This window comes from Domibacillus sp. A3M-37, from assembly GCF_024213455.1.
GTDB lineage: Bacteria > Bacillota > Bacilli > Bacillales > Domibacillaceae > Domibacillus > Domibacillus tundrae.
This window is the reverse complement of sequence record NZ_JANAVL010000002.1, coordinates 400231-515573: the sequence shown is the minus strand read 5'-3', so window position 1 is coordinate 515573 and position 115343 is coordinate 400231. Positions and strand designations below refer to the sequence as shown.

Below are 115343 nucleotides of genomic sequence, written 5' to 3'. Positions count from 1 at the left end.
ATATGCAGCTGCATACAATTCTCTTATAAGTGTTTTTAAACCGGCGAGACCGATTAAGGTTTCTATTTCTTCTTCGATTGTGCGGAGAAGACCGTGCTCCGGATGATCCGGCCAGCCTGCCGCTGGTGCTGGCTTTTCTTTTGGATTCAGGACGACATGAATACGGCCTTCTTTGTTTGTCTGCTTCATGTGACGCCCTCCTTTATAGAAAAAGATATGCGCACGCACAAAAAAAAGACCCGCTGTGAGCGGATCTTCGTTGTTTCTTATTCTTGTTCGTCAAAGTTTAAGCTGACGCTGCGTTGAGGAGCAAATGTCGAAATGGCATGTTTGAACACAAGCTGCTGTTTCCCGTCTGTTTCCACGAGAACGGTAAAATTGTCAAACCCCTTAATGAGGCCGCGCAATTGAAATCCATTCAATAAAAATACAGTAACCATTGTGCTTTCTTTACGCAGCTGGTTCAAAAATTGGTCTTGAATATTAATCGGCTGTTTCATGCTTCGTTCCTCCTCTTTCTATCTGAATCCATTATTACTAATTCTACCTCAGATTCAGCTTTCCTGCCAACAGCGAGCAAATTTGTTGTTTTTTTTCATCTCGTGCAGATTCATCGGTTACATCAAACCAGTTGATATCCATTTTATTGCGGAACCAAGTCAGCTGACGTTTAGCGTAGCGGCGAGAATTTTGTTTTAATATGTCTACTCCTTCTTCAAGCGGCTGCTCGCCGCGCAAATATGGAAACAGCTCCTTGTAGCCAATCGCCTGAACAGCCGGTGCATTCACTAAATTCGTCTCATACAGCCATTTCGCTTCGTTTAAAAGCCCTGCCTTCATCATCAAATCGACACGGCGGTTAATGCGATCGTACAATACTGCCCGTTCCATCGAGAGACCGATCATCACATTGTCGTATTTTTCATCAGGTATTTCCGAGTTTTTTCGTTTAGACGCAGGCTCGCCGGTTGTCCGGTAAATTTCAAGCGCGCGAATCGTCCGGCGTACGTTGTTCGGATGAAACGAAGCAGCCATTGCCGGATCTACTTTTCTCAATTGTTCATGCAGCGCGTCAGCACCCATTTTCTTCGCTTCTGCTTCAAGTTCTTTTCGAATCGTATGATCTATGCCATCTTCAGCAAATTGGTAATCATACAAAACGGATTGAATGTAAAGACCCGTGCCGCCGCAAATAATCGGCAGCTTGCCGCGCGCATTGATATCAGCGATCTTTTCACGGGCAAGCTGCTGGAATTCAGCGGCAGAAAAAGATTCATCCGGATTTTTAATATTAATTAAATGATGCGGCACACCGTTCATTTCTTCTTTCGTCACTTTCGCGGTTCCAATAGAGAGGCCGCGGTAAATCTGCATGGAATCCCCGCTGATCACTTCGCCGTTAAATTCTTTTGCGAGATAAATGCTTAAATCCGTTTTTCCGGATGCTGTCGGGCCAATGACGACAGCCACTTTGTCTTTCTTCACTTTGTTTCACAGCCTTTTACGTATAAGTATCCTTATTATAGCGGATACCGGCCGTTACGAACAGGCGGCGATTTCTGCTTCCAGTTCTGCCGCATGTTTTGTTTTTTCTTCGTCCGTCCAGTTGAACAGCTGCGCCATTTTGTTCGTAACCGGCTGTTTATACGTTAAAACTGTATCAATGTCGAACAGCAAGGCACCTGTGCGGCGAATAAAAAAGTCCGCCGGCGTGTAAGCCATTTCTTCCCCAATCGCGTAAAGCAGCTGCGCGTTTAAAACTGCAGGAAGCCCACTTTCTTCTTTATAAGAAAATACCTTTTCGGCATTAGATCCGTACATATGCACGATCTTTTTTGCTTCTTCTTCTGTAAAGCCTTTTGAAACACCAACAGCCGTTTTTGCTTTTACAAACGTCAGGAAGTTCGCTGATCCTCCGACATCCCCACCTGAAATCGGCAAATGCTTCGTTTCAGACGGGCTGTATAAAACCCCTTTTTCTTCTTTGAAGCGCTTAGCGACTAAGTCCACAATGGTTTCAGCCATTTTCCGGTAGCCTGTTAATTTTCCGCCTGCAATCGTCAACAAGCCGGATTCTGCTTCCCAAATCTCATCTTTCCGGGAAATTTCAGAAGGATCTTTGCCATCTTCATAAATAAGCGGGCGGACGCCTGACCAGGACGATTCAATATCACTTTCTTTTACGTCAACCCCAGGGAACATAAATCGAATAGCACCCAGTAAGTACGAACGGTCTTCTTCTGTGACATCAGGACGAATCGGATCCGTATTATAAAACGTATCTGTCGTGCCGACGTACGCCTTGCCTTCACGCGGAATCGTAAAAACCATCCGCTTGTCCGGTGTGTCAAAATAAACAGCTTGGTGAAGCGGGAAAACGGATTGATCAATGACGATATGAACCCCTTTTGTCAGGCGCAAATGTTTTCCATTTTCACTGCCGTCTTTTTTGCGCACTTCATCCACCCACGGGCCAGACGCGTTAATGACCTTTGCGGCGTAGATCCTTAATGGTTCGTTTGTTAATTGATCAACTGCCTGAATACCGTTTAATTTGCCGTTATCGTACGTAAATCCATCCGCTTTAATATAATTTAAGCAAAGCGCTCCTTTTTCAGCCGCTTTTTTCATCACTTCAAGTGTTAGTCTTGCATCATCTGTCCGGTATTCCACATAGTAACCGCCGCCTTTTAAACCTTCTTTTTTAATGAGCGGCTCTTTTTGAAGTGTTTTTTCTGCAGAAAACATTTTCCGGCGCTCTGACCGCTTCACGCCCGCCAAAAAGTCGTATACACGAAGGCCAAATGACGTTGAAAGCGGACCGAAGTTGCCTCCTTCATGAAACGGCAGCAGCATCCATTCCGGCGTGGTCACATGCGGACCGTTTTCATATACAATAGCACGCTCTTTGCCGACTTCTGCCACCATTTTCACTTCAAACTGTTTTAAATAGCGAAGACCGCCGTGTACGAGCTTTGTCGAACGGCTGGATGTACCTGCCGCAAAATCCTGCATATCTATTAATGCCGTCTTCATGCCGCGCATTGATGCATCAAGCGCGATCCCGGCACCGGTAATCCCGCCGCCGATTACTAACACGTCAAATTGTTCGTTTTGAAGAGCATTTATTTTTTCCGTACGCTGATGATTAGTAAAATTCATTTCGTCATCCCCTTTATGATTCCTCTATTTTTATACCCCAGAATAAACAAAAAGAGACCTGAAAATGCAAACAGCTATCGCTGCTTTGCTTTCAGGTCTCTCCCGTTTCTCCGGACAATGTATTAACTTATAATCATTCTACCATTAGTGTTATTGAAACGCAATAGCCGCTTTCACAGCTTTTTTCCAGCCACTGTACAGCTTTTCACGCGTTTCATCGTTCATGTCTGGTTCAAATGTACGGGCAACCTGCCAGTTTTGCGCGATTTCCGAACGGTCATTCCAGAAGCCAACAGCAAGCCCCGCCAAGTAAGCTGAACCAAGCGCTGTCGTTTCGTTAATTTGTGTCCGTTCAACCGGCACATCAAGCATGTCGCTTTGGAACTGCATTAAAAAGGCGTTCATTACGGCGCCGCCATCAACACGCAGCGTTTTTAACGAAATGCCCGAATCAGCTTCCATCGCTTCAAGCACGTCTTTCGTCTGGTAGGCAAGTGATTCAAGAACTGCACGAATAAACTGTTCTTTCTCCGTTCCACGAGTTAAGCCAAACACTGCCCCGCGCACATTGCTTTCCCAGTATGGCGTTCCGAGACCTACAAAAGCCGGCACGACGTACACACCATCTGTTGACTCTACACGTTCTGCGTATTGCTCACTGTCTGCCGCATTTTTAATCATCCGCATCCCGTCACGAAGCCATTGAATCGCAGACCCTGCCACAAAAATACTGCCTTCAAGCGCATATTCCACTTTGCCGTCGATGCCCCACGCGATTGTTGTGAGCAAGCCGTGCTCTGACTTCACCGCTTTTTCGCCCGTATTCATGAGCATAAAGCAGCCGGTGCCATATGTGTTTTTCGCCATACCTTTGTCGAAACAAGCTTGTCCAAACAAGGCAGCCTGCTGATCGCCTGCCGCACCGGCAACCGGGATTTCCTGCCCGAAAAAGTGGAACGGAGCAGTTGTCCCATAAACTTCAGAAGAAGGACGCACCTCTGGCAATAGTTGCTTTGGTACTGTTAAAATATCGAGCAATTCCGCGTCCCACTCTAATGTATGAATGTTAAACATGAGTGTTCGTGCCGCATTCGAATAATCCGTCACGTGTGCTTTTCCGCCAGTTAATTTCCAAATCAGCCACGTATCGATCGTGCCAAATAACAATTCGCCTTTTTCCGCCCGCTCGCGAGCCCCTTCGACATTATCTAAAAGCCATTTTACTTTCGTTCCGGAAAAGTATGGATCAACTAAGAGTCCTGTTTTATCCCGAAACGCCTGCTCATGGCCTTTTTCTTTAATATCTGCACAAATGTCTGATGTTTGACGAGACTGCCAAACGACTGCGTGATAAATCGGACGCCCTGTTTCTTTATCCCAGATCACCGCTGTTTCACGCTGATTTGTAATCCCGATCGCTTCAATTTGGCCGGCTTGAATTTCCACTTCATTCAATACCGTCGCCATGCACGATAAAACAGAAGCCCAAATTTCGTTAGCATCATGCTCCACCCAGCCCGGATTCGGGAAATATTGCTTAAATTCTTTTTGTGCCGAGTGAACGATTTCTCCTTTTTTGTTAAATAAAATCGCCCGTGAGCTTGTTGTGCCTTGATCGATTGACATAATATACTTTTCCATGTGAAAGTCCCCCTTATTTATGTGTATATGCCTGCACAGCTGTGCCGGATGAAACAAATTTAATGAGCATAATCGATACAATTGACGCAGCTAACGTGATGTAAAACGCGCCTGTTCCTTCATTAAGGAAAAAGCCTTTATAAAAAAATGCGGCAAGGACAGCGCCAATCACAGGTCCTGCTACAGGAATCCACGCATACTTCCAATTGGAGCCCCCTTTACCGGCAATCGGAAGAAGGAAGTGCGCGATCCGAGGACCGAGATCCCGAGCCGGATTAATCGCGTAACCAGTTGTACCGCCGAGTGATAACCCGATAGCAATGATTAAAAAGCCGACAATCAACGGGTTTAATCCATCTGTAAATTCGTTGGCGCCAATCGTTAACAAACCGATAATTAAAATAAATGTTCCAATCACTTCACTAATGATATTGGCATATGGACGATCAATCGCTGGCGATGTGGCGAAAACGCCAAGCTTTGCGCCGGGATCTTCCGTTTCTTCCCAATGCGGCAAAAAGTGTAAGAAAACAACCGCTGAGCCAATAATAGCACCGATCATTTGAGCTGTTACATATGATACGACATCTGACCATGGAAATGAACCGGTAATCGCCAATGCAATCGTGACAGCCGGGTTTAAGTGGGCGCCGCTGACGCTGCCTACTGCATACACAGCCATTGTTACAGCAAGGCCCCAGCCGAATGCAATAACAATCCAGCCGCCCCCATTTGCAAATGATTTTTTCAAATTTGTGTTAGCACAAACTCCTGCCCCAAAAATAATAAGCATTGCCGTTCCAATCAACTCTCCCATAAATGGTGTCATTCCATCCTCATCCCTTCTTTTTTATCGCCTTTTTACGCCCGGGATCGTATCAAAAGGCAAAAAATAAAAAAACTCACACTGATCCCTGTAACGGGTGTCAATGTGAGTCTCCATGTTCTCGGTCACAAATTTATGAACTTGTTGTTTATCATAACGGCAATTGAAAGCGTTGTCAAACATTTTTTAAAATTGTTGAAATATGGTGAGTTACGGGTATGATAAAAAAAGGGAGGAATGACCATGAACATAAAGCTGGAAAAACTAAAGCAGGACAAGCAATTAACCGACAAAAAAGAATATAATCTAAAACTGGAAAAATATCAGCGCCGTCTTCTCGCTTTGCAGCAAATGCTGTTTCAAGAAAAAATCGGATTGATTATTGCGTTTGAAGGAATGGATGCGGCCGGCAAAGGGGGAGTCATTAAACGAATGAACGAGCAGCTTGATCCACGCGGTGTTCTCGTTCATCCGATTTCAGCACCGGCTGCTCACGAGCTTCGGTATCATTATTTGCAGCGGTTTTGGCGAAAGCTGCCCCAGCATGGGCAAATCGCCATTTTTGACCGGTCCTGGTATGGGCGCGTACTTGTTGAACGAATTGAAGGATATGCCGTCGACCACGAATGGAAACGAGCCTATGAGGAAATTAATTCATTTGAAAAATCATTAACCGATGAACGATACATAATGGTGAAATTTTGGGTGCACATTTCAAAAGACGAGCAGCTGCGCCGGTTTGAAGAACGAAAGCTGGATCCGGTGAAGCGCTGGAAAATCACCAATGAAGACTGGCGCAATCGAAAGAAATGGGATAGGTATGTAGAAGCAGCAGAAGAAATGCTTAGCAAAACGGATCACTCCTATGCTCCGTGGCATGTGATTGAAGGAAACGACAAAAAATATACACGAGTAGCGATTTTGAAAAAAGCGGTCGCGCATATTGAAAAGTCACTTATTCAAATGGGCCAGCCCCTGCCTGAATACGAACTATTTGGCGCAAAATAACAAAAAAGCGAAGCGGGCTGGCTTCGCTTTTTTATGCTTTAGAAAATTCCTTCCACAATTCAACATTTGACGTCGTTACTGCGGAAGCACCAGCTTCCATTGCCGCTTCGACTTCTTTTTTCGTTTCAATTAATCCACCGGCAAAAACTGGTTTTCCTGTTTCGCGGCGGATGACATCAATAATTTTTGGTGCCACACCAGGCAGCACCTCAATATAGTCTGGATTCGCTTTTTGCGCGAGCTTTACACTCCGGCTTAATGCATGCGAATCGAGGATAAACGCTCGCTGTGTGGCAACGAGTCCTTTTTGCTTCGCTTTGATCAGGGCGCTGCCTTTAGTCGAAATAATGCCGTATGGCTTTGCATATCGGGCAATAAATTCAACGCCATGTTCGTCGCCGGAAAGCCCGCTAATCAAATCAAGGTGAACAAACATGTTTTTCTCATTTTGCCGCGCAAGGTCCAACACACTTTTTACCATTCCGATGTGCAAATCCAGAAAAACACCATATTCATAATTCATTGCCAGCATTTTTTCAAAATCTTTCATCGACCGAATGGCGGGCAAAATCAGTTGTCCCTTAAATGACATAAGATCACCTCTTCACATAATTCGTTTAAACATTTTTTCAATATCATAATTAGAAAGATGAATCGCGATTGGCCTTCCGTGTGGACACGTGAACGGATCTTCACTGCGGCGAAGGTCCGCCAGCAGCTGCTCAATTTCATCCTTCCGTAGATGGCGGTTTGCTTTGATCGATCCTTTACAGCTCATTAAAATCGCTGCTTCCTCACGAATTTTTTTCACTTCCGGCTTTTTCATCGCAAGTACCTCTTCAATCATTTCTTCAATGACGTCACGTTCTTCATTTTTCGGAAACCAGACGGGATGCGACCGGACAACATACGATTTATCACCGAACGGTTCCAAAAATACACCTACTTGTTCCAACGCCGCTTTATTTTCCTCGATTTTCATCCATTCATCTGCGGAAAAATCAAATGTCATAGGAATAAGCAGTTCCTGAAGCTCCGGCTCCGTCTGTCCTACTTTTTCACGGAAATATTCATATTTCAGCCGCTCCTGCGCGGCGTGCTGGTCAATCATATACAAGCCGTTTTCATTTTGGGCAAAAATGTACGTCCCATGCATCTGCCCGATTGGGTAAAGCATCGGCATGCGCTCTTGCGACAGCTCGTTCATTTTTACCGGCTCCTGCTCTGGCGCGGATACGGGTACGTCGATTTTTCCCTCCAAAACGATTTCTTGCGGTGCTTCTTTTATCGGCTCATTATAATAGTCAGGCTTGTACAGCTTTTCAACTTCCTTTTGCGGCGGCATGACCGGTTGTTTCGGGCGTGGCGCCTCAAATTGAAACGCCCGCTGTTCGGTAAAATCTTTTCGCTTTTTCAATACAGGCAGTGCATCTGGAATTAACGTCTCTTTCCGCAATACGGCTTTCACCGTCTCCGCAATGAGCGCACACAGTTCCTGTTCCTTGCTGAAACGCACTTCAAGCTTTGCCGGGTGAACATTCACATCGACGAGCAATGGATCCATCTCAATATTTAATAGCACAATCGGATAGCGCCCGGTCGGCAAAAACGTGTGATAGCCTTCTAAAATGGCATTAGAAACTTTAAAATTTTTAATAAACCGGCCGTTCACCATCATTGACATATAGTTACGTGAAGCACGCGTTACTTCTGGCATTGACAGAAAGCCGGATAACCGAAAATCAAGGGACTGCGCGTGAACCGGAATCATTTGTTTCGCAATGGAAATCCCGTATATGGCCGCCAGCACTTGTCTTGCATCACCATTCCCATTCGTTTTTAACAGCTCGCGGCCATTATGGCGCAGCCTGAATGAAACGTCCGGCCGGCTGAGCGCCATCCGGTTAACGGCATCCGTAATGTTGCCGAGCTCTGTATGGACACTTTTCATGTATTTCAGCCGCGCTGGTGTATTAAAAAACAAGTTGGATACGGTCATTTCCGTTCCTTTCCGGGCAGGACCCGGCTTTTTCGATTGAATGGCGCCGCCGGATAAAACAATTTCAGTCCCAGCAGCGTTTCCTGTGGACGTTGCCATTGTGACATCGGAGACAGAGGCAATACTCGGCAGCGCTTCACCGCGGAAGCCGAGCGTCCGGATGCGAAACAAATCGTTCTCGTCTTTAATTTTGCTTGTCGCATGGCGATAAAATGCCCGCTCCACGTCATCGGACTCAATGCCGGAGCCGTTGTCTGTAATACGGATCAGCCCAAGCCCCGCATCTTCTACGTCAATTTCAACGACGGTACTCCCCGCGTCAAGCGCGTTTTCCGTTAACTCTTTTACGACAGACGCCGGCCGTTCTACGACTTCTCCGGCCGCAATTTTATTTGAAAGTGATTCATCGAGCTGGCGAATAATCCCCATTCTAGTTCACCTCATTTTTTCGCTTCTTTTTGCAGCGTATATAGCGTATTCATCGCTTCCATCGGTGTCATTTCCATAATGTCATAGCTTAACAGCTTTAATAGAATAGACGGATCTTCTTTCCGAGATGGCTTTTGCTTCGACACCGGCTTCTCCTCAAAAAAGGACAGCTGCCCTTCTTGAACGAGCGCGGCAGGCGCCGCTTTTTCTTCTTTATTCTCAAATGAATGCAGCAGCTCTTCCGCGCGAATTAGGACGGACTCAGGCAGACCAGCAAGCTGCGCCACATGGATCCCATAACTTTTATCGGCTGCACCGTCTTTTACTTTATGTAAAAATACAACCTTGTTATCTTGTTCCGCTGCGGTCACGTGGATATTTTGCATATGCTCAAGCGATTCATCGAGCACTGTCAATTCATGATAATGGGTCGAAAACAATGTTTTTGCGCCAATATTTGTATGAATATACTCAATCATCGCCTGCGCAAGCGCCATTCCATCGTACGTGGACGTCCCGCGGCCGATTTCGTCAAATAAAATAAGCGAGCGGCTCGTGGCACTCACGATCGCATGTTTTGCTTCAAGCATTTCGACCATAAATGTACTTTGTCCAGAGACTAAGTCATCTGCAGCGCCGATCCGTGTAAAAATTTGATCAAAAATCGGCAGGACCGCTTCCTCTGCCGGTACGCAGCACCCGATTTGCGCCAATATCGCAATTAAAGCAGTTTGGCGCATATATGTACTTTTACCAGACATGTTCGGTCCGGTAATAAGCAGCACATTTCGCCCCGCTTCCATCTGGCAATCGTTCGGGACAAATCCTTGCGCATCTATCACTTTTTCAACAACCGGATGGCGCCCTTCTTTTATCCACATGTTTCCGTCTGGTGAAAAGGACGGCCGGACAAACCGGCGCGATTCGCTCACCGCAGCAAAACATTGCAGCACATCAATTTCACTAACCATACGGGCAAGATTTTGAAGGCGGGGAATAAACTGCTTCACATGCTCACGCAGTTGTGAAAACAAATCGTATTCAAGTTCCATCATTTTGTCATTTGCTTCTAAAATAAGCGTCTCTTTTTCTTTTAATTCCGGTGTGACAAACCGTTCGCAATTGGCGAGCGTCTGCTTTCGTTCATAACGTCCTTCTTTAAGCAAGCCGAGATTCGCTTTCGTCACTTCAATGTAATAGCCGAAGATGCGATTGTAGCCAATTTTAAGCGATTTAATACCGGTTTTTATCCGTTCTTCTTTTTCGAGCTCTGCAATCCACTGCTTGCCGTTTCGTGCTGCATCACGGTATTCATCAAGCTGCGCGTGGAACCCGTCCCGAATCATGCCGCCTTCTTTCACAGAAATCGGCGGTTCTTCAATAAGAGCCAGGTCAAGCTCTTCAAACAGCTCTGTACATGGATCAAGAGAATCGGCCAGTCTGTTTAATTCGATCCCATTAATTCGTTTCAGCAAATTTGCCAACAAGGGAATTTGTCCAAGTGATTTTTTCAGCTGAACGAGGTCGCGTGCATTGACATTGCCAAAGGCAACTCGCCCGGCAAGCCGTTCTAAGTCATACACTTCTTTTAGCTGTTCACGCAGCTCTTCCCGTTCAAAGAAAGCCGCGATAAACGTTTCAACAATACCGAGACGGCGGTTAATATCTTTTTCATTTAAAAGAGGCCGGTCGATCCATTGTTTCAGCAAGCGGCCTCCCATTGCCGTTTTCGTTTCATCAAGGAGCCAAAGCAGCGACCCTTTTTTTCCTTTCGACCGGATCGTTTCGGTCAGCTCCAAGTTTCGCTTTGAGAAATAATCGATGTTCATATAATCGCGAATTTCATACGGTTCTGCCGCCTGTAAGTGATCAAGGCTGCGTTTTTGTGTCCGGTGCAAATAATGATAAAGACGGGCTGACGCTTTTCGGGCGGTTTCTTTTTTTACTTGCATCAGCAGTTCATCAAATGAAGCCGGGTCCGTTGCTTCTTCTACCGAAATCACCGCGTCAAGCCGGCCGTATATTTGTTTCGCTTCCAACTCGGTCAAAGAACCATCTGTAATTACTTCTTTCACACCGTACGACGACATTTCATGAAGGGCCGCGTCAAATGTCGTGAAAATAGCTGTTTTACACTCGCCGGTTGTTAAATCCGCAGCCGCTATCGCATATTCAGTGTCTGAATGTTCCAATGCCGCAAGATAATGGTTTTCTTTTTCCTGAATGCCAGCGCCTTCCATCATGGTGCCCGGTGTAATAACCTGTACGACTTCCCGTTTAATGACCCCTTTCGCCTGCTTGGGGTCTTCACGTTGCTCGCAGATCGCCACTTTATGGCCTGCCGCAATTAACCGTTCTATGTACCCTTTCGCGGAATGATACGGCACACCGCACATCGGAATCCGGTCTGCGCTGCCGCCTTCACGCGACGTTAACGTGATTTCTAAAATTTGACTCGCTTTTAACGCATCTTGAAAAAACATTTCGTAAAAATCTCCGAGGCGAAAAAATAAAAAGGCATCTTCATAGTCTGCCTTCACACGCAAATATTGCTGGATCATTGGAGTATATTGTGACATGTCGTTTTCCTCTCTGTCTTTCTTCTTTTGTTAGTATAGCACACAGAAAAAAAGCGGGAAAATAGTTCGTTTCCCGCCACCCATTTTACTTTTCGTGATGTTCTTCCGCTGTTTCCCGCTCGCAGTCCCACTCGTCTTCGTAGTCATGAAACGCTACAGTCACTTTCGTTTCTCCCGTCACTTCCACCGTCAATTCCCGTTCTGCCTGCACATTAATTTTCGTGCCGGATTCCGAAATGACCGCTTCCTGACAGTTTGGCTGCTGCAAGACTTTTACCCAGACGTCGTCATCGCCTTCGCAGTCGTCGTCACGATACGTTAAATTGAGGACGTCTTTATATTCTACTTTATCCGTGACAACAGCCGTTTTCGTATGGTTTTGGTACGAGTACCAGACGTTAATTTCATACGTGCCAAATACGTCTACTTTTTTGTCTGATTTTTTCGCTTTGTATTCGTGGTTGATAATCCAGCACCCTAGAATACCTGACGGTTTATTCGGCGGCAAAATGGTATGGTGCGTCTGTGTATATTTCCGGCCTTTGGCAACGACGGACTTCGTAATGATCTCTCGGAATTGGCTCAATCTGTTGTCCCTCCTCTGATGTGGTCTTTGTATTGTATGCAGGGAGAGTAAGACGGGTGCCCAATAATTTAAAAGCGCGGAGCGGCTGTTATGAGCGGCAAGCACTGACTAAAAGAAAAAATCCTGCCCGTTACAGGCAGGATGAAAAATGATCAGCAGCTGCCCGGTGTGCTGTTTTGCACGTGAGCGCCTGTTTCGCCGCGAAGAATATCGCCGCCTGTTTCGTTAATGATGTTATCCGTTACTTTATTAGAAATCGCTGTTGCAACCATTTGCAAAATTTCGTTTACATCGGTCTGTGACTGCTTAAACTGCTGAACAATCGGCATTTCATCAAGTTCCTGCTCAATTTTGGCGATTTTTTCCTCCACCATTTTTGAGGCTTCTACTTTTTTATAGTGCTGAAAATTAACGGCTTGTTTTTGCAGACTTTTTAACCCGGCCATTTTTTCACGCAGCTTTTGGTTTTCATGAATTTTCGCTTCTGCCTGTTTGAAAAATTCCACTTCTTCTGTCGCGGAAATCATATTGGCGATTTCCGTTGCTTTGGCAATAATCTCATCTTTTGTATAGATTGTTTTTTCCATATTAGTTCACCCCGGCCATATTTTCGATTTCTACTGCTTCTCCGTCCATTGACCACGACTTCGTTTCAATGATTTTCACCGGAATGATTTTTCCGATCGCGGATTTCGGTGCTTTCACGTTAACGAGCTTGCTTTTTGATGTATAACCTGCGAGAACGTCCGGGTTTTTCTTGCTTTCCCCGTCGATCAGCACGTCGACAATTTGTCCTTTATACCGCTTCATTGATTCACCTGATAATTCGTTCACAAGCGCATTTAAACGCTGCAGTCGTGCCTTTTTCACGTCCATCGGTACATTGTCCGTCATTTTAGCGGCTGGTGTTCCTTCACGCGGCGAATAAACGTACGTATACGCCATTTCAAATCCAACTTCACGGTACAGCGACATCGTTTCTTCAAACTGTTCATCCGTTTCGTTCGGATAGCCGACGATAATATCCGTTGTCAGCGCGACGTCCGGCATTGCCGTTTTAATTTTGCGAACAAGCTCTAAAAACTGCTCACGTGTATATTTGCGGGCCATAATTTTCAATACATCTGTTGAACCGCTTTGTACGGGCAGATGAATGTGATCCATTAAATTGCCGCCTTTTGCAAGGACTTCAATTAAATGATCGTCAAAATCACGCGGATGACTTGTTGTAAAGCGCACGCGCGAAATGCCGATCTGGCGGATTTCATCCATTAGATCGCCAAGTCGATATTCTATATCATCAAAATCTTTTCCATATGCGTTCACGTTTTGTCCAAGCAGCATCACTTCCTGATAGCCTTGCGCGGCAAGCTGGCGCACTTCCTGGATAATCTCATCCGGGCGTCGGCTCCGTTCTTTTCCGCGTGTATACGGCACGATGCAGTACGTACAGAATTTATCGCAGCCATACATGATGTTTACCCATGCTTTGACATTGCCCTGACGCTTTTTCGGAAGATTTTCAATAACATCGCCTTCTTTAGACCACACTTCAATGACCGTTTCTTTGGACATGTATGCTTCATTTAAAATTTCCGGCAGGCGGTGAATGTTATGCGTACCAAAAATCATATCCACATGGTGGTACGATTTCAAGATTTTGTTGACGACGGATTCTTCCTGTGACATGCAGCCGCATACGCCAAGCAGCAAGTTCGGATTGTCCCGCTTTAAATGCTTTAAAAAGCCGATTTCGCCAAATACTTTGTTTTCCGCATTTTCACGGATAGCACACGTATTTAACAAAATCACGTCCGCTTCCTCCGGTGTTTCAACCACATTGTAGCCTAGTGCCATGAAAATGCCCGCCATCACTTCAGTGTCATGCGCATTCATTTGGCATCCGTACGTCCGAATATAAAAGTTTTTGCCTTTGCCCATTCCTTGAAAGCGTTCATCAATTTTAAAGTCGTGATGATACGCCACTTCTTCTTTCCCGCGCTTTTTTGCATCTTTTAAAGAAGGCGGCGTATAGACGGTTTCGAAATACTGGCTGTAGTCCTTAGCGGATTTTTTGTCCGATGGATGAGCCTGTTCGCTGTCTTTTCGTTGTTCCTCGTTCATGGTAAATCCCCTTTCCGATCTTTCAAACTATCGTGCACATTTCCTAAGTATATACCGTCGAAAGACTCTACTCAAGCGCGCGCCAGAAAAAGACGCAGAGATTTCTCTCCTCTGCGCCATAAAAATTACATAAATTCTTTGATAAGCTGATCAAATGCTTCCGCGCCAAGATTCAGTTCCGCTTCAGAAAGCGGTGTTTCGGCATAGCCTTCTACAAGATCCTGGTACGATGGACGTTCAGTATCTTGATAAATGATGCCTGTGACAAGGTCATCATGCTGCATAAGTGTGTTCATCGCGCCTTGACGGTCGGCCGGGTCGTAGCCTTCAATTGTTGAAAGCTTTGTTAAATTTTCTTTAAACCAATCATACGTGTTCACTTTATTGTACGTGACACACGGGCTGAATACATTAATCAATGAAAAGCCTTTATGGTTAATCCCGGCTTCAATGATCGCTGTCAAATCTTTTAAATCAGTTGAAAAACTTTGTGCGACAAATGTCGCGCCGGTTGTAACGGCGAGCTGCATCGGTGATAACGTCTGTTCAATCGAGCCGAGCGGTGTCGATTTCGTTTTAAATCCAGCCGCTGAACGCGGAGACGTCTGTCCTTTCGTCAATCCATAAATTTGGTTATCCATGACGATATATGTTAAGTCAATGTTGCGGCGCATTGCGTGAATGGTGTGACCCATTCCGATCGCAAAACCGTCGCCGTCGCCACCGGATGCAATAACAGTCAACTCTTTATTGGCCATTTTCACGCCTTGAGCAATCGGAAGAGCGCGGCCGTGAATGCCGTGAAGTCCATATGAATTAATGTAGCCCGAAATACGTCCAGAACAGCCAATGCCAGAAATAACCGCCAGTTTTTCAGGCGTCAAGCCGACATTCGCCGCCGCACGCTGAATCGCAGCCTGTACGGAGAAGTCACCGCAGCCTGGGCACCAGTTTGGTTTGACGTTATTACGAAAATCTTTAAACGTTGCAGTTGCTGCTGTTGCCATAATTAAATCAGCTCCTTGCTGCTCTCAACAATATGATGCGGCAAGAACGGATTGCCGTCATACTTTAAGATGCTTTTAATTTTTTGCGGATAGCCGGCGTTCATTTTGATAATGCTTGCTAGTTGTCCAGTTGCATTGTTTTCGACGACCGCGACATTTTTTGCCGATTCAATAAGTGGCAAAATGTCTGCTGTCGGGAATGGATGTACGAGACGGACACGCGCGTGGTTTACTTTCACACCTTCTGCTTCAAGACGCTCCATCGCTTCTTCAATCGCACCGCCTGTTGAATTAAAGCCAATTAATAAAAGATCCGCTTCTTCGTGTTTTGTATTTTTGTAAATAGGGTTCGGAAAGACATTTGCCAACTGGTTAAGCTTTCTCATACGCTTGTCCATTTGCGCTTTCCGATTTGCCGGTGATTCTGATGGTTTGCCTGTCTCATCGTGCTCTACGCCAGTTACGTGGTGAATCCCGCCGCTTACACCTGGAATCACACGCGGCGATACACCATCTTCTGTCACTTCATATCGTTTAAAATACGATTTATCCTCGCGTGGTTCAATGCCTTCTTTCATAAGTTTGCCACGGCGAATGTTCACTTTGCTGTAGTCAAGCTGCTCAACGGTATGCTTGCCGAGTGACAGCTGCAAGTCGGATAACAAGATGACCGGTACTTGGTATTCTTCGGCAATGTTGAACGCTTCAACCGTATCATAAAAGCCTTCTTCCGCTGTGCCCGGCGCAATGACGACTTTCGGAATTTCGCCGTGCGTGCCGTAGATCATCGCCATTAGATCTGATTGTTCCTGTTTTGTCGGAAGACCCGTTGATGGACCGCCACGCTGTGTGTCAATGACAACAAGCGGCGTTTCTGTCATGCCTGAAAGACCGATCGCTTCCATCATAAGAGACAAGCCTGGTCCTGCAGACGCCGTGAATGATCGAATACCGCCGTAATTTGCCCCAATCGCCATCGTTGCTGCCGCAATTTCATCCTCGGTTTGAATGACTGTACCACCGACTTTGGGGAGTTTTTTAATTAAATACTCCATAATTTCGGAGGCCGGCGTAATCGGATACGCCGCCATTAAGCGAACACCCGCTGCCAATGCACCAAGCGCAATCGCGTCATTTCCGATCATAAACATGCGTTTCTTGCCGTCCGCAGGCGGAAGCTGAAGAGCGCTCGTGTCACCATTAAGCTGTTCTTTCATATGGTCATAACCTTGCTGGATCGCTTCCATGTTCTTTTGAACGACCATTTCGCCTTTACGGCTAAAAATTTCTTCAACCACACCAAGAAAAACAGAGACATCCAGGTTAATAATTGAACACGTTGCCCCTACAGCAACCATGTTTTTCATTAAAGAAGTGCCTAGCTCTGTCGCAATTTCCGTAAACGGAACTGCGTAAAAAGCCGCTTCCGTATCATCAGGCTTTACCGGATTGAACTTTGTATCGGCAATAATAATGCCATTTGCATGAAGTTCATGGTAATTCACATCAATTGTTTCCTGGTCGAATGCTACTAATATATCAAGATCATCCGCAACCGCACTCACTTTTTTAGTACTGACACGAATTTTATTGTTTGTATGTCCGCCTTTAATACGGGATGAGAAGTGGCGATACCCATATAAATAGTATCCAAGGCGGTTCAACGCCATGGAGAAAATTTCTCCCGTGCTTTCAATTCCTTCCCCTTGCTGTCCTCCCACTTTCCAAGAAAGCTGCTCTGCCATTGTTCCAAACACTCCTTTAAATATGACCGTATCATTTTTCTGCTTCTTATAGTGTATCATTTTTATATATAAATCACTATATGAATACTCTATAACTGGTAAACGTTCGATCTATGTAAAAAACTAACTAATTTAATCGGATTAAAACAATGTTCCTAGTGTACTTCTTTTGTTGGAAAAATGCAAAAACATTTATATAAAAAAACATTCCAGCCAAATGGCTGGAATGTTTAACGGCACTGGATAATTAATTTCATCGCCGTGCGTGCTTCTCCTGCGATCATAATGCTTGTAAAAGCCGGTATGCAAATTAAATCAATGCCGCCGGGTGCCACAAATCCTCTTGCAATCGCGACCGCTTTCACCGCTTGATTCAGCGCGCCTGCCCCGACGGCTTGTATTTCAGCACTGCCTTTTTCCCGCATCGTTCCGGCCAATGCACCGGCTACCGAGTTTGGATTTGATTTTGATGATACTTTTAAGACATCCATTCCCTAATCCCCCTTTTGAAGCCTCCATTCGTCTTTCATATATATTCAAATGAAGAGGGGCTATGAATTAATAATCGTTAAAAGGATAATCGTCGTTTATTAAAATGCGTTGAATCGATTTTGCAAGCCCCGTTTTTCGATCTGTTTGAACGAGACATCCGGACAACTGCGTGCGTCCTTCTTTCGGCACTTCAAATCTCGCCGGCAGCTGATTTTGAAACTTTTGGATAATCGATTCTTTTTCCATACCAAGAATTCCGTCATATGGACCCGTCATTCCTGCGTCAGTTAAATAAGCAGTTCTGCCTGGCAGCACGCGGTTGTCCGCTGTCTGCACGTGCGTATGCGTTCCGACAACCGCCGTAACCCGCCCATCTAAAAACCAGCCCATCGCCTGTTTTTCACTCGTTGTCTCAGCATGAAAGTCAACGAAGATAAACGGTGTCCGCTTTTTTGCTTCTTCCACAAGTTGATCTGCTTTATGAAACGGGCAGTCAAGATCGTTCATAAAAACACGGCCCTGCAAATTAATAACGGCTACTTCAAACTCTCCCGCTGGTACGTATGCAATGCCCTGACCTGGAACCGAGGCTGGAAAGTTTGCCGGACGGACGAGCCATTTCGCTGTATCAATAAATTCAAAAATATCTCTATTATCCCATGCGTGGTTGCCGAGTGTGACCACATTGGCACCATCCTGCATAAATTTTTTATAAATTTTCTCTGTAATGCCGCGCCCGCCCGCAGCATTTTCCCCATTAATGATCGTGATGCCCGGACGATATTTTTTCTTTAATCTCGGTACGTACTCACTAACCATGTCACGGCCTGGCGATCCGACGACGTCCCCTATAAATAATAGATCCATTTTTCTCCTTCTTTCTTTTCGCAATAAGAAAAGCGCAAGGCGCCCGTCTTTCAGCGACAAGCATAAGACAATCTGTCTTAGAGCAAAGGCTAAGAACGCGGCATCGTGCCGCAACGCCTTTGTCACTCACATCCTGTGAGCCCTCGAGCTGATGGCGCCTGGAGCTGGCCATCATTGAAAATATATTCTTTTTTAACCTAAAAGAAAAGCGGTGCGTTTTTCGCACACCGCTTTCACTTATTTTGCATATTCAACTGCTCTTGTTTCACGAATAACGGTTACTTTAATATGACCCGGATAATCAAGTTCTCCTTCAATGCGTTTGCGGATATCACGCGCAAGGCGGTGTGCCTGCAGGTCATCAATTTGCTCCGGTTTTACCATGATCCGTACTTCACGACCAGCCTGGATGGCAAATGATTTTTCGACACCATCATATGATTCCGAAATTTCTTCGAGTTTTTCTAAGCGGCGAATGTAGTTTTCGAGTGTTTCACTGCGTGCGCCTGGTCTTGCGGCAGACAATGCATCTGCTGCAGCGACTAAAACGGCAATAACCGATGTTGGTTCTGTGTCGCCATGGTGTGATGCAATACTGTTGATGACAACCGGATGCTCTTTGTACTTCTGACCGAGCTCAACACCGATTTCAACGTGGCTGCCTTCCACCTCATGGTCGACCGCTTTGCCGATGTCATGCAGAAGTCCTGCTCGGCGGGCAAGTGTTTCGTCTTCACCGAGTTCGGCTGCTAAAAGACCGGATAAATACGCGACTTCAACCGAGTGTTTCAGCACGTTTTGTCCATAGCTTGTCCGGTATTTTAGGCGGCCGAGAATTTTGATGAGGTCTGGATGCAAACCGTGAACACCAACGTCAAATGTTGTCTGCTCACCGATTTCACGAATATGCTCATCTACCTCACGCCGCGCTTTGTCAACCATTTCTTCAATACGCGCCGGATGAATACGTCCGTCCTGCACTAATTTCTCCAAGGCGATTCGGGCTGTTTCGCGGCGGATCGGATCAAAGCCGGACAAAATAACGGCTTCAGGCGTGTCATCGATAATTAAATCGATGCCTGTCAGCGTTTCAAGTGTACGGATGTTGCGGCCTTCACGTCCGATAATGCGCCCTTTCATCTCATCGTTCGGCAATGTGACGACAGATACAGTCGTTTCAGCCACATGATCGGCTGCAAACCGCTGAATCGCAAGTGACAACACTTCACGTGCTTTTTTGTCGGATTCTTCCTTCGCACGATGCTCGTTCTCTTTTACCATGATGGCAATATCGTGGGATAATTCTTGTTCAGTCCGTTCTAAAATGATGGAGCGCGCTTCGTCACGTGTCAGAGCAGAAATTCGCTCAAGCTCGGATTGCTGCTTTTTCACCATCTCATCCACTTTGCTGTCCATCTCTTCAATATGTTGTTGTTTTGTGTTTAACGCTGCCTCTTTATGTTCGAGCATATCTTCCCGCTTGTTTAGGGAATCATCCTTTCGATCAAGGTTTTCTTCTTTTTGAAGGAGGCGATTTTCTTGTTTTTGTAATTCATTTCGTCTTTCACGGAGATCATGTTCGGTTTCCGTGCGCAATTTATGAATTTCATCCTTTGCCTCTAAAAGAGCTTCTTTTTTCGACGCTTCTGCTTCCCGTTTTGCATCTTCTACAATTTGGTCTGCAGCGCTGCGTGCGCCCGCGATTTTTGATTCGGCAATTGATTTTCGTACAAAATAGCCAACAACGACACCAATGATAAGGCCAAGCAAAATGGAGATGATTGTAATGGGTTCCATCATTTCACCTCCTCTTGCTATAAATAATTGTCATGTGTTTCACATGTTGGCTGCTGTCGCATAAAATTATGAAACAAACAGCGCTACATTTCCATTTTCAAGATAAAAAATGTCAAATATACAACTTTAATTTTATCGGTGTAAAATTTTATTGTCAAGGTTTTCTCCATGAAACCCCTTATTTCTAAAGGGGTTAACAAAAAAAGCAGGAAAACGGGCGGCCCGTCTCCTGCTTTTTTCAGTTATTTTTCTTCGAAAAGTGTATCTGCTCCGTTGTTTTCTTCTGCAGACGGAACTTCCGGCACCTTATCTAAACCGTAACGCTCACGAATTTTCATCATGATCTCATGGCGTATTTCCGGATTTTCTTTTAAAAATTGTTTTGCATTTTCACGGCCTTGTCCGAGTCGTTCGCCTTTATATGAATACCAGGCGCCGCTTTTTTCGACGATATCTTCCTCTGAACCGAGATCGATAATTTCACCTTCACGTGAAATGCCTTCTCCATACATAATATCGACTTCTGCGACACGAAACGGTGGTGCCACTTTATTTTTCACTACTTTGATTTTTGTTTTATTCCCGACAATATCATTGCCTTGTTTTAACGCTTCAGCCCGTCTTACCTCAAGACGGACAGAGCTGTAAAACTTAAGGGCACGGCCCCCAGGCGTTATCTCGGGATTTCCGAACATAACTCCAACCTTTTCACGAATCTGGTTAATAAAAATAGCGATTGTGTTGGACTTGTTAATCGCACCTGACAGCTTGCGAAGAGCCTGAGACATAAGACGGGCCTGCAAGCCAACGTGTGAGGCACCCATTTCGCCTTCAATTTCTGCTTTCGGCACAAGCGCTGCAACCGAGTCAATGACAATAATATCAACCGCACCGCTTCGTACAAGCGCTTCGGCAATTTCCAATGCCTGCTCGCCTGTATCCGGCTGCGATAAAAGAAGTTCGTCAATGTTCACACCGAGCTTTTGAGCGTAGACAGGATCAAGGGCATGCTCAGCATCGATAAACGCCGCCTGTCCGCCTTGTGACTGTATTTCCGCGATGGCATGAAGTGCAACCGTTGTTTTTCCTGAGCTCTCAGGACCGTAAATCTCCACTACACGTCCACGCGGATAGCCGCCTATTCCCAGTGCTGAATCGAGTGCAAGCGACCCGCTTGGTGATGTAGAGACACGGCGTTCCGGTTGTTCACCTAGCTTCATTACCGATCCTTTTCCGAATTGCTTTTCAATTTGTTTAAGCGCCATATCTAAGGCAGCCTGACGATCGTTCACTATAAAATTCCTCCTTAAAAAATACGTATCTATATTAGGAACAGCTGTTTTGCAAGTTGTGTTGGAACCTGACTTAACTATACCGTAATCAGCAATAAATTACAAGCAAAAAACGAACATTTATTCGACTTTTTTCACCTGCTTTCAAAAAGAAAAATAACGATAAAATGGAAGGAATTCCGTAAAGTACTGTTAGTGAAGAACCAGAAGAGTAATAGAAGAATTTTCTGCAGCAATCGGCTGATCGCTTGTTTATTATATCATGGATCATAGAAAAAAAGCCCGCCGGAACAACCGGCAGACTCATATTTATGAAGAAATCCCGCTTCCCTTTTCAATCGCCTGCTCCAAATCAGCAACTAAGTCCTCTGGGGACTCCAAACCGACAGAAAGACGGATTAATTCTTCTGTAACCCCGGACTCTTTCAGCCCATCAGCGCTTAGCTGCTGATGTGTAGTAGATGCCGGATGGATAATAAGCGATTTACCATCGCCGACATTCGCCACATGTGACCAAAGTTCAACGGAATCGATAGCTTTTTTCCCTGCATCACGACCGCCTTTAATGCCAAAAACAACAATAGAGCCAAATGTGCCATTTAAATATTTTTTCGCAAGCTCATGAGAGGGATGATCCGGCAGCGACGGATGTTTGACCCATTCAACACCTGGATGTTCTTTCAAAAAGGCAATGATTTTCTGTGTGTTTTCGTGATGGCGCTGAATACGAAGATGCAGCGTTTCAAGTCCTTGGAGCAATAAAAACGCGCTGTTTGCACTAATCGACGGACCGAAGTCCCGCAAAAGCTGCACACGAAGCTTAATCGCAAAAGCCGGCCCTTCAATATCAGCGAATTTCAGGCCGTTGTATGACTCATCCGGCGTCGTAAAGCCTGGAAACTTATCCGTGTTCCAGTTAAAGGTCCCGCTGTCCACAACAACGCCGCCGATTACCGTTCCATGACCGCTGATCCACTTTGTCGCTGAATGAACAACGATGTCCGCCCCCCATTTAATTGGCTGAGAACCATATGGCGACGCAAACGTATTATCTATAATAAGTGGTATGCCACTTTCGTGAGCGATAGAGGATATTGCCTCAACGTCTAATACACTCAAAGAAGGATTGCCGATAATCTCTGCAAACACTGCTTTCGTTTTTGGCGTAATGGCTTTCCGGAAATTTTCCGGGTCAGCCGAATCAACAAATGTTACATTAATGCCGTATTTCGGAAGTGTGTTAGCAAATAAATTATATGTACCGCCGTAAAGGTTAGCAGCGGCGACAATTTCATCCCCGGCATGCGCCACATTCATAATCGCAAATGAAATGGCAGCCATCCCCGATGACATAGCCACTGCTGCTGCGCCGCCTTCTAAAAGCGCGATCCGTTTTTCAAACACGTCAACTGTCGGATTCGTAATACGTGTATAAATATTTCCCGCTTCTTCAAGCGCGAATAGCGCCCGCGCATGGTCCGTATCCTTAAATACGTACGATGTCGTTTCGTAAATCGGCACCGCCCTGGCACCGGTAACCGGATCCGGCTGCTGTCCGCCATGCAATAAATTCGTTTCTGCCTGCCACTGCTCTCTCGCCACGCAAATCCCCCCTGATCTAGTATGTTCGTCGTAAGTATATCGATTTTCCCAAAAAACGTCAATCTATTATCTGAACATTCAATCAATCATTTGAAGCAAATAATGGCATCCGTATTTAACCGTGCGTTTCCGGATTCCCGTACGGCTTCCGGCCATTTTCAAGGGGTGAATGATCGTTTCCTTTCCCTTTGATGCAATCGCCAAAAATACAGTACCCGGCTCATGTCCTTCGAGCGCATCTGGACCTGCGACTCCTGTAAAACTGATTCCAATTTGCGATCCGCATAACTTGCGCACATTTTCGGCCAATTCTTTTGCACATTCAGCGCTGACTGCACCGTGAGTGGCTAATGTTTCTTTTTTCACTTGCAAGATTTGTTCTTTTACTTCGTTTGTATAACAAACAATGCCGCCTTTTACAAAAGCGCTTGTACCGGGAATGCCTGTCAACTCTCCTAAAAACAAGCCGCCAGTCAGGCTTTCCGCCGCCGCAATCGTAACTTGCTTTTCTTTAAGCTTTGCGGCCAGTTCAGCGGCAATCGTAGTTTCTTCGTATCCATAGAAAAAAGTGCCGACCCGTTCCAAAATTTCATCCTCCGCCTGCTGAATCAAGCGATAGGCTTCTTCGGGAGATTCATGTTTTGCTGTAATGCGCAAAATCACTTCTCCATCTCCTGCAAGCGGGGCAATCGTGGGATTCGTCTGCTTCATTAAAATATCATCAATTTCTGTCTCAAGAGTAGACTCACCGATCCCAAAGAAACGCAATACTCTTGATTCAATCCGCTCCACTTTTTCCATCGTTTTTAAAATTTCCGGGCGCCCATAGTTTAAAAACATTGGCTGCATTTCACGCGGCGGACCAGGCAAAAGCATATAATACGTTCCATCCGCTTTGGCGAACATGCCAGGCGCCATTCCATTATCATTTGTCAAAACGATACTATCTTTTATAACAAGTGCCTGCTTTTTATTGTTTTCTGTCATGACGCGGCCTGTCTTCGTGAAGTATGCCTCAATGCTTTGAAGCGCATCTTCGTTGTATTCAAGGGTCGTCCCAATTAAATGGGCAATTGTTTCTTTCGTCAAGTCATCCTTAGTCGGTCCGAGTCCCCCAGAAAAAATAATAAGATCCGCACGCTGCTTTGCAAGTTTCACAGCATCTTCAAGCCGCTCTCCATTGTCACCGACAACGGTATGATAATAAATATTCACGCCAATTTCTGCTAGGTGCTGCGATAAAAAGCGGGCATTGGTATTCGTAATTTGGCCAAGCAATAATTCTGATCCTACAGCAATAATTTCAGCATTCATCGTATGTATACTCCCCTTTTGGTAGACGAAAGGCACCATTGGAAATCCAAGGTGCCTCAGGCTGTTGATAAACGCTCGCTTTCTGCGTTGCTTGCCGGCTCCGGTGCTCATGACCCCTCACGGTCACTCCGCTCCTCGCGCGGCTGCGCGTCTTGAAAGACAAGCGTTTTCAATCAGCCTGCCTTATTGTTATTTCGAGTTTTTAAAAACATCTTTATTTAATTTAAAGTAATCCCATCCAGACCAAAGTGTAAAGAACAATGCAATCCAAAGCATAAAATCCCCAAACGGAATGCCCATGCTTTCAAAAGGTGCATTATGCAGCAATAATACAGCTATTGCAATAATCTGCGTCCACGTTTTAATTTTCCCAAGCGTATTCGCAGCTACAACTTCACCGGTTTCCGCTAAAATAAGACGCAGCCCGGTCACCGCAAATTCACGGCAAATAATCGCAATGACAATCCACGCCGGCGCCAATTGAAGCTCCACTAAAATAATGAGCGCCGCCGATACAAGCAACTTGTCAGCAAGCGGATCAAGAAACTTGCCGAAATTTGTGACGAGGTTGTACTTTCTGGCAATGTAGCCGTCGATCCAATCCGTCGTAGATGCCACAATAAAAAGAAGCGCTCCGATTAAATGTTCAACCGGCATGTCTGTACCAAACACGCGAACCATTCCCCAGCCAAAATCAACTGACATAATTAAGATGAAGAATGGAATCATTAAAATGCGTGAAATGGTTATTTTATTAGGTAAATTCAAAACTATTCCCTCCAGAAACGACCGTTATTGTGCTTTCGGGCGAATAATAATATCCTGCAGCACTTGCCCATCCGCTGGCAGCTTATACGCAAGTGTTTCGCCATTCACCGTAATAACGGTAGCCGGTGCAAAGCCGACTTTAATCCTTGCTTCCTTTTGACCAGTCATGTTGTGTGTTTGGGTTTGACCGTTTGCGAGCATGCCGCTGAAATAACTTTTGCCGCTTCCGTCTGTAATTTCAATCCATGTTTCACCTTTTGACGCAACTGCCACTTCAAACGCTTTTGCGCCCGAAAGTTCATACACCGTCTGGCGTCCGCTTGTTGAAACCGCCGAAAGTGTCTGTACTGGTGCAGCTGGTACAGGTTCTTCCTCCACAACAGGCTCTTCTTCAGCAGCAGGTGTTTCTTCTACAGCCGGTTCTTCTGTTGTTGGTTCTTTTTCTACTTGCACTTCTTCTTCTACAGCTGGATCACTTTCAGATCCGCTTTTCGGAATAAGTACATACACTAAAACGAGTGCGCCGATAATAAAAGCTGTTACTAAAATCTTTGGCAAGTAATCAAGCAATTTAGAAGACTCGCGAACGGGTTTGGACGCATCAACACGTGTCTTCTGATCAGCAGCGGCAGCGGTCCCTGTTGGCCGAAGCGGCACTTCATCTTCTTTAGAGGATGGCACTTCGCTTTTAAACTCTTCAAATAATTCTTCTGCATTTAACCCGACTGCTTCTGCATATTGCTTAATAAACGCCCGGACATAAAACTTGCCCGGCATAATGTCATAAGCCCCTTCTTCAATGCCTTCAAGATACCGCTTTTGAATTTTCGTCGATTCCTGAACGTCAGACAGTGACATCCCTTTTGATTCGCGCGCTTCCTTTAATTTTCTCCCTAATTCTGTCACCCATAACACCTTCCAATATTAAAAGTTAAACCCACCGAACTCCGAGTCCTGAAACATGTTGTTTTTTTCGACCGCCTCATACGTAATCTCTTCATCCGGTTCGTTGCGGAGCTCAATGATATAGTCGAAATCATCAATTGAATAGTGGCTGTTTTCTGCAAATACGTCTGGGTGTTCCACGACTTTTACCGCCGGAAGCTGCATTACTTCACGAATAAGCTGCCAATGCTTTTCACCAGCACGATTAGCAGAAATAACACCATCCAAAATAAAAATATTTTTCGGACTGTATTCATCGCGCAATAATTGTTCACGAACTGTCTGTTTAATCATTGTCGACGACATGAACAGCCATTTTTTATTCGCACATACACTTGCAGCAACGATCGATTCGGTTTTGCCGACTCTTGGCATGCCGCGAATGCCGATTAATCGGTGTCCATCCATTTTGTACAATTCTGCCATAAAATCAACAAGAAGTCCAAGCTCACTTCGTACAAAGCGAAATGTTTTCCGGTCATCCGCGTCCCGCTCAATATAGCGGCCATGCCGCACAGCCATTTTATCGCGCAGTTTTGGTTCGCGCAGCTTTACGACTTCAATGGTGTCCATTGTGTGTAAAATCGATTCAAGACGCTTAATTTGATCTTCGCTTTCCGCTCGCATCAATAAGCCGCGGCTTTTATCGTCTACACCGTTAATTGTCACAATATTGATCGACAGCATACCAAGCAAGGATGAAATATCACCGAGCAGACCAGGGCGGTTTTTTTTAATTTTGTATTCAAGGTAGTATTCTCTTTTCACCATCATATTCCTCCATTACGGCATGCCCTCGTTCAGTCATTGATCCTTTTACTATAATAAAGGATATTATGTATTTTTAAAAGCAGAAGTGAAAAGAAAACCCTTCCCAGCATCAAACGGCCGGGAAGGGTCCATACTTACATTATTTTTGAACGAGCTTCATCATGCATGACGCCAGTGCTTTTTGTTCAGATTCGCTTGCAACAGACCACAAATCTGACAGCACTCGTTCTTGTTCGTTCTTCGGATCCACATTGGCATGCAGATAATCGCCGATTTCAAACGCCAGCTTATTGACCGCTTCTTCTGGCATCCCGCGATGTGCCGCGTTATCCATTTTGTTCCCTAAAAACCGTTTCCAATCTTGCCAGTTGTCGAGTACAGACATATGAGGCATCCTCCTTTTCAAGTAAGAATCCTCTTTAGTGTGTACTCAACACGTGAAATTATGCGTACCATCCACCATTTACCGACAGTGTATGCCCGGTAATATATCCTGCTTCATTTGATGTTAAAAACAAAGCAGCAGCCGCAATTTCATCCGGCAAAGCAAAGCGGCCCAGCGGGATATCTGCGGCAATCTCTTTCTGTTCTTCTTCAGAAAACCCCTTATTCATGGGTGTGTCGACCGCGCCTGGTGCAATTGTATTTACACGAATACCGGACGGACCCAGCTCTTTGGCAAGCGCTTTGGCAAAGGCAATTTGCGCGCCTTTAACAGCTGAATAAACGGACTCACAGGAAGCGCCGGTTTCTCCCCAAATGGAAGAAATAAACGTAATGGAGGTGCGCTGCTTCGTTAACAAAGCCGGTATCAGTTCCCTCGATAAAATCATCGGTGCTTTCACATGAACGAGCCAGAGCGCCTCCATTTCCTCGTCAGACACGTCTTGCAGCATGCCATATTGATTCATTCCAGCGGAAAAAATAAGCGCTGTTGCTGATTTGGATGCATCGATAATTCGCTGTACTTCTTCCCGATCCGTTAAATCAGCTTGAACGAGCGTTACTTCTTGGCCTGCACGTCGAATTGCTTCCGCTGTCTCACACGCTGCTTCTTCATTCCGGCTGTAGTGGAGAATAATATCCCAGCCTGATGACGCCATTTTTAGCGCAATGACGCGGCCGATGCCGCCTGATGCTCCAGTAATTAACGCCTTCTTTTTCATTTAAGCCGTTTCTTTCGGCAAAACAAAACAAGAGGAAAAACGATTTTCATCGATCATTTCTTTCGCAAAGGCCGCCACATCTTCAAGCGCCATCTTTTCAAGAACAGGAACTATTTCAAACAAATTTAAACCGTTAAATTGATAGCGGGTAAACTGATTGGCGATAAATTCAGGTGAGTTAAACGCCCGCAGCGTTGTACCGATTTTTTTCTTGCGTGCGCGTTCGAACGCTTCTTTTGTTAAATGACCGCCTTCTTTCGCATCGAGAAGCTGTGTTTGAATGCGTTGCGCTAATTGCTCGGGATTGTCAGTATCTCCACCCACAAGGGCAAAACCAAAGCCGCGCTCACCTGTGTAGTCAAAGCCAAATGTATCGTCGATCAATCCGGAGTTATACGCTTCCTCGTAAAATTTGGCTGTTTTTCCAAATAACATTTCAAGCAAGAGACCAGCCGCTAGTTCTTCACGCAGCTTATCCCTTCCTGAGCGGTCCGATGATGGCATTTTAAAGCCAACTTCACATTTTGGCGTGTTGACACTCATGCGGATCTCATGATGCTCCAGCGCTGCTTTTTCCGGCTCTTCCGGAAAGCGCCGTTCAACCGGAACAGGTTCCGGAAATGACTTTTTCGACTGGTTTTCCTTAACAAGCTGCATCATCCCATCCGGGTCGGTCGGACCGACGATAAACAGCGTCATATTCACGGGATGATAAAACGTGTTATAGCATGTGTACAGGTGATCTTTCGTAATTTCAGCAATCGATTCGACGGTACCGGCGATATCAATTTTTACAGGATGATGCTTATATAAATTTTCGATTAATCCAAAGTAAACACGCCAGTCCGGGTTATCATCATACATCCGAATTTCCTGTCCGATAATCCCTTTTTCTTTTTCAACTGTCTGCTCGGTAAAATAAGGAGCCTGCACGAAATCAAGCAGCGTTTCCGTATTTTCTTTTATATTGGATGTTGCTGAAAATAAATAAGCTGTCCGTGTAAAAGATGTAAACGCATTGGCAGATGCACCTTGGCTGCTGAATTTTTGAAACACATCACCATCTTCTTTTTCAAACATTTTATGTTCAAGAAAATGAGCGATACCATCCGGCACGTGAATAAAGTCTGATTCCCCATTCGGAATAAACTCATTATCAATGGATCCGTAGTTCGTTGTAAACGTGACGTACGTTTTGTTAAAGCCTTTTTTCGGCAAAATATAGACGTTTAGCCCGTTATCAAGCTGTTCATGATAAACCGTTTCATTCATTTGATCAAAAACAGTTTTTTCCATTAGATTTCCTCCTTACCCGACAAAAAGTACACCGTATCAACAGAAATAGTTTGTGCCGCCGCGGCTGCTTGTTCTTTCGTCACGGCGTCAATGTCTTTCAGCCACTGTTCGATTGGGCGATTCGTATCCGATGCAATGTTATGATAAAGCACTTCGACCATTCCCCGCGCTGTATCCGCCGATTCCTGCAGCTGATTTTTTAAGAGCGCTTTTGTTTGGTTCATCTCAAGGTCTGAAATATTGCCTTTTTTCATTTCATCAAGCTGCTCATTCATAATTTGAACCGTTTTATCATAATTTTTTTGATCAATGCCGGCAAGCATCATGACAAAGCCCTTATGACTGTCTAAGCGGCTGGCAGCATAATACGCTAGGCTTTCTTTTTCACGCACATTCATAAATAATTTCGAATGGGCGAAAGCCCCTAAAATTCCATTGCTTACCTGCATGGCGACAAATTGCGGATCATTATACGTAATCGTTGTACGGCAGCCAATGTTTAACTTGCCTTGATTAATATCCTGCGTTTCACGAATGACCTGCACTTCTTTTGAGCCTGCTCCCGTTTCTGTTTGCGTCGTGACGGCCGATCTGTCTGAAAACGGCAGGTGCTCGTTAATTTTCTTAACCGCTTCCTGTGCGTTTACATCGCCGATAACAAAAATATCAATCACATCTTCTGCAAGCGCTTTTTGGTAATACGCATATAAAGAAGACGAATCAATTGGCTCCACTTTTTCTAAAAGACCACCCGCAGGCAGGGCATACGGATCTTCTTTATACATTTCTTCAACAAGCTTAAGCGATGCATAACGTGTTTTATCGTCGTAAATAGACCGAATCCGCTGCTGAAGGCTTCTTTTTTCCTGCTGCACCGTTTTTTCTGGAAAAAGACCTTCTTTTAAATTTGGCCGGAACAAAACGTCCGCTAAAAGAGCAAGTGCCCGGTCAAATAAATCATTTTCCCCATGCAAATAATGTTCATTGGCTGTTTCCATCGTAAACGTGAGCACATGCTCATTGCCTTTTTTTGCCGAATCCGCAAAGAAAAGCGCTCCGTACAGTTCATCCAGCGCAGTGCGAAAAGCGGCAGCTGATGGTGCATGTTCTGTTCCCGACTGCAAAACGTGTGGCAAGAGCGCCCGCATCGTCACCGTTTCTTTTTGGAGCGGCGCCCTCATTTTGATCATAATCGTATTTGTTTTGTATTTTTCTGTTTCAATGACGTGGATGCTGTATCCTGATGCATTGAACGTCTGTTCATGTGTCGCTTCCATCGAATTCCTCCTCTAAATCCAGCTGTTGCACATCTCTTTCTAGTATATCTTCACTATACAGGACCATTCACAAAATGAAAAAGAAAAAGAATCCCGCTCTCAGCGGGATTCTTTATCTGTTGCCTTTAATGTATGGTGTGCCTGATGCTTTCGGTGCATCGGCACGGCCGATAAAGCCGGCAAGAGCTAAAATCGTCAGTACGTAAGGCGCAATAAGCAAGTAAACAGCTGGGATGCTGTCCAAAAACGGAATGCTTGAACCGACGATGCTGAGGCTTTGCGCAAATCCGAAGAAAATGGCCGCACCCATGGCGCCAAGCGGATGCCATTTACCGAAAATCATCGCAGCCAGCGCCATAAATCCCTGGCCGGTAATCGTGGCATGGCTGAAATCAAGAGAGATGGACTGCGCATAAACCGCGCCGCCAAGACCGCCAAGCAAGCCGGAAATAAAGACGGCAATGTAGCGGGTTTTTGCTACGTTGACACCCATCGTATCTGCTGCCATCGGGTGCTCTCCGACAGAACGAAGCCGCAGTCCAAATGGCGTTTTGTATAAAACGAACCATGAAACAAAGGCGATAATAAATGCCCAAATGGTCGGAGTCGCGATACCGCTGAAGAAAATATCACCGATAACCGGAATATCGCTCAAGATCGGAATATCTTTTTTAATAAAACGGCTGTCAATCATGTCGGTCTGACCTTTATCATAAATTAATTTGACGAGGAAAAGCGACAAACCGAGTGCTAAAAAGTTAATCGCCACCCCGCTGACAACTTGATCTGCACGAAACGCGATGGATGCAACACCATGCAGAAGAGATAATAAACCGCCGGCAAGCATCGCAGCAAGAAGGGCAACCCAAGGCGTTGCACTTCCAAATGTCGTATCGAATGTTAAGTTAAATACGATCGCTGTGAACGCGCCAATGATCATCAATCCTTCCAAACCGATATTGACAACACCGGACTTTTCAGAAAACACGCCGCCCAGCGCTGTGAAAATAAGCGGTGTGGCTGCAAATAAGGACGAAGAAACGATCAACGCAATAATCGTTAACGTATCCATTTATTTCGCCTCCTTCTTTTTGAAGCGGCTAAGAAGCCAAGTAATCATATAGCTTGATGCCACAAAGAAAATAATAAGCGCGATGACAATTTCAACAAGTTCATTCGGTACACCGGATTCAATTGGCATATTTAGCGAGCCGACTTTTAACGCACCGAACAGCAAAGCTGCAAGGACGACTCCAATAGCTGTATTCCCGCCAAGAAGCGCCACCGCGATTCCGTCAAAACCGATGCCGGAGAAGCCGGAATTGATAAACATGTTGCCGAATGTGCCAAGCCCCTGCATCGACCCGCCGATTCCTGCGAATGCGCCGGAAATGACCATCGATAAAATAATGTTCCGATTGACGTTCATTCCCGCATACTCTGACGCATGCTGATTATATCCAACCGCGCGAAGTTCGTAGCCGAGCGTCGTTTTTTCAAGCATAAACCACATAATAATGGCCGCAATGACTGCTAAATAAATGCCGTTATGAAGAGAAGAAAAGTCCGTTATATTTTCAAGAAATGGCGACCGGAGACTAGCTGTTTCATTGACAACGTCTGTCGCATCCGATCCGTCACTGATGACATTCCGGATAAAATGATTCGTCACATGAAGTGCTGTATAGTTCATCATGATGGTCACAATTACTTCATGAACACGAAGGCGCGCCTTTAAGAAGCCGGGAATGAATCCCCATAGTGCTCCTGCTAAGGCACCTGCCGAAATAGCCAATGGCAGATGAATGACTTTTGGGAGGTCAACAAACGCAACACCGACCCATACGGAAGCAAGCCAGCCGACAAGAAGCTGTCCTTCCACCCCAATATTAAACAGGCCCGTCCGGAATGCAAACGCGACAGCAAGACCTGCAAAAATGTACGGCGTCATTTGCCGCAGGGTTTCCCCAGTATAAAATGAATCACCGAACGCACCGTTCCAGAGCGCCATATAGCCTGCAGCCGGATTGTTTCCGCTCGCAATCATAATAATTGCTCCGGCTAATAAGCCGAGCAGAACGGAAATAACGGGAACGGCCAATACAGTCCATTTTTTAGACACGTTCACCCGCTCCTTTCTTTGATCCTGCCATAAGCAGGCCGAGTTCTTGTTCAGTCGTTTCTTTCGGATCGACAACGGCCACGATCTGCCCTTCATAAATAACGGCAATTCGGTCCGATACATTCATAATTTCATCCAATTCAAATGAGAGAAGCAACACTGCCTTGCCTTTATCACGCTGCTCAATAAGACGGCGATGAATAAACTCAATCGCTCCGACGTCCAGTCCACGAGTCGGCTGCGCAGCAATTAATAAATCAGGATCACGATCTACTTCACGTCCGATAATCGCTTTTTGCTGGTTCCCACCTGAAAGAGCCCGGGCCAGCGTCGTTTCAGATGGTGTTCGCACATCGAACTCTTCAATAAGTGTGTTCGCTTTTTTGTACACTTCTTTGTAATTCATAATGCCCGCTTTGGAGAACGGTTTTTGATAATACGTCTGAAGGACCATATTTACGCCAATAGGGTAGTCCAAAACCAATCCATGTTTATGACGATCCTGCGGAATATGAGCCACACCGGATTCTGCCACTTTCCGCGGCTTATAAGACGTAATGTTTTTCCCGTTCAGCGTAACGGCTCCACTCGAAACTTTTCTGAGTCCTGTAATCGCTTCAATAAGCTCCGTCTGTCCATTGCCGTCGACACCGCAAATACCGACAATTTCTCCTGCACGCACATTAAGGTCAAGATCGCGTACCGCTTGAACACCGCGGGAATCATTCACAGAAAGACCACGTATTTCTAGTACATTTTGTTCCGGAACAGCATCTGCTTTTTCCGTTGTAAATGTGACATCGCGGCCGACCATTAAGCTTGCTAAATGATTCGGGTTCGTTTCTGACACATTCACCGTGCCAATTCCTTTTCCTTTGCGAATAACGGTAACGCGATCGCACACTTCCATAATTTCTTTTAATTTATGCGTAATTAAAATAATCGATTTCCCTTCTTTAATAAGCGCGCGCATTATTTGAATTAATTCTTTTATTTCCTGCGGTGTTAAAACAGCAGTCGGTTCATCAAAAATAAGAATTTCGGCCCCGCGGTACAACGTTTTTAAAATTTCGACACGTTGCTGCATACCCACGGAAATATCAGCAATTTTCGCCGTAGGATCAACAGCAAGCCCGTATTGCTCCGAAAGCTCACGTACTTTTTGCTCAGCCTGCTTCATATTCACAGTGCCGAATTTTTTCGGTTCATTGCCAAGAACGATATTTTCCGTCACCGTAAACGTATCAACGAGCATAAAGTGCTGATGCACCATCCCAATGCCTAAATCGTTTGCTTTGTTCGGGTTCGTAATAAGCACGTTTTGTCCATTGACTCGGATTTCGCCTGCTTCCGGCTGGTAAAGACCAAAAAGGACGTTCATTAATGTTGATTTTCCGGCTCCATTTTCACCGAGAAGGGCATGAATTTCTCCTTTGGCGAGTTGCAGCGTAATGTCATCATTTGCAACAAATCCGTTAAATTCTTTCCGAATGCCCAGCATTTCAATTACATAGTCCACGTTTCTCACTCCTTTATAAAAGTGTTTATGCTCCTGTAGGATGTCTGACCTTATAAACAAAAAAATTTTAAAAATCAAGGCAGTACAGTTTCCCTGCACTCCCGTCATTTTTAAAAACAGATGCCGGCCTGCAAACCGGCATCCTATTATATTAATTAATTTTTGCCTGGTACAGTCGGCACTTCCACTTCACCATTTTTAATTTTTGTGGTCCATTCTTCAACTGCTGCAATTGATTCTTCTGACAAATTATCTTGTGTTGGTGCAATGCTGACACCTTCCGCTTCAAGACCATACTCAATTACTTCGCCGCCAGGGAATTCGCCGTTCATCGCTTTTGTCGCAACATCTTGTACAGCAAGGTCAACACGTTTAACCATTGATGTTAACGTTACGTTCATTTCTTCGCCGTTTACTGTTACTTTTCCTTCTTCTGACTGGTCACGGTCAACACCGATAACCCATACTTCTTTTTCCGGAGCTGTTTCTTTTAAGCTTTTCGCTTCTGCAAATACACCATTTCCTGTGCCGCCAGCTGCATGATAAATAATATCAATGCCAGAAGAGTACATAGCTGATGCCATTTGCTGGCCTTTGTCCGCTTTATCGAACGCACCTGCAAACTCAATTGTTACATCCGCATCTGGATTAACGGCTTTAACACCTGCTTCAAAACCGCCCGCGAATTTGTTGATCAAGTCACTTTCAATCCCGCCGATAAAGCCGATTTTGTTTGATTTTGTTTGAAGACCTGCTACCACACCAACAAGGAATGAGCCTTCATGTTCTTTAAACGTAATGCTTGTTACATTATCAAGCCCTTCAACGACGTCATCGACGATTGCAAACTGGCTTTCTGTCCGTTGTTTTGCCACTTCTTCAATGGCCGGTTTTAGCTTGTATCCAATTCCATATGTTAAATCAAATTCGTTTCGTACCGCTGTGTTTAAGTTTGTTTTATAATCGGCATCACTTTTTGATTGAATGTAGTCGTAGCCGTCTGTTCCTTTTTTGAGCCCATTTTCTTCACCGAACGCCTGCAGTCCTTCCCAGGCAGATTGGTTGAATGACTTATCGTCAACACCGCCGACATCTGTTACCATTGCAACGGTGAACTTGTCCGTTTCTTCGCCGCTGCCGCCGCCATTGTCAGTTGCTTCTTCCTCTGCACCGCCGCCACAAGCACCTAAAATTGTGCCTGCTGCCAGAACCATGGACATCGCAAAACCAAATTTACGTTTTTCCATTTATTTACGCCCCCTAAAAATAGTTTAATTAACGTGAATGCTTGTCCTACATACGTCTGCGCAATACGTGAAAGCTGAACTTGTCCGCACGGAAATAATTCATAGAGTATAGTACAGGAACATCTTCCATCGTGTAGTGAAGCTGTTTGAGCGCAAGGAGTGCTGTTTCGGGTTCACACTCAAGAATCGGTGACACTTTTTCATGCCAGCCGTACGGCTTAATATCAGCGACGGCATGAGAAATGAGGTGTACTGCCTGTTCATCGAATAAAGTGAACAACGACTCCTGTCCAGCATCAAACTGCCCTGGGAATAACGCTTTTGGTATTTTATCAATACAATACACAACAGGTGCTCCGTTAGCAGTACGAACCCGCTCAATGACCATCAGTTCCGCGTCCGGCGCACACGTTAGTCGGCGTGCATCCTCCTCAGTCGCCTGCATCACAGCGGACGAAAGAAAGATGGTGCCCGGTTCCATTCCTGCATTTACAATCATGTCCGTGACACTGATCAATTGTTCAATTCCAGACATAAATAATGGCTTGGAATGTACAAAAGTGCCGACACCGTGGCGCCTAATTATCACATTTTCTTCTTCGAGTATACGGAGCGCTTCTCGAAGTGTCGCGCGACTCACACCGAGCTGTTTTGCGAGTTCAAATTCAGAAGGAAGCTTTTCTTTTTCTTTGTAGACTCCTTCTTCGATGTCTTTTTTCAGCCGGTCAATTACTTGTAGGTATAAATGTCGGTTATCCTGCTTTATGGACATGGACTCATCACCACCTTTTCATTTCATTCGTATGAGACATCAGACCTCTGAGGTTTAACATTTACGCTAATTTCATTTAACATATCATTTTTTTAAATAATTGAAAAGATAATATTTGATCGAAAAAACAATCAATTAATTAAATATTCTCCTTTCCGTATCATTATACAACTAAAACAATAAAATGGTTGAAATCGCTTACCTATAGATGAACAAGCTGCAAAAAAATTCCCCAAAAAAAGAACAGCACGAAGCTGTTCTTTTTACATTGACTCATCAGATGGTTTTGGAATGAGGACGGTCCGTGGCTTGCTACCTTCATATGGACCAATTACACCTTTCATTTCCATCTCATCGATTAAACGTGCTGCCCGGCTATAGCCAATTCGGAAGCGCCGCTGCAGCATCGATACGGACGCTGTCTGCATTTCTGAAATAAGCTGAACGGCGTCGTCATATAGTTCATCTTCTGACTGGCCAGTCGTTTCTGGAATGTCATCTGGAATCATCTCTTCCTGATATTGCGCTTTTTGCTGCGAGATAACAAAATTAACGACGTCCTCTACTTCTTCATCAGACAAAAAGGCCCCCTGCACCCGAACCGGTTTTACAGCCCCCGAAGGATAAAACAACATATCTCCACGGCCAAGCAATTTCTCAGCTCCACCCATGTCAAGAATCGTTCGGGAATCTGTTGCAGATGAAACAGAAAACGCGATACGCGACGGAATATTCGCTTTAATGATCCCTGTAATGACATCAACGGATGGCCGCTGCGTCGCAATGATCAAATGGATACCGGCCGCACGGGCCATTTGGGCAAGCCGTGTAATTGAATCTTCCACGTCACTTGATGCAACCATCATTAAGTCCGCCAGCTCGTCCACAATAACAACAATGTACGGCAAATGCGGCTGCTTTTCACCTGTTTCATTATTATGTTTTGTCACGTGTCCATTGTAGCCTTCAATGTTGCGCGTCCCTGTATGAGAAAATAAATCATACCGCCGCTCCATTTCCCCCACAACTTTTTTCAATGCCTGTGATGCTTTCTTTGGATCGGTTACAACAGGGGCCAACAGGTGGGGAATACCGTTATAGACATTTAGCTCCACCATCTTCGGATCAATCATCATCATTTTGACTTCATGCGGTTTGGCCCGCATTAAAATACTTGTAATAATACCATTAATACACACACTTTTTCCGCTTCCGGTCGCACCGGCAACAAGTAAATGCGGCATTTTATTCAGCTCGGCTGAGATTGCTTCGCCGGTAATGTCACGCCCGAGCGCTGCCAGCAGCTTCGATTCCTTTTTCTCATTCTGTTTTGCTTCAATTACTTCACGGAAGCTGACCATCGCCACCTCGGCATTCGGCACTTCAATCCCGATGGCAGATTTTCCCGGTATCGGCGCTTCCATACGAATATCTTTTGCTGCCAATGCCAGCGCGAGGTCATCGGTCAATCCAACAATTTTGCTTACTTTTACACCTGTATCAGGAAGTACCTCATATTTCGTTACAGCCGGTCCAAGGTGAATTTGTGTCACTTTCGCTTTCACTCCAAAGCTCTGGAAAGTTTTTTCGAGCTTTTGAGCATTTTTTTGAATGTGTTTTTTTTCATTGCTTTGATCCGCTTGCTGCGGCTTTTGTAAAATGGAAGAAGGCGGCAGCTGATAGTCTGTATTCTCTTCTTCTGTAAAGGATAAAACAGCTGGCTCTGTTTCTTTCGCTGCTTCCGTTTCCTTTTTTTTCGGTGCTGCAGCCGGTTCATCTTTATATGCTTTTTCAGCAAAGCTTGAAATGACAGGTACGGGTTCAGGTGATATCACGTCTTCTTGAAAATCGGGCGCTGGTTCCATCATCGCTGCCGTTTTTTCTTTGTCAGGCTGCTCTCGTTTTTTTTCTTCTTTTCGCTCTGACCATCGTTCTTTTAATTGCTGCCATGATTCGTTCAGTTTTTCACCTGACAACATCATGGCATGAACAGCTTTTTCAATAAGTGGCTTTCCACCAATCAGGGCAATGCCTGCAGCAAACAGCATAAGCATGAAAATCCATGTACCCGGGCGGCCGAAAAGGAAAAAAAACAAGTGAAACAACGACCCGCCAATCATTCCGCCTCCAACGTCTGCATCCTGAATACCTGAAATGCTTCCTTTATAAAGCAGCCACGTTTCAGCAGTGTAATTCGTTCCTTCTGACGGATTAACAAATAACCGGATATGCAGAAACACAAGCAGACTCGCAATAATAAATAGTAGTCCGGCTATCTTGTGTTTCCAAATAGGCGGCTGCTCTCTTTTAACGATCATATAAAGCGCCATGCCAGCAAGTCCGAGCAGACCAATCACATAAAGGGTGCCAAAGAAAAAAGAAGCCGCTCCTTTTATGATTTCCCCCGCTGCTCCAGTACCGACAAGACCGATCGCACTAAGAGCGAGCAAAAGTGCCCCAGCTCCTTGAATTTTCAGCGAGTCGATTCGTTTTTTTTCTTTATTTGTCCGGCGCCGGACCGGTTGTTTTCGTTTTTTTTGTGCCACGTCGTTCACCCTAACCTTTATGATCTTTAAACAATTGAAAGCAGCCAGTACTGGCTGCTTTCACATTATATCATGTATCGACACATGGGAACATACGAGCGTTTATACTTCCATAATGATCGGCAGGATCATCGGACGGCGTTTTGTTTTTTCATGCAGAAACGAATTAAGCTGATCACGAATATCTTGTTTAATGCCTGACCATTCGAATGTTTCACCCGCCAGATTTTTTTCGACAATGCTTGCCACAAGCTTGACAGAATCGTCAATGAGTTTTTCCGACTCTCGCATGTAAACAAAGCCCCGTGAAATAATTTCTGGTCCTGCTACAATTTTCTTTTGTTTTTTGCTTAACGTGATAACCACGGTGAAAATCCCATCTTGCGACAACAGCTTCCGGTCACGCAGAACGATATTCCCAACATCTCCAACACCGATTCCATCAATGAGCACATTACCCGCTGTGACACGGCCAGCCGGACGCATTTGCCCGTTTTTAAATTCAATAACATCGCCTTTTTCCGGAATATAAATGTTTTCTTCTGGAACACCTGTCATTTGGGCAAGCTTTTTATGGGCTTTCAGCATGCGGTATTCGCCTTGAACCGGGATAAAATAAGTTGGTTTCATTAAGTTCAGCATAAATTTCAAGTCTTCCTGCGACCCATGTCCCGAAACGTGGACACGACGGCTGCCTGTTAACACATTCGCACCGGCACGGTAAAGCAAGTTGACAGTTTTCGCCATAAGAATTTCCAAACCGGCTGAAGGAGTCGCTGTAATCAGCACCGTATCACCTTCTTTAATCTTCACATGGCGATTTGTTCCTTTCGCCATTTTTTGAAGTGCTTCGATCGGCTCACCTTGCACGCCAGTTGCTAAAATAACTACTTCATGGTCCGCATGTTTGCTGATTTCATTTAAATTAATTAAAATATCTTCTTCTACATGCAAATAGCCAAGGCGGATCGCAATGTCATTGACACGCTGAATGCTTTTTCCGCTTACGGCTACTTTACGGCCATTTTCATAAGCTGCATCAAATACTTGCTGCATCCGAATCAAATTGGACGCAAACAGCGATACGATAATCCGCCCATTGGCAGAGTGAAACGCATCAGACAATTGTGAAGCGATGACCGCTTCTGACGTCGTATAACCCGGACGCTCTGCTTCTGTAGAATCAGAAAGCAATGCGAAGACGCCATTTTTGCCAAGGGCCGCCATTTTACTGATGTCGGGTGCATAATGACCTTTCGCACTTTGATCAAATTTAAATTCACCGGTATGCACAATCGCGCCTTCTGACGTATGAATCGCTACGCCGACTGAATCTGGAATGCTGTGCGTCGTCCGGAAAAATGTCACGTCCGCATGATCAAATCGCAGTTTTGACTCTGAGTGAACATTGTAAAATTTCACGTCTTCTTTCACGTTTTCTTCACGCAGGCGCATTTTCGCAAGTGCCAGCGTCAGTTTCGTTCCATACACAGGTGCCTGCACTTTTTTCAGTACATATCCGAGCGATCCAAGTGCGTCTTCATGACCGTGTGTAAGGAAAATACCTTTTACCCGTTCTTTGTTTTCCTCCAAGTACGTTATATCCGGAATGACAATGTCAATGCCAAGCATTTCGTTCTCAGGAAACATGAGACCGGAATCGATCACGAAAATATCTTGATCCACTTCCACTACTATCATGTTTTTCCCGATTTCTCCAACTCCACCGAGCGGAATGATTTTAATTAACTCGTTTGTTCTCTTGCTCACATTATTTCCTCCTAAACATTTAAGAAACCCGATCCACACATTACGTCTATTATAAGCGATGGAGAAAATGAAAGCCAATACTATCTTTCAGAAAAGCGCAATGCGCCCGTTTATCGGCGACAAGCATAAGCCAAGGAATAAAAAAGCTAAAGACTCGTCATTGTGCCGCCGCGCTTCAAATCTGCCACGTCCTATGGCATTCATCATCCGCATCGTTGCAACGCTTTTGTGACCCGCATCGTGCGGGCCTTGAAGGCGCTTGGAGCTGGATACTGTCTCAAAATAAGAAAGGCCGGTTTTTGCAGTAAGTCTGCAAAACCGGCTTTCTTTTAAAGCAGTGTAGACAATATGGTCCGTTCATCTTCTGTTAATGGAATGAGCGGCAAGCGGACGCCGCCGACATCCAATCCTTTCATCTGAAGCGCCGTTTTAACCGGCACCGGGTTTGGTGCAGCAAACAGCCCTCGGAAAAGCGGAAGAAGGCGTTGATGAATAGATGCAGCCGTCTGTACATCGCCAATTAAAAAGGCGTTCACCATTTCTTTCATTTCATTGCCTGCCACATGAGACGCCACTGAAACAATACCCGTTCCTCCGATGGAAAGAATAGGCAGTGTCAGGCCATCATCACCGCTGTATACGAGAAAGTCATCTTCGGTATTTGCAATGATTTCCGTAATGATGTCTATACTGCCGCTTGCTTCTTTCGTCGCCATAATATTCGGTACTTCATTCGCCAGGCGGATCGTCGTTTTTGGATCAATTAAAACGGAAGTCCTGCCTGGAATGTTATAAATCATCACTGGAAGTTTTGTTGATTCCGCAATGATTTTAAAGTGCTGAAATAACCCTTCCTGGCTCGGCTTATTGTAATACGGGGCAACAAGCATAATCGCGTCTACGCCTTCTGCCTCCGCTTTTTTGGACAGTTCAATTGACGCCCTTGTGTTATTGCTTCCTGTGCCGGCAATGACTGGAATGCGGCCATTTACCACTTTTACAGTATGACGGAAAAGCGCGATTTTTTCTTCAGCTGTAAGGGTCGGTGATTCGCCGGTCGTGCCTGCTACGACGAGCGAGTCCGTACCGCTTTGAATTAAATGTTCAATCAGTTGAGTTGTTTTGTCGAAATCAATATTTCCTTTTGAGTCAAACGGCGTCACCATTGCCGTCGATAACCGGCCGAAAGAAATCATATGCAATCGTCTCCTAATTCCGGCTTCCTAAATCTATTCAGCCTATTCGTTTATTTATTGAAGTAAAAATGTATCGTGCAGTGCATTAACAGCAGCCGGCATCTGTTCTTCTTTCACAAGAACCCAGATCGTCGTATGACTGTCAGCCGACTGCATAATATTAATTCCCTGGGCGGCCAGCGCCGAAACAATTTTTGATGTAACTCCTGGCACACCCGTCATGCCGGCTCCAACAACCGATACCTTTGCACACTCCGGGTCAATAATCGGTGTATAACCGCTTTCTTCTAAACATTGTTTCGCTTTTGGAACATCGGAATCAGCAATCGTGTATGTAACACGATCTTCAGAAATATTAATAAAGTCAACACTGATCCCTTCCGCCGCCATCAATTGAAAAATATGCGCTTGTTCCCCTGTCTGCACTCTCACACGTGTGATGCCGGTCACATGGGCAATGCCCGTTACGAGCCGATCCCGCGTATCAGATCCTCGATTTTCATCCGGTGAAGACGTTACAAGCGTGCCGGTTTCATCTGAATACGTAGACCGAATGCGCAGCGGCACTTTCGCCTGCATCGCAATTTCAACTGCACGCGGATGAATCACTTTCGCTCCTTGGTACGCCATATTGCATACTTCTGTATACGTGACAACGGATAATGGCCGCGCATTTTGAGCAATCCGCGGATCTGCCGTCATAATGCCGTTTACATCTGTGAAGATATCGATAAAATCTGCCTGCAGCGCCGCACCGAGCGCAGCCGCCGACGTATCGCTGCCGCCCCGCCCCAGCGTCGTCACCTCGCCTGCTTTAGATGCACCTTGAAATCCTGCAACGACAACGACGTCACAGGCTTCAAATTCCTTGAGCAATCTGGCAGGTTCTATTTCGACAATTTTGGCGTTCATATGATCATGATCTGTGACAAAACCGGCTTGACCGCCTGTCAATGCGACAGACGACAAACCGTTTTCTTTCAGCATAGCCGAAAAAACGAGGCTGGAAATAAGCTCGCCCGTTGACATGAGCAAATCGGTTTCTCGTTTCGTCAGCATGCCGCCTCCGCTTCCGGCAAGCGAAAGAAGCGTATCCGTCGCATACGGATCGCCTTTTCGCCCCATTGCAGAGACCACAACAACGACTTTATATCCTTCGCGGACTGCGCGCTGTACATGAACCAGCGCGCTCAGCCGTGACTGTTCATCACGTACAGAGGTGCCGCCGAATTTTTGAACGATAATGTTCACACTTTACACCTGGCTTTCTCGATTAGGAGGTGGCAGCCGGCTTATTTTTCTGTGACAATCCCCATCTCGATTAACGTTTCAGCGATCTGCACAGAATTCCAAGCTGCTCCCTTTAACAGATTATCAGAAACAACCCACATATGGAAACCATTATCTGTATCAAGATCTTTACGGATCCGTCCGACAAATGTATCATTTTTGCCGACGCAATCTGCCGGCATCGGATAAATTTGTTCAGATGGATTATCTTGAAGCACAACACCTGGTGCATCTTTTAGCAATCCTTGAATGTCGGCTGCTGTCAAGCCGCCTTTTTCTGTTTCAATGTAAAGAGATTCAGAATGACCTGTCGCAACTGGCAGACGAACACACGTTGCCGCTACCGAAAGGTCTTCCATATGCATAATTTTTTTCGTTTCATTAATCATTTTCATTTCTTCATATGTGAAGCCGTTGTCCTGAAATTTATCAATTTGCGGAATTGCATTAAATGCAATTTGATAATGCTTTTTATCGCTGCCAACCGGCAAAATTTGCGGTTCGAAAGGCTCATTATTTACAATTGCTTTTGTTTGTCTGTAAAGTTCTTCAACTGCTTTAGCTCCTGCACCCGATACTGCCTGGTAGGTAGAAACGATTACTTTTTTCAGGCCGTAAGCCTGACGGATCGGCTCAAGCGCCACAAGCATTTGAATCGTTGAACAATTTGGATTGGCGATGATGCCGTTATGATTGCGCAAATCTTCTTTATTCACTTCGGGCACTACAAGTGGCACATCTGGATGCATACGGAATGCGCTAGTATTATCAATGACGACAGCACCGCGTTTCGCCGCTTCTGGTGCGAGCGCTTCAGATACACTTCCACCCGCCGAAAACAATGCAATGTCAATGCCTTCAAAGCTTTCCGGCTTTGCTTCTTGAATTGTTACATCCTCGCCTCTAAAAGAAACGGTTTTTCCCGCTGAACGGGCGGATGAAAGAAGCGTCAACGTCTTAATCAGGAAATTGCGCTCTTCCAATGTTTTTAGCATTTGCTGTCCGACCGCTCCCGTCGCACCGACGACGGCTACGTGAAAACCTTTGTTACTCATGTAAATCTTCCCCTTCCAGAATAAAAAGTTCATCTTTTTGTATACAGATACAGTGTTGAATAAAAGTGAATGTTGAAAAAAGTATCTTGATACTGATAATAGCATTATTTTAACACAATAAAGTGCGTTGAAAAGAAGAAAATCAATTGCAGGCAAAAAAAGCAGTCATTTATTGATTGATATCGGGATATTCTTTTAAAAGCGGCTGAATTTGTTGATGCAAAAGCGCCTTTGAAACCGTTGCAGGAATCAAATCCATGATGGCGACAAGAGAATTTGGTTTTTTATATGGGTCATCCTGGCCAAATGGAACAAAATAAATATTTTTCATATTTAATAGCTTCACAACATTTTGGCTGTTTAATCCCAGTGCATCATTTGTTGAAATGGCCAAAACGACAGGGCTCCCGTTACGAAGCGTTGCTTTCGCAGCCATTAACACAGGTGAGTCTGTTGCCGCATTGGCCAATTTACTGATCGAGTTTCCGGTCATGGGCGCAATCACCATGCAATCAACGGGTATTTTGGGTCCAAGCGGTTCTGCATCTTGAATCGTAGAAATAGCTTTCCGGCCCGCCACTTCTTCTACTTTATTCAGCCATGCCCCAGCTGATCCAAACCGGCTCGCTTCTTTTTGGGCCGTATATGTCGCAACCGGAACGACATCAGCACCTAACTCTTTTAATTTCGCCACGATTGGCACGATTTCCTCAAATGTACAATGTGAGCCCGTCAAGCCAAATCCGATCCGCCGTCCTTTTAAAAGTTGATCCACGCTTTACAATCCCCTTTCATTTTTCCATTCTTTCACAGCATCTATCAGCACATGCCCCAGTATTTCTCCAGCTGTTTTTGGTGCTATTTTGCCTGGCAGACTAAGCGCATGAATCACTTGAATGCCCGCTTTTTCAGCTGCTTCAAAATCTGTTCCACCCGGCTCAGAGGCAAGATCGATAATAATAGACGCTGGATTCATTCGAGCCAGAATATCTTCTGTCAGGACCAAAGCTGGTACTGTATTGATGACCACGTCAGCATATTCGATTTGGTCTATCAGGCTTGCCATATAAAAAGGGTAAATGTTCATTTCTTTTGCTCTTGCAAATATGCCCGTCTCTCTTACTGCTGTAGTAACGCGGGCACCGACTTGATGAAATAAACGGGCGGTTGTCGTGCCGACGCGGCCAAAACCTATGACCATAACGTTAGCGCCATGGATGGTGTGATCTGTTTTTTGCATCGCAATCATCAGCGCCCCTTCAGCCGTCGGGATCGAATTTAAGATCGCTGCATCTTCTCTGTCAAAAATGTAAAGAACATCGCGCTGCACAATGTTTTTTAAGGCTGGAGTAGCAATTCCACTAATTATGATACAATCTTCTGATAATGATTCCGCTATTTCTTTCGTCATAAAAAGTGGACTTGTCGAGAATGGAGCATCCACATCTCCACCTTTTTTCACACCAGATACTGGTAAAATAAACAGATCCATCGATTCATAAGACAGGTCTTCATTTTTGATGACTTGTGCACCCATCAATTCGTTTTCTGCTTGATCAAATCCGGCCATATATACGTGGATGCCGCGCTCCATTAATATGCGGCCCACTTCAATCTGCCTAGCATCCCCGCCAAAAATCAATGCGTTCACATTCATCTCCTCCAATTGCGGCCTATTCTTTTTATTGTATGAATTACAATATCCGCTGTGCGTTCTGATTTCGGCAAAAAAAAGAATCCGCTAAAAAGCGGATTCAAATTGCAGCTGTTTTTGGCCACTTGCCGTCCGGGCTAATAAGCGATGCCGAGAACGGTTTATCAAACAATTTTTTTGCCAGTTCATCCACACGTTCTTTTGTTACATTGTCAATGAGTGACACCACTTCATCCAATGTACGGTGGCGCTTTAAGAGTAACTCATTTTTCCCGTTGCGGCTCATACGACTGTTTGTACTCTCTAAGCTGAGCATCAAGCTGCCTTTTAGCTGCTCTTTGCTGTTATGAAGTTCTTTTTGCGTGATACCTTCCGCCTTCACAAGATCGATCGATTCAATGATGGTCGCGTATAATTCATCCAATTGTTCAGCACCTGTACCGCCATAAAACGTAATGAGGCCAGTATCTTTGTAAGAAGAATGATAGGAATAGACCGAATACGCAAGACCCCGCTCCTCACGAACTTCCTGGAAAAGACGGCTCGACATGCTTCCGCCAATAATATTGTTCATCACAATTAAATTGTAAATGTCTTTATCCCCAATAGAAATGCCTTCATAACCGAGGCACAAATGCGCTTGTTCTGTTTCTTTTGAGCGTGATTTTTTGTCATAGTAAAAATCAGAAACGGATTCCATAATCGTTGCTTTGCCGCCTTTATATTCGCCAAACAAAGCTTCTGCTTTCTTGACAATATCTTCGGTAATATTTCCGGCGATGGAAATAACGACCCGATCCGGCGTGTACATGTTATACATGTAGTCTTTAAGCGTATCTCGCGTAAATGAAGACAATGTCTTTTCTGTTCCTAAAATTGGCAATCCGAGCGGATGGCTGCCATACGCGGCGCTGCTGAGCAAATCGTGGACGATATCATCCGGAGCATCTTCGTACATTTTGATTTCTTCTAAAATGACATTCCGCTCTTTTTCAAGCTCCTCACTGTCAAATTTCGAATGAAAAAACATATCCGCAAGCACATTTAACGCATGATCTGCATGATTATCAAGCACTTTTGCATAGTAACATGTATATTCTTTTGATGTAAAGGCATTTACTTGCCCGCCAATACTGTCAAAGCTTTCAGCAATTTCTTTCGCGCTTAATGTATCCGTGCCTTTAAAAAACATATGTTCAAGAAAATGTGACACACCATTTAATTCCGGCGACTCGTCGCGTGAGCCTGTCGCGATCCAGATCCCGATTGCGGCTGAGCGAACAGTCGACATTTCTTCCGTTACAATGGTCACACCATTTTTGCATGTAAATCGTTTTATCAACGTAATCATGTCCCCCTAATTTCTGTTTCTTCTTGACAGCGGTATAATATCAATGAATAACAATACCACATTTCGCTTTTGAATGCTAGAACAAAAGCGCAAGCGCCCTGTTTAGCGCCGCATGGACTGGAGCGCTCCGCTCGAGATAAAGAAGATCAAAGGCTAGGAACGCGGCATCATGCCGCCGCGCTTCAAAGCTGCCATGTCCTGTGGCATTCGCCCGACTAGATCATCCGGATCGTCGCAACGCCTTCGTGATCCACATCCTGTGGACCCGCGATTCGATGTTGATTTATCGCCAGGAGGAATGCGAAGTACACGAGGCGCTAGGATGCTGGAGCTAGACGTAGATATACTTTCTTATAATATAAAAAAAGCGGTGACTCTGAATGGAGTCTCCGCTTTTGAAAGATAAGAAAGTATATATTTTCAAGGGTGTCCAGCTCCAGGCACCATCAGCTCGAGATCATAAGCCAAGTCCTTCTGGAGGCAAAAAGCGCCCCCGCCAGTCCTTATCTTATGCTTGTCGCTGATAAACAGCACCTTTTGCTTTTCTTATTGCTGCTGTTTAGCCGCTTCTTCTTTTTCACGTTGTTCTTTTAAAACCGCTTTTCTAGATACGTTCACACGGCCTTGATTGTCAATGGCAATGACTTTCACAAGGAATTCGTCGCCTATTTTCAATACATCTTCCACTTTGCCGACACGTTCTTCCGAGAGTTCAGAAATGTGAACGAGACCGTCTTTTCCTTTGAACAATTCAACGAATGCGCCAAACTTTTCAATTCGTTTTACTTTGCCCATGTAAAGTTCGCCCACTTGCACTTCACGAACGATGTCTTCAATAATTTTCTTCGCACGTTCGTTATCTTCTTGATTAATCGATGAAATAAAGACCGTTCCATCTTGTTCAATGTCGATTTTAACGCCCGTTTCTTCGATGATTTTATTAATTTGTTTGCCGCTCGGTCCAATAACATCACGGATTTTATCCGGATTAATTGTCATTGTCATAATTTTCGGCGCGTAAGCCGACAATTCATTGCGCGGTGTATTAATGACAGACAGCATATGCTCTAAAATGTGCATTCTGCCTTCTTTCGCCTGCTGCAGGGCTTCTTCTAAAATTTGGCGGCTTAAGCCGTCAATTTTAATATCCATTTGCAAGGCGGTTACACCTTTAGCCGTACCAGCCACTTTAAAGTCCATATCGCCAAGGTGATCTTCCATTCCTTGAATATCAGATAGCACTGTATAATGCTCCCCGGATTTAACAAGACCCATTGCAATACCAGCAACTGGTGCTTTAATCGGTACACCGGCATCCATCATCGCCATTGTACTTGCACAAATACTTGCCTGTGACGATGATCCATTTGATTCAAGCACTTCAGATACAAGACGAATCGTGTAAGGGAAGTCTTTTTCATCTGGAATGATTGGATAAAGTGCACGTTCCCCTAGTGCCCCGTGCCCGATTTCACGGCGGCCTGGTGCGCGAAGAGGACGTGTTTCTCCCACACTGAATGAAGGGAAATTATAATGATGCATAAACCGTTTTGATTCTTCTGTTCCTAGACCGTCCAAAATTTGAACGTCCCTTAATGCACCCAGTGTTGCGATGCTGAGCACTTGTGTCTGCCCGCGTGTAAACATAGCTGATCCGTGCGTGCGCGGAAGCAGTGTTGTTTCAGACGCAAGTGGACGAATTTCATCAATTTTCCGGCCGTCCGGACGAATTTTTTCAACGGTAATTAACCGGCGGACCTCTTCTTTGACGATTTTTTCAAGAATAGCAGACGCTTCTCCGATTGATTCACTTTCGCCTTCTGACTCAAGTGCATCCTTCACCGCTTTTTTCACTTCTGTAATCGCTTCTTCACGTGCATGTTTTTCAGCGGTTTGAATCGCTTGTTTCATATCTGCCTCGCACATAGAGCGAATTTTCGCTTCAAGTACCTTGTCATTCTCATAAAGAGTCACTTCACGTTTTTCTTTTCCAAACGCTGCGACAATTTCTTCCTGGAACGCGATTAACCGCTTGATCTCTTCGTGTCCGAACATAATCGCTTCAAGCATGATGTCTTCCGGCACTTCATCTGCTCCGGCTTCAACCATATTGATTGCTTCTTTTGTACCGGCAACCGTTAGATCAATATCACTTTTTTCCAGTTGTTCTACATTCGGGTTAATAATAAATTCACCGTTAATGCGGCCGACGTTTACACCTGCAATTGGACCGTCAAATGGGATGTCTGATACAGACAAAGCCAATGAAGAACCAAACATCGCCGCCATTTCTGATGAACAGTTTTGATCTACACTCATGACCATGCTGATCACTTGAATTTCGTTGCGGAAACCATCTGGAAAAAGGGGACGGATTGGACGGTCAATTAACCGGCTTGCCAGCGTCGCTTTTTCACTTGGGCGTCCTTCCCGTTTAATAAATCCGCCTGGAATTTTACCGGCAGCGTAAAGACGCTCTTCATAGTTTACCGTTAATGGAAAGAAATCCACTGCTTTTGGTTCTTTTGAAGCTGTTGCAGCACTTAATACAACGGTCTCGCCATAGCGAATAAGCGCTGAACCATTGGCCTGCTTCGCGATTTGCCCAACTTCAACAGTCAGTTCGCGCCCTGCCCAGTCGATGGAAAATGTTTGTTTTCCCTGCTCCATTTGGTTGCACCTCTCTTTATTTCAAAAGTTATTTAAAAAACGTTTTTTCCCTAACAAAAAAGCGGGAAAAATCCCGCTTTATCGTGAATTATCGGCGCAAACCGAGTTTTTGGATCAACTCGCGGTAACGAGCTACATCCTTGTTACGAAGGTATGAAAGCAAGTTACGGCGGCGGCCGACCATTTTCAATAGACCGCGACGTGAATGGTGGTCTTTTTTATGCGTACGTAAGTGGTCATTCAACGTGTTGATTTGTTCAGTCAATACAGCGATTTGCACTTCTGGAGACCCAGTGTCGCTTTCGTGTGTTCTGTACTCCTGAATTAGTTCGTTCTTGCGTTCTTGTGATAATGCCATTTGTAATTCCTCCTTTATAATGGTTCATCCCCGTCAGCCGAGCACGCGTTGGAGAATCGCAATGCCAAGCAGCGGTTCAAAATGTCAAGCACTGTATATTATACGAAACTTATGCTTTTTCGTCAAGGCGTTTGCTGTCGAAGAATTGGATTGACGCTTCTTTATCCCGTTCAATTTGAGCAGCGAGTTCTTCAATTCCATTGAATTTTTGTTCACCACGCAGCCTGATAAACCAGTCCACTTCCACTTCTTCACCATAAATGTCTCCAGTGTAGTGAAAAATATGCACTTCAATTGATAAAACCGGCTTGTCCGGACTTTTAAACGTCGGCCGATACCCGACATTGCAAACCCCTTCGTGCCACTTATTCTGCACGCGAATTTTCACTGCGTATACACCGGTCAGCGGCAAAAAATAATCATCATCCGGTTCAATATTTGCAGTTGGGAAACCCATTTTCCGCCCACGCTTATCTCCATGAATAACCGTACCATGCATACGGTAAGGCCGGCCAAGCAAATCAGATGCATCGCGGACGAGACCTTCTGCCAATAGCTCTCTTACTTTTGTCGAACTGACTTTTTCTTTTTCAAATTCCAGCTTCTCAACCGATGTAAACGTAAACTCGCCACGCGAATGAAACATTAACGTTTCCATCGTTCCTTTGCCAAGCCTGCCATATGTATAATCAAAGCCAGCAGTCACATGTTTAACGTTCAGGCCGATCATGTATTCATCGACGAATTGCTGCGGTTCAAGCGCTGCAAAATCAGATGTAAATCGGACGATAAACAGATAATCGATACCGAGCTCTTCAATGAGCTGCTTTTTTTCTTCGAGCGGCGTAATATGGCGGATATGCCGGTGCTTTCTGCCGAGAACGACAGATGGATGTGGGTCGAATGTCATGACAGCACTTTTCCAGCCATGTTGATCTGCCATTTTTTTCGCTGCAGCGATCACTTGCTGATGGCCTTTATGTACGCCATCAAAAAATCCGAGCGCAAGCGCCATCGGTTTAAAATCCTCTTTTTCGCGCCTATGCGGATGGCGCAGCATGATAACATCCATCTCTTCACACCTATCTCTCTATCATTGTGGCATTACTTTAACCGGCTTGATTTTCCCTGTTTTTTCTGGATGAAGCCGGTAAATCGCCAAAAGCTCACCATGTAAATAAACAGCAGCTTCCGCTTCCCCAGACGGCCATTGGGCAGGTACCGGCAGTACTGCTCCGTTTTTTATCATTACTGCTACTGTATCATTTACATGCCACTTCGGCAAATGAGAAACAGCGATTTCAACCGGCTTCAATACCTCTTCAGGCGCGCATTCGGCAAGCGCTGATAACGTGACACAGTCCTCTTGTCCAAATCCGCCCGAATGTGTTCGGACAAGGCGGGACATGTGGGCCGGATAGCCAAGCTTTTCACCAATCATCACAGCCAATGTTCGAATATATGTCCCTTTTCCGCAAACGATCCGAATCGAAAAGCGGGCATTTTTTTCATCCTGTTCAATCGGACTGATTTGTTCGATACTATAAATGGAAACAATCCGCGCAGGACGCTCTACCGCTTCACCAGCACGTGCATACTCATATAAACGCTTGCCGTTCACTTTAACAGCTGAATACATCGGTGGTGTTTGTTCAATGTCGCCTGTGAGCTGTTGAAGAACTGGCGTGAGTTCCATTTCAGTAAGTGGGGAATCAATTTTTTTAGATTCCACTACAGTGCCCGATGCATCTTCTGTTTCGGTGGATGTCCCAATTGTCACTTCCGCTTCGTAGGTTTTGCCACTATCGGTAATGTATTCGGCAAGCCGAGTTGCTTTTCCAATGCAGAGCGGCAGCACGCCTTCTACATCTGGGTCAAGTGTGCCCGTATGGCCAACTTTTTTCGTTTTAAGAATTTTGCGGGCTTTAAACACGCAATCGTGCGATGTCATGCCTTTTTCTTTCCAAAGCGGTAAAATGCCATTCATAATGATTCACTCCTTTTTTCATGAAAAAAAGCGCCCGTCGAAGCAGCGAAATAACTCCGCCGCTTCTCCAGGCGCCTTTTTTATTACGACGGGTCTGAATCTTTAAGTTCTCTTAGAAGCGTATCAATTTTATTCCCGTACGCAACCGATTCATCAAATTCAAACATAAGCTCTGGTGTTTTCCGAAGACGGATACGCTGGCCAAGCTCTGAGCGGATGAACCCTTTTGCTTTTGCCAATGCTTTTAACGTACCTTCCCGTTCTTCTTCGCCGCCAAGCACCGTAATATACACGGTTGCCTGCTGCAAATCACCGGTTACTTCTACATCCGTTACCGTTAAAAATCCAATGCGTGGATCTTTCACTTTACGGCTTAAAATTTCCGTCAATTCTTTTTTCATTTGTTCTGCCACACGATTTGAACGCATCGACATACTTTTCACTCCTTCAGGTGAAGGTTACTTGCGCTCGATTTCCTGTTCGATGAACGCTTCAATAATATCGCCTTCTTTAACATCATTGAAACCACGAATGGTAATTCCGCACTCATAACCTTGCGCTACTTCTTTTGCATCATCTTTAAAGCGTTTTAGCGCATCGACTTCGCCTTCGAAAATAACGATGCCGTCACGGATCAAGCGAACGCCTGAATCACGTGTAATTTTGCCTTCTGTTACATAGCTTCCCGCAATTGTACCGATTTTAGACACTTTAAATGTCTGGCGTATTTCTGCCTGCCCGATAATTTTTTCTTCAAACTCAGGATCAAGCATTCCTTTCATCGCTGCTTCAATTTCTTCGATGACCTTGTAAATGATCCGGTGCAGACGGACTTCCACTTTTTCGACTTCCGCTGTACGCTTCGCATTCACATCCGGACGCACGTTAAAGCCAATCACAATCGCATTTGAAGCAGATGCTAAAATAATGTCAGATTCCGTAATTGCACCGGCACCTGTATGAATGATTTTAACATTGACGCCTTCTACTTCAATTTTTTGGAGAGCAGATGCTACCGCTTCAACCGAACCTTGTACATCTGCTTTTAAAACAATGTTCAAGTCTTTCATTTCACCTTGTTTCATATGTTCAAACAAATTATCGAGACTGACTTTCGTTTTTTCGCTCCGCTGCGCCTGAAGCGCCTCTTGTGCACGAGATTCACCGATTTGGCGTGCCGTTTTTTCATCCTCAAACACGACAAAACGATCACCAGCAAGCGGTACATCATTTAATCCAGTAATTTCAACCGGCGTAGATGGACCTGCTGTTTTTACACGGCGGCCGATGTCATTAACCATCGCACGGACCCGGCCAAACTTGTTCCCGACTACGATTGGGTCGCCAACATTCAACGTACCGTTTTGAACGAGCAGTGTTGCAACAGAGCCACGGCCTTTGTCAAGCTCAGCTTCAATAACCGTGCCCATCGCTTTTCGTTTCGGATCGGCTTTTAATTCTTCTACTTCAGCGACGAGAAGAATCATTTCAAGCAACGTATCGATTCCTTCTCCATGTTTAGCTGAAAGCGGTACAAAAATCGTTTCGCCGCCCCATGCTTCCGGTACAAGTCCATGCTCAGTCAATTCCTGCATGACACGATCCGCATTCGCTGCCGGCTTATCAATTTTATTCACTGCCACAATAATTGGAACTTCGGCTGCTTTCGCGTGATTGATCGCTTCAACGGTTTGCGGCATTACACCATCATCCGCTGCAACAACTAGAATTGTAATATCTGTTATTTTTGCTCCGCGCGCACGCATTGTTGTAAAAGCGGCGTGGCCTGGTGTATCAAGGAACGTGATTTTCTTGCCGTTCGTTTCTGCTTGGTAAGCCCCGATATGCTGCGTGATACCGCCTGCTTCGCCTTCTGTCACTTTTGTGTTGCGAATTGAGTCAAGAAGTGTCGTTTTTCCGTGATCAACGTGACCCATAATCGTTACAACTGCTGGACGTTCAATGGCATTTTCATCCGTATCTTCATCTTCGAAATACGTTTCAAGATCTGCTTTGTCGATTAAAATTTCTTCTTCAACTTCTACGTTAAACTCGCCTGCCACAAGTTCAATGGCATCTTTGTCAAGCTCTTGGTTTATAGTAGCCATCACGCCGAGCATAAACAATTTTTTAATAACTTCGGATGGTTCAACATTCATTTTCTTTGCCAGCTCTGTTACTGTCAAAGAACCCGAGAAGACAATTTTTTCTGGTATTTCTTTCTTTTTCACTGGAATCGGTTGTTTTGGAGCACCTTTACGCTGCCCTGAACGTCCTTTTCCACGTGGTCCACCATTAATGCCGCGTGAACCCGGTTTTGAGCCACCGCGAGCAGCGCTGCCGCCTTGTCCTTGTTTTTGTTGTCCTGGCTTAGAGCCTGTCGGTTTTGGTTTTGCCGGTCCACGGTTTCCTGCCGGCTTATTAGTAGTAGATTGTTGATTATTCGGTTTGTTATTCAAATTTGAACAGCCTCCTTGTCATAACAGTTTTCAACTGTCATTCCCCATCGATAAGCGTTTTGAGCTTTTTAGCAAAACCGGCGTCTGTCACGGCCACCACAACGCGCGCTTCTTTGCCAATGGCCTGTCCGAGCACTTCACGGTTTTCCACACGACAAACCGGTACTTTGTAAAAAGCCGCCTTATCCGTTATTTTCTTTTCTGTATTGCGTGATGCATCTTCTGATAATAAAACCAGCTTTGCGTTGCCGCGCTGAATTTCTTTTACGGCCATTTCTTCACCGGTAATGAGCTTTCCGGCCCGGTTTGCAAGACCGAGAAAAGATGCCCATGGATGCGCCCCCATGTTAGCTGCTGCCTTTCATGACAAGATCAAGCAGCTCATCATAAATCGATGGCGGTATATCCGCGCTAAGCTGTCGCGCAAGCACATTTTTCTTTTTTGCCGCTTCAACCGCTTCTTTCGTTTTGGAAACGTATGTGCCGCGTCCCGATTTTTTGCCGGTCGGGTCTACGGATACATCGCCTTCTTTTGAACGAACGATGCGGATCATCTCTTTTTTAGGCTTCATTTCACCTGTTGCCGCACATTTTCTGAGTGGGACCTTTTTAGGTACTGGCATCGCGATGCGCCTCCTTATTCGATTTCTTCTGAAAAGAAATCTTCAAGGTTATCATTACCATCAGCCGGCGAGGCTTCATCCTCTTCTTGAATGACGCTGTTTCCGCTCGGATAAATCCCTGCCGCACGGGCGTCTGTTTCGCTCTTAATATCGATTTTCCAGCCGGTTAATTTTGCGGCAAGGCGGGCATTTTGACCGCGTTTACCAATCGCAAGCGACAATTGATAGTCCGGTACAACCACCTTTGTTGCTTTATTTTCTTCATCAACATTTACTTCAATGACTTTTGCCGGACTTAGAGCATTGGCTACAAAAATTACCGGATCGTCCGACCATTCAACGATGTCGATTTTTTCGCCTTTCAGTTCATTCACAATCGCCTGAACCCGGTTTCCTTTCGGGCCGACACATGCGCCGATTGGATCGACTTCGGAACTTTGGGCATGCACAGAGATTTTAGAACGATCGCCCGCTTCACGGGAAACGGACCGAATTTCAACTGTACCATCAAAAATTTCCGGTACTTCGATTTCAAACAAGCGTTTTAAAAGACCGGGATGTGTACGGGATACATAAATTTGAGGCCCTTTTGTCGTCCGTTCCACTTTTGTAATAAATACTTTTATTCGATCATGCGGTTTGTACGTTTCATTCGCCATTTGCTCCGCCTGTGGCAAAAGCGCTTCAATTTTGCCAAGACTCACATAAATAAAGCGGGCATCCTGGCGCTGTACGATGCCGGTCATAATATCTTCTTCACGATCGATAAATTCTGAATAAATAATGCCCCGTTCTGCTTCACGAACACGCTGCGTGACAACCTGCTTGGCTGCTTGGGCAGCAATGCGGCCGAAATCTTTCGGCGTTACTTCCATTTCAACAACATCACCGATTTCGTAAGCAGGATTAACTTGTACCGCATCAGCCAAAGCAATTTCCAAACGGAAGTCAAACACTTCGTCTACAACTTCTTTACGGGCAAATACACGCATGGAACCGCCCTCTAAATTCAACTCTACCCGTACGTTTTGCGCTTGGTTAAAGTTGCGTTTATATGCTGAGACAAGTGCGGCTTCAATTGCTTCGATTAATAAACTGCGCTCGATGCCTTTTTCTTTTTCAAGATAAAGAAGCGCATCATATAGTTCTGAACTCATTGGCTAAAAAGCCTCCTTACATCCATATCTTATTAAATTTCTTTAAAATGTGACAGCAAGACGCGCTTTTGCCACTTTTAAAAGCGGGACCGAAATTTGTTTTTTACGTGTTTTGATCATGTACTCCACGGTCAATTCATCTTCAACAAACGAAAGAAGCGTTCCTTCATATGTTTTTTCCCCGTCGATCGGCTCATAAAGCTTAATATTGACATGCTTGCCGACAGCTCGTTCAAAATCCTGCTGTTTTTTTAATGGCCGTTCCGCGCCCGGTGAAGATACTTCAAGAAAATAGTTGTGCGGAATCGGATCCGGATCGAGTGCATCAAGCTGTTCACTTACCCGCTCACTTACAACCGCACATTCTTCAATTTCGATGCCATTTTCTTTGTCAATGTACAGACGCAAAAACCAGTTTTTACCCTCTTTTACATACTCTACTTCCACTAGTTCAAGGTTTAATTCTTCAATGATTGGTACGGTGATTTGTTCTACCGTTTCGATGATTTTACTCATTTTTTATCCTCCCGCATGAAAGAATTTGTTTCGGAACATCCCCGCAACAAACACGAAAGAGTGGGGGCGGCCCACTCTTTCGAAGAGAGTTATCATGCAATTTCCATCTTCAAGGATACCATAAATAGGTCCTTTTTGCAAACGCGCATCAAAATAACGACAACTGATTTTGATCAGGCAATGCATCCAAACAGCCCATCTTATCCAAATACTCCATAATCGTTTTAGATACTTTACCTCGCTGCTGCAAATCTTCTTTTGATAAAAACTCACCATTTGCCCGTGATGCCACAATATTTTTTGCCGCATTTGTTCCAAGTCCAGGCAGCGCATTAAATGGAGGAATGAGTGAATTTCCGTCAATAACAAATTCGTCTGCACTTGAGCGGTACAGGTCGACTTTTTTAAACGTAAAGCCCCGTTCTACCATTTCAAGCGCCAATTCAAGAACGGTCATCAAGTTTTTCTCTTTCGGCGACGCATCAAGACCTTTTGCATTAATTTCCTGCAGCAGCGCTTTGATCGCTGATGATCCTTTAGACATCACATCTATATCAAAATCCTCTGCCCGAACGGTAAAGTAAGCGGCATAATAAAGGAGCGGCAAGTGCACTTTAAAATAAGCAATACGAACGGCCATGAGCACATATGCAGCAGCATGCGCTTTCGGGAACATGTATTTGATTTTTTTACAAGAATCAATATACCATTCCGGCACTTCATTTTTGCGCATTTCTTCTTCCATTTCATCAGAGAGCCCTTTTCCTTTACGAACGGATTCCATAATTTTAAACGCAAAAGCGGGGTCAAGTCCCTGATAAATTAAGTAAACCATAATATCATCCCGACAGCCAATCACGTCAGACAGCTGGCAAATCCCTTTTTGAATAAGCTCCTGCGCATTGCCCAGCCAGACATCCGTGCCATGGGAAAGACCGGAAATTTGCACAAGCTCGGAAAAGGTTGTTGGTTTCGTTTCTTCAAGCATTTGCCGGACAAATCTTGTGCCAAACTCAGGGATCCCAAGCGTACCCGTTTTACACATAATTTGCTCTTCGGTTACACCAAGTGATTTGGTTCCGCTGAAAATTTTCATCACTTCCGGATCATCGGTTGGAATCGTTTTTGGATCAATACCCGATAAATCTTGGAGCATGCGAATCACAGTCGGATCGTCGTGGCCGAGAATATCAAGCTTCAGCAAATTATCGTGAATTGAATGGAAGTCAAAATGCGTTGTTTTCCATTCTGATTTATCGGAATCAGCCGGATACTGAATCGGCGAAAAATCAAAGATGTCCATATAGTCCGGAACAACGATAATACCCCCTGGATGCTGGCCTGTCGTCCGCTTAACACCGGTACAGCCGGATACAAGCCGGTCTACTTCCGCACTCCGATACTGCTTCGTATATTCTTCTGCATACTTTTTCACATACCCGTACGCCGTTTTTTCTGCCACCGTACCGATTGTCCCTGCTCTGAACACGTACTCTTCTCCAAATAGTTCCTTTGTGTAGTTATGAGCACGCGGCTGATATTCACCGGAAAAGTTTAAGTCAATATCAGGTACTTTATCGCCTTTAAAGCCAAGAAACGTTTCAAATGGGATGTCGTGGCCGTCTTTTTTATATGGAATGCCGCAATCTGGACAGTCTTTATCCGGCAGGTCAAACCCTGAGCCGACGGAGCCGTCATCGAAAAACTCCGATTTTTTGCAGGTTGGGCAAACATAATGCGGCGGAAGTGGATTTACTTCCGTAATTTCCGTCATCGTTGCGACAAAAGACGAGCCGACGGAACCACGTGAACCGACGAGATAGCCATCATCAAGCGATTTTTTCACGAGTTTGTGTGAAATCAAGTAAATAACCGCAAACCCATGACCGATAATGCTTTTTAATTCTTTTTCAAGCCGCGCTTCAACAATTTCCGGCAGTTCGTCTCCATAAATTCTTCGCGCCATGCCATAGCTCATTTCACGCATTTCTTCGTCAGCGCCGTCAATTTTCGGCGTGTACAGATCATCTTTAATCGGTTTTACGTCTTCAACCATATCGGCGATTTTATTTGTGTTGGCGACAACAATTTCATGCGCTTTTGCTTTTCCTAAAAAAGAAAAAGCATTAAGCATATCATCGGTCGTCCGGAAGTGAACGTCCGGGAGTGTCTGCCTGTTTAATGGATTCGCTCCGCCCATAGAAGAAATTAAAATATGGCGGTACACTTTGTCTTCTTCATTTAAATAATGAACATTACCGGTCGCAACAACGAGTTTATTTTGTTCTTCACCGACCGTTAAAATATTTTGAATGATGTCTTCAAGTCCTGCTTCGTCGCGGACAAGTTCCATTTCAATTAACGGGGCATAAACGGCTTTCGGCTGCACTTCAAGGTAATCATAAAACTCAGCCGCCCTGCGCGCTTCGTCCATTCCTTTTTGCATCATTGCTTCGAACACTTCACCTTTGTTGCAGCCTGAGCCGATTAAAAGACCGTCCCTGTGTTTTTGCAATACAGAACGCGGGATGCGCGGCACACGGTAAAAGTAATTAATATGTGACAGTGAAACGAGCTTAAATAAGTTTTTTAACCCTTCTGCGTTTTGCGCAAGAATTGTGCAATGATAGGGACGAGCCCGTTTATAGGCGCCGCCTTCTCCCATATAATTATTAAACTCGTTATGCTTTTTAATGCCTTTTTCATCAGCATCTTTTAATAGCTTCAGCAAAATATAGCCGGTCGCTTCCGCATCGTAAATCGCCCGGTGATGCTGCGTTAATTCAACATCGAACTTTTTCGCCAATGTATTCAGTCGATGATTTTTCATATCCGGATAAATAAGCCGTGCCAGTTCAAGTGTATCAATGACCGGACTCGATGTTCGACCGATGCCATATTTATCATAGCCTGTTTGAATAAAGCCCATATCAAATGACGCGTTATGAGCAACCAATATCGCATCGCCGGCCCACTCTTTAAAGTCCCGGAGCGCCACGTCTACATCTGGCGCGTCTTTCACCATATCATCGGTAATACCCGTCAATTCGATCGTTGTAGCAGAAAGTGGGTGATGCGGATTGGCAAATCGTTCAAACCGATCAATGATGTCGCCGTCTTTAATTTTTACCGCGGCCAGCTCAATAATCGTGTCATACACCGCAGAAAGACCAGTCGTCTCGACGTCAAAGACAACATATGTATCTGTTGCCAGTTCCCGATCCGCATCTTCATAAGCAATCGGAACACCGTCATCAACAAGGTTTGCTTCCATGCCGTACAAAATTTTCACGCCGTTTTTCTTGCCGGCGCTGTATGCTTCCGGAAACGATTGGGCAATAGCATGATCGGTAATAGCGATTGCTGAATGCCCCCACTTTTTAGCCTGTCCAACTAGTGCGCTCACAGATGACACTGCGTCCATTTGGCTCATTGGCGAATGAAGGTGCAGCTCCACCCGCTTTTCTTTAGACATATCTTCCCGCATGGGCGGCCGAATTTCATTAATATCGTTGGCAATCATAACAAGGTCGCGGACGAACGTATCATTTTGAACAGAACCTCGGACGCGTACCCACATGCCTTTTTTCACTCGGTTAAATATCGCCGCATCCTCTTTATCGCGAGAAAACATTTTCACCATTAAGGAATCAGTGTAATCGGTAATCTTAAATGTAAGCAACGTCCGGCCGCTGCGCAACTCTTTCGTTTCCGCATCAAAAATGTATCCTTCTGACGCAATGCGACGTTCTTCATCGATAATTTCTTCAAGCTTTTTGAATTCTGCATCCTGCTTGATCGTGTAGCCAATTGTGACAGGACCGGAATCTTCTGAAGCAGCATCTTGTTCTTTCGCACGGTTTTGCATATCCATAACTGCCTGCCGGGCTCGTTCAGCGTCTTCTTTCCGTTTTTCTTCCAAAAACTTTTCATATTCTTCGTTTTGCGTGTTTTCTGACACTTGCACGTCAAATGTAAGTGGCGGAAAGCCTACGCTTTCATATATATCACAAAGGCGGCGGCCGTATTTATTTTTCAGCGCCATTCCTTCCATTTCATTTTGAGTGCGGATAACCAGCTTTGTTCCAGATACACCCGGCTTTTGTTCATTTAAAGCAGCTAAAAGCGGCGGAGCGATTCCATCAAGCTGACGGACGCAATATTGCCAGTAGTCAGTAATGTGATCAGGTGTACAAACACGGTCCTCTATTTCAATTGAGAATGTAACCGATGCAAATGCTGAAAAAGTGCCGGTCAGCGCGTCGGCAAATCGCATTAGTACATTACATGGGATCAGTGCCGGCGCTGAAAAAACGAAGTGCCACTTTTTTTCCTGCTTTAATACAGTCAGTTTTTTTATTTCAATTTGGTCAAAATGGCGAACTATCTCATCTTCTGTCAACCGAAGCTGGTCAAGCAAAATCAAAAACCGGCTTCGGCCGCTTGATGCATCTCCATTCATTTGGTTTCCCCCTTACACAGAAAAGGATGAGCGGCACAGGCCGGTCATCCTTTTTCTTTTTAAAGTGCAGCTTGCAGGTTACGTACAGCCTGCACAATCTCATTGACAGACGCTTCAACAACGTCGCCTGTTTTACGAACTTTAATCTCGACAATGCCTTCAGCCGCTTTTTTTCCAGCAGTTACACGGATTGGCAAACCGATTAAATCACTGTCTGTAAACTTAACACCCGCCCGTTCAGCGCGGTCATCAAGCAGGACAGTTATACCGGCTGAACGCAATGCGGTATAAATATCATCCGATGCTTTTACTTGCGCCGCGTCTTTCACGTTAACCGGAATCACATGCACATCAAATGGTGTTAAATTCACCGGCCAGACAAAGCCGTTTTCATCGTTAAATTGTTCTGCGATCGCCGCAACAATACGGGATACACCGATACCGTAGCAGCCCATAATCATCGGCTGTGTCCGCCCGTTTTCATCTAAATAAACAGCATTCATCGCTTCACTGTAACGGGTGCCGAGTTTAAAAATGTGGCCAACTTCAATGCCTTTAGCAAATTGAATTGTTCCTTCACCATCTGGAGACGGGTCGCCTTCTAAAATAAAGCGAAGATCAGCAAATTCTGTTACGTTAAAGTCGCGCTCCATATTGGCATTCACATAGTGCCACCCGTTTTCATTCGCGCCGCAGACGACGTTTACCATTGAATGAACGGCATTATCGGCTAACACTTTTACATCGTCAGGGAGGTCAACCGGTCCAAGCGATCCAAACGTGGCACCGAATAATTTAGCCGCTTCTTCTTCCTGGGCCATTTCAACCGTTTTCGCATTCAGGACATTTTTTAATTTAATATCGTTAATTTCATGATCACCGCGCGCTAACACAACAACCATTTCATCATCAACGTTAAAAAGGAGCGTTTTAATGCACTGTTCAGCTGAAACATTTAAAAAAGCGCCGACGGATTCAATCGTTTTTGAGTCTGGTGTTTCTACTTTTTGAAGCGGCTTTTGCTCTTCACTGCTTTTTTCGTGAACGGTTACAACAGGGGCCATTTCGACATTCGCCGCATAATCAGATGTATCTGAATAGGCAATCGTGTCTTCCCCAATTTCAGACAGTACCATAAATTCATGAGTGTCTTTTCCACCCATCGCGCCCGAATCGGCAATAACAGCCCGGAAGTTCAATCCGCACCGGCGAAACACATTAGAGTATGCTTCAAACAAGCGGTCGTATACTTCATCTAAACTTTCCTGGGATGCATGGAATGAATAAGCGTCTTTCATCACGAATTCACGGCCGCGAAGCAAGCCAAAACGCGGACGCTTTTCATCACGAAACTTTGTTTGAATTTGATACAGGGTTAAAGGCAGACGCTTATATGATTTAATTTCGTCCCGGACAAGTGACGTAATGACTTCCTCATGTGTAGCGCCGAGTGCGAAGTCCCTCGAATGACGGTCTTTTAGGCGCATCAATTCCGGTCCGTACGTCTGCCAGCGTCCGGATTCCTGCCAAAGCTCTGCTTGCTGCAGTGCTGGCATTAACAATTCAACCGCTCCCGCATCGTCCATTTCTTCACGAACGATGTCTTCTACCTTGCGGAGCATTTTTTTCCCAAGCGGCAAATAGCTGTATATACCGCTCGCATTTTGCCGAATAAAACCGGCACGAAGAAGGAGCTGATGACTTTTTACTTCTGCATCAGCCGGCACTTCCCGCATCGTTGGAATTAACGTTTTGCTTTGTTTCATTCAATCGCACCTCAACTAAGATCATAATAATTTACTATAAAAAGAACCGCTGAATGTCGTTCCACGTAACAACAATCATTAACAGCATGAGCAGCGCAAATCCGACAAAATGCACCATGCCTTCCATTTGACGGTCCACTGGTTTTCCCCGCACCGCTTCATAAAGGAAAAACATGAGGCGTCCGCCATCAAGGGCAGGAAGCGGCAGCAAGTTCATAATCCCTAAATTAATACTTAAGACGCCTGCCCATTTCGCCAAATTCATGATGCCGGATTGGGCAACCGTATCGGTCGACACATAAATGCCAACAGGTCCTGACAGCATATCAATGGAAAATTGACCGGTCACAATCGTGCCCAGCAATTCAAAAATAAGCTTTGTCCAATTGTACACTTCTTTTGCTCCGTACGTAAATGAACCGACAATAGAATGTTCAAACGGACTATATACACCAATCCGCCCGAATGTTTTTCCTTCCGCTTCTTCTGCAGAAGGTGTGACTGGCACCGTTAACTGGTCTCCTTCACGGTCAATCGCAAACGTCAATTCCTTTTCCGGATTTTCCTGAATGACGGTAACAATTTCTTCCCAGGATGCCATGCTTTCTCCATTAATAGAAACAACACGGTCTCCTTCTTGCAAGCCGGCTTCAACAGCTGGCCCTTCATTAATGACTTCACCGAGTTCCGGCTCATTCGTCGGAATTCCTTGAATCATAGCCAGCACGACAAAGATAATAAAAGCAAGAATAAAGTTAAACAGCGGTCCCGCAAAAATGGCCATTGCCCGCTGCGGCAGCGTTTTTGAATTAAACTGACGGTCATATGGTGCAATTTGTGTGCTTAACTGGTCTTCTGTCATAAGCGCTTCACGATGAACAGGATAGGTTTTTAATTCCTCTTCCCCTTCTTCATAACCACTGATCGTCAAGCCATGTTCAAGATCTGCTTTTTCAACCTCAATGATGCGTGCATCTTTAAAGCGGTCTCGGCCGTTTACAATAAGGTTAACAGCCTCTCCTTGAGTATTAAACACAACGCCGATTCGCTGGCCGGCTTTTAATTCTGTCATTTCCGGGTCTTCCCCTGCCATTCGGACATACCCGCCGAGCGGAAGAAGTCGAATGGTATAAACGGTTTCCCCTTTTTTGTGGGCAAATACTTTTGGCCCGAACCCAATTGCAAATTCACGGCATAAAATGCCTGCCCGTTTGGCAAATATAAAATGGCCCAGCTCATGGAAAAAAACAAGCGACCCAAATATAACGATAAACGCTATGACGGTATTCAAACGTTTCTAACCACCTTTTTTATGATAAAGTGAAACTTCTATCCGAGGAAGGTCACCCTCCTCGGATGGTTAGTTGAACTAATCGGACCTTTACGGGCAGTTAATATCACGCCTAGTTTCTTTGCTTCCCATCACCTTGAGGCGTGAGGATCTTACTGCCCGTTAAGTGTGGGGTAAAAGTGAGCGTACTGTCGCTCTTGCCTGTGCATCTGCTTCCAAAATGGCGCCAAGTTCTGGTGATTGCACAGTTGAATGGCTTTCCATTGCCCGCTCCACCAGTTCTTCAATTTGAAGAAATGAAAGCTTTCGATCTAGAAAAGCAGCAACTGCTTCTTCGTTCGCCGCATTCATAACTGCCGGCATCGTTCCGCCAGTTCTTCCTGCCTCATAAGCAAGATAAAGCATGCGATACCGCTCCAAATCCATTTCTTGAAAATGAAGCTGGCCGATTTCCGCTAAATTTAACACTTTTGTATCCGGGAGCGGCAGCCGGTCCGGCCATGTCAGAGCATATTGAATCGGAACACGCATATCAGGCGAACCGAGCTGAGCCATAACCGAGCGATCATGGAACTCAACCATGGAATGAATGATGCTTTCCCGATGTAAAATAACATCAATCCGCTCATATGGCAAGTTAAACAGCCAATGTGCTTCAATCACTTCAAGCCCCTTATTCATCATTGTAGCAGAATCAACTGTAATTTTCGCGCCCATTGACCAGTTTGGATGATTTAATGTTTCTTCTACTGTCACCTGTTTCAATTCTTCCCGTTTTTTATCGCGGAAGCTTCCACCTGAGGCTGTTAAAATGAGGCGGCTTATGTTTTTTTCCTGTTCACCTTGCAGGCTTTGGAAAATAGCCGAATGTTCACTGTCCACCGGCAATAAATGAACTCCAGCTCTTTTTGCAGCCGCTGTGACAATATGACCGGCTGTCACGAGTGTTTCTTTATTTGCAATGGCGATATTTTTCCCTGCTTCAATCGCTTTTAATGTCGGCTCAAGTCCGACACTGCCAATCACTGCATTGACGAGTGTATCCGCCTCTGCATGAACAGCCACCGCTTCGAGCCCTTCCTTTCCATACAGAACCTTTACATGCGGGAAATTCGATTGTAGACGATCCGCTGCATCTTTCTCCAAAACCGACACAAAGGCAGGATTAAATTCACGAATCGTCTTTTCCGCAACGTGTTCATTCCGTCCTGCGGAAAAAGCGGATAATCGAAACGAATCCGGATGCTGACGGATAATGTCAAGTGTCTGCATTCCGATAGACCCGGTCGCCCCTAATAAACTTATCGTTTTCAATACATCATCCTCCTACAATAATTGAAGCATATGTAACAATGGAAATACGAAGAGCCAGCTGTCTGTCCGATCTAAAACGCCTCCGTGCCCGGGCAGCAGTTTACCAGAGTCTTTTACGTTACAATGACGCTTCAATGCCGATTCAGCTAAATCGCCAATTTGCCCGGCTACAGAAAGAATCGCGGCAGCAACGAGTACCCATACAGCCGGTGCATTAAAGTCAAGGATGAATAAAAAAACAGCAGCGACAAGGACAGCCGAAGCAATCCCGCCGTAAAATCCGGCTACCGTTTTATTTGGGCTGATATCCGGCCAAAGCTTTCGTTTTCCAAATGAACGGCCAATGAAATAAGCACCTGAGTCTGATGCCCACGTAATAAGCAGGGCAAAAAACACAAACGCGATGCCCGCTTCTCTCGTTTCGATCAAATAAGAGAAGCCAAAGCCAATGTATAACGGCAGCAGGACACAATAACCTGCGTCTTCAAACGTAAAATGATTTTTTGTAATGACCGTATTCACAAGAAAGAATAAAACAAATAAAACAAGGTATTCCAATTTTCCCAGCCCTAAAAAGGACCATACCTCTGCCCTGCTCTGAGGTATGAGCATAATAAAACAAAGCAGTATTGATAAAAAACCCGGCATTGAAAAAACAGGGATTTTTTTCATTTTTAATGCTTCCATCACCGCAGCCGTGGTCATTATATAGATAAGAAGAATAAATGGCAGACCACCAAGCAGCACAATTGGCAAAAATGCGGCAGCCGCAATAATTCCTGTAACGATTCGTTGTTTCATTTCAATTAATCCTCCACCATTCCATTACGACAAACCGCCAAACCGCCTTGATCTCTTTTGATAAGAAGCAATTGCTTCAAGCAAATGTTTTTCAGAAAAATCTGGCCATAGAACGTCCGTAAAGAAAAATTCAGTATAAGCTAGCTGCCATAACATAAAATTGCTTAACCGGTGCTCTCCACTCGTCCGAATCAACAGATCCGGTTCCGGCAAATGGCTGGTCATTAAATAACGGGAAATGGTTGCATCCGTTACCTCCTGCTCAGATAATGTTCCTGCCCTTACATCTTGGATGATCGAATTTACAGCCTGGACAAGTTCGGTGCGGCTGCCATAATTTAATGCGAAATTAAGAATAAGTCCGTCGTTTCCAGCTGTTCGATTCATCGCATTTTGAACAGCTTTTTTTGTATGTTCAGGCAGCTGCTCTATATCACCAATCATTTCCACCCGAACATTTTCTTCTATCAATTCAGGTAAGAACGTAGAAAGAAATTCTTCTGGTAACTTCATTAAGAAATCAACTTCCAGCTTAGGCCGTTTCCAATTTTCTGTAGAAAATGCATAAAGCGTCAGCACATTGACGCCGAGCCGATTTGCGGATCTCGTAATTTCTCGAACGGTTTTCATTCCCTCGTTATGGCCGGCAATACGGGGCAAGGCTCTTTTTTTTGCCCAGCGGCCGTTTCCGTCCATAATGATGGCAATATGTACAGGGATACCTTCTTCAGAAATCACAACATCTTCTGTATTTTTTGATTGCCAGAACCACTGTTTATGTGCCATACAAAATCCCCCATATCGCTTCTTCCAACCTATTTTACCATACATACCGATTTCGTAGTAAGTGGAGCAATAAAATCCAAAAAAAGAAACCCTCCTGCCAGCAAGAGGGTTTGCTTTTTACACTTCCATGATCTCTTGTTCTTTTTCTTTGGCAATCTCGTCCACTTTGCGGATATAATCGTCCGTCTGCTTTTGAACATCTTCTGTATAGCCGCGAAGATCATCTTCAGTCAGATCGCCGTTTTTTTCGCTTTTTTTCAAGTCGTCATTTGCATCGCGACGAATGTTGCGAATCGCCACTTTTGCCTCTTCAGCTTCTTTTTTCACGAGTTTCGCCAGCTCTTTCCGGCGCTCTTCTGTTAAAGCAGGGAAATTCAAACGGATGATAGAACCATCATTTGATGGCGTTAAGCCAAGATCCGATTTCATAAGCGCTTTTTCGATATCTCCCATAGACGATTTATCGTATGGGGTAATAGTGAGCAATCGTGCTTCCGGAATATTAATAGAAGCAAGTTGATTGACCGGTGTAGGCGTTCCGTAATAATCAATCGTTATCCGGTCTAACACATTCGCACTTGCCCGCCCGGCACGGATAGAAGCAAGCTCACGGTTAAACGCTCCAATGGCTTTTTGCATTTTTTCTTTGGACTGGTTCATAATTTCTTGAGACACCTTATTTCCCCCTTACCGTTGTTCCAATATTTTCACCTAATACTACACGTTTAATATTGCCTTTTTGCATAACAGAAAATACAACTAACGGAATATCGTTATCCATACATAAGGAAGAAGCTGTAGAGTCCATCACTGCAAGCCCCTCTTTAATAACATCCAGGTAAGACAGTTCTGTGTATTTCACAGCATTTTTGTCTATTTTTGGATCTGCACTATAGACGCCATCCACATTGTTTTTTGCCATTAAAATCACTTCTGCTTCAATTTCAGCAGCGCGTAATGCGGCTGTTGTATCAGTCGAGAAGTAAGGATTTCCTGTACCTGCAGCAAAAATGACCACACGCCCTTTTTCCAAATGACGAATCGCGCGCCGGCGAATGTACGGCTCTGCAATTTGGCGCATTTCAATGGATGTCTGTACACGGGTTTCAATGCCCAGCTGCTCTAAGCTGTCTTGCAGGGCCATCGAGTTCATAACGGTTGCCAGCATGCCCATATAATCCGCTGTTGCCCGGTCCATGCCCATTTCACTGCCGATTTTGCCGCGCCAAATGTTGCCACCGCCAACAACAACTGCTACTTCAACACCCAGTTCGCTTACTTCTTTTACTTGTTCAGCAACAGATTGAATGACAGTTGGATTAATTCCAAACCCTGCCTCACCTGCTAATGCTTCACCACTTAATTTTAATACAACGCGTTTATACTTGGGCTGGCTCATATAGACCTCCATCTGTAATGTACATGAAATCCCTCACCAAAAGCGGTAAGGGATTCCACTTATTCCTTTCCGGCTGGCGGATACGGAATCATTATTTTTTCACTTGGTTCATAACTTCTTCAGCAAAGTTTTCTTGACGTTTCTCTAAACCTTCGCCAACTTCATAGCGAATGAATTCAGTCAATGTCGCACCTTTAGATTCAAGGAATTGACCCACTTTTTGATCCGGATCTTTAACAAAGCCTTGATCCAAAATACATACTTCTTCAAAGAATTTGCCAAGACGGCCTTCAACCATTTTCGCAACGATTTTTTCAGGTTTTCCTTCGTTTAATGCTTGTTCTGTTAATACTTTGCGTTCACGCTCTACTTCTTCTGCAGAAACTTGATCGCGTGAAACATATTTCGGATTTAGTGCAGCAGCATGCATCGCAACGTCTTTCGCTGCAGCAGCATCTGTTGTGCCTTCAACAACGGCTAAAACGCCAATGCGTCCGCCCATGTGAAGATATTCACCAAAAGCAGCGTTTTCGCCTTTTGTGCGAATTTCAAAGCGGCGAAGTGTGAGCTTTTCCCCGATTTTTGAAATGGCTTCACTAATATAAGTGTCAACTGTTTTGCCGTTTTCCATTGTTTGCTCAAGCGCTTCTTCTACAGAAGCCGGCTTGTTAGCAAGAAGGTGTGCTGCAATTTCTTTTACAAGCACTTGGAAGTTTTCGTTTTTCGCTACGAAATCTGTTTCCGCGTTTACTTCAAGAAGAACAGCTGTGTTGCCTTCGCTTGTAATATATGTTGTACCTTCTGCTGCAATACGATCCGATTTTTTCGCCGCTTTTGCAATTCCTTTTTCACGAAGGTAATCAATCGCTTGATCCAAATTACCGTCTGTTTCAACAAGTGCTTTTTTGCAGTCCATCATGCCTGCGCCTGTTTTCTCACGAAGTTCTTTTACCATTTGTGCAGTAATAGCCATTTTTGTTCCTCCTTTGAATATGTAAGGCCGCTTTTTGCGGGTTCATCTTTAATTTCTTTAAAAAAAGGTGATAAGGGTATCCCTCTTATCACCTTTATCTGTTTGATTACTCAGCTGCAGCTTCTGCAGTTTCAGCTTGTTGCACTTCTTCTTGAGCAGCTTCTTCAGCAAGTTCTTCGCCTTGTTTCGCTTCAAGAACAGCATCAGCCATTTTACCTGTTAGAAGTTTAACCGCACGGATTGCATCATCATTCGCTGGAATCACGTAGTCGATTTCATCCGGATCACAGTTTGTATCAACAATTCCAACGATCGGGATGTTTAATTTACGTGCTTCTGCAACAGCGATACGCTCTTTGCGTGGATCGATGATGAAAAGCGCATCCGGAAGACCTTTCATATCACGAATACCGCCAAGGAATTTCACAAGACGCTCATGCTCTTTTTTAAGCTGAACAACTTCTTTCTTTGGAAGTACATCGAATGTACCGTCTTCTTGCATTTTTTCAATGTTTTTCAAACGTTGTACACGTTTTTGGATTGTAGAGAAGTTTGTAAGTGTACCACCCAACCAGCGTTGGTTTACATAGTATTGACCTGAACGTTCTGCTTCTTCTTTCACAGAATCTTGTGCCTGTTTTTTTGTTCCCACGAACAATACTTTACCACCGTCACCGGCAACTTCTCTTACAAATTTGTACGCTTCTTCCACTTTGCGAACTGTTTTTTGAAGATCAATGATGTAGATCCCGTTACGCTCCTGGAAAATGTACTTCTTCATTTTTGGGTTCCAACGGCGAGTCTGGTGACCGAAGTGAACGCCTGCTTCAAGCAATTGCTTCATTGAAATTACTGACATGTGTTGTTTCCTCCTGTTTGGTTAAATTTCCTCCGCCTTTCTCGTTTTCAGCCAGCTTCCGTCAAGAACGGCACCAGTTGGCGAATCAAAAGGCGTGTGTATTAACACCGTTAGTTACTATATCATATTCACTATTGCCCCGCAACTATTTTTGTTCAATTTTGTTAAATTTAAGCGCAAGCTTTACTTCCGTCATGCCGACATGCAGCGCTTTTGCTATTTCTTCGTCTGTCATTCCTTGTTTTTTCATTTCACCCATTTGCAGTGCAAGCGGCATATCTGCCTGTAGTTCTGTTTCTTCTTTAGCAGATTTCGCCCCAGCATATGCTTTTGCTGCTGCTTTTCGCGATGTAAGTGGTGGTAAAAGCTTGTCTTCATGTTCAATCTCGACAGGAGGTTTTACTTTTTTTATCGGTGCTTCTTTTGTTAACTGGGCAATGAACTGTTCATTTTCTTCTTTTATTTCCATTAAAAAAGCCGTCATCATCTCTTCCATTTCCACTGCGGTCTGCTTCATTTTTTTCTCTGAATTATGCAGCTTGTTCTGCCGCTGAAAAAGGATGATCAAGGCGAATAAACTCATCGCATGAATTAAAAAAGAAATCGTGATTAAAAATGTTGTCATACGTCCCTCTCATCCGCTGAAGTCGATTTGCTGCCCCTTATATGGATGCGCATACGCCTTCTTTTGCTGTTTCTTTTTTCGCTGCTGTTCCCCTTGCTGCTTTTCAGGGTTAGACTGGCTAATTTTTCAGCAGCTGCTGCTTTAGTTTAAAAAGTGCTTTTGAATGAATTTGAGAAATACGTGATGTGGAAAGGTTCAGTACTTCACCAATCTCAGTTAACGTGAGCTCTTCTTTATAAAAAAGATCAATAACAAGCTGTTCTTTCTCTGTCAACTTCTTAATTTGAGCTGACAATTCCTCAATTTGTTCTTGTTTTACTACTTCTTCCTCCGGCGTTTTCGTCAGCTGATCTTTTAAGACAAAGCCGGCTCCTTCCGGCTGATCCTGGTCTTGAAGCTGCTCATCCATTGATAGTATATGAGCGAAAAAATGTTCTGCCATCGTGTCTTGCACGTCCTCGATAGAAAGCCCAAGTTCTTCCGCTACTTCATCGGGTGTAACAGCCCGTAAATATTTCTGCTCCAGCTTTGAAGAAGCAGCTTCAATTTTTTTCGATTTTTCCCTTGCTGCTCTTGGGAGCCAGTCCTCTTTTCGAAGTCCATCTAAAATGGCTCCTCGAATGCGAAAGGAGGCATATGTGTCAAACTTTAAATCCCGCGACGGCTCAAATTTCAGAAGGGCGTCATAAAGACCTGTCATTCCATAGCTCGCCACTTCTTCTCTGCTCACTGTTTTCGGGAGAGCAGCGCCAATACGCCGGCAATGAAACGTAACGAGCGGCATATAACGGGCAACGAGGACATCCCCATCGTCCGGATGCTGCTCTTCTTTCCACCTCTCCCATAATTTCTGCTCATCCTGGGGCATTTGTTTGGCCATCTAATCTCTCCTCCCAGCGTAATAAATGACAGCACGTTGCAAGTCTTTCTTTTATTTTAAAGAAAAGTCTCCTTCTTGCCAACAATATACACAAAAAAGCAGCGGAATGCTTGCCGCTGCTGTAATTAAATCGTTTGTTCACCTTTATCCACAGTTCGAATATGAAGCAGAGAAGTGGACGGGTTAAATTCAATTGTCCGACCGCTGCTGCCGCCGGTATCTTCCGAAAAAATCGGGATACGCGCCGCTTGAAGCTGCTCTTTGACAGCGGCTACATTTCGGGGACCTATTTTCATTAAATCAGTCCCGGATTTAAATTGAAACATTTGAGCACCACCGGCTATTTTTGCTTTTAAGCGGACCGATCGCGTGCCGCGTTTTTCCAGTTCCTTAATGAGCGCCTGAATACCGGTATCCGCAAATTTCGCTTTATTTTTTATATCTGCTTTGGCAAGGCTTGAATCCGGAAGCATAACATGCACCATACCGGCAATCTGAATCAATTCATCGTACAGAACAACACCCACACAAGAGCCGAGTCCTGACGTTCTAATCATGTCAGGCGGCTTTACAACATTCAGATCGGCAATACCGACTTTTACGATTTCGCCCGTCTTATTTACCATAGCCAGCTCCAAGTGCTTCGAACAACACCGGAAAGGAGTCGGGTGACAGAAGAAGAAAAAAATGACCTTTTACAATTTCCACATTCCCTTCATCCATTTCCGTTAAAATGGTGTCAATGACAATTGTATAATCACTGTATTGAGAGATTTCAAGCAGTCCGTAGCTAATAATGGCTCCAAACATATCAACAGCAAGTTCGGGTACAGATGGCTGCAGCTTTAATTGTGTAAAATCACCTAGTGCGGATAAATAGGAACCAGATAAAATATTGCCCATTTCCTGCATAGCGGAAAAGCCAATATTATGGGCATTGCGATCATGAAACGTAAACGATTCATCGTTCATTAATTTTTGAATAAAGCGGTTTGCTTCTTCTACTGTCAGCATAAAAAACATATTGCCGCCTGCTTCTCCTTCAATACCAAGGCTGACACTAACGACTTCTTTTTCAGAACCACCTGTCAACTCCATCATTTCTGCAAAAGGAACAATCCGGACGTTTGGCACTTTCATATCAATTTTTCGGTTTAATAGGGTAGAGAGGGCTGTAGCAGCATGACCCGCCCCTATATTGCCGACTTCTTTTAAAATATCGAGATGAATGGGCTGAATTTTATCAATGTAGTTCATAATCGGCCGCCTTTATTTAAAAATCTTTTGTAGACTTAGCATAATCAGCAATCTTTTGTCGAGCTTAGCCACGCCGGTTATATATTCATCTCCGAGTGAGCCAACTACTTCAGGCTGGGGCTCAATAGCATCAACTGGAATATCAAGTACATCATTTGCACCGTCGACGATGAGCCCGACTTCTATATTGTCGAGGGCCGCAATAATAATGCGGGTCGAATCGTCATATTGTTCATCTGATAAGCCAAATCGACTGCGCAAATCAATAATCGGTGTCACAACACCACGCAAATTAATGACTCCTTTAACAAATGAAACAGTTCCTGGCACACGTGTAATATGCATTAATTTTTCAATCGAGTACACCTGATGAACTGGAAGTGCATATTCTTTATCTATCAATTGAAAAGCAATAACTTTTACTGTTGTGGATGCATGAATCTCACTCACTTTGTGCACCTCCCCTTATTTGATCAGCGCATTACAGTCTACAATTAGCGCTACTTGTCCGTCACCTAAAATAGTGGCACCGGAAATGGCAAAAACGTTTGATAAATAGTTCCCAAGCGATTTCAGTACGACTTCTTGCTGACCAATAAATGAATCAACAACTAAACCAGCCATTTTCTCGCCTTTACGAACAATCACAATCGAATAAAAGCGGTCGTCTTCCTCTTGATGAGGTACGGAGAAAATATCTTCTAAAAACAGAAGAGGAACCACTTTTCCTCTAAAATCAATGACTTGCTGATTGTGCGCGTTTAGCACTTCTTCTTTTTTGACAATAGCTGTTTCGATAATAGAGGAAAGCGGAATCGCATACTTTTCTTTTTCCACTTCCACGAGCATAACGGAAATAATCGACAGTGTCAGTGGCAGTTGAATAGAAAAAACAGATCCAGATCCTTCAACGGAATCAATTGTTATCGAGCCGCCTAAAGATTCAATCGTCGTTTTCACCACGTCTAATCCAACGCCTCGTCCAGACAAATCAGAAATGACTTCAGCGGTTGAGAATCCCGACGCCATAATTAATTCAAAAATTTGACGATCCGTCATTCCAAGTGCCTGCTCTTCCGTTACAATACCTTTATCCAGCGCCTTTTTCAGTACTCGTTCTTTATTAATGCCTGCGCCATCATCTTCAATTTCAATGAAGACATGATTACCGCTGTGATAAGCTTTTAGCTTTATTGTTCCTTCAGCCGGCTTTCCTTTGGCAAGACGCGCTTCCGGCATTTCAATTCCATGATCACCCGCGTTTCGAAGTAAATGGACGAGCGGGTCACCAATCTCATCAATAACGGTACGATCAAGCTCCGTTTCCGCACCAATGATTTCTAAATTGATTTGCTTGTTCAAGTCCCTTGACAGCTGGCGAACCAGTTTTGGAAAACGGTTAAAAACGGTTTCAACGGGTACCATCCGCATATTTAGAATAATATTTTGCAAATCTCCTGAAATACGTGACATGTGTTCCACTGTTTCATTTAATTCGCTGTGATTCAGTTCTGCCGAAATGGACTCAAGACGCCCTCGGTCAATGACGAGCTCTTCGAACAAATTCATTAAAATATCGAGACGCTCAATGTTCACACGAATCGTTTTGTTGGAAACGGGCTGCTTTGATGATTTTACTGCACGTTTCTCTTCTTCAGCTGGCTGAATTGTCTCTTTTTCTAGTACTGGATTAGTCTGTTTGGCTTCAGGAACAGCCCGTTGTACAGAAGTTTTTATTTCCTCCTGGGTACCAGATACAATTTCTGTAATACGAACATGCTCTACTTCGGAGACTTTTTTTGTTTTTGCATGAATATCTTCTACGGGTTCTTGTGTAATTAACGTGACTGTGAAAGTTTCATCAAACTTTTCTTCTTCCAGCTGATCTGAAGAAGGAACAGACTTGATTACTTCTCCACACTTTTCGAGTACTTTAAATACCATAAAAACACGGGCTGCTTTAAGTACGCAGTCTGCCCGGAGTGAAACAGCCACCTCCAAACAAGTAAATCCCTGCTCTTTCGACTGGTCAATAACTGTCCATTCAAATTCATCGTATTGAAGGCTGTTTCCTGCTGCAGCATCTGCTGGCGCTTCAGGAACGTCTATTGCAGCTGCCGCTTCCCCTTGCTCAATGAGAAGAAGCTTCTGCACAATTTCAGCTACATCCCGCTTCCCATCGCCTCCTGCCGCAATATCTTCTACCATCGCTTCAAGGTCATCCACTGATGAAAAAACCGTATCCATTATGGCTAATGTGACAGATATTTGTTGATTGCGAATTGCATCGAGCACATTTTCAAGCTTGTGCGTTAAATTAGCTAAATCCTCATAGCCCATCGTAGCCGACATGCCTTTTAATGTATGGGCTGAACGGAAAATTTCGTTCACTATTTTGATGTTGTTCGGCTCTTTCTCCAATTGGAGTAAATGTTCATTCATTGCCTGAAGATGTTCTTTGCTTTCGTCAATAAAGATTTCTAAGTACTGATTCATATCCATCCGTGTTCACCTCTTATTGTATACGTGCTTAACAATAGCTGAAGCAATTTCATCGACCGGGACTACGTCATCGATAAGATGTGTCGCAACGGCTGCTTTTGGCATCCCATAAACAACACATGTTTCTTTCGCTTCCGCAATCGCATTAACAGTGCCGGTTTCTTTTAATTTAATCAGCCCTTCTGCTCCATCTGATCCCATACCCGTCATAATAACTGCCACTTTTTCAATATCATGGATTTCTGCCGCCGAACGAAACGTAGCGTTAGCTGACGGCCGATGCCCTCCCTCAGAAGCCAATTCATCTAATACTACAACAATAGACGTTCCCGTTTTTCTTAACCGTAAATGTTTTCCGCCTGGTGCGATATAAACTGTCCCATTTTGCAAAATTTCCCCGTCTTCGCCTTCTTTAACTCGGATATCAGACAGCGAGTCAAGTCGGTCTGACAGAGACTTCGTAAAACCTGGCGGCATATGCTGCACAACGATCACCGGTGCCGGAAGTGAACCAGGCAGCTTTGTAACTACGTGCTGCAATGCGCGTGGACCACCTGTTGATGTAGCAATTAAAACAAGCTTGTTCATTTTTTTTTCCCGTGTTTGGGAAAAAAATGTGTTAGTCACTGAATGCGGATTGTTAACCGGCGGCTGAATCGTCACCGGCTTTGCTGACAAAACAGGCTTCATGCTAATATTCGCTTTTGATGCAGCTAAGACTTTCTCAATAAGCACATCTTTAATTTTGTGAAGGTCTAACGAAATTGTCCCAGATGGTTTGGCGATAAAATCCACAGCACCAAATTCCATTGCTTTCAACGTTGTTTCAGAGCCTTCTTTTGTTAAGCTGGACAGCATTACAACAGGGCAAGGCTGTTTTTCCATAATCACTTTCAATGCTTCGAGCCCGTCCATTTCCGGCATTTCAATATCAAGAGTAATGACATCTGGTTGTAATTCTAACGCCTTTTTCACAGCATCTTGTCCATTACGTCCGAAAGCAATGACTTCAAGTTGAGGGTGTTCAGATAAAAACTCGGAAATTAGCTTTCTCATAAAAGCGGAATCATCCACAACGAGAATTTTTTTTGTATTCATTCGTGATCCCCTCTTTCTGTAAAGAAGCGGCGGAGCTTCGCAATAAAGCGGGGCCGGTCTTCAAGAATCGTTTCCGGCACATCAGCATATTGATGAACAATTTGCTGAAAAGATACCGAAATCTTTGTTTTCGGATAGGAGAGGATAAATGGATGTCCTATTTTCACAGCTTTTCTTACGTATGAATCTTCCGGAAGCGATCCAAGGAAAACAGGCGTTACGTTCAAAAAAGTTTCCATTGTACTCTTTAAGCGATTGGCTGTTTCTTGTCCTTCTTTCGTTGTCTCAACCCGATTGCAGACTAAGTAAAAAGATTTTTGACGATCGCGCATATAAATAAACTTGATCATGGAATATGCATCTGTCATCGCTGTCGGCTCAGGTGTTGTGACTGCCAGTACCTCATCTGCTGCTTCAAGAATATTCAAACTTTCTTTCGTGGCACCCGCACCCATATCAAAAAGCAAGAAATCATATTCTCCAGCAAGCGATTCAAGTGCTGAGATCCATTTTTCCTTATACGCTTTTTTCCATTCAAATAGCTGCGAGAAAGCGGAGCCTCCATGAATATAAGAAATGCCCTCAGGACCACCTTGAATTAATTGAACCATCGGGCGATCTTTTTCAAAAAAGTCAGCAATTGATAAAGATGTGTTGCCATTAATTAAATGATAAATATTACCCATCCCAATATCCATATCAAACAGCAAAACTTTTTTATTTAATTTAGCGAGCCCAATTGCCAAATTAACTGAAATGTTCGTTTTACCAACGCCGCCTTTGCCGCTGACAATCGCTAATGTCTTGGCATGTTTTTGATTCTCATGCGTTGGTCTTAATGACTTCTGCATCATTTTTTGGCGAAGTAATGCTGCTTGATCATTCATATTCTTCAGTCCTTAAATAAGCATTCTATTAGAATATCGTTTGATGATTCAATTAAATCATCTGGTACATTTTGACCATTGGTTATATATGAAGTACCGACTTTATAAGTATACATCAAATTTATAATTAAACCTTTTGTTTTTGTCTCATCTACTTTTGTAAAAATAAAACCATCCATTTTTACAGATGAAAAGTTTTTGATAATCTCATGTAAATCTTCTTCTTTTGCTGCCGCACTTAAAACAAGAAAGTAAGCTGATTCTTTTATACGCTGCCTGATAAAAGGCTGAAGATCCGCTACATATTGTCCTTCAAGATAATTTCGGCCCGCTGTGTCAATAAAGACACTTTCAAAAGAATCAAATTCTCGAATCGCTTGTTTCATATCCTCTTCGGAATAAGCAACGTTCATCGGAGCATTTAAAAGTCCAGCATAGGTTTTCAATTGTTCAATTGCTGCAATTCGATACGTATCCATTGTAATAAACGCTACTTTTTTGTTTTCTTCCAATACTTGCTTAGATGCAAGCTTGGCAATAGTTGTCGTTTTTCCAACTCCCGTCGGCCCAAGAAGGTAAAAATACTTTACTGTTTTTTTCTGATTCGGATTTATGGACGGCAGACAGTTCTTTAAATAATCAAACGCCCACTCTTTTGTTTGCTGTTCTGTCACGGCTGCTTTTTCTACGTTCCATTTTTCAAGCAAATAGGATGCCGTTTGATCGCGAAGCTCCCGTAATATGCCTTGTCGCTCTAACTGATCCATTACGGGCTTCATGGCGTCCGGATATAAAACAGGCGAAGAAGCAGATTTTTGCAGCTCTTGAATCATTTTTTTCATGTCGTTCATCTCACTTTTCAACTCTGCCGGCATCGTCAAAACCGGCTTCTGCTGGACAGGTGATAGGGCAATATCCGGCACATCGGCGACGAGTGCAGCGTTAGGATCAACAGCCGCTACAACTTCAATGTTTTTTTTCTTAAATAAACCTAAAAATCCGCCTGAATAAACCGTTTTTGATTGCAAAATAACCGCTTGGGCACCAAGTTCTGCCCTCACCTTTTTCATCACTTCCGGCATGGAAGAAGCCCGGTATTTTTTTACTTTCATTCGATTGTCACCACCCCTGTACTCTGCACTTCTACACTTGGTTCAAGTTCATTATAAGACAGTACTGGAATTTGTGGAAAATACCGTTCCAGCAGCTGTCGCACATACATACGAATAGCAGGTGAACAAAGGATCACAGGCGATTGCTGCATGAAAGATGCCTGTTCGACTTGCTGAGCTGTCGCTTCTAGTATGCGTTGTGAATCATTCGGGTCAATCGATAAATAATTTCCGTGTTCCGTTTGCTGCACGCCATCTGCAATTAACTTTTCAATCCGCCCTGAAAGCGTAATAACATTTAAGGACCCGCCTTCATCAGCAAATTGCGTCGTAATTTGACGGGCAAGCGCTTGACGAACGTATTCTGTTAATAAATCAGTATCTGATGTCATCTTCCCAAAATCAGCAAGTGTTTCAAAAATAATGGGCAAATTGCGAATGGATAAGTTTTCTCTCAATAATTTCGCCAGCACTTTTTGAACTTCACCCACAGACAACGGATTTGGTGTGACTTCATCTACTAAAATAGGATAGGTTTCTTTCAAATGGTCAATAAGCTGCTGTGTTTCCTGGCGGCCTAAGAGTTCGTTCGCATGTTTTTTAATCGTTTCTGTTAAATGAGTCGAAACAACACTTGGCGGGTCAACGACCGTATAGCCAAAAATCTCCGCCTGTTCTTTTGCTTCTTCTGTAATCCATTTAGCTGGAAGACCAAATGAAGGTTCAATTGTGTCAATACCTTCCACCATGTCGTCCTCTTCACCAGGACTCATCGCTAAATAATGGTCAAGCAGCAGCTCTCCGGCTGCCACTTCGCTGCCCTTAATTTTCATACGGTATTCATTTGGCTGAAGCTGAATATTATCACGAATCCGGACAACCGGAATGACAAGACCCATTTCAAGCGCCAGCTGCCGTCTGATCATCACAATACGGTCAAGCAAATCTCCACCTTGATTTGTATCAGCCAGCGGAATTAGCCCGTAGCCAAATTCAAATTCAATGGGATCCACTGTCAACAAATTAACGACAGATTCAGGGCTTTTCATTTCTTCTGTTTCCGTTTCTTCAACTGATGGCAATGAGTCGTCCACTTCTTCTTTCGGTGCACGTGAAATTCTATAACCACCAAAAGCAATACCAGCAGCAACCGGAATCGTCAAGATATCATTAATTGGCGTGGCAAGGCCCAGCAGAAAAATAGTTCCGGCTGCAATGTACAGCATGGACGGATAGCGCAAAAGCTGTTCAGTAATTTCTTCACCTAAGTTCCCTTTAGAAGCGGCTCGTGTGACCACAATACCGGTTGCGGTTGTAATCAGCAAAGCTGGTACTTGGGAGACAATCCCATCGCCAACAGTTAAAAGAGAATAACGAGCGGCGGATTCTGCAAACGATAATTCCTGCTGCATCATACCAATCACGATGCCGACAATTAAGTTAATAATGACCATGATGATTCCGGCGATCGCGTCTCCTTTAACGAACTTTGTTGCTCCATCCATCGCGCCGTAAAAGTCGGCTTCGCCGCTGACTTTTTCGCGCCGTTCACGCGCCTGTACTTCTGTAATCATGCCAGCATTCAAATCGGCATCAATACTCATTTGCTTCCCCGGCATAGCATCGAGTGTAAACCGGGCTGCAACTTCTGATACACGTTCGGCCCCTTTTGTGATAACAACAAATTGAATAATGACGAGAATGATAAATATAACCATACCAACGATTAAATTGCCGCCAACAACAAATGTGCCGAATGTCTCGACAACGCCCCCAGCTTCACCATGACTCAATATGGAACGCGTTGTCGACACATTCAGACCAAGCCGGAATAATGTCAATAATAAAAGGAGCGACGGAAACACTGAAAACTCCAACGCTTCTTTCATGTTCATGGAGATGAGCAAAACGAGAAGCGCAAGAGAAATATTTATGATGATTAGCACACTTATCAGCCATGTTGGCAACGGAACAATAAGCATGGCTACAATTAAGATGACGCTTAATAAAACTATGAGATCTCTTGCTTTCATTTTTTTCTCTCCTAACAAAAAATTACAATTTATTTTTTATCCGATATACGTACGCCAAAATTTCAGCAATCGCTTTAAAAAATTCTTCCGGCACCGAATCGCCAATTTCTGCCTGACCATGAAGCGCCCGGGCAAGCGGACGATTTTCAACCGTCATTACACCATTTTCTTTTGCGACCAGTTTAATTTTCTGGGCGACGTAGTCTGTTCCTTTTGCGACAACATAAGGCGCGTCCCTTTTTGACTCATCATACTTTAACGCAATGGCATAGTGGGTCGGATTCGTAATGACAACATCCGCATTCGGCACTTCCTGCATCATACGGCGCATCGCCATTTCTCTTTGTGTCTGGCGGATTCTTGATTTGATGAGCGGGTCCCCTTCTGAATTTTTATGCTCATCTTTAATATCCTGCTTTGACATGCGCAAGCTTTTTTCAAAATCAAATTTTTGATAAAAATAATCTAAGACCCCCAAAACAAGTAAAGCTGCTGCTGCAACTAGCCCCATCTGGACTGTTAAAGAACCGACAAAAGGCAATGTATCTTCAATAGGTTTCAAGGCAGTTTTTAATACCTCATCCATATTCGCCCATAAAATTACGAAAGCGGCAGTGCCGACAAAGCCGATTTTTAAAATAGATTTTAATAATTCTACAATCGATCGTAAAGAAAATATTTTTTTAAATCCTTTAATCGGATCTAATTTTTCCAATTTTGGCATAAGGGGTTCCGTTGTCACAAGCCAGCCGACTTGAGCGTAATTAGCAATGATCCCAGCCGCTACGGCTGCGAGCATGAACGGAGCCAGAATATAGAAACATTGTTCCATAATTTCAAAAACGATCGTTTTTAAATTCGCTTCTGTTACATCCATTAACATGTAATATTGAATCGAATGCTGAAACATATGAAAAATATTTGTCCCCATCGAAACTGCAAATATTGATAAAAAACCGAATAGAACTAATAAACTGACCGCTGTATTTAAATCCTGGCTTTTCGTAACCTGTCCTTTTTTACGGGAGTCCTGCTTTTTTTTCGGCGTTGCTTTTTCGGTTTTTTCACCAGCAAAAAACTGCAAGTTCAGTTTAAGCAGCATAACGTTACCCGCCTCCAAAAATAGTCATTAAATCCCGGATTGTATAGAGCATCAGGCCGAACAAATCACGTACTAATGTAAAAATAACACCTATGACAATAAATAAAACCGCAAAGCCTGCGCCTATTTTTAGCGGAAAGCCGACGACAAAAATATTCAGCTGCGGCACCGTACGTGCAACAATTCCGAGCATCACGTCAGTTAAAAAAAGCACTGCAACAACCGGCATTGACATTTGAAATGCGATCAAAAATACACCGCTGAATGTTCTTGCCATGTAATAGGCAGCTTCTCCATTGCCAAAAGGCAAATAAAGCTGATCGATTGGAATAAATTCATAGCTATAAAAAATGCCATCTAATATTAAATGATGGCCGTTTAATGAAAGCAGCATTAAAAGCGAAAACATGTATAAATACTGTCCCATTAATGGACTTTGAGCACCCGTTTGCGGATCGATGACATTTGCGATGGCAAAACCCATCTGAAAGTCAATAAACCCACCGGCAATCTGAATAGCGGATAAGACAATAAACGCTGCCAGCCCGATCAAAAGACCTGTCATCGCTTCTTTTAAAATGAGCAGAATGTATTCCCCGTTAATTTCAAAAGGCGTGGCATCGATTGTATAATACATTGTCCAGGCGAGCACCAATGAAAAAGCAGCCCGGTGCTGTGCGGGAATCGTTCGGTATGAAAACAAAGGCATCGTCACAAAAAAGGACGATACACGAACGAGAATAAGCAGAAAAACAGATAAATTTGGGATAAGCTCTGTCATACTCGCTACCCGACAAATCTCGTTAAATTAGTGAAAATATCGGTTGTATATGTAATAATTCGTTCAAGCATCCAAGGACCAAAAAAAATCATCCCAATCATTACCCCAGCAATTTTGGGCACAAAGGCAAGAGTTTGTTCCTGGATTTGGGTTGTCGCCTGAAAGATGCTAACCGCCAGCCCAATACCAAGCGCAAGAAGCAGGAGCGGCGCGCAAACGATGAGGATTGTATATACACCTTTTTCAGCAATAGAAATAACCATTTCCGTGTTCATTTTTTCACCTTCCTAGAAGCTTTGAAGTAAAGATTCAATCACTAAATACCAGCCGTCAATGAGAACAAAAAGCAAAATTTTAAATGGAAGAGAAATCATAACCGGCGGGAGCATCATCATCCCCATAGACATCAGGACACTCGCCACGATCATATCAATAACAAGGAACGGAATAAAAATCATAAAGCCGATTTGAAAAGCCGTTTTTATTTCGCTTAACGCAAATGCTGGTACAAGTGTCGTTAATGGAATATCGTCAATCGATTCCGGCTGTTCAGCTTGCGTGTAGTTTAAAAACAGCTGCAAATCTTTCTGGCGGGTTTGCTCACTCATAAACTCTTTAAAGGGCCCGCTTGCGAGTGTATATGCTTCTTCAAGATTAATTTCTTCATTAAAAAGCGGTGTCAGCGCTTTATCATTCACTTCCTGAAGGACAGGAGACATAATAAAAAAGGTTAAAAAAAGCGAAAGTCCGAGCAGCACCTGTGTCGGCGGCATTTGCTGCGTTGCGAGTGCCGTTCGAACAAATGACAGCACAATAATGATCCGCGTAAAACATGTCATTAAAATTAAAATGCTGGGAGCAAGGGAGAGAATCGTCAGCGTTAACAGTAATTTTACAGATGTAGAGACATTTTCAGGATCACTTGAATTGAAAAACTCCATAAATTCATTCATCCTGATTTCGCTCCCTATCTGCTAAATCCCGCATCGCTTGTTCCCGGTTTTTTTTCAGCTCGTTTATTTTCTTCTCGAATTCCCGTTTAAATTGAACTGGTTCTTTTATTTCTGCCTGTTTATTAAATCGGTTTCTCAGCTTGTTCACAATGTCAGCAGGCTGAATCATCATCTCAGACTGATCTTCGTAACGGCTGATCAAATCGTTGCGTTCAACTGGATCCTCAATTTCTTTTAATAATGAAACGTCCTCCCCAACACCTAGGACAAACACTCGGTCTCCCACTTTCACAATTTGGACAGAGCGGCTGCCCCCAAGCGCAGTCCCTCCTAAATGTCGAACAATGTGACTTTCCTGATAAGAACGACTTTTTTTGTTAATAAACCTCAATAAAAAATAAAGAAGCGCCACTACGAAAGCAAGTGCCGCAATCATCCGGACAATATCTAAAAAGCCGATGCCAACCGGAGCTGCCACGTCCTCTGTTTCTGACTCTTGATTATTTTCCTCTTTCGGCTGTTCCTGCTCGCACAAATCCGGATTTTTTATGCAATCTTGTACACTACTTTTATTGGCTAGGGCTGCTCCGGCAATGATTTCATTGCCGGAAAACAACACAAATGTCAATAACAACGCAAAGATGCATTTTATCAATGATTTCATGAACAATCACACCTTAAGAAGAAAGCACTTTGGAAATTGCTTCAATAACACGATCCGCTTGGAACGGTTTTACAATAAAATCTTTTGCGCCAGCTTGAATCGCATCAATAACCATTGATTGCTGTCCCATTGCCGAACACATAATAATTTTGGCACCTGAATCGGCTGCTTTAATTTCTTTCAATGCAGCAATCCCATCTTTTTCAGGCATTGTAATATCCATCGTGACTAAATCCGGCTTTAATTCCGCATATTTTTCGACAGCCTGTGCTCCATTTTCAGCTTCTCCCACTACCTCAAAACCGTTTTTCGACAAAATATCTTTAATCATCATCCGCATAAATGCTGCATCATCCACTACTAAAATTCGATTACTCATTCTTTTAACCCCCTGTGATTAATTAATTCAAATTTTTTAATCGGTCTGCCGGACTAGCGATATTTGTAATTCGGACACCGAAGTTTTCTTCTATTACGACAACTTCACCTTTTGCAACAAGGCGATTGTTGACGAGAACATCAACGGGTTCTCCCGCTAATTTATCTAACTCAATAATAGATCCAGAAGTTAACTCTAAAATATCTTTGACATTCCGATTTGTACGGCCAAGCTCAACCGTCACTTGAAGTGGAATATCAAACAACATATTTAAATTACGCGCTTCATGTTCGCCAAGCTGCGGTGACTGGAAAGATGAAAAAACTGCCGTTTCCACATTTCCTTGTGCAGCCTGCCCAAACGAACTGCCTCCTATGTAAGCAGGCTCGTTTGTTGGTCTAGAAGGAAGCGGTGGCTCCGCGTATGGAGGAGGCTGCGGGATTGTTTCCTTGGTTTGTGTATGAGACGGTGGCGGCAGTGAAGGATCTGCTACTGGAGCCTGTTGAATCGGTGGTGCCGCCGGTTCGTTTTGCGGCTGCGCCGGGTTCATTAATTCGGTTACGAGCTGTTTTCCAAATTGAAGTGGGATCAGCTGCATAATATTCGAATCAATCAATTCCCCGACAGTTAGCCGGAAAGAAATTTTGATTAACAGCTCTTGTTCAGGTATTGTATCAGTTCCTTCTCCTTCATGAAGGTTTAAAAGAGAAATGGATGGCGGCGAAATATCCACTCTTTTATTAAAAATGGTCGACATAGATGTTGCGGATGAACCCATCATTTGGTTCATCGCTTCCTGTACTGCACTCAACTGTAATTCCCCAAGGTCATGAGCCACATCTACACCACTTCCCCCAAGCATTAAATCCGCGATAATGGCAGCATCATTTTGACGAATCACAAATAAATTAGCCCCAGAAAACCCTTCGGTGTATTGAACTTCAATCGCCGCATATGGGTGAGGGAATTCGTCTTTCAACCGACTTTTTTCTACAACTGAAACAGCCGGAGTCGTTATTTCTACTTTCTGATTAAGCAGGCTTGAGAGTGCAGTAGCTGAACTGCCGAAAGAAATGTTGCCAATTTCGCCAAGCGTATCCTGTTCAAAAGCATCTAAGTATTCTTCAACACTTCCCACTGAATCGAGCGCTGAACTTTCTTCTAAATCTTCATTGTCTCCGCCTTTTAACAAAGCATCAATTTCTTCTTGTGATAACATGTCATCACTCATCATCGTTTTCCCCTCCTTTCGCATAATCAAGCACTTGAACGGCTAACTTGCGATTAACTCGTCCAGGCTGAGCCGAAAATTTTGGCACATTGCCGACTTTTATTGTCAATGCATCTCCGACCCTTGTATTTAAACCAATGACATCCCCTTCCGACATCATCAAAAACTCTTCGATCGTTATGACGGTTTGTCCAAGTTCGGCTATGACAGGCAATGATGCTTTCTTTATTCGACTGTCTAGATTTTCAACTTCGTTCGGACTCCGTTCTTTTTTATCCGGATTTTGCATCCAATAATGAACAGACAGTTTCGGGATAATAGGTTCCAATACAACATGGGGAATGCAAATATTGATCATGCCTGTTGTTTCACCAATCGTTGTATTCAAAGAAATAACTACGACTGTTTCATTAGGTGAAACCATTTGCAAAAATTGTGGATTTACTTCAAAATCGGTCGCAATCGGATCAATTTCAACGATGTTTGACCATGCTTCCCGGTAATTTTCAAATGCATGATCAAACATATTGGACATAATCCGTGTTTCAATTTCCGTTAAGTTTTCCACTTTATTAACACTTACTCCACGTCCGCCAAGAAGCCGGTCCAGCATCGCATAAGCGACATTTGGGTTCACTTCCATTAATATTCGGCCTTCAAGAGGCGGCACTTCAAACACATTTAAAATCGTTCGATTCGGGATTGATCGAATAAACTCTTCATATGGAATCTGGTCGGCAGATACGACTTCGAGCTGTACGTAAGTTCGAAGCTGAGCCGCAAAAAAGGTTGTTAAAATTCGGGCGAAGTTATCGTGCATTCTCGTTAAACTTCGAATTTGATCTTTTGAAAAGCGCAATGCTCTTTTAAAGTCGTATACTTTTACTTTCTTTTCTTCTTCTTCTTTTTTTAATTCTTCTGCATCCATTTCTCCGGTCGATAAAGCGGACAATAATGCATCAATTTCATTTTGAGACAAAATTTCTCCTGACAATTGCCTCACCTCCGATCAATTACAGGCATCGTTATTGAATAATGTATGAGGTGATGTACACAGCCTCTACTTCTCCATCTTGCATAATACTATTTAACTCTGTTTTAAGCGTTTCTGTAAGTTTTTGTTTTCCAGCCTCGCCTTTTAAATCTTCAGCCGTCATTTCTGAAAGCTTTTGAATAATTAAATCCTTCGCTTGAAAATCACGCTTTGTCATTTCTTCCATCGCTTCCGGACTGTCTGTTTGGATTTTAAACGAAATCTTGATAAAGTCATCAGAAGCAAGATTCGTTGTCATTTCAGCGACATCAACGGACGATTCAAGCACTTCATCAATACTCGGTTCACTCGCCGCTTCATCCCCGCCTGATGACCGTAAAATGATGACAACCGCGATCGTGCCGGCCAGTAGAATAACAGCCATGAGCACAACCATAATCGTCATTAATTTATTTTTTGACCCCTTTTGTTCATTCTCCATCATATTCCTCCTCCACTTTCACTTTTCCGAGAAGTGAAATACGCGCGTAAAACGATTCGATATCCGCTGTGACCCGGTCTTGCGGCTCACGGACGACATATTTTTTCCCATTTGTTAACGTAATCGTTGTGTCTGGAAAGCTTTCAATTGTTTCTATGTAAATAGCATTTAATGAGAACGGTTTGCCGTTCAGCCTTGTCACAGTAATCATATATGCCAGGGCTGAATAGATCAGCCCTGTCCCTCCCTGCACTCAAGAGTAAAATAAGTATATTAACGCTTCATGCTCATTAATTCCTGCAATATCTCATCTGATGTTGTAATGATTCGCGTATTTGCCTGAAAACCACGCTGTGCCACGATCATTTCGGTGAATTCTTCAGATAAATCAACGTTGGACATTTCTAATGAGCCAGGAGCAATTGCACCTCGACCATCTAAACCCGGTATACCAATTTCCGGCTCACCCGAGTTGTCGGTAATTCCATAGAAGTTCGCCCCTGCTTTGCTGAGGCCCTCAGGATTCGCAAATTTTGCGATTTCAATTTGTTGTGCCGTATCTAAAACACCGCCATCAATGTAACTGATTGTCCCACCGGTCCCAATGCTGAGGCTTGTGGCTGTTGTCGGAATGTTAAATGGCGCCCCAACTTCCCCCAGGTAAAACCCATCAGAATTAATAAGATCTCCATTTTGATCCATATAAAAGTTACCTGCACGCGTATAGTACGTGTTCGTACCGTCATTCACTTGAAAAAAACCATCGCCAGAGATCGCTAAATCAAGTGTTCTTCCTGTTGTCTGTGTGGATCCTTCTGTATGAATCGTATCAATAGCAGCCAATTGTACACCGAGCCCTACCTGCTTAGGGTTTACACCTCCACGCCCTCCAGCAGTTGGTCCATTTGCGCCTGCTATTTGCTGAGATACAAGATCTTTAAACACTGTCCGTCCTTTTTTGAAACCATATGTGTTCACATTTGAAATATTGTTCCCGATAACGTCAAGTTTTGTTTGAAAGTTTTTCATGCCGCTGATCCCCGAGTACATTGAACGTAACATAATTTTGTTTTCCCCTTTCGAATTCGTCTGCGTCGGTCGGTCGGCAGACGGTTGGCTTCCTTTACGGTCCAGCCAGTTTGAAAATTAATTATCCATGAGAATAGTGCCGTTAATATTTGTAAAAATATGTGTGTTTGCTTCTTCTCGGTTCATTGCCGTAATGATTGTGTTGTTTTTCGCGCTTGCGACAAGTGCTGCATCTTTCAATACGACAAGTGAATCCGTGACTCCTTTTGATTTTGCTTCTGATAACTTTTGGCCAATTAAATTCCATTCATTTTCATTAATTTGAATGCCCCGTTCGTTTAACCGCTGCGCCGCATGTTTGGAAATGGTGAGCGATTCAGAGAGCGTTGAAATAGTTTTCAGCGTTTCATTAAAACTCGTCGAAACACTTTGGCTTGTCTCTTTTTTTGCAGGCGGCATAATCGGCTGGCGTGTTCCATGTACGATCGGGTTGATTGATTTCATACTTATCACCCGCCTATTCTATTTTCGTTAAGGTTGAAGCAGCTATTTTTTCTCCATTTGCAAGCTGCAGCCAAACTTGTCCATCCTTCATTGAAACGGACTGAACCGCTGCGTTTTGTTCTGAACCGTCTGCTCCCCACGTAACCGTACGACCAATCAGATAGCTCGCTTCAACTAATGGATTTGAACTAATGATACTGCCGGAAGAACTTTCGCCGCCCATTAATTCAGAAATATTACCAGGCTCGAGTACGGTTCCATCTGCTAATGTAAACTGCACATTTTCTCCAGCGAACTTAATTGATGCTACCGTGCCATTTCCTGTTTCCACAACGGGCTGTCCATCTGCATCCTTTTGATCCGTTAATTTATGCCAAACAACATTTTTGCCGACGAATGACTGATAATTGATCATTTGGGAAGCAGTTTGAGCTTGAACCATTTTTTCAATCATAGACGTCATGTTGGTCATTTGCTCAAGTGATGAAAACTGGGCCATTTGTGCAATAAAATCTTTGTCTTCCATCGGACTGAGTGGATCCTGGTTTTGCAGCTGGGCCATTAAAATTTTCAAAAATTCGTCTTTCCCAAGCGCACTGTTGCCTGTTTGTTTCGTTTGGGCCGGATTGTTCGCTAAATAAAGCGAGGGATCAATTTTCGACATGGGTTACACCTCAACTTCCGCATGTAATAATGCCTCTTCAAATGAAGAAAGCTTTTCGCTGTCATTTTGCTCTTCTGACTGTTCATTCGACTGTTTTTGTTCTTGCTGACGCTGCTGTTGGGCACCTCGGTCAAACAAATGCTGTCTCGTATCCGGACTTGCAATATCAAGTTTGTCGACTGTTACATTTTGCTGGTTAAATGCGTGCTTTAACTGGTGGGCGTTTTGCTCAAGCAGTTCTTTCACCGCTTGGGTAGACGACAAAATTTTGGCCGTCATGACACCATTTTGCTGCAGCAATTCAATACGAAGCGAGCCAAGCTGTTCGGGATATAACTTAATAAGCATTTTGGTCCCATTTGGCGTTTTCATCATGTTTGAATTCCCTAAAATCTGTGTGAATTTCTCAATAAACTGTTCCATGTTCATCGGCCTTGGATTGGTCTTAACACTCATAACAAACTGTTCTGTTTTGGAAAGCTGATTTAAAAACGGGTGTACTGATTCTACTGACTGCGAAACAGATTTCACTGACCCCGTTTTGCTGCCCATAGATTCTTCTGATCCTTGGGTGTTCTTGTAGTTTGCAAATGCAGTCTGCAAACTAGCTTGTTGTGTGCTTGGCTCCCGAGTTTGGATATTTTGTAAACTGACTTGTTGTGTACTTGATTGTGAAGAGCTGGCAGTTTGCTTATTTAACAAGGCGGCCGCATTTCTCAAAGCTGTCTGCAGCGGTTGAAAACGTGCTTCCTGCTTTGGAAGATGTTCCGCAAAATAGTTTACCAGCTGCGCTGCTTTCACTACTGTAATCATTAATTGCTTGTCCGTTCCTTTAAACGGCAGTGAGCCATTTTCTGATATGAGCGTTATAAGAGCCGCTAGTTCTTCCATAGGCAATTTTCCTTTTGACAGGTCCGCACTTGTTTCCTGCAGCATAGAATCAATTGTTTCTTTTAATAATCCGGTCAATTTTTCATTTCTATTAAATAGCTTTGCCAGGTTTTGCAATGAATTCTGTAATGACTCTGCATCCACTTGGAGCAAAACAGCCAAGTCCTGAACCGAGGGCATTTCTCCTTTTTCAAGAAGTTCTTCGGCCATGGCCGCGAGCTCCATCTTATCCTCTACTAATGCTTCTATTGAATCTGCCGGCTTGAATAAAGAAGCGAGCATCGTAGAGAAATCAGATGAAACGTCTTCAATTGTTTTATTTAATGCTTCTGTATTTTGAGCGCTTTGCTGAACCGAGCTGAGAAGCAAGCTGCCGAAGCCGCCCGCTGTTGGAAGCAGCGATTGCGATGTGCTTGAAGGTGCACCGCTAGATAAAGCTGTAGAAATTGAACCCAAAACAACCTGCATGTATTTCACCTCCTTTTCCTTCAACATTATCTCACATTTCCAGTCATTATTCTTTACTCATTCGATAATATTTTTGTATATTCAGCGGCTTTTTTCGCTTCCAGATTTTCTAATACAGCCGCTTGTTTCTCCACACTCAGTTCCTGCAAAATGGCGACTGCTTCATTATTAGTTAAGTTGATGATAATACCGGCAATGCTTTCTTCATCCATTGATTCATATGTTTTTGCTACATTGTTTGTTGTTTCGGTTTTCACCGTATCTGCTGTTTCTTTTTGCTGCTGTTGAAGCTGCTTTAGTTCCGCATTCAGCCGGTCCTGTTCTGTCAGCAATTCTTCAATTTCTGTTTTTGAGCTTTCAAGGTCGCCTGATAACTGCTCAATTTCTGCTTCTTTATTTTTCATTTCAGCCTGAAGCTCTACTACTTTTTCGCTATCTGATTTTCCATCCTGTTCTGCAGGTGCGATCCACTCCGAAACATACGGCACATTTCCTGCTATTTCTTTCGTTTTCTCAAACACATTGACACCTGCAATGGTCATGACAACTAATGCAATTGTCAGTGCAAACAGGATAGGAATGACGGCTACAAACAAGATCCATTGAAATGTGTTATATCCCTTTTTTTCTTCCATTTCAGCCGGATCGACTTTTTTCTTTTTTCTTGCCATTTGCCTATCACCTGATCTTTCGGTTCATAAACTGGATAGAGGAAAGCTCGTCCATTTGTTTCATTTCTTCTAGAGCCATCGACTTGCGATAATGCGTTAAATCGTTCGAGCGGATTTTACTATATTTTTTCACTTCAATATTTTTTTCTTTGAGCTGCTGTTCGCACCATTGCATTCGACCGCGTGCGGTTACGACTATTCGCTGCTGCTGATCAATTAACTTTTCTAAATTAGAAATAAATTGCTGATAGTGTTGAATGTCAAGAACCGAAAAGCCTGACTTCATTTTTTGTTCCTGCATGACAATTAAATCTTCTTTTTTCTTTAGCAGCCCATAAAGCTTGTTTGCTTCTACTTCAAATTGATTTTGCGCTTCTCTAAAAACGGTCTCTGATTCTTCTTTTTCACGCTCACGAAGCTGCATGATTTTTTCGAACTTGTAATCAAATGCCACGTCCTATCCATCCTTTCCATCTACAAGACGAACTAATCCAAGGGCTGTTTCATCCAACGTTGCTTGTTCATCAGTTCGCTGCTTTAAAAAAGAGAGAATCGGCTGATAGTTTTGTATCGCCCGATCGATTTCAGCAGACGAACCTTTTTTATAGGCACCGATATTAATTAAATCTTCCGAGTTCAAATACGTATTCAGCGAATCCCGTACGGCAACAGCTGCATCGTAGTGACTCCGGCTAACGATATGCGGCATAAGCCGGCTGACGCTTTTCAGTACGTTGATGGCCGGATATTGCCCTTTATTTGCAAGTTCGCGATCCAGCACAATATGTCCATCTAAAATTCCGCGCACGGCATCTGCAATCGGTTCATTCATATCATCACCGTCAACGAGGACTGTGTAAAAAGCTGTGATCGTGCCGTGTTCATTTGTACCCGTCCGTTCTAACAGCTTTGGCATAATCGCAAAAACAGAAGGTGTATATCCTTTTGTTGCAGGTGGTTCGCCGACCGCCAGACCAATTTCACGCTGCGCCATAGCCACCCGTGTAACCGAATCCATCATTAGCATTACATTGAGCCCTTTATCACGAAAGTATTCGGCAATCGCTGTTGCTGTAAAAGCACCTTTAATACGCATCAATGCAGGCTGATCCGACGTTGCGGCGACCACGATTGATTTTTTCATTCCTTCAGGACCGAGATCACGCTCGATAAATTCCCGCACTTCACGTCCACGCTCACCGATTAAAGCAATGACATTTAAATCAGCTTTTGTATTTCGAGCAATCATGCCGAGCAATGTGCTTTTTCCAACGCCGCTCCCTGCAAAGATTCCGACACGCTGGCCTTTTCCGACTGTCAGCATACCATCGATAGCCCGAACGCCGACCTCAAGCTTTTCACGAATGGGCGGCCTTGTCATCGGATTCGGCGGTTCTGCTTCTGTTTCGATCGCTGTTAATGTGCGGGGCAAAACAGAATCATCAAATGGCTCACCAAGCGGATCAATAATTTTTCCAATCAATGCTGGACCCACTTTTACTTGAAGTGGATGGCCCAGTGATTCAACAAGGCTTCCTGGAGAAATTTCATTTATATTTCGATACGGCATTAATATAATCATTTCATCACGAAATCCGGTTACTTCCGCCATAACTGTCCGCTTGTTGTCTTTAGAGTGAATCAAGCAAATATCACCAATTGAACTTTCCGGTCCTTGTGATTCAATCATTAAGCCAACTACCCGCTTCACACGCCCATACCGTTTAAATGAATCAAGCGACGGAATCTTATATTTTAAATCGTGCGCTTTCATCTTTTAATCACTCTCCAATAATTGAAGAAGCGTTTTACGAAGCTGATGCAGCTGTGTGTCAATTCCTGCATCAATTCGGCCATTTGACGTTTCAATAAAACAAGTATTTTCGTACGCTTCTTCGTTGGGGAAAATATAACAATTAACCTCACTTGGAAAAAGGGCTTCGATTTCATCTTTTTGAGAAATGACTAATTCGTAACTTTCGGGATGGATATGGATTTGCACTTCTTTTTGATTTCTCACTTCTTTTAATGCAGAGCGGACAATGCCCATAAACGATTCATCGTCTTTTTGCAATTCTGAACGAAGAATTTTTTCCGCACAGATGATAGCAAGCTCTACAATTGTACGTTCTGATCGCTCAACATTTTTTTCATATTCAATTTTCGATGAATCGACTATTGATCTTGCTTCAGCGATCAGCGCACTTGTTTCCCGGTAGCCGGCGTCTCTACCTTCTTCCGCTCCTTGCTGGAAAGCTCGTTCATACGCCTCAAGCTGCAGCCGTTCTTTTTCATGCTCCCATTGCTGCTTCCAATTTGATGCTTCTGACATGATTTTCTGCTTTTTCGCCTCAGCTTGTTCAATAATAACTTTAGCCTGACGATTTGCTTCTTCAATAACCGTTGACCGTTCTGTGGAAAAATCAGGAACTGCTATTTCTTCATGCTCACTATTTGCATAAAAAGGCTTTATTCCAATAACTCGCTTTGGGCTCTCATTCACGTTTGGAAACCCATTTTGGCTAAAATTAGACAATAATATCATCTCCTCCACCGCGGGCGATAATAATTTCACCTGTTTCCTCTAGGCGGCGGATTGTTGCAACAATTCGGGACTGGGCTTCTTCAACATCACGAAGCCGGACAGGGCCCATATATTCCATTTCTTCTTTAAATGTCTCAACCATGCGCTGTGACATATTTCGGAAGACAACTTCTCTTACTTCTTCACTGGACACTTTTAGTGATAGCAGCAAATCTTCATTTTCACAATCGCGAATAACACGCTGAATGGACCGATTATCAAGCGTAACAATGTCTTCAAAGACAAACATACGCTTTTTGATTTCTTCAGCAAGCTCGGGATCTTGTATTTCCAGGGCATCGAGAATGGTTTTTTCAGTTGAACGATCTACACCATTCAGCACTTCAACAACTGCTTCAACACCGCCCGTTTGCGTATAATCCTGTGTCACAGTAGAACTTAATTTCCGTTCCAAAATCGCTTCGACTTCATTAATGATTTCTGGCGACGTACTATCCATTATCGCGATTCTTTTTGCAATATCTGCCTGAACTTCCTGCGGCAATTCAGATAAAATCTGCCCTGCTTGCTGTGGATCCAAATAAGAAAGAATAAGGGCAATCGTCTGCGGATGTTCATTTTGAATAAAATTTAATATTTGCCCCGCGTCCGCTCGGCGCGCAAAGTCAAATGGACGAACTTGTAATGAGGACGTCAATCGGTTAATAATATTTTGCGCCTGATCTTGTCCAAGCGCTTTTTCAAGTACCGTTTTTGCATAGCCAATTCCGCCTTGGGAAATATAATCCTGTGCGAGTACAATGTTATGAAACTCTTCGAATACTTCTTCCTTTACATCCGTATCCACTTTTTTCACACCCGAAATTTCCATAGTCAGCCGTTCAATTTCTTCTTCCGATAAATGCTTATAAACAGAAGCCGAATGATCGGGTCCGAGAGAAATAAGCAGGATCGCGGCTTTTTGTTTTCCAGTTAGTTTTTTCTCGCGTGCAGCCATCTAATCCCCCTATTCCTCAGTCAGCCATGTACGAAGCAGTTTTGCAAATTCTTCCGGCTTTTCTTTCGCCATTTTTTCCAACTGCTTACGGCGTGTGCTGCTTTCCGTTTCATTCAGTAATTCTTCTACATCTTCTTCAAACTCATCTTCAAATTCTTCTTCCTCTTCTTCACGACGTCTTCTCACCATCATGAAGATCAACACACCGATGATCACAATCAAAATACCGCCAATGAGGTATAGCCACCATGGAATAGAAGAAGTTGCTTCTTCTTCAAATGCAACTTTTCCGTTCAGCTCTTGAACCGATACGGTGATTTTTTCTTCAAGGGCCTGATCAGTCAAATCGGTATTATAGCTTTCATCAACGGAAGTTCTAACAATATTCCCAAGCAATTGTTGAATATCTTCTACGCTTTGGTCAGGCATTGTATTTGGATCATCCGGTGTCGGCGGCTCAACCATCACTTGAATGCCTAGATCACGAATTTTATACGGGCTCTCGGTAATTTCACGACGGATTCGATTGACTTCATTATTGATTGTTTCTTCTGTCCGTTCATAATCGCCACTGCCTGTTGCTCCTTCAAGATAGGTAGCTGTATCCCCCGCATCTTCTGCCTGAGGAATTCCTCCTGCACCTGCCGCATCGCCCGTATACGTTTCGGTAATTCGCTGGGCACTAATTTGAATGCCTTCCATGTTTTCTTCATCAACCGGCTCTACCAGGTTTTCTTCTCGGTTTTCCTGGGTAAAGTCTATATCGGCTGTAACGGTTGCAACAACCTTATCAGCACCCATTAGCGTACCTAGCATACTTTGAACTTGACGCTGCACGTCGCGCTCTACTTGCTTTTTTACAGCCATCTGCTGTTCAAATGAATCTCCTGAACTGCTTCCTCCACCAGCAAGATCAAAATACTCAAAGTTTTGATTCATAATGACAATATTATTAACAGGAAGGTTTGGTACACTTTTCGACACTAAGTGATAAAGCGACTTGATTTGTTTTTCATCAAATTGATAACCCGGCTCTGTATTTAAAACAACAGATGCAGATGCCTGTTCGGCTTCTTCTGTAACGAAAATTTGTTCTTGAGGAAGGTTGATCATGACATTTGCATCTTTTACCCCTTCAATTCCTTGAATGAGTGTTCCAAGCTCTGTCTGCATGGCATCAAGCTTCAATACATTGAATTCATTATCTGTCATACCAAATCCCGCGTTTTGGCTAAAAAAGCTATAATCGATCGTTCCGGATTGAGGAAGGCCTTCTGCCGCTAAATCTACTTTTAGTGTATCGACAGACTCTTCTGGAACGAGAATACCCGTCCCGCCTTCCGTAATTTCATACGGAATGCCGCGTCCATCCAGATTTTCTTTTACCGCGCCGATTTCAGAAGGCGCAAGCTCACTGTAGAGTGGAGCCATTGTTGTTCTTGTCGCAAAAAAAACAATCAGTGACAAGGAAAGAACGAAAAAGGCAAAGAGTGCCGTTCCAACCACTTTTTGTTTTTTTGATCGGGTGTTCCAGTATTCTTTTATTCTTGCCAGCTGCTTTTTTATATTTTCGTTCATTACAATCCCCCGGTCACTTCAATGCCTCTACATTACATTTGCATCCGCATGATTTCCTGATATGCTTCTACCGCTTTATTACGAACCTCCAGTGTTAACTGCATCGTTATTCCTGATTTTTGAGCTGCTGCCATTACTTGATGAATATCAACGTTTTCCCCGTTAATCATTTTTGTTGTTAATGAATTGGACCCCGCTTCTGCCTTCATAACACCATTCAACGAATCTTTTAAAAAGTCAGCAAATTTTTGCTGCGATTCATACGGCGTTGCTGTTTGTTTCACATTGCTGGGTCCTGTCATTACGGAAGAGACAGCATTTAATGCTTCTATAGCCATTTATTTCATCTCCTTATTTTCCAATTTCAAGCGCTTTTGTCATCATTGCTTTCGATGCATTAAACACAGTCACATTGGCTTCATATGAGCGAGTTGTACCCATCAAATCAACCATTTCACGCAGTGGATCCACATTTGGCATACTAACGTATCCTTCTTCATTTGCATCTGGGTGTTCAGTGTCATAAATTAATTTGTTTGGCGTTTCTGTATCTTCAACAATTTTTGTCACTTTTACCCCATTACCCGCTTCCTGGCGATTCGAAGCCATTTGTAAAAAATTTGAAAACGAATTTCCCTTTGGCTGCATAACAACCGATTTACGTTGATACGGCTGCCACTCTCCATCGACGAGTTTAGCCCGCGTAGATTCAGCATTCGCCATATTAGATGAAATAACATCCATTCGAAGTCGTTGGGCCGTTAAAGCAGATGCCGTAATATTCATACCGTTAAACATATTTATCTGCCTCCTTTAATGACGTTTGTCAAAGAAGAATATTTTGAATTCAACCGATCGGTCAACGCATTATAGTAAATTTGATTTTCAGCCATTTTTGACATTTCAGCATCTAAATCAACACTATTGCCACTTTCGTTGTAGGACATGTTACGCGCAGCAATAACCGTGCCATTTGGTTGCATTGAAAAATCAAAATGTCTCTTGTCTGTACGGTTATTTTGAAAATCACTTCGATTATCATCCAATATTTTCTTGAAATTCACTTCTTTAGATTTGTAATTTGGTGTGTCAACATTCGCAATATTATTTGCAATTGTTTTTTGCTTTAGCGATGCGTAATCCAAACCTCGTTCTAACGAGGTTATTGAATTTGAAAAGAGGTTCAATTAAACCACTCCATTTTCATAAATTCTTATTTTCATAAATTATATACTTTAAAAAATATAACATAAAAGTCATTTTTCGACACGTTTCTTAACAAAAATAACAATAAAATTTCATATTTCATAAATATAGGCTGTAATTTGTCATAAACCTACGTGTATTATACATTGATGTCAACTTTTGCACAAAATAATTATTTAAAAAAGGCACCAGCGGAGTAAAAATTCCGCTGATGCCTTAAAATTACTTAGATTTCAATTTTTCCAATTCCATCAAAAATTTATTATTCAGTACTTTAATATAAGTGCCTTTCATTCCAAGTGAACGCGACTCAATGACCCCCGCACTTTCAAGTTTGCGAAGTGCATTTACAATGACTGAACGGGTAATGCCGACGCGGTCCGCAATTTTAGATGCCACAAGCAGTCCTTCTTTCCCATCGAGTTCTTCAAAAATATGTTCAATTGCTTCGAGTTCACTGTAAGAAAGAGAACTGATCGCCATTTGAACAACTGCTTTGCTGCGTGCTTCTTCCTGCATCTCTTCTGCTTTTTCACGCAAAATTTCCATTCCAACAATGGTCGCACCGTATTCCGCCAAAATTAATTCATCATCATGGAACTGCTCTTCTAATCGGGCTAGTACGAGCGTTCCCAGACGTTCGCCAGCACCCACAATTGGTACAATAGTGGTTAAGCCATTTTGAAATAACTCTTTGTTTTCAACTGGGAAAGCTGTGTATTCGCTGTTTACATCTAAATTTGATGATGTTTCCGTTAAGTTAAACAAGTTTTTTGTGTATTGCTCAGGAAATTGCCGCTCCACAAGCATTTGCTTCATTCGTTCATTTTCAATTTGCTGGTTTACGCCGAACCCAAGCAATTTACCACGGCGGCTGACGACGAAAATGTTTGCTCCAATGACTTCAGAAAGAGATTCAGCCATTTCTTTAAAGTTTACTGTTTTACCCGCTGCGTTTTGCAACATTTTGTTCATTTTTCTCATTTTTGCTAAAAGATTCATGTTGTGGTTCCTCCGATTGATTATAAAATAAATTCACTCAAGTCTTTGTTTTGTGAAATAGCAGATAATTTTTCATCTACGTACTGTGGTGTAATCGTGATTTGCTCCATCGTAATATCTGGCGCTTCAAACGATAAATCTTCAAGCAGCTTTTCCATAATGGTATGCAGACGGCGTGCCCCGATATTATCGGTTTCAGCATTTACATGAAAGGCAATTTCAGCTAGACGCTGAACGGCTTCGTCGGTAAAATCGATTTGGATACCTTCTGTTTCAAGCAATGCTTTGTACTGCTTTAAAAGCGCATTATCCGGCTCGACTAAAATACGAACAAAATCGTTTGTCGATAATTTTTCTAATTCAACCCGAATCGGAAAGCGGCCTTGAAGCTCCGGAATTAAATCTGATGGTTTTGACATATGGAAAGCTCCTGCAGCGATAAACAAAATATAATCTGTTTTCACAGCACCATATTTCGTTACAACAGTAGATCCTTCCACAATTGGTAAAATATCGCGTTGAACACCTTCACGCGAAACATTTGCTCCTGACTGCGCACCGCCTTTTACCGCAATTTTATCAACTTCATCTATAAAAATGATACCCGTCTGCTCTGCACGACGAACTGCTTCCTGTGTCACTTCGTCCATATCAATCAGTTTTTGCGCTTCTTCCTGTTCTAAAACAGGACGGGCGTCTTTCACTGTAAATTTTTTCTTCTTTTTCTTTTTTGGCATAAGGCCGCCAAGTGCATCCTGCATGTTCATGCCCATTTGCTCCATCCCGGAGCCTTGAAACAAATCAAACATAGAGGGAGGCTGTTCCTCTACCTCAACTGTAATGACTTCATGTTCAAGCTCGCCGGCTGAAAGCTTTTGTTCAATGACACGACGTTTTTCAAAAATAGACATATCTTCTGCGGTTTCTTCCGGTTCTTCTTGCTGCCCATTATTGCCGCCGAAAAGCATTTCAAACGGGTTTTTGACTGACGTCCCTTTTTTACGCGAGGGGACAAGCAATTCAACAAGACGGCGATCCGCAGCTTCTTTTGCCGGTTCGCGCACATCGTTCATTTTCTCTTCTTTGACAAGCCGGACAGCGGTTTCAGCTAAATCCCGCACCATTGATTCTACGTCTCGTCCAACGTAGCCGACTTCCGTAAACTTTGTTGCTTCCACTTTAATAAACGGTGCACCTGCAAGCTTCGCCATACGACGGGCAATTTCCGTTTTCCCGACACCTGTCGGTCCAATCATCAGCATATTTTTCGGAATTACTTCGTCGCGAATTGTCTCATCTAATAGACTTCGGCGATAGCGGTTACGCAACGCAACAGCAACAGCTTTTTTTGCTTCTTTTTGTCCAACTATATATTGGTCAAGACGCTCAACGATTTGACGAGGCGTCATATTCATTGCATTTGGCTTCATTTTTTCACTCCTCACTGCAGTTCCTCCACAATGATATTATGGTTTGTATACACACATATATCCGCCGCTGTTTTCAACGCAGCTTCTGCAATTTCTGCCGCCGATAATTGAACAGCATACTGCTTTAATGCCCTTCCTGCAGACAATGCATAATTGCCGCCTGAGCCAATTGCTAGAATCCCATCGTCCGGTTCAATGACTTCTCCTGTTCCGGAAACAAGCAACAAGTTATCTTTATCCATGACAATCAGCATTGCTTCTAAACGACGAAGCATTTTATCTGTACGCCACTCTTTTGCAAGTTCTACAGCCGCCCGCTGCAAATTGCCGCTGTATTCATTCAGCTTTTTCTCAAACAGCTCAAACAGTGTAAATGCATCAGCAACAGAACCTGCAAAGCCGGCCACCACTTTGCCATTAAAAAGACGGCGTACTTTTTTAGCTGTATGTTTCATGACGACGGCATTTCCGAATGTTACTTGTCCGTCCCCTGCTATAGCGGATGATCCGTTATGCTTTACTGCAAATATGGTTGTTGCGTGAAATTGTCCCACTTCATTTTCTCTCCTTTACGCGCGTGGATGATGATTCCGATATGTGTGCTGCAAATGCTCTTTCGTAATATGTGTATACATTTGGGTAGACGACAGACTGGCATGTCCGAGCAGTTCCTGCACTGTTCTCATATCTGCACCATTGTTTAACATATGCGTTGCAAACGTATGCCTTAACATGTGCGGATGAATTTTTCCTGATAACGATGCTTTTTGGATTAGTCCATTTAAAATATGGCGGATGCCGCCTGTCGTGACCGGCGCGCCTCTAAAATTAACGAACAGTTTGTTATGATCTACTTTTTTCATTAATAAGGGTCTGCTATTTTGTATATAGCTTTCTACTGCTTCTGCGGCAAAGCTGCCATATGGAACATACCGCTCTTTGCCACCTTTTCCGTGTACAAGCAAGACACCAAGGCGCGTATCAAGGTCTGTAAGTGCAAGACCGGCACATTCACTTACACGAATACCTGTTCCGTACAAAATTTCAAGCAATGCACGGTTCCGAATGGAAAGGAAGTCTGACCCTTCAACTGTTTCAAATAATTCCCGCATTTCTTCCTCATAAAAAAAAGACGGCAGTTTTTTCGTTCCTTTCGGGCGATGTATAAGTAAAAACGGATTTTCTTTTACAACATCTTCCCTCATCAAAAAACGGTAAAACCCGCGGATGGCGGATATTTTTCGAGAAACAGAAGCACGGGCCATTTTTTTCTCGTGAAGCAGCGTTAAGTATAAACGAGCCGTCTGATATGTGACATCTGTCAAATCTGCTAACTGCTGTTCGTTCATAAACATAAAAAAGTGCTCCAGGTCATCACGATAACTTTTCATCGTGTGAACAGAGCTATTTTTTTCAATTTGTAAATAAGCAAAATAAGAATGTGTATAATTTTTGAAAAGTTTAGACATTTCTCCACCTCATAAAAGGGCTACTAAATGATAGCACATGTTAGTAACCCTCCGCAAGAAATTTACAAACTTTTCGAAAAAGTTTGAATTTTTCCCAATGCACGTTCAGCAAGCGCCTCGTATCGTTCTTTCTTTCCTTTAATCTTCATCGGCAATACTGGAAACAAGCCAAAGTTTGCATTCATTGGCTGAAAGTTGTCCGGCGAGGCGTGCGTAATGTAGTGCGCCATGCCGCCGATGGCTGTTTCCTGTGGCGCGGTAACAGGTTCTTCTCCCAATGCAAGTCTTGCTGCATTTATACCAGCCATTAAGCCACTCGCTGCCGATTCCACATACCCTTCTACACCGGTCATTTGCCCGGCAAAAAACAAATTCGGACGCTCTTTCAGCTGATACGTTGACAGCAGCGCTTTTGGCGAGTTAATAAACGTATTGCGATGCATGACCCCGTAGCGGACAATTTCAATATTTTCAAGACCCGGAATAAGCTGAAGCACTTCTTTTTGCGGTCCCCATTTTAAATGTGTCTGAAAACCAACAATGTTATAAAGTGTTCCAACTGCATTATCCTGACGAAGCTGAACGACCGCATATGGACGTTTTCCAGTACGTGGATCTTCAAGACCAACTGGCTTCATCGGACCGAACAGCATTGTTTTTTTGCCTCGGCTGGCCATCACTTCAATCGGCATGCATCCCTCAAAGAAAATCTCTTTTTCAAATTCTTTTAGCGGCACTGTTTCTGCCGCAATGAGCGCTTCATAGAAACGATCAAATTCTTCTTCATTCATCGGGCAGTTTAAATAAGCGGCTTCTCCTTTGTCATAACGAGACTTCAAATACGCCACATCCATATTAATACTGTCTTTTTCAACGATTGGCGCAGCTGCATCATAAAAGTATAAATAATCTTCGCCTGTCAGCGCCTGAATTTTCTCAGCCAGTCCGCTCGTTGTTAATGGTCCTGTTGCAATGACGGTAATGCCTTCTGGAATCTCAGTTACTTCTTCATTGATCACCGTTACGTTCGGATGATTTTTTACACGCTCTGTTACATGTCCTGCAAATTCATGCCTGTCAACAGCGAGCGCACCGCCAGCCGGAACTGCACAGGCATCGGCTGAACTAATAATAACAGAATTCAAGCGGCGCATCTCTTCTTTTAAAACACCAACTGCATTTGTTAGTCCATTCGCGCGCAGCGAGTTGCTGCAGACAAGCTCAGCAAATTTATCCGTGTGATGGGCTGGTGTTTGCTTTATGGGCCGCATTTCGTATAAACGAACCTGCAGACCGCGTTCTGCAATTTGAAAAGCTGCCTCACTTCCAGCAAGTCCGGCGCCGATTACATTAATTGGTTGAGTCATATTTAGTTCCCCCCACTTTAAAGGTACGTACCTATATATCCATTTAGCATTGTACACTACCTGCTTATAGAAAAAAAGAAAAATGTTTTTAATCAACATGAAAAACCGCCTGATATTAAATAAAATCAGGCGGTCCAATCTGGTTTATGCTTGAGGCTGTTCTTTATAATCGCATTCTGTACATTGAATCTGTACACCTTTTTTAAGCTTTTTCTCAACAAGCAGCTTTGCACATTTTGGACATGGACGTTCAATCGGCTTATCCCACGAAAGAAAGTCGCATTCTGGAAAGCGATCGCATCCGTAAAAAATACGCCGCTTTTTACTTTTTCTTTCTATTATATTACCCTTCGTACATTTCGGGCATTTCACGCCGATCTCTTTGACGATCGCTTTTGTGTTCCGGCATTCAGGAAAATTACTGCACGCCATAAATTTTCCATAACGGCCCATTTTAAAGACCATTTCGTGCCCGCACTTTTCACAGTCCTCACCAGCAGGTTCATCTTTTATTTCTACCTGCTCCATTTCTTTTTCAGCTTTTTCAAGGTGGCCCTCAAAACCTTTGTAAAACTCATCGATGACAGCGACCCATTCCTTCATGCCATCTTCTACGTTATCAAGGTCCCGTTCCATTTTTACAGTAAATTCAACATCAATAATATCAGCGAAAAACTCAACCATCAATTCATGAACGATAGTCCCGAGCTCCGTTGGGACAAATCGCTTATTATCAAGTGCGACATATCCACGCTTTTGAATTGTATCAAGTGTTGGCGCATACGTAGATGGGCGCCCGATACCCTGCTCTTCCAGCGTTTTCACAAGACGGGCTTCCGTATAGCGTGGCGGCGGCTGCGTGAAGTGCTGCTTAGAATCAAGGTCTCCTGACTGTACCGCATCCCCTTTTTCGAGATTTGGCAGGAAGTTTTCTTTTTCTTCATTCGCATCATCTGATCCTTCAACGTAAACTTTCATAAAGCCTTGAAATTTCACTTTTGACCCCGTCGCTCGGAACATTACGTCCCCATTCACAATATCTGCGCTGACTGTATCCATTACTGCAGCGGCCATTTGACTGGCGGTAAACCGTTCCCAAATGAGCTTATAAAGACGAAGCTGGTCACGCGACAAAAAGTCCTTTAATGAAGATGGTTCACGCAGCGTACTAGTTGGACGAATCGCTTCGTGTGCATCCTGCGCATTCGTTTTTTTCGGTTCTTTTTTCTGTCCTTGTTCTTTTACGTACTCTTTTCCATATTGGGAAACAATATAATCCAGGCTTTCTGACTGTGCCACTTCTGACACCCGCGTTGAATCCGTTCTCATATACGTAATTAAACCGACGGTGCCTTCTTTCCCAAGATCAATTCCTTCATACAATTGCTGGGCAAGCATCATCGTCTTTCTAGCTCGGAAGTTTAACTTTCGGGCTGCTTCCTGCTGAAGTGAAGACGTTATAAAAGGGGCTGCCGGATTTCGGCGCCGCTCTTTTTTTGTAACAGATCCCACTGAGAATTGGTTTCCATTAATCGCAGCTAACACTTTTTTTACATCTGCTTCTGATGTGAGTTTTTCTTTTTTTCCGTTTAAGCCATAAAAAGAAGCGCTAAATGTGTCACGATCTTTCGTAAATTCTGCTTCAATTGTCCAATATTCTTCCGGAACGAATGCTTTAATTTCATTTTCACGATCAATGACAAGGCGAAGTGCCACCGACTGAACACGTCCGGCACTAAGTCCTTTTTTCACTTTCTTCCATAATAACGGGCTGATGTTATAGCCAACAAGCCGGTCTAAAATGCGGCGCGCCTGCTGGGCATCCACCAAGTCCATATTAATCGGCCGTGGGTGCTTAAAAGATTCCTTAATAGCATCTTTTGTGATTTCGTTAAAAACAACCCGGCAGTCAGATGACGTATCAATGTTTAATGAATGAGCCAAATGCCAGGCGATGGCTTCCCCTTCACGATCCGGGTCAGCCGCGAGATAGATTTTTTTCGCTTTTTTCGCAGCAGTTTTCAATTCTTTTAAAACGGGTCCTTTACCGCGGATGGTAATGTATTTTGGATCGTAACTATTTTCCGTATCAACGCCCATTTGGCTTTTCGGCAAGTCCCGAATATGCCCCATTGATGCGCGTACTTTGTATTTCTTCCCGAGATAGCGTTCAATTGTCTTCGCTTTCGCCGGGGATTCCACTATTACTAAATAATCTGACATAAAATAAAGCCTCCCCCGAGAGGTAAAATGAATAATTAGACATATTATTATGCGGATGCCGCTTGTTTGTCAAACGTTTCTCTTTTACATTATTCATTTTTGTTCTCTATATGTTACAAAACAGGACATGTTTTGCAAAATCATTCTGTTGCAAAATTTATATGATATTGACAGAAATTGCAACTGTTTTCGCAAAAAGTTTTTTTATTCCTGATTGAATTCCATTAAAATATCGTCAGCACAATGAACAATTTTGGCTCCATCTGCAATTAACGAATGGACCCCTTCGGAAAGCGGATGTGTAATAGGTCCCGGCACCGCAAACACATCTATTCCTTGTTCCATTGCAAAGGAAGCGGTAATGAGCGACCCGCTTTTTTTCGCCGCCTGAACGACGAGTACACCTTTAGACAATCCGCTCACAATCCGGTTTCGGGCTGGAAATTGCCATTTTTCCGGTTTTTTATCTGGCGCATACTCAGATAAAATTAATCCTTCTTTTGAAATCCGCTGAGCCAGCTGTATATTTTCCTGAGGGTAAAAGTGCCCAAAACCGCCCGCAATAACCGCAATTGCTTTGCCGCCTGCCTGTAATGCCAATTCATGTGAAAATGCATCAATCCCTTTAGCAAGCCCACTGACAATTAAAATGTTTCTCTCTATTAAAGACGGAATGATCGACTGAAGTGCTTCTTTTCCGTACTGATCACCATTTCTGGCGCCGACAACAGCGAGCATGTTTTCTGTTGTCAATAATTTAACGTCCCCCATCGCAAACAACCCCCACGGTGGCTGTGGCAGCCTTTTTAGCTGTTTAGGGTACAGCTTATCGTAAATCGGAATAAAGATCGATGAGGACTTCATTAATGATGAATAAAGATGATTGAATGATAAAGAGTGGAGCTTTTGTAAAATGAGGTCTGCTTGTTGAGTGGATCGACCAGTAATCTGGGCGTATTCGGTACTTGGCATTCGAGAGAGCGTTTCTAAATAATGATCATGTTTTAATAATAAATATTGATCTTTCCAACTAATATTCTCACAATATTGCAGTTTTAGCAGCCATTTTGTCGTTTCATCCACGTTCATTTCCCTCCTTTAATTCACACAAAATGAGACGCCTGATCCAATCAGGCGTCCATTCACGATTAATGTGTTTTACACTCTTCCAATAGTCCTTTTTCTTCAAGAACTTTAATCAATGTTTCACCCATAACAGAAGGCGTTTCTGCTACTTGAATACCGCACTCGTTCATGACGCGGATTTTTTCATCAGCTGTTCCTTTACCGCCTGAAATAATCGCGCCGGCATGACCCATACGTTTGCCTGGAGGTGCTGTACGGCCGCCAATAAAGCCGACAACGGGTTTTGTCATGTTGGCTTTTACCCACTCAGCCGCTTCTTCTTCAGCTGTACCGCCGATTTCACCGATCATGATGACCGCTTTTGTTTCTGGGTCTTCATTGAAAGCTTTTAATACATCGATAAAATCCGTTCCATTTACCGGGTCGCCGCCGATGCCAACTGCAGTGGACTGACCGATGCCTGCCTGCGTCAGCTGGTGAACCGCTTCATACGTAAGCGTGCCGGAGCGTGATACAACGCCGACATGGCCTTTCGTATGAATGTAGCCCGGCATGATGCCGATTTTGCACTCGTCCGGCGTGATAACACCGGGGCAGTTTGGTCCGACAAGGCGTGTTTTCTTGCCTTGCATATACCGTTTTACTTTGACCATATCAAGCACTGGAATATGCTCTGTAATACAAATAGCCAAATCAAGATCCGCGTCAACCGCTTCTAAAATCGCATCCGCCGCGAATGGAGCTGGAACGTAAATAACTGAAGCGTTTGCACCAGTTTCTTTTACCGCTTCCGCCAGCGTGTTAAATACGGGTACGCCTTCAACTTCAGTGCCGCCTTTTCCAGGTGTGACACCGCCAACGATTTTCGTGCCGTATTCAAGCATTTGTTTTGTATGAAAAAGGGCAGTAGAGCCCGTAATGCCTTGGACGATTACCTTTGTATCTTTATTAATAAATACACTCATGCCTGTACCTGCCTTTCTATTGTCAACATCTTGATTATTTTACGAGACTAACGATTTTTTGCGCGCCATCTGCCATTGAATCTGCTGAAACAATGTCAAGTCCTGACTGGTTCAAGATTGCTTTACCGGCATCTACGTTCGTACCCTCTAACCGGACGACCAGCGGTACAGATAAGCTTACTTGTTTCGCCGCTTCTACGACACCCGTTGCAATAACGTCGCATTTCATAATGCCGCCGAAAATGTTGACGAAAATTCCTTTTACATTTTCATCAGAAAGAATAATTTTAAACGCTTCTGTTACTTTTTCAGCTGTCGCGCCGCCCCCAACGTCAAGGAAGTTGGCGGGGTCGCCGCCATAATGTTTAATAATGTCCATTGTGGCCATTGCAAGACCGGCGCCGTTTACCATACATCCGATGTTTCCGCCAAGCGAAATATAGCTGAGGTCATATTTGGATGCTTCAATTTCTTTTTCATCTTCTTCATCAAGATCGCGGTATTCCAAAATGTCTTTATGACGGTACAGAGCATTTGAATCAAAGTTCAATTTTGCATCAAGCGCCATAACCTTGCCATCACCTGTCACAACAAGCGGGTTAATTTCTGCAATCGAGCAGTCTTTTTCCACAAATGCCGTATAAAGGCTCATCATAAATTTCACAGCTTGTCCAACGAGCTCTTTCGGAATGTTAATGCTGAACGCAATACGGCGCGCCTGGAATGGGCTGAGACCTGTTACTGGATCAATGTACTCTTTGAAGATTTTTTCAGGCGTCGCTTCTGCCACTTCCTCAATTTCTGTTCCACCTTCTTCAGACGCCATTAAAACGACTTGAGATGTGGCACGATCCAGGACAAGGCCAATGTAGTATTCTTTTTTTATGTCGCACCCTTCTTCAATAAGAAGGCGCTTTACTTCTTTACCTTCAGGGCCTGTTTGATGCGTGACCAATACTTTGCCGAGAATTTCTTCTGCATATGTACGTACTTCATCAAGATTCTTTGCAACTTTCACACCGCCCGCTTTTCCACGACCGCCCGCATGAATCTGTGCTTTGACAACGTTTACTTTTGTGCCAAGTTCTTTTGCTGCTTCAACCGCTTCTTCAACAGAAAACGCAACTTTCCCATTCGGTACGACAACACCGTAGCTTCTGAGAACTTCTTTCCCTTGATACTCATGAATATTCATCTTTCAGCCTCCTATCGATCTCAAACACAAGTCTCATTGCAAAACAGACTGCGACTTCATTGTAGAGAAAAAAAGAAATTATGTCTAGTTTTTTCAACATAAAAAACCCGCTCTTTTTTTCAAGAACGTTTTTTTTGCAAAACGCTTACAATGTTTATTTACCTAGACGCCGATCGAGACGGTACACGAACGCGAATACTTCAGCGACGGCCTGGTACAAATCCTCTGGAATCGCTTCATTTATTTCAAGCTGACCGAGTAGTTCAACAAGTGCCGGGTCTTCTTGAATCGGAATATTGTTTTCTCTTGCAGATTCAAGAATTTTATCTGCAATGATTCCTTTTCCTTTTGCTTTTATGATTGGTGCACCCGCTGAATCCGGATTATAGGACAGGGCTGCTGCCTGCTTACGATTTGTTCGATTCATATGCGGATATCCACCCCCATATAGCCGTCATCATCCATGATGCGGGCAAGTGGCGGCTTTGATTTATCCTCAACTTCTTGCAGGGATGGTTCTTTAAAATGGACCCCTGACAGACGGTACCCGCCTCCTTCAAGTGCTTCTTTCAAAGAGTCAAATGCCGGACTGCTTATTTTTTTCAAGAGAGGGATAGGTGCATCTACACTAATATTGATATGCACGATCCGGTTTTGTACTTGCATATCAATAACCGTATTTCGTAAATTTGGCATTTCCACGTAAAACAAAACACGACAAAAATCGGCATCGATTTTCCCGTCCTCTTTTTTCTTCCCTTGCCACTTGATCGTGACATCTCCCTTAAATTCACCGAATTGAACAGGAGACTGCATAACGAGCTGCTGCAGCGGACCAGATTCAGCAGATAAAATATGCTGAGCATTCAGACGGCCGACTAGCTGCTCTGCCGCTTCTCTGACCGGTACAGGCATTGTTTCCGTCATCAGCTTAATCAATTCCTGCTTGACAGTTTGCGGCACGGCTTCCGGCTTATTTTTTGACGCAATCATTGCTTCATGATCCAGTCCAAGAAAGCGAAACGCATCGCGCAATGACGCATTCGCTGTCGGTTCTGGGAACGAAAGAGTTTCTGCGCCGAGAAGCATAGCCATACGCGCAGCTGCTTGATCGGGAATGGATGCAGCAGCTAAGGAAGCGAACTGAAACAACGATGCGGTCATTTTCGCGTCAGGCATCTGGCCCATTTTTAGTTCACCTGTCAGCTGCGCTAATTGCTGCATCATTGCCAGACGGTCTGGGTGCTGCAGTGGAATCGATAAGGAAACAGCTTCTTTAAACACCGCCACCGCTTCTTGGGACGTGGGACGGCTGACAAGTTGGACAAGTGTTTCTTTTATCATTTGAACGGGTGCAGCCACTTCATTTGCACCACGATTTGTTATCGGGATGCTTCTTACAATGGCAGCAAGTGATTCCTCTCCGCTTCCTCCTGTCATGGCAGCGCCAGGCGCAAGCGATTGATGAAGTACTCCAATAGCTGCTGCTTTTAATGATGGATTTGTACTTTGCAGAGCCAGGGCTAACTGGGCTGCTTTTTCATTTGGACTGCCTTGAAAACTATGGGCACTAGAAGGCTTTTCCCCAAGCAGCCGGCTAATGGCCTCGACAGCATTTTTGTTATCAACACTGTTTTGTGGAAGCATTTGCTGCAGGGAAACCATTTTTTCCGTCATCGAATCTGGTGAACGGGCTGCCACAAGAGCTTGAAAAACGTTTTCCGTCATCGGCAAATTGCGGTTCATCATAAAACGGAGTACTTCTGTCCCATCTGCTAATCCGGATTTCCCCAGCCAGCCTGACACCGTTTGAATGAGCTCTTTAGACAGTGTCTTTCCATTTTCAATTGCTGCTGTCGTAAAAGCAATGTTTTCTTTTGTCGGCTGAATCTGCAGCTTTTCAAGCAGCATGGACGCTTGATCCGCGGACCGGTGAAACGGCGCATAGTCCGTCAGAACATTGAGCTGGATTCCTTTATTAAGAGAAGCCACTTGAAAAAAATAACGTTCTCCCATTTGCAGCGGCACTTCTAACTGTGCCGTTATTTTTTGCCCAAGCACGGCGAGCTCCGCCATTTGACCTGGCAAAAGCTTGATGGCTTTGCCGGAAAAAATTTGTCCTTCTTTTAACATTTCAACCGGATTACGCCCTTGCTGCACTCTTAGCCCTCTTTGTATTGCCTGTTGGCCAATTTCCATGCGTCTTCACCCCGCTTTATGCTTTGTCATTTAAATCATCTCTTTTATTGGTGCAAACGTTTTACGGTGCTGTGGTGTAATGCCGAGTGTCTGCAGTCCATTTAAATGCTCTTTCGTTCCGTACCCCATATTTTTCTCAAATCCGTATCCGGGATATTCAATCGCATATTGTTTCATAAGTCGGTCGCGCGTCACTTTGGCAATGATGGATGCTGCAGCGATGGAGGCGCTTTTTGCATCCCCTTTTATAATCGATTCTTGGCTAATTGCACATGGGAGCGTCATCGCATCAACAAGCAGATGATCCGGCTGTTCTGAAAGTCCATTCACAGCAAGAACCATCGCTTTTTTTGCCGCTTCATAAATATTGATTTGATCAATTTCTTCTGCACTGACGATACCGACACCTGTTATGGCTTTTTCTATAATGAGCGCGTATAATTCGTCCCGAACAGACTCTTTTACTTTTTTCGAATCATTTAACCCTTCCGGCAAAAAATCTTTCGGCAATATGCAAGCAGCCGCTACAACAGGACCGGCAAGCGGCCCTCTTCCTGCTTCATCAATTCCGGCAATCAGCTGCATTCCTTGTTTCATAGCGTTTCGCTCATACGCCATTATTTGATGCAGCCGTTCCTGCTCATCTTTATTTTTTTGAATGCGGCGCTTGCACGCTTTAACAGCTGCTTGAACACCGCTTCTATCATCCATGGTCCATTGGATGAGCCGCTTATCTTCTAACGTCGTAATCGATACGAGTTGTTCTTTTATTTGGGCAATCGTTTCGTTTTTCATTTTCACTTTGCTCCTTACGTTTATTATCGGCTCCTCATTCTTTTTTTCCACAAAAAAACGCGAAGGAAATCCTTCACGCTTTTTTTGGGGGAATATCAAATGTAAGACGGCCAAATTGCGTTGTACGCACATCACGGATAATAATATCCGTGACTTTGTCATAATCTATGCCGCCCCCCGGGGATAAGGATCCCCGCCGCCCTCCAATTTGTTCAAATACAGCTGCCATATCATCCGGCAGCTCCCTATAGCCATATCGTTCTTCCAATCTGGACGGATATCGGCTTTCAAGAAATCGCAAACCCCAAATTGCGACGTCCTGCAAGTTTAAAATTGAATCTTTAATCGCTCCTGTTAAGGCCAGCTTAAAGCCAGTTTCCGGGTCCTCGAACTTCGGCCATAAAATACCCGGCGTATCAAGAAGCTCCAGATTTCTTGCAGTTTTAATCCACTGCTGCGCTTTCGTTACACCCGGCATATTTCCGGTTTTGGCAATGTTTTTCTTCGCGATACGGTTAATGAGTGTCGACTTTCCGACATTGGGAATGCCGACAATCATTGCTCTCATCGCACGTGGCTTTATACCTCGTGCACGCATCCGGTCGAATTTTTCTTTTAAAATGTTTTCGGCTGCTTTCACTATTTTATCAAGCCCATTCCCGGCTTGTGAATTAACCGAAACCGATTCAACACCATGCTCTTTAAAATAATTGATCCATTCTTTTGTAATCACCGGGTCCGCCATGTCCTCTTTATTAAGAATAACGAGCCGTGGTTTTTGATTTAAAATTTCATCGATCATTGGATTGCGTGAAGACAACGGCAGACGCGCATCAACCAGTTCGAAAATAATATCAACGAGCTTCAATTTTTCGGTCACTTGCCGTCTTGCTTTGGCCATATGGCCGGGAAACCACTGTATCGTCAAGCTTACACATTCCTTTCTGTCCGTTTAGTCTACTAGATGAACCTGATCAAACGGCCAGTAGACAAATTTTGTTTCACCAACAATCTCATCTATTTTGATTGTGCCAATGTGGCGTCCATCTTTACTAAAGCGCCGGTTGTCGCCGAGCACAAAAATCTCACCCTCCGGCACCGTTTCCTGCCCGGTAATTTCAGCGAGTGTAAAGTCCGGCGTAAGCGGTCCATCTGTTACTTCGCTTTTGTATTCATCTAAATACGGTTCATCGATTGCTTTGCCGTTTACATACAGCACATCATCTTTATACTCGACTGTTTCGCCAGGAAGGCCGATCACCCGTTTTATGTAATCTTTATTTTCCGGCGCATGAAAAACGACGATATCAAAACGATCTGGATCGCCGAGTTTGTTGACAATCATTCGATCTCCGCTTTCAAGCGTCGGCATCATCGAAAGTCCATCGACCACAATCGGTGCAAAAATAAAATAACGGATAAGAGCAGCAAGCCCGACTGCGATCAACAGTGCTTTTGTCCATTCCCAAAATTCATTTTTCCCTTCAGCCATGCTGGCACCACCTTCATTCTAAGTACATCCATCATATCATGATGTGTGTAAAACCTGAAAGAAAAAGGAGTCTGCAGGCAGACTCCTTTTAACATCCTAGTATCTGATTTCTTTAATGCGCGCTGCTTTACCGCGTAGGTTACGCAAGTAGTACAATTTCGCACGACGAACTTTACCACGGCGCATTACTTCGATTTTCTCGATTTTCGGTGTATGAAGCGGGAATGCACGCTCAACGCCCACACCGTAAGAAATCTTACGCACTGTGAAAGTTTCGCTTACGCCGCCGCCGCGACGCTTGATTACAACGCCTTCAAATAACTGAACCCGCTCACGTGTACCCTCGACAATTTTAACGTGTACACGTACAGTGTCTCCGGGACGGAATGCTGGAAGATCAGAACGAAGCTGCTCCTGTGTTAACTCTTGAATCAATTTGTTCATTGTGTTTTCCTCTCCTTCTAACAAATGCTCATACCCGCGCAATCACGACAGCGGAACACCGTTGTAATGCAGTGTGTTATTTTGCACACTGACTCCAAAATTTTATCATATTCTTATATTGAAATCAACTTATTTTCGTATTTTCCATGAATTAATTTGCTGCTGTTCTTCTTTTGTCAGCTCAATCAATTCTAATAAATCCGGACGTCGTTCCAATGTACGCTTTAATGACTCTTCACGGCGCCATTCGTCAATATGTTTATGGTTGCCGGACAGGAGCACATCGGGTACTTTCATGCCTCTAAAATCAGCCGGCCGCGTATAGTGGGGATGCTCCAAAAGCCCGGATGAGAACGAATCCTGCACTGCCGAGTCTTCATTTCCAAGTACACCCGGCAGCAGCCGGACGACACTGTCTGCCACAACCATTGCACCAAGCTCGCCGCCTGTTAATACATAATCCCCAATCGAAATTTCATCAGTGACAAGATGCTGGCGGACTCTTTCATCATATCCTTCGTAATGTCCACATAAAAAGATAAGATGCTTCTCTTTTGAAAGCTCCTCGGCTTTTTGTTGCGTGTATCGTTCGCCTTGTGGACACATCAGAATAACGCGGGGGTTCTCCGCTGTTTTTTTCAAGTCATCAACTGCGTCAAAAAGCGGCTGCGGCTTTAAAACCATTCCTGCTCCGCCGCCATACGGATAATCATCTACCACTTTATGCTTTCCTTCCGCATAATCCCGGAAGTTCACAGCCCGAAATGTGGCTTTCCCTTTATCAGCTGCTTTTTTCATAATGGAAGCAGAAAAAACTCCTTCAAACATTTCCGGAAACAATGTTAATACATCGATTTTCATTCGAGCAATCCATCTATCGGCTCGATGATGATGAGCTTTTCATCTGGATCAACCAATTTCACGACGTCATCGATATAAGGAATATAGACTTCTTTGGCGCCGTTCTGCACAACCCACACATCATTGGCGCCGGGCGTAAGCACTTCTTTCACGACACCAATCACGTCACCTGCAGCTGTTTTCACTTCACAGCCGACGATTTCATAAAAATAAAATTCTCCTTCATCCAAATCGCCCAGGTGCGCTTCATGGACTTTTAAGACAGCGCCTTTAAACGGCTCCACGTCTTGAATCGATGAATAGCCTTCAAAAGTTAACAGATCAAAGGTTTTATGAGTACGATACGATGCGACAATAACTGGAGTGCCTTCCTTATCTCCTTGTTTAAAAACTGCTAGTTCGCTTCCTTTTTTGTACCTTTTTTCAGGAAAGTCTGTCTGCGACAAAACACGGACTTCCCCGCGCAGGCCATGTGTATTGACAATTTTTCCAACGTTAAACCATTTGCTCATTTTTTCACCCCTCGGTGCGAATTTCGATAATGATGCCATCTTTTACAACGATTGTGCCACTGGTTTTTCCATCAAAACGATCACCGGCTTTTATATCAACAATCGATTGAATGTCCCGTTCTTTCAGTTCAGTGC

General features: G+C 43.9%; 112 protein-coding genes (2 of these 112 only partly in view). 1 reads left to right on the top strand and 111 read right to left on the bottom strand.

The features are described 5' to 3' along the window. The 6 genes from NLX67_RS06705 to NLX67_RS06680 form a co-directional block, all read right to left on the bottom strand. Positions 1-189, bottom strand: the start of a protein-coding gene (locus NLX67_RS06705; protein WP_046179270.1) for an AAA family ATPase. 720 nt of this gene lie to the left of the window's left edge; only the first 189 of its 909 coding nucleotides appear in the window; the start codon lies at positions 187-189; its stop codon lies beyond the left edge, outside the window. A gap of 77 nt (positions 190-266) precedes the next feature. Then, positions 267-500, bottom strand: coding sequence for an RNA chaperone Hfq (hfq, locus tag NLX67_RS06700; protein WP_046179269.1), 234 nt, complete (start codon positions 498-500; stop codon positions 267-269). A 43-nt stretch (positions 501-543) separates the two neighbouring features. After that, a complete protein-coding gene (gene miaA / locus NLX67_RS06695; RefSeq protein ID WP_254310780.1) occupies positions 544-1485 on the bottom strand; it encodes a tRNA (adenosine(37)-N6)-dimethylallyltransferase MiaA in 942 nt (313 codons plus the stop codon). Positions 1486-1539: 54 nt separating this feature from the next. Then, a complete protein-coding gene (locus NLX67_RS06690; protein ID WP_254310779.1) occupies positions 1540-3162 on the bottom strand; it encodes a glycerol-3-phosphate dehydrogenase/oxidase in 1623 nt (540 codons plus the stop codon). A gap of 150 nt (positions 3163-3312) precedes the next feature. Then, positions 3313-4803 carry a glycerol kinase GlpK gene (gene glpK / locus NLX67_RS06685; protein ID WP_046179266.1) on the bottom strand — a complete coding sequence of 497 codons (1491 nt, stop codon included), beginning with the start codon at positions 4801-4803 and terminating at the stop codon, positions 3313-3315. A gap of 13 nt (positions 4804-4816) precedes the next feature. Then, positions 4817-5632 carry an MIP/aquaporin family protein gene (locus NLX67_RS06680; protein WP_254310778.1) on the bottom strand — a complete coding sequence of 272 codons (816 nt, stop codon included), beginning with the start codon at positions 5630-5632 and terminating at the stop codon, positions 4817-4819. A gap of 240 nt (positions 5633-5872) precedes the next feature. On the opposite strand from NLX67_RS06680, the gene NLX67_RS06675 reads away from it, so the two are divergent. Continuing rightward, positions 5873-6637: a polyphosphate kinase 2 family protein gene (locus tag NLX67_RS06675; RefSeq protein WP_254310777.1), complete on the top strand. Its 765-nt coding sequence runs from the start codon at positions 5873-5875 to the stop codon at positions 6635-6637. Between the two features lie 31 nt (positions 6638-6668). Here the strand turns inward: NLX67_RS06675 and NLX67_RS06670 are convergent, their stop codons facing one another. The 105 genes from NLX67_RS06670 to NLX67_RS06150 all read right to left on the bottom strand — a co-directional run. Beyond that, on the bottom strand, positions 6669-7229 hold the full coding sequence (locus tag NLX67_RS06670) for a glycerol-3-phosphate responsive antiterminator (protein ID WP_046179263.1): 561 nt from the start codon (positions 7227-7229) through the stop codon (positions 6669-6671). 12 nt (positions 7230-7241) lie between these two features. Beyond that, complete coding sequence (mutL, locus tag NLX67_RS06665) at positions 7242-9065, bottom strand: DNA mismatch repair endonuclease MutL (protein WP_254310776.1); 1824 nt, start codon at positions 9063-9065, stop codon at positions 7242-7244. A gap of 11 nt (positions 9066-9076) precedes the next feature. After that, positions 9077-11644 carry a DNA mismatch repair protein MutS gene (gene mutS, locus NLX67_RS06660; RefSeq protein WP_254310775.1) on the bottom strand — a complete coding sequence of 856 codons (2568 nt, stop codon included), beginning with the start codon at positions 11642-11644 and terminating at the stop codon, positions 9077-9079. An 85-nt stretch (positions 11645-11729) separates the two neighbouring features. Next, positions 11730-12230 carry an outer spore coat protein CotE gene (cotE, locus tag NLX67_RS06655; protein ID WP_046179260.1) on the bottom strand — a complete coding sequence of 167 codons (501 nt, stop codon included), beginning with the start codon at positions 12228-12230 and terminating at the stop codon, positions 11730-11732. 152 nt (positions 12231-12382) lie between these two features. Next, on the bottom strand, positions 12383-12817 hold the full coding sequence (locus NLX67_RS06650) for a YlbF/YmcA family competence regulator (RefSeq protein WP_046179259.1): 435 nt from the start codon (positions 12815-12817) through the stop codon (positions 12383-12385). 1 nt (position 12818) lies between these two features. Then, positions 12819-14354, bottom strand: coding sequence for a tRNA (N6-isopentenyl adenosine(37)-C2)-methylthiotransferase MiaB (gene miaB, locus NLX67_RS06645; RefSeq protein ID WP_046179258.1), 1536 nt, complete (start codon positions 14352-14354; stop codon positions 12819-12821). A gap of 125 nt (positions 14355-14479) precedes the next feature. Then, positions 14480-15361, bottom strand: coding sequence for a 2-oxoacid:ferredoxin oxidoreductase subunit beta (locus NLX67_RS06640; protein WP_046179257.1), 882 nt, complete (start codon positions 15359-15361; stop codon positions 14480-14482). 2 nt (positions 15362-15363) lie between these two features. Further along, a complete protein-coding gene (locus tag NLX67_RS06635) occupies positions 15364-17106 on the bottom strand; it encodes a 2-oxoacid:acceptor oxidoreductase subunit alpha (protein ID WP_254310774.1) in 1743 nt (580 codons plus the stop codon). A gap of 230 nt (positions 17107-17336) precedes the next feature. Then, complete coding sequence (locus NLX67_RS06630) at positions 17337-17597, bottom strand: stage V sporulation protein S (RefSeq protein WP_046179255.1); 261 nt, start codon at positions 17595-17597, stop codon at positions 17337-17339. 67 nt (positions 17598-17664) lie between these two features. Next, on the bottom strand, positions 17665-18465 hold the full coding sequence (locus NLX67_RS06625; RefSeq protein ID WP_254310773.1) for a TIGR00282 family metallophosphoesterase: 801 nt from the start codon (positions 18463-18465) through the stop codon (positions 17665-17667). Between the two features lie 237 nt (positions 18466-18702). Next, complete coding sequence (rny, locus tag NLX67_RS06620; protein WP_046179253.1) at positions 18703-20262, bottom strand: ribonuclease Y; 1560 nt, start codon at positions 20260-20262, stop codon at positions 18703-18705. A gap of 242 nt (positions 20263-20504) precedes the next feature. Continuing rightward, positions 20505-21554 (bottom strand): recombinase RecA, encoded by a 1050-nt coding sequence (gene recA / locus NLX67_RS06615; protein WP_046179252.1) that lies wholly within the window; start codon positions 21552-21554, stop codon positions 20505-20507. Between the two features lie 309 nt (positions 21555-21863). Beyond that, a complete protein-coding gene (locus NLX67_RS06610; RefSeq protein WP_254310772.1) occupies positions 21864-23156 on the bottom strand; it encodes an O-acetylhomoserine aminocarboxypropyltransferase/cysteine synthase family protein in 1293 nt (430 codons plus the stop codon). A 78-nt stretch (positions 23157-23234) separates the two neighbouring features. Next, positions 23235-24470: a competence/damage-inducible protein A gene (locus NLX67_RS06605; RefSeq protein WP_046179250.1), complete on the bottom strand. Its 1236-nt coding sequence runs from the start codon at positions 24468-24470 to the stop codon at positions 23235-23237. A gap of 189 nt (positions 24471-24659) precedes the next feature. Then, positions 24660-25238 carry a CDP-diacylglycerol--glycerol-3-phosphate 3-phosphatidyltransferase gene (gene pgsA / locus NLX67_RS06600; protein WP_046179249.1) on the bottom strand — a complete coding sequence of 193 codons (579 nt, stop codon included), beginning with the start codon at positions 25236-25238 and terminating at the stop codon, positions 24660-24662. Between the two features lie 24 nt (positions 25239-25262). Continuing rightward, positions 25263-26144, bottom strand: a complete 882-nt coding sequence (locus tag NLX67_RS23005) for a helix-turn-helix domain-containing protein (RefSeq protein ID WP_046179248.1) — start codon at positions 26142-26144, stop codon at positions 25263-25265. Positions 26145-26162: 18 nt separating this feature from the next. Then, complete coding sequence (locus NLX67_RS06590; protein ID WP_046179247.1) at positions 26163-26954, bottom strand: DUF3388 domain-containing protein; 792 nt, start codon at positions 26952-26954, stop codon at positions 26163-26165. Between the two features lie 139 nt (positions 26955-27093). Continuing rightward, the gene (locus NLX67_RS06585; RefSeq protein ID WP_046179232.1) at positions 27094-27339 is read right to left on the bottom strand and encodes a DUF3243 domain-containing protein; all 246 of its coding nucleotides are present in this window, start codon (positions 27337-27339) and stop codon (positions 27094-27096) included. A gap of 58 nt (positions 27340-27397) precedes the next feature. Then, positions 27398-28120, bottom strand: coding sequence for an elongation factor P 5-aminopentanone reductase (gene ymfI / locus NLX67_RS06580; protein WP_254310771.1), 723 nt, complete (start codon positions 28118-28120; stop codon positions 27398-27400). Then, the gene (gene yfmH / locus NLX67_RS06575; protein WP_254310770.1) at positions 28121-29416 is read right to left on the bottom strand and encodes an EF-P 5-aminopentanol modification-associated protein YfmH; all 1296 of its coding nucleotides are present in this window, start codon (positions 29414-29416) and stop codon (positions 28121-28123) included. Then, positions 29416-30693, bottom strand: a complete 1278-nt coding sequence (gene yfmF, locus NLX67_RS06570) for an EF-P 5-aminopentanol modification-associated protein YfmF (protein WP_254310769.1) — start codon at positions 30691-30693, stop codon at positions 29416-29418. The genes yfmH and yfmF overlap by 1 nt, the downstream gene beginning before the upstream one ends. A 112-nt stretch (positions 30694-30805) precedes the next feature. Continuing rightward, positions 30806-31765: an ABC transporter permease gene (locus NLX67_RS06565; protein ID WP_046179228.1), complete on the bottom strand. Its 960-nt coding sequence runs from the start codon at positions 31763-31765 to the stop codon at positions 30806-30808. Next, a complete protein-coding gene (locus NLX67_RS06560; RefSeq protein ID WP_046179227.1) occupies positions 31766-32815 on the bottom strand; it encodes an ABC transporter permease in 1050 nt (349 codons plus the stop codon). It abuts the gene before it with no gap. Next, entirely contained in the window at positions 32808-34334 is a 1527-nt protein-coding gene (locus NLX67_RS06555; RefSeq protein ID WP_046179226.1) for an ABC transporter ATP-binding protein, read from the bottom strand. The genes NLX67_RS06560 and NLX67_RS06555 overlap by 8 nt, the downstream gene beginning before the upstream one ends. 155 nt (positions 34335-34489) lie before the next feature. Continuing rightward, on the bottom strand, positions 34490-35581 hold the full coding sequence (locus NLX67_RS06550) for a BMP family lipoprotein (RefSeq protein ID WP_254310768.1): 1092 nt from the start codon (positions 35579-35581) through the stop codon (positions 34490-34492). Positions 35582-35627: 46 nt separating this feature from the next. Then, positions 35628-36353 carry a GntR family transcriptional regulator gene (locus NLX67_RS06545; RefSeq protein ID WP_046179224.1) on the bottom strand — a complete coding sequence of 242 codons (726 nt, stop codon included), beginning with the start codon at positions 36351-36353 and terminating at the stop codon, positions 35628-35630. Positions 36354-36616: 263 nt separating this feature from the next. Continuing rightward, entirely contained in the window at positions 36617-38899 is a 2283-nt protein-coding gene (locus NLX67_RS06540) for an FtsK/SpoIIIE family DNA translocase (RefSeq protein WP_046179223.1), read from the bottom strand. 102 nt (positions 38900-39001) lie between these two features. Then, positions 39002-40669, bottom strand: a complete 1668-nt coding sequence (locus NLX67_RS06535) for a ribonuclease J (RefSeq protein ID WP_254310767.1) — start codon at positions 40667-40669, stop codon at positions 39002-39004. A gap of 329 nt (positions 40670-40998) precedes the next feature. Continuing rightward, positions 40999-41865, bottom strand: a complete 867-nt coding sequence (dapA, locus tag NLX67_RS06530; RefSeq protein WP_046179220.1) for a 4-hydroxy-tetrahydrodipicolinate synthase — start codon at positions 41863-41865, stop codon at positions 40999-41001. A gap of 54 nt (positions 41866-41919) precedes the next feature. After that, a complete protein-coding gene (gene dapG, locus NLX67_RS06525; protein WP_046179219.1) occupies positions 41920-43116 on the bottom strand; it encodes an aspartate kinase in 1197 nt (398 codons plus the stop codon). Between the two features lie 41 nt (positions 43117-43157). Continuing rightward, a complete protein-coding gene (gene asd / locus NLX67_RS06520; RefSeq protein ID WP_254310766.1) occupies positions 43158-44210 on the bottom strand; it encodes an aspartate-semialdehyde dehydrogenase in 1053 nt (350 codons plus the stop codon). Between the two features lie 169 nt (positions 44211-44379). Further along, positions 44380-44985 carry a dipicolinate synthase subunit B gene (locus tag NLX67_RS06515; protein WP_254310765.1) on the bottom strand — a complete coding sequence of 202 codons (606 nt, stop codon included), beginning with the start codon at positions 44983-44985 and terminating at the stop codon, positions 44380-44382. Positions 44986-44988: 3 nt separating this feature from the next. Beyond that, the gene (gene dpsA, locus NLX67_RS06510) at positions 44989-45861 is read right to left on the bottom strand and encodes a dipicolinate synthase subunit DpsA (RefSeq protein WP_254310764.1); all 873 of its coding nucleotides are present in this window, start codon (positions 45859-45861) and stop codon (positions 44989-44991) included. Between the two features lie 103 nt (positions 45862-45964). Further along, positions 45965-47206: a M16 family metallopeptidase gene (locus tag NLX67_RS06505; RefSeq protein WP_046179329.1), complete on the bottom strand. Its 1242-nt coding sequence runs from the start codon at positions 47204-47206 to the stop codon at positions 45965-45967. A gap of 555 nt (positions 47207-47761) precedes the next feature. After that, entirely contained in the window at positions 47762-49885 is a 2124-nt protein-coding gene (pnp, locus tag NLX67_RS06500; RefSeq protein ID WP_254310763.1) for a polyribonucleotide nucleotidyltransferase, read from the bottom strand. 88 nt (positions 49886-49973) lie between these two features. Then, positions 49974-50243 (bottom strand): 30S ribosomal protein S15, encoded by a 270-nt coding sequence (gene rpsO / locus NLX67_RS06495; protein ID WP_018392393.1) that lies wholly within the window; start codon positions 50241-50243, stop codon positions 49974-49976. A 109-nt stretch (positions 50244-50352) separates the two neighbouring features. Further along, positions 50353-51315 carry a bifunctional riboflavin kinase/FAD synthetase gene (gene ribF / locus NLX67_RS06490; RefSeq protein WP_046179214.1) on the bottom strand — a complete coding sequence of 321 codons (963 nt, stop codon included), beginning with the start codon at positions 51313-51315 and terminating at the stop codon, positions 50353-50355. 21 nt (positions 51316-51336) lie between these two features. Next, positions 51337-52230 (bottom strand): tRNA pseudouridine(55) synthase TruB, encoded by an 894-nt coding sequence (gene truB, locus NLX67_RS06485; protein WP_046179213.1) that lies wholly within the window; start codon positions 52228-52230, stop codon positions 51337-51339. Between the two features lie 83 nt (positions 52231-52313). Continuing rightward, a complete protein-coding gene (gene rbfA / locus NLX67_RS06480; protein ID WP_046179212.1) occupies positions 52314-52664 on the bottom strand; it encodes a 30S ribosome-binding factor RbfA in 351 nt (116 codons plus the stop codon). Between the two features lie 24 nt (positions 52665-52688). Then, complete coding sequence (infB, locus tag NLX67_RS06475; protein ID WP_305882022.1) at positions 52689-54689, bottom strand: translation initiation factor IF-2; 2001 nt, start codon at positions 54687-54689, stop codon at positions 52689-52691. Positions 54690-54726: 37 nt separating this feature from the next. After that, positions 54727-55035, bottom strand: a complete 309-nt coding sequence (locus NLX67_RS06470) for a YlxQ family RNA-binding protein (protein WP_254310762.1) — start codon at positions 55033-55035, stop codon at positions 54727-54729. A 1-nt stretch (position 55036) separates the two neighbouring features. Then, positions 55037-55312 (bottom strand): RNase P modulator RnpM, encoded by a 276-nt coding sequence (gene rnpM / locus NLX67_RS06465; RefSeq protein WP_046179209.1) that lies wholly within the window; start codon positions 55310-55312, stop codon positions 55037-55039. 14 nt (positions 55313-55326) lie between these two features. Next, positions 55327-56469 carry a transcription termination factor NusA gene (gene nusA / locus NLX67_RS06460; RefSeq protein ID WP_046179208.1) on the bottom strand — a complete coding sequence of 381 codons (1143 nt, stop codon included), beginning with the start codon at positions 56467-56469 and terminating at the stop codon, positions 55327-55329. Positions 56470-56511: 42 nt separating this feature from the next. Beyond that, positions 56512-56985: a ribosome maturation factor RimP gene (rimP, locus tag NLX67_RS06455; RefSeq protein ID WP_046179207.1), complete on the bottom strand. Its 474-nt coding sequence runs from the start codon at positions 56983-56985 to the stop codon at positions 56512-56514. Between the two features lie 148 nt (positions 56986-57133). After that, positions 57134-61447 (bottom strand): PolC-type DNA polymerase III, encoded by a 4314-nt coding sequence (locus tag NLX67_RS06450; RefSeq protein ID WP_254310761.1) that lies wholly within the window; start codon positions 61445-61447, stop codon positions 57134-57136. Between the two features lie 59 nt (positions 61448-61506). Continuing rightward, on the bottom strand, positions 61507-63213 hold the full coding sequence (locus NLX67_RS06445; protein ID WP_254310760.1) for a proline--tRNA ligase: 1707 nt from the start codon (positions 63211-63213) through the stop codon (positions 61507-61509). A 34-nt stretch (positions 63214-63247) separates the two neighbouring features. Further along, positions 63248-64504: an RIP metalloprotease RseP gene (gene rseP, locus NLX67_RS06440; RefSeq protein WP_254310759.1), complete on the bottom strand. Its 1257-nt coding sequence runs from the start codon at positions 64502-64504 to the stop codon at positions 63248-63250. Positions 64505-64666: 162 nt separating this feature from the next. Further along, on the bottom strand, positions 64667-65818 hold the full coding sequence (locus NLX67_RS06435) for a 1-deoxy-D-xylulose-5-phosphate reductoisomerase (protein ID WP_254310758.1): 1152 nt from the start codon (positions 65816-65818) through the stop codon (positions 64667-64669). Between the two features lie 12 nt (positions 65819-65830). After that, positions 65831-66619: a phosphatidate cytidylyltransferase gene (locus tag NLX67_RS06430; protein ID WP_254310757.1), complete on the bottom strand. Its 789-nt coding sequence runs from the start codon at positions 66617-66619 to the stop codon at positions 65831-65833. Positions 66620-66643: 24 nt separating this feature from the next. Then, on the bottom strand, positions 66644-67405 hold the full coding sequence (locus NLX67_RS06425; protein WP_046179201.1) for an undecaprenyl pyrophosphate synthase: 762 nt from the start codon (positions 67403-67405) through the stop codon (positions 66644-66646). Positions 67406-67522: 117 nt separating this feature from the next. Further along, the gene (gene frr / locus NLX67_RS06420) at positions 67523-68065 is read right to left on the bottom strand and encodes a ribosome recycling factor (RefSeq protein ID WP_256519648.1); all 543 of its coding nucleotides are present in this window, start codon (positions 68063-68065) and stop codon (positions 67523-67525) included. Between the two features lie 16 nt (positions 68066-68081). After that, entirely contained in the window at positions 68082-68804 is a 723-nt protein-coding gene (pyrH, locus tag NLX67_RS06415; protein WP_046179199.1) for a UMP kinase, read from the bottom strand. A 91-nt stretch (positions 68805-68895) separates the two neighbouring features. Next, positions 68896-69777 carry a translation elongation factor Ts gene (gene tsf / locus NLX67_RS06410; protein ID WP_046179198.1) on the bottom strand — a complete coding sequence of 294 codons (882 nt, stop codon included), beginning with the start codon at positions 69775-69777 and terminating at the stop codon, positions 68896-68898. Between the two features lie 106 nt (positions 69778-69883). Then, the gene (gene rpsB, locus NLX67_RS06405) at positions 69884-70636 is read right to left on the bottom strand and encodes a 30S ribosomal protein S2 (protein WP_046179197.1); all 753 of its coding nucleotides are present in this window, start codon (positions 70634-70636) and stop codon (positions 69884-69886) included. A 145-nt stretch (positions 70637-70781) separates the two neighbouring features. Then, positions 70782-71261 carry a DUF6115 domain-containing protein gene (locus tag NLX67_RS06400; RefSeq protein WP_046179196.1) on the bottom strand — a complete coding sequence of 160 codons (480 nt, stop codon included), beginning with the start codon at positions 71259-71261 and terminating at the stop codon, positions 70782-70784. A gap of 118 nt (positions 71262-71379) precedes the next feature. Then, positions 71380-72141: a FliA/WhiG family RNA polymerase sigma factor gene (locus NLX67_RS06395; RefSeq protein ID WP_254310755.1), complete on the bottom strand. Its 762-nt coding sequence runs from the start codon at positions 72139-72141 to the stop codon at positions 71380-71382. 125 nt (positions 72142-72266) lie between these two features. Further along, positions 72267-72767, bottom strand: coding sequence for a chemotaxis protein CheD (locus NLX67_RS06390; protein WP_254310754.1), 501 nt, complete (start codon positions 72765-72767; stop codon positions 72267-72269). Then, complete coding sequence (locus NLX67_RS06385) at positions 72757-73398, bottom strand: chemotaxis protein CheC (RefSeq protein ID WP_254310753.1); 642 nt, start codon at positions 73396-73398, stop codon at positions 72757-72759. The genes NLX67_RS06390 and NLX67_RS06385 overlap by 11 nt, the downstream gene beginning before the upstream one ends. 12 nt (positions 73399-73410) lie before the next feature. Further along, positions 73411-73848, bottom strand: a complete 438-nt coding sequence (locus NLX67_RS06380; protein WP_046179192.1) for a chemotaxis protein CheW — start codon at positions 73846-73848, stop codon at positions 73411-73413. 15 nt (positions 73849-73863) lie between these two features. Continuing rightward, on the bottom strand, positions 73864-75900 hold the full coding sequence (locus tag NLX67_RS06375) for a chemotaxis protein CheA (protein WP_254310752.1): 2037 nt from the start codon (positions 75898-75900) through the stop codon (positions 73864-73866). A gap of 6 nt (positions 75901-75906) precedes the next feature. Next, positions 75907-76998: a protein-glutamate methylesterase/protein-glutamine glutaminase gene (locus NLX67_RS06370; RefSeq protein WP_254310751.1), complete on the bottom strand. Its 1092-nt coding sequence runs from the start codon at positions 76996-76998 to the stop codon at positions 75907-75909. Then, positions 76995-77885 carry a MinD/ParA family protein gene (locus tag NLX67_RS06365; RefSeq protein ID WP_254310750.1) on the bottom strand — a complete coding sequence of 297 codons (891 nt, stop codon included), beginning with the start codon at positions 77883-77885 and terminating at the stop codon, positions 76995-76997. The genes NLX67_RS06370 and NLX67_RS06365 overlap by 4 nt, the downstream gene beginning before the upstream one ends. A 5-nt stretch (positions 77886-77890) precedes the next feature. Further along, positions 77891-78997, bottom strand: coding sequence for a flagellar biosynthesis protein FlhF (locus NLX67_RS06360; RefSeq protein WP_254310749.1), 1107 nt, complete (start codon positions 78995-78997; stop codon positions 77891-77893). Continuing rightward, entirely contained in the window at positions 78994-81030 is a 2037-nt protein-coding gene (flhA, locus tag NLX67_RS06355; protein WP_254310748.1) for a flagellar biosynthesis protein FlhA, read from the bottom strand. Before flhA ends, NLX67_RS06360 begins: the two co-directional genes overlap by 4 nt. A gap of 22 nt (positions 81031-81052) precedes the next feature. After that, complete coding sequence (gene flhB / locus NLX67_RS06350; RefSeq protein WP_254310747.1) at positions 81053-82132, bottom strand: flagellar biosynthesis protein FlhB; 1080 nt, start codon at positions 82130-82132, stop codon at positions 81053-81055. 4 nt (positions 82133-82136) lie between these two features. Continuing rightward, complete coding sequence (gene fliR / locus NLX67_RS06345) at positions 82137-82913, bottom strand: flagellar biosynthetic protein FliR (protein ID WP_046179185.1); 777 nt, start codon at positions 82911-82913, stop codon at positions 82137-82139. A 5-nt stretch (positions 82914-82918) separates the two neighbouring features. Then, positions 82919-83188: a flagellar biosynthesis protein FliQ gene (gene fliQ / locus NLX67_RS06340; RefSeq protein WP_046179184.1), complete on the bottom strand. Its 270-nt coding sequence runs from the start codon at positions 83186-83188 to the stop codon at positions 82919-82921. 12 nt (positions 83189-83200) lie between these two features. Further along, positions 83201-83866 (bottom strand): flagellar type III secretion system pore protein FliP, encoded by a 666-nt coding sequence (gene fliP / locus NLX67_RS06335; RefSeq protein ID WP_046179183.1) that lies wholly within the window; start codon positions 83864-83866, stop codon positions 83201-83203. Continuing rightward, positions 83859-84530 (bottom strand): flagellar biosynthetic protein FliO, encoded by a 672-nt coding sequence (locus NLX67_RS06330; RefSeq protein WP_254310746.1) that lies wholly within the window; start codon positions 84528-84530, stop codon positions 83859-83861. The genes fliP and NLX67_RS06330 overlap by 8 nt, the downstream gene beginning before the upstream one ends. A gap of 13 nt (positions 84531-84543) precedes the next feature. Then, complete coding sequence (locus tag NLX67_RS06325) at positions 84544-84909, bottom strand: response regulator (RefSeq protein WP_046179182.1); 366 nt, start codon at positions 84907-84909, stop codon at positions 84544-84546. 22 nt (positions 84910-84931) lie between these two features. Beyond that, the gene (fliY, locus tag NLX67_RS06320) at positions 84932-86143 is read right to left on the bottom strand and encodes a flagellar motor switch phosphatase FliY (protein ID WP_254310745.1); all 1212 of its coding nucleotides are present in this window, start codon (positions 86141-86143) and stop codon (positions 84932-84934) included. Beyond that, positions 86133-87134 (bottom strand): flagellar motor switch protein FliM, encoded by a 1002-nt coding sequence (gene fliM / locus NLX67_RS06315; RefSeq protein ID WP_046179180.1) that lies wholly within the window; start codon positions 87132-87134, stop codon positions 86133-86135. Before fliM ends, fliY begins: the two co-directional genes overlap by 11 nt. Positions 87135-87165: 31 nt before the next feature. Then, on the bottom strand, positions 87166-87615 hold the full coding sequence (fliL, locus tag NLX67_RS06310; RefSeq protein ID WP_254310830.1) for a flagellar basal body-associated protein FliL: 450 nt from the start codon (positions 87613-87615) through the stop codon (positions 87166-87168). Beyond that, positions 87605-87826, bottom strand: a complete 222-nt coding sequence (locus tag NLX67_RS06305) for a flagellar FlbD family protein (RefSeq protein ID WP_254310744.1) — start codon at positions 87824-87826, stop codon at positions 87605-87607. Before NLX67_RS06305 ends, fliL begins: the two co-directional genes overlap by 11 nt. 62 nt (positions 87827-87888) lie before the next feature. Further along, positions 87889-88677, bottom strand: a complete 789-nt coding sequence (flgG, locus tag NLX67_RS06300; RefSeq protein ID WP_254310743.1) for a flagellar basal body rod protein FlgG — start codon at positions 88675-88677, stop codon at positions 87889-87891. Between the two features lie 84 nt (positions 88678-88761). After that, entirely contained in the window at positions 88762-89148 is a 387-nt protein-coding gene (locus tag NLX67_RS06295; RefSeq protein WP_156153980.1) for a TIGR02530 family flagellar biosynthesis protein, read from the bottom strand. Between the two features lie 13 nt (positions 89149-89161). Further along, the gene (flgD, locus tag NLX67_RS06290) at positions 89162-89812 is read right to left on the bottom strand and encodes a flagellar hook assembly protein FlgD (RefSeq protein ID WP_254310742.1); all 651 of its coding nucleotides are present in this window, start codon (positions 89810-89812) and stop codon (positions 89162-89164) included. Positions 89813-89815: 3 nt separating this feature from the next. Then, positions 89816-91171 (bottom strand): flagellar hook-length control protein FliK, encoded by a 1356-nt coding sequence (locus NLX67_RS06285; protein WP_254310741.1) that lies wholly within the window; start codon positions 91169-91171, stop codon positions 89816-89818. Positions 91172-91224: 53 nt separating this feature from the next. Beyond that, positions 91225-91842, bottom strand: a complete 618-nt coding sequence (locus tag NLX67_RS06280) for a MotE family protein (protein ID WP_046179174.1) — start codon at positions 91840-91842, stop codon at positions 91225-91227. Between the two features lie 7 nt (positions 91843-91849). Further along, positions 91850-92296, bottom strand: a complete 447-nt coding sequence (gene fliJ, locus NLX67_RS06275) for a flagellar export protein FliJ (protein ID WP_046179173.1) — start codon at positions 92294-92296, stop codon at positions 91850-91852. Between the two features lie 3 nt (positions 92297-92299). Further along, positions 92300-93616: a flagellar protein export ATPase FliI gene (gene fliI, locus NLX67_RS06270; protein WP_046179172.1), complete on the bottom strand. Its 1317-nt coding sequence runs from the start codon at positions 93614-93616 to the stop codon at positions 92300-92302. Positions 93617-93619: 3 nt separating this feature from the next. Next, complete coding sequence (gene fliH / locus NLX67_RS06265; protein WP_254310740.1) at positions 93620-94378, bottom strand: flagellar assembly protein FliH; 759 nt, start codon at positions 94376-94378, stop codon at positions 93620-93622. Beyond that, positions 94371-95384 (bottom strand): flagellar motor switch protein FliG, encoded by a 1014-nt coding sequence (gene fliG / locus NLX67_RS06260; RefSeq protein WP_046179170.1) that lies wholly within the window; start codon positions 95382-95384, stop codon positions 94371-94373. The genes fliH and fliG overlap by 8 nt, the downstream gene beginning before the upstream one ends. A 9-nt stretch (positions 95385-95393) precedes the next feature. Next, positions 95394-96962: a flagellar basal-body MS-ring/collar protein FliF gene (gene fliF / locus NLX67_RS06255; RefSeq protein ID WP_254310739.1), complete on the bottom strand. Its 1569-nt coding sequence runs from the start codon at positions 96960-96962 to the stop codon at positions 95394-95396. A gap of 32 nt (positions 96963-96994) precedes the next feature. After that, on the bottom strand, positions 96995-97300 hold the full coding sequence (gene fliE / locus NLX67_RS06250; protein WP_046179168.1) for a flagellar hook-basal body complex protein FliE: 306 nt from the start codon (positions 97298-97300) through the stop codon (positions 96995-96997). Between the two features lie 13 nt (positions 97301-97313). Continuing rightward, positions 97314-97760, bottom strand: a complete 447-nt coding sequence (gene flgC, locus NLX67_RS06245; RefSeq protein ID WP_256519619.1) for a flagellar basal body rod protein FlgC — start codon at positions 97758-97760, stop codon at positions 97314-97316. A gap of 2 nt (positions 97761-97762) precedes the next feature. After that, positions 97763-98149 carry a flagellar basal body rod protein FlgB gene (flgB, locus tag NLX67_RS06240; protein ID WP_046179166.1) on the bottom strand — a complete coding sequence of 129 codons (387 nt, stop codon included), beginning with the start codon at positions 98147-98149 and terminating at the stop codon, positions 97763-97765. Between the two features lie 241 nt (positions 98150-98390). Further along, positions 98391-99170: a GTP-sensing pleiotropic transcriptional regulator CodY gene (gene codY / locus NLX67_RS06235; protein ID WP_254310738.1), complete on the bottom strand. Its 780-nt coding sequence runs from the start codon at positions 99168-99170 to the stop codon at positions 98391-98393. A gap of 20 nt (positions 99171-99190) precedes the next feature. Beyond that, positions 99191-100585 carry an ATP-dependent protease ATPase subunit HslU gene (hslU, locus tag NLX67_RS06230; protein WP_254310829.1) on the bottom strand — a complete coding sequence of 465 codons (1395 nt, stop codon included), beginning with the start codon at positions 100583-100585 and terminating at the stop codon, positions 99191-99193. Between the two features lie 26 nt (positions 100586-100611). Then, positions 100612-101154 carry an ATP-dependent protease subunit HslV gene (gene hslV, locus NLX67_RS06225; RefSeq protein ID WP_046179164.1) on the bottom strand — a complete coding sequence of 181 codons (543 nt, stop codon included), beginning with the start codon at positions 101152-101154 and terminating at the stop codon, positions 100612-100614. A gap of 15 nt (positions 101155-101169) precedes the next feature. Then, positions 101170-102069 carry a tyrosine recombinase XerC gene (gene xerC, locus NLX67_RS06220; protein WP_254310737.1) on the bottom strand — a complete coding sequence of 300 codons (900 nt, stop codon included), beginning with the start codon at positions 102067-102069 and terminating at the stop codon, positions 101170-101172. Positions 102070-102131: 62 nt separating this feature from the next. Next, positions 102132-103436: an FADH(2)-oxidizing methylenetetrahydrofolate--tRNA-(uracil(54)-C(5))-methyltransferase TrmFO gene (gene trmFO / locus NLX67_RS06215; RefSeq protein WP_254310736.1), complete on the bottom strand. Its 1305-nt coding sequence runs from the start codon at positions 103434-103436 to the stop codon at positions 102132-102134. A gap of 144 nt (positions 103437-103580) precedes the next feature. Further along, positions 103581-105659: a type I DNA topoisomerase gene (topA, locus tag NLX67_RS06210; RefSeq protein WP_046179161.1), complete on the bottom strand. Its 2079-nt coding sequence runs from the start codon at positions 105657-105659 to the stop codon at positions 103581-103583. 204 nt (positions 105660-105863) lie between these two features. Continuing rightward, entirely contained in the window at positions 105864-106742 is an 879-nt protein-coding gene (dprA, locus tag NLX67_RS06205) for a DNA-processing protein DprA (RefSeq protein ID WP_254310735.1), read from the bottom strand. A gap of 65 nt (positions 106743-106807) precedes the next feature. Beyond that, positions 106808-107710 (bottom strand): succinate--CoA ligase subunit alpha, encoded by a 903-nt coding sequence (gene sucD, locus NLX67_RS06200; RefSeq protein WP_046179159.1) that lies wholly within the window; start codon positions 107708-107710, stop codon positions 106808-106810. Positions 107711-107744: 34 nt separating this feature from the next. Next, positions 107745-108905 (bottom strand): ADP-forming succinate--CoA ligase subunit beta, encoded by a 1161-nt coding sequence (sucC, locus tag NLX67_RS06195; RefSeq protein WP_046179158.1) that lies wholly within the window; start codon positions 108903-108905, stop codon positions 107745-107747. 154 nt (positions 108906-109059) lie between these two features. Then, positions 109060-109332, bottom strand: coding sequence for an EscU/YscU/HrcU family type III secretion system export apparatus switch protein (locus tag NLX67_RS06190; RefSeq protein ID WP_046179157.1), 273 nt, complete (start codon positions 109330-109332; stop codon positions 109060-109062). Beyond that, positions 109329-111104, bottom strand: coding sequence for a hypothetical protein (locus NLX67_RS06185; RefSeq protein ID WP_156153979.1), 1776 nt, complete (start codon positions 111102-111104; stop codon positions 109329-109331). Before NLX67_RS06185 ends, NLX67_RS06190 begins: the two co-directional genes overlap by 4 nt. Positions 111105-111134: 30 nt before the next feature. Then, positions 111135-111899: a ribonuclease HII gene (locus tag NLX67_RS06180; protein WP_046179155.1), complete on the bottom strand. Its 765-nt coding sequence runs from the start codon at positions 111897-111899 to the stop codon at positions 111135-111137. Between the two features lie 73 nt (positions 111900-111972). Further along, positions 111973-112827, bottom strand: coding sequence for a ribosome biogenesis GTPase YlqF (gene ylqF / locus NLX67_RS06175; protein WP_046179154.1), 855 nt, complete (start codon positions 112825-112827; stop codon positions 111973-111975). Between the two features lie 24 nt (positions 112828-112851). Beyond that, positions 112852-113391: a signal peptidase I gene (lepB, locus tag NLX67_RS06170; RefSeq protein WP_046179153.1), complete on the bottom strand. Its 540-nt coding sequence runs from the start codon at positions 113389-113391 to the stop codon at positions 112852-112854. A gap of 96 nt (positions 113392-113487) precedes the next feature. Beyond that, on the bottom strand, positions 113488-113835 hold the full coding sequence (gene rplS / locus NLX67_RS06165; protein ID WP_046179152.1) for a 50S ribosomal protein L19: 348 nt from the start codon (positions 113833-113835) through the stop codon (positions 113488-113490). Between the two features lie 129 nt (positions 113836-113964). Next, entirely contained in the window at positions 113965-114696 is a 732-nt protein-coding gene (gene trmD, locus NLX67_RS06160; RefSeq protein WP_254310734.1) for a tRNA (guanosine(37)-N1)-methyltransferase TrmD, read from the bottom strand. Then, complete coding sequence (rimM, locus tag NLX67_RS06155; protein WP_046179150.1) at positions 114693-115208, bottom strand: ribosome maturation factor RimM; 516 nt, start codon at positions 115206-115208, stop codon at positions 114693-114695. Before rimM ends, trmD begins: the two co-directional genes overlap by 4 nt. A gap of 4 nt (positions 115209-115212) precedes the next feature. Further along, on the bottom strand, positions 115213-115343 hold the end of the coding sequence (locus NLX67_RS06150) for a YlqD family protein (RefSeq protein WP_046179149.1). 259 nt of this gene lie beyond the right edge of the window; only the last 131 of its 390 coding nucleotides appear in the window; its start codon lies off the right edge, out of view — the gene reads right to left on this strand; the stop codon is at positions 115213-115215.

What these genes read in the sequence shown, in the direction of transcription:
- NLX67_RS06565 (WP_046179228.1), bottom strand. Translation starts at nt 31,765, where the DNA reads ATGGATACGTTAACGATTATTGCGTTGATCGTTTCTTCGTCCTTATTT.
- ymfI (WP_254310771.1), bottom strand. Translation starts at nt 28,120, where the DNA reads ATGAAAAAGAAGGCGTTAATTACTGGAGCATCAGGCGGCATCGGCCGC.
- flhB (WP_254310747.1), bottom strand. Translation starts at nt 82,132, where the DNA reads ATGCTGCTTAAACTGAACTTGCAGTTTTTTGCTGGTGAAAAAACCGAA.
- NLX67_RS06360 (WP_254310749.1), bottom strand. Translation starts at nt 78,997, where the DNA reads ATGAAAGTAAAAAAATACCGGGCTTCTTCCATGCCGGAAGTGATGAAA.
- trmD (WP_254310734.1), bottom strand. Translation starts at nt 114,696, where the DNA reads ATGAAAATCGATGTATTAACATTGTTTCCGGAAATGTTTGAAGGAGTT.
- rny (WP_046179253.1), bottom strand. Translation starts at nt 20,262, where the DNA reads ATGGAACCCATTACAATCATCTCCATTTTGCTTGGCCTTATCATTGGT.
- NLX67_RS06680 (WP_254310778.1), bottom strand. Translation starts at nt 5,632, where the DNA reads ATGACACCATTTATGGGAGAGTTGATTGGAACGGCAATGCTTATTATT.
- pyrH (WP_046179199.1), bottom strand. Translation starts at nt 68,804, where the DNA reads ATGAGCCAGCCCAAGTATAAACGCGTTGTATTAAAATTAAGTGGTGAA.
- NLX67_RS06375 (WP_254310752.1), bottom strand. Translation starts at nt 75,900, where the DNA reads ATGGATATGAATCAGTACTTAGAAATCTTTATTGACGAAAGCAAAGAA.
- rplS (WP_046179152.1), bottom strand. Translation starts at nt 113,835, where the DNA reads ATGAACAAATTGATTCAAGAGTTAACACAGGAGCAGCTTCGTTCTGAT.
- trmFO (WP_254310736.1), bottom strand. Translation starts at nt 103,436, where the DNA reads ATGACTCAACCAATTAATGTAATCGGCGCCGGACTTGCTGGAAGTGAG.
- fliF (WP_254310739.1), bottom strand. Translation starts at nt 96,962, where the DNA reads ATGAACGAAAATATAAAAAAGCAGCTGGCAAGAATAAAAGAATACTGG.
- rimP (WP_046179207.1), bottom strand. Translation starts at nt 56,985, where the DNA reads ATGAGTAAAATCATCGAAACGGTAGAACAAATCACCGTACCAATCATT.
- flgD (WP_254310742.1), bottom strand. Translation starts at nt 89,812, where the DNA reads ATGTCGAAAATTGATCCCTCGCTTTATTTAGCGAACAATCCGGCCCAA.
- mutS (WP_254310775.1), bottom strand. Translation starts at nt 11,644, where the DNA reads ATGTCACAATATACTCCAATGATCCAGCAATATTTGCGTGTGAAGGCA.
- tsf (WP_046179198.1), bottom strand. Translation starts at nt 69,777, where the DNA reads ATGGCTATTACTGCACAAATGGTAAAAGAACTTCGTGAGAAAACAGGC.
- fliQ (WP_046179184.1), bottom strand. Translation starts at nt 83,188, where the DNA reads ATGAACACGGAAATGGTTATTTCTATTGCTGAAAAAGGTGTATATACA.
- rnpM (WP_046179209.1), bottom strand. Translation starts at nt 55,312, where the DNA reads ATGCCAGTACCTAAAAAGGTCCCACTCAGAAAATGTGCGGCAACAGGT.
- flgC (WP_256519619.1), bottom strand. Translation starts at nt 97,760, where the DNA reads ATGTTTAACGGTATGAATATTACGGCATCTGCTTTAACGGCCCAACGA.
- NLX67_RS06285 (WP_254310741.1), bottom strand. Translation starts at nt 91,171, where the DNA reads ATGCAGGTTGTTTTGGGTTCAATTTCTACAGCTTTATCTAGCGGTGCA.
- NLX67_RS06425 (WP_046179201.1), bottom strand. Translation starts at nt 67,405, where the DNA reads ATGGCACATAAACAGTGGTTCTGGCAATCAAAAAATACAGAAGATGTT.
- NLX67_RS06635 (WP_254310774.1), bottom strand. Translation starts at nt 17,106, where the DNA reads ATGGCAGAGCAGCTTTCTTGGAAAGTGGGAGGACAGCAAGGGGAAGGA.
- NLX67_RS06325 (WP_046179182.1), bottom strand. Translation starts at nt 84,909, where the DNA reads ATGAGTAATCGAATTTTAGTAGTGGATGATGCAGCATTTATGCGGATG.
- yfmH (WP_254310770.1), bottom strand. Translation starts at nt 29,416, where the DNA reads ATGGAAAAAACTGTTTTTGATCAAATGAATGAAACGGTTTATCATGAA.
- flhA (WP_254310748.1), bottom strand. Translation starts at nt 81,030, where the DNA reads ATGAAAGCAAGAGATCTCATAGTTTTATTAAGCGTCATCTTAATTGTA.
- rbfA (WP_046179212.1), bottom strand. Translation starts at nt 52,664, where the DNA reads ATGTCGATGCGTTCAAATCGTGTGGCAGAACAAATGAAAAAAGAATTG.
- NLX67_RS06630 (WP_046179255.1), bottom strand. Translation starts at nt 17,597, where the DNA reads ATGGATGTCTTAAAAGTATCATCAAAATCAAATCCAAACTCGGTAGCC.
- rimM (WP_046179150.1), bottom strand. Translation starts at nt 115,208, where the DNA reads ATGAGCAAATGGTTTAACGTTGGAAAAATTGTCAATACACATGGCCTG.
- NLX67_RS06550 (WP_254310768.1), bottom strand. Translation starts at nt 35,581, where the DNA reads ATGGAAAAACGTAAATTTGGTTTTGCGATGTCCATGGTTCTGGCAGCA.
- fliG (WP_046179170.1), bottom strand. Translation starts at nt 95,384, where the DNA reads ATGGCTGCACGCGAGAAAAAACTAACTGGAAAACAAAAAGCCGCGATC.
- nusA (WP_046179208.1), bottom strand. Translation starts at nt 56,469, where the DNA reads ATGAGTTCAGAACTATATGATGCGCTTCTTTATCTTGAAAAAGAAAAA.
- NLX67_RS06650 (WP_046179259.1), bottom strand. Translation starts at nt 12,817, where the DNA reads ATGGAAAAAACAATCTATACAAAAGATGAGATTATTGCCAAAGCAACG.
- NLX67_RS06625 (WP_254310773.1), bottom strand. Translation starts at nt 18,465, where the DNA reads ATGGATCTATTATTTATAGGGGACGTCGTCGGATCGCCAGGCCGTGAC.
- fliI (WP_046179172.1), bottom strand. Translation starts at nt 93,616, where the DNA reads ATGAAAGCGCACGATTTAAAATATAAGATTCCGTCGCTTGATTCATTT.
- fliE (WP_046179168.1), bottom strand. Translation starts at nt 97,300, where the DNA reads ATGGCTATAGAAGCATTAAATGCTGTCTCTTCCGTAATGACAGGACCC.
- fliL (WP_254310830.1), bottom strand. Translation starts at nt 87,615, where the DNA reads ATGGAGAATGAACAAAAGGGGTCAAAAAATAAATTAATGACGATTATG.
- NLX67_RS06305 (WP_254310744.1), bottom strand. Translation starts at nt 87,826, where the DNA reads ATGATTACTGTGACAAGGCTGAACGGCAAACCGTTCTCATTAAATGCT.
- NLX67_RS06590 (WP_046179247.1), bottom strand. Translation starts at nt 26,954, where the DNA reads ATGGTGAAAAGAGAATACTACCTTGAATACAAAATTAAAAAAAACCGC.
- rpsO (WP_018392393.1), bottom strand. Translation starts at nt 50,243, where the DNA reads ATGGCATTATCACAAGAACGCAAGAACGAACTAATTCAGGAGTACAGA.
- lepB (WP_046179153.1), bottom strand. Translation starts at nt 113,391, where the DNA reads ATGGCTGAAGGGAAAAATGAATTTTGGGAATGGACAAAAGCACTGTTG.
- pnp (WP_254310763.1), bottom strand. Translation starts at nt 49,885, where the DNA reads ATGGAGCAGGGAAAACAAACATTTTCCATCGACTGGGCAGGGCGCGAA.
- fliR (WP_046179185.1), bottom strand. Translation starts at nt 82,913, where the DNA reads ATGACAGAGCTTATCCCAAATTTATCTGTTTTTCTGCTTATTCTCGTT.
- NLX67_RS06450 (WP_254310761.1), bottom strand. Translation starts at nt 61,447, where the DNA reads ATGAATGGAGATGCATCAAGCGGCCGAAGCCGGTTTTTGATTTTGCTT.
- NLX67_RS06185 (WP_156153979.1), bottom strand. Translation starts at nt 111,104, where the DNA reads ATGGAAATTGGCCAACAGGCAATACAAAGAGGGCTAAGAGTGCAGCAA.
- NLX67_RS06365 (WP_254310750.1), bottom strand. Translation starts at nt 77,885, where the DNA reads ATGAATGATCAAGCAGCATTACTTCGCCAAAAAATGATGCAGAAGTCA.
- NLX67_RS06445 (WP_254310760.1), bottom strand. Translation starts at nt 63,213, where the DNA reads ATGAAACAAAGCAAAACGTTAATTCCAACGATGCGGGAAGTGCCGGCT.
- NLX67_RS06585 (WP_046179232.1), bottom strand. Translation starts at nt 27,339, where the DNA reads ATGTCTGTACTCGACAACTGGCAAGATTGGAAACGGTTTTTAGGGAAC.
- NLX67_RS06640 (WP_046179257.1), bottom strand. Translation starts at nt 15,361, where the DNA reads ATGGCAACAGCAGCAACTGCAACGTTTAAAGATTTTCGTAATAACGTC.
- NLX67_RS06280 (WP_046179174.1), bottom strand. Translation starts at nt 91,842, where the DNA reads ATGGCAAGAAAAAAGAAAAAAGTCGATCCGGCTGAAATGGAAGAAAAA.
- NLX67_RS06400 (WP_046179196.1), bottom strand. Translation starts at nt 71,261, where the DNA reads ATGACAACATTTTTAATCACGATTTCTTTTTTAATTCATGCGATGAGT.
- yfmF (WP_254310769.1), bottom strand. Translation starts at nt 30,693, where the DNA reads ATGGAAGCGACACATGAACAGACGTTCAATGCATCAGGATACAGCATC.
- truB (WP_046179213.1), bottom strand. Translation starts at nt 52,230, where the DNA reads ATGAATGGCATTTTACCGCTTTGGAAAGAAAAAGGCATGACATCGCAC.
- xerC (WP_254310737.1), bottom strand. Translation starts at nt 102,069, where the DNA reads ATGTCTAAACTTTTCAAAAATTATACACATTCTTATTTTGCTTATTTA.
- NLX67_RS06670 (WP_046179263.1), bottom strand. Translation starts at nt 7,229, where the DNA reads ATGTCATTTAAGGGACAACTGATTTTGCCCGCCATTCGGTCGATGAAA.
- glpK (WP_046179266.1), bottom strand. Translation starts at nt 4,803, where the DNA reads ATGGAAAAGTATATTATGTCAATCGATCAAGGCACAACAAGCTCACGG.
- NLX67_RS06430 (WP_254310757.1), bottom strand. Translation starts at nt 66,619, where the DNA reads ATGAAACAACGAATCGTTACAGGAATTATTGCGGCTGCCGCATTTTTG.
- codY (WP_254310738.1), bottom strand. Translation starts at nt 99,170, where the DNA reads ATGAATCTTTTAGCAAAAATGAGAAAAATGAACAAAATGTTGCAAAAC.
- NLX67_RS06190 (WP_046179157.1), bottom strand. Translation starts at nt 109,332, where the DNA reads ATGAATCGAACAAATCGTAAGCAGGCAGCAGCCCTGTCCTATAATCCG.
- sucD (WP_046179159.1), bottom strand. Translation starts at nt 107,710, where the DNA reads ATGAGTGTATTTATTAATAAAGATACAAAGGTAATCGTCCAAGGCATT.
- miaB (WP_046179258.1), bottom strand. Translation starts at nt 14,354, where the DNA reads ATGAACGAGGAACAACGAAAAGACAGCGAACAGGCTCATCCATCGGAC.
- fliP (WP_046179183.1), bottom strand. Translation starts at nt 83,866, where the DNA reads ATGAATGAATTTATGGAGTTTTTCAATTCAAGTGATCCTGAAAATGTC.
- NLX67_RS06390 (WP_254310754.1), bottom strand. Translation starts at nt 72,767, where the DNA reads ATGGTAAATAAGACGGGCGAAATCGTAAAAGTCGGTATTGCCGATCTG.
- NLX67_RS06470 (WP_254310762.1), bottom strand. Translation starts at nt 55,035, where the DNA reads ATGGGGGCGCATCCATGGGCATCTTTTCTCGGTCTTGCAAACCGGGCC.
- NLX67_RS06545 (WP_046179224.1), bottom strand. Translation starts at nt 36,353, where the DNA reads ATGTCCATAAAGCAGGATAACCGACATTTATACCTACAAGTAATTGAC.
- ribF (WP_046179214.1), bottom strand. Translation starts at nt 51,315, where the DNA reads ATGGATGTTATCATGCTGCGCCATCCGCATAGGCGCGAAAAAGAGGAT.
- NLX67_RS06395 (WP_254310755.1), bottom strand. Translation starts at nt 72,141, where the DNA reads ATGGCCAAACAAATGCCCCAGGATGAGCAGAAATTATGGGAGAGGTGG.
- NLX67_RS06675 (WP_254310777.1), top strand. Translation starts at nt 5,873, where the DNA reads ATGAACATAAAGCTGGAAAAACTAAAGCAGGACAAGCAATTAACCGAC.
- NLX67_RS06690 (WP_254310779.1), bottom strand. Translation starts at nt 3,162, where the DNA reads ATGAATTTTACTAATCATCAGCGTACGGAAAAAATAAATGCTCTTCAA.
- dapA (WP_046179220.1), bottom strand. Translation starts at nt 41,865, where the DNA reads ATGATTTCTTTCGGCCGGTTATCGACGGCAATGGTGACGCCGTTTGAC.
- NLX67_RS06295 (WP_156153980.1), bottom strand. Translation starts at nt 89,148, where the DNA reads ATGAAATCAATCAACCCGATCGTACATGGAACACGCCAGCCGATTATG.
- flgG (WP_254310743.1), bottom strand. Translation starts at nt 88,677, where the DNA reads ATGTTACGTTCAATGTACTCGGGGATCAGCGGCATGAAAAACTTTCAA.
- frr (WP_256519648.1), bottom strand. Translation starts at nt 68,065, where the DNA reads ATGAACCAGTCCAAAGAAAAAATGCAAAAAGCCATTGGAGCGTTTAAC.
- fliY (WP_254310745.1), bottom strand. Translation starts at nt 86,143, where the DNA reads ATGATGAGTGATGACATGTTATCACAAGAAGAAATTGATGCTTTGTTA.
- hfq (WP_046179269.1), bottom strand. Translation starts at nt 500, where the DNA reads ATGAAACAGCCGATTAATATTCAAGACCAATTTTTGAACCAGCTGCGT.
- asd (WP_254310766.1), bottom strand. Translation starts at nt 44,210, where the DNA reads ATGAGTAACAAAGGTTTTCACGTAGCCGTCGTCGGTGCGACGGGAGCG.
- NLX67_RS06370 (WP_254310751.1), bottom strand. Translation starts at nt 76,998, where the DNA reads ATGAATACAAAAAAAATTCTCGTTGTGGATGATTCCGCTTTTATGAGA.
- NLX67_RS06180 (WP_046179155.1), bottom strand. Translation starts at nt 111,899, where the DNA reads ATGAAAAACGAAACGATTGCCCAAATAAAAGAACAACTCGTATCGATT.
- NLX67_RS06605 (WP_046179250.1), bottom strand. Translation starts at nt 24,470, where the DNA reads ATGAATGCTGAAATTATTGCTGTAGGATCAGAATTATTGCTTGGCCAA.
- NLX67_RS06385 (WP_254310753.1), bottom strand. Translation starts at nt 73,398, where the DNA reads ATGAACTACATTGATAAAATTCAGCCCATTCATCTCGATATTTTAAAA.
- hslU (WP_254310829.1), bottom strand. Translation starts at nt 100,585, where the DNA reads ATGAATATGACGCCTCGTCAAATCGTTGAGCGTCTTGACCAATATATA.
- topA (WP_046179161.1), bottom strand. Translation starts at nt 105,659, where the DNA reads ATGTCAGATTATTTAGTAATAGTGGAATCCCCGGCGAAAGCGAAGACA.
- rpsB (WP_046179197.1), bottom strand. Translation starts at nt 70,636, where the DNA reads ATGTCAGTAATTTCAATGAAGCAATTGCTTGAAGCAGGCGTTCACTTC.
- NLX67_RS06330 (WP_254310746.1), bottom strand. Translation starts at nt 84,530, where the DNA reads ATGAAATCATTGATAAAATGCATCTTTGCGTTGTTATTGACATTTGTG.
- mutL (WP_254310776.1), bottom strand. Translation starts at nt 9,065, where the DNA reads ATGGGGATTATTCGCCAGCTCGATGAATCACTTTCAAATAAAATTGCG.
- sucC (WP_046179158.1), bottom strand. Translation starts at nt 108,905, where the DNA reads ATGAATATTCATGAGTATCAAGGGAAAGAAGTTCTCAGAAGCTACGGT.